We start from the raw sequence: 104,437 nt of genomic DNA on the forward strand, positions 1-104,437 counted from the left end.
GACTTCGCAAATGTTTTTGCACCAAGTAAACTTGATGACCCTACACATTTGTTACATCGAAACGTTATTCAGTTTTCAATGATCTACGTCGTTTGACGACTTGATATATACTACATGAATTAATTCATACTGTCAACAACTTAAGTTAACGGAATATTTCAAATATTCAAGTATTTTTTCATCGCTGAAACAACTTAATCTAAGTTACAGGAAGTTTACTATGTTGTCAATAGGATATCTTGCAAAACAGAGATTAATCATTCAAAACAAAAACTGCATATCCGAAGATATGCAGTTCAATTCAAATTTATTCGTGATCAACATCATAACGCGTCTTGCGGAAAGCCAACTTCTGTTGCTTACTAGGCTTTTCAATAAACGGGTAATAGGCCAATCGCCATTGATCAAAAGAACTTGCCATTGCGGCAATTTCATCTGGAATGTCCGTTCGCGGAATTCGCTCAATATCTGGATGCTGTGCCACATAAGCATCAATCCACGCACCGATTTTAGCGTGCGCCGCATCTTCTGCCTTAGTATCATACCAATTGATCGGCTCTACGATCACATTCTCATCAACATCGAACAAACCAGCCTGACCGACCACTCGAAAGGGACGCACCAAATTGCGCAAGGTAAATTGCCATTCAAAGCGGCCATCTGCCAACTCAACAACGTCTGTAAGCGCAACTACTGCACCGGCCATACGAGTTGGCAAACCGCTCTGTCTAATACCATTCGAAGCAACTAAGATATCACCCCGAAAGTCTGTGGCTTCTGTTTTAATGTCTGTAGTCTTTTGCCCAATCATGATATCTACAAGATACTGTGGGTCAACTGTGATTGTCTTCATGCTGCATCCCTTTTACACTGATTTTTTTTAATAATAGCATTATCCACTATTTAATCGCAAATATGTTTTAGCTGCCTTGTCTCTTAAATAATGGTCGCATAATTAGCGGTGCCAAAATCGTTGCAGCAATAATTACAATCACTAATTCACTAAAGACCACCTGATCAATTACACCAGCGGCCAATCCTAGCGAAGCGATAATTAACGCCATCTCACCACGTGAAATCATCCCTGCTCCCACAGCCAAGGAGAAATCCCATGACCCTCCAGTCAGCTTAGCACCAATCCCAGAACCGACCATCTTAGTAATTACTGCCAAAATAATCAAGGCAATGATCACCGACCACGACTGATTTAATTGATCCATTACAATCCGCAAACCAATCGATCCGAAAAAGAGCGGGTACAGTCCAAATTTACCAATGAAATCGGTCGCTTGGAGAATTTTGTTTCCTGGAAAGAAACGTTGGATCGCTACACCAATAAAGAAAACCAGCATTGGCAAAATAGATGTGATTCCTAGCCCGTTAGATCCAACAGCCAATGTATAGCCACTAACCATGACCAAAGCAATTACGTCATCTAAAATTGCCGCACCCAAAATTACCGCGCCCAGCTTTCCAGCCAATAATTTTTGTTCCGCTAGAACCGCAATGGTAATTGAAATTGAGGTTGCTGAGAAAACAATTCCCCATAGCACTGCTTCGTTGTTATCGTACCCCAAAGCCAACGCCGCCCCATAAAAAGCCATCAACGGGACAACCACACCAGCAATTGCAACGGCACTTGCCATCCGCCAATTTTTCATCAGGGTCTTTAGTTCAGTCTCTAACCCTGCATTAAACATTAGTAAGAGCACCCCAATTTCTGCCCAATATTCAATTAAATGGGTATATGTTAACCAACCTAGACCGGCTGGTCCTAGGATAACGCCTGCTAATAATTGCCCAACAACCGCAGCCAATCCGAGTTTTTTCCCAAGCGCTCCAAATAATAAGCTGCCAATAATTAAAATTATAATCGTCATCTGGCCTCCAAAATAAAACTACAAAAAATGGGCATACCCCCAAGGACTTGGTTCCCCAACCAAACTGTCTTGAAGCATATGCCCAACCGAATAAAATATTAAAATTTACTTACTGTTTTGATGACTAACAAACAAGTTATCAAATGGTGATTGACCTGTGTTTGCAACTTGTGTCAAGAAAATCTTGATTGCTGTTTGCGTAGTCAAACCTTGACTCTTGAAAATTTCATCTGCTTGATTCTTTACTGCATCTTCAACTCGAAGTTGAATTAGTTTCTCTGCCATATTAGACCCCTCTTGTATTCTAATTTATCTGGTCATTGAAATTATCTCAAAAAAAACAGAATTTGCCAAGTTAAATCTATTAATTTATAGCTAAAAAGCATTTGCAAAGCCCTGCAGCAAGCAGTTATTTGTATTATTTTCTTAAAATAGTATTTATTTGTATGTTCGCACTACTTCATACACATCTTTAACATTTTTAATACTATCAATAATATGTTCTAATTGTTCAAGATTTTTTACGCCAACCGTCATCGAGATGTGTACATTGCCATTATGATCAGTTCGACCATTTACCAAATTCAGTGCACGAGTCGAATTATTGACTGTTCTAATAATCTCATTCAGAATTTTATTACGATTTGTGGCATTAACAGCGAAGTCAGCGTCATATTCGGTCTTATTGTCGCCCGCTGGACTCTCCCAACCAACTTCAACGATCCGTTGTCCTTGATTTTCCGCAGCAAGCAGATTTGGGCAGCCCCGACGATGAACCGAAACACCACGCCCCTTCGTAACGTAACCCACAACATCATCACCAGGTACAGGAGTACAACACCGTCCTAAACGCACCAATACATTATCCACACCTTGAATAACAATTTTATCTGAGCCGGAACTTTTCTTCTTCTTTGTTTCAATGTCGAGCGTTTGATGTTCTTCTAGAACCGCACGCTGCTCTTCTTCAGCACGCTGCTCTTCAAGTGCTTGCCGCTGATCCTCAGAAACTTTGTTTCCAATCATTTGAACCGAAAAATCACCAAAACCAACCGATGCATATAAGTCATCTAAGGCAATAAAATGTGTTTTCTCAAGAATTCGAGCCTCGTGTTCTTCGGCGAATATTTCCTCTGGATCGTAGCCTGCGGCTGACAAATATTCGTTAAGTAATTTCTTACCCGCTTCAATATTTTCTTCTTTATCAAGTTTACGGAAATATTGTCGAATCTTATTTCGCGCACGTCGAGTAGAAACAATATTCAACCAATCTCGATTGGGCTTGGCCGATTGAGAAGTAATAATCTCAATAATATCACCCGTACGAATTTGATAATCCAAAGAAACAATCCGACCATTGGCTTTCGCCCCAGTTGTATGGCTCCCAACGTTCGTATGGATACTGTAAGCCATGTCCAGTGGGCCCGCACCCTTAGCAAGTTCGATCACGTCGCCCATTGGCGTAAAGGCGTACACTCGGTCGGTAAATAGATCACCTTTCACCGACTCCATAAAATCATCAGCATCCCGAGCATCATTTTGCAAATCAAGAATCCCTTGAATCACGTTTAATTTTTGTTGGTCTGCGTTTTGCACATCAGCACCAACAAAATTACCCTCTTTATATGCCCAATGCGCGGCCACACCAAATTCAGCCACCTCATGCATTGCATAAGTTCTGATTTGTACCTCCAAGGGCCGTCCACCTGGGCCAATTACCGAGGTATGAAGACTTTGATAGCCATTAGCTTTTGGTAACGCAATATAGTCCTTAAAACGACCGGGCATTGGTGTCCAATGCGCATGGATCGCCCCTAACACGGCATAAGTTTCAGGAATTGAATTAACCATTACTCGAATGGCCAATAGATCATAGATCTCGTCAAAGGCTTTCTTCTTATCAACCATTTTCCGATAAATCGAATAAATATGCTTAGGTCGACCATAGACTTCGGCGTGCTCGATATGCAATTCCGTAATCGCCTTTTGAATCTCTTCAACCGCTTGTTCAACAACATCAAGCCGTTCCTGCCGACGCATTTGCATGGACTTAGCAATTTCATGATAAGCTTCAGGATTTAAGTAGCGTAAAGCCGTGTCCTCAAGTTCCCATTTAATCGTCATAATTCCAAGGCGATCTGCTAGTGGCGCGTAGATTTCCAAAGTCTCTGATGCAATTCGCTTTTGCTTCTCAGGTGGCAAAGCCCCCAAAGTCCGCATATTATGCAGCCGATCCGCCAATTTAACAATAATCACTCGAATATCATGTGACATTGCTAGTAATAGTTTTCGGTGATTCTCTGCTAGCTGTTCCTTAGATGACTTGTACTTTATCTTTGAAAGCTTTGAAACACCATCAACAATCGCGGCGACATCCTTACCAAATAAAGTCTCTATATCACCTAAAGTTGCCTTAGTATCCTCGACAACATCATGCAAATATCCTGAAATAACCGTGTCAGGGTCCATGTGTAGCTCAGCCAAGATCCCGGCAACTTGAATCGGGTGAATTATATATGGTTCTCCTGATTTACGCTGTTGCCCTTGATGTAAGAGTGACGCAAATTCAAAAGCCTGATCAACTATCGCAACGTGTTCTTCATTCATATAATCAGCAACCAAGTCATGTACATCGGTTGCAGTCAAAATTTTAACTTCTGCCATCGTTTTCCTCTTCTTAAATCAAAACCGATTGGGATTCAAACCCGCAGTTTCCATTTATTCTTCATATACAACGTAGCTATTTACCTAGTATAACGTATTTAGACGTGCCAGCGTTCCCTAACAGCTCAACGATTGAAAGCTTTATACCTTCCGCGCCTGATAGGCAACGTTATGCTCACCAAACACTGCTTCCAAGGCTCGTTTTGTCTCTTGATCATCGTTTAGCCGATATTGATCCTCTAACAGAAACTTTTTACCAGCCAATTCATCAACCACTAGCACTGAATTATTACCGGTATGTTCTTTGACAATCTCCATCAACCGTTGCTCCTGTGCAAGATCTGTTAATTTCAAGAACCAACGCCCCGTTTCAGGTTTTGATTGAATTAGATCGCTCACTTTCACAATTCGATTTGCAACAATCTGAATGCCATCACGGCCCAACTGAGGCTCAACCTTTCCTTGCACAACGATTATGTGATCGTTTTTCAACAACCATCCAACTTGCTTATACAAATTTGGAAAGACCGTCACCGATATCTTGCCACTTAAATCCATACCGTCTACGAAAGCCATTTGTTCTGCTTTTTTGGTCCGAATTTCCTTGACACCTTGAATGTAAATCACCAAATTTACTTGGTTCATCCCGACTACCAGATTATTAATATCAGTCCGAACAAAATTGTCTGGTAATTGTTGGTAGGTACTTTCTAGCGGGTGTCCACTCACATACATTCCTAAAACATTATATTCATCCGCCAATTTCTCAGCTAACGGATATTCCTCGATTGTTCGCATCATCGGTGCCAACTGCTCGAATAGATTCATTGATTCACCGGCTAGTCCGACTGCCTCAATGAAACCATTCAATGAAGCATAAACAGAACGACGGTTAGGTCCAAATCGATCTAGAGCCCCTGCAAAAACAAGTGGCTCTAATAATTCAAATTTTCGGAACTTGTTATCAATCCGACCAATGAAATTAGTCATATCCTTAAAAGGTCCATTCAGGCGACGTTCTTCAAGAATATTCGTCCTCAAATCTGAACGTAGCCCCGCAATTGATCCCAAACCAACTTGCAAACTGCCTTGCGTCACACTGAAGCCTTGCCATGATCGATTAATATCGGGGGCAAGGACATCAACACCTGCCGCTCGTGCTTCGGCCAAATAGATTTGAGCCTTATGCTTGTCAGACCAGCTTTTATTCAAAACAGCCTTATAAAAGGCACTGGGATAGTGCGCCTTTAAATACGCTAGCTGAACCGCCAATTTGGCATAAGCAACTGCATGCGATCGATTAAAGCCGTACTGCGCGAAAGTTTCAATGTAGCCATACACTTCTGTCGCAACCGTCGCTGAATGTCCTAGGGCTTCTGCTCCCGCCAAGAATTGTGTTTTAAGCTTAGCAAGCTTAGTACCATCTTTCTTCGACATTGCACGCCGTAATAGATCTGCATCTGCCAAACTAAAATCAGCAAACCGTTCAGCCACTCGCATTACTTGTTCTTGGTAAACAATGATTCCGTACGTTGCATTTAGAATATCACGCAAATTTTCATCAGGGACCGTTTGGGGCTCCTGTCCATGCTTTCTGGCAATAAAATGTCCAATATTCTGACTAGGTCCCGGTCTGAACAACGCATTGGCCGCCACAATATCCTCAAATCGATCTGGTTGCAATTGTTTCAGCATTTGTTTCATCCCAGCCGACTCAAACTGAAAGATTCCATCCGTCTCCGCCTTTTGAAAAACTGCCATTGTGGCCGGATCATCCAAATCAATTCGATTAATATCGAAATTCTCCGCTCGATCACGATTAACTTCATCTAGGGCGATTTCTAATACCGTTAGATTTGATAGCCCCAAAAAGTCAATTTTCAAAAGTCCTAATGCTTCCACCGGCTCTTTGGTTAATTGCGTTACCAAGCGCTTTTCTTCACTCAACTCAACTGGTACAGTTTCTTCCAGCGGATGCGCTGATAATACAACCCCCGCCGCGTGCAATGATTTATTTCGTGGTAGGCCAGTCAGTTTCTTAGCCGTCTGTACAAATAAATCAGCATCAATCGGCAAGTCTAACAGGGTGTTTTGTAGTTTTTGATTCTGCGCAAACGCCTCTTCCAAACTCAAATCATTTGGAACCGCACGGGCAAGACCGTCAATTTGACTAGGTGTAAGCCCAAATACTCGTGCGACATCACGCACTACCGCCTTTGTTCCGAGCGTTGAAAACGTAATAATCTGTGCAAATCGGTCATGACCATACTTATCATGCAGATAATCTAGAATATCCTCTCTGCGATTATCGGGGACATCAATATCAATATCTGGCATCTGCGCTCGATCAGGATTTAAAAAACGTTCAAACAGTAAATCATATTTTAGTGGATCGACATCCGTAATCCACAAAGCATAAGCTACCAACGACCCGGCCGCCGAACCACGTCCGGCACCAGTCCGAATGTTTTCACGATGTGCAAAATTCAGTGCATCCCAAACAATTAGAAAATAATCTGCAAATCCCATAGCTGCAATTGCTGTCAATTCCTCTTCCAAACGAAGCTGATATTGTTCTGAATCAACTCCGTCAAGTAATTGTAGTCGAGCAGCCAGTCCATTTTTAGCCAATTCATGCAAATATTCGACACTGCTCTGCTGACGAGGCGTTACGAAGGCGGGTAACGTTACCGCTGTTTTGGAGATTTCAAAATGACTCTGGCTTGCTAGCCAATCTGCATTTTCAGTCGCTTCACTTAAATTTAGATCGCGATAGGCAGCTTCAACTTGCCCAGCCTCACGTAAAAATTCATCAGCATTACTACGTTGCGTTTCACCGACATTTGTAATCGTTTGACCTTGCTTCAGATATTGCAAAACGGTTGTTGAGAACGCATCTGTTGGCTCAAGATAGCTAACTGGATCTGTTGCAACTAACCGGATTTCAGCCTGATTGGCCAGATTCTGTACTGTCCTAAGATATTGCTCAGCCATTGTCAGTGTCACACCCAACAACACGTGTCCCAAATCCATATACTGTGGCAAAACATCCAACAGAGCTCGCGCCTGCTCTGGCTCGATACTCAACAAATAATGGAATTCACTCATCGCCGGGAAAATGATGAACAGCCCCGGTAGAAATGGTGTTAGATCAGTTAAGTTGAGTGTTTCTGTATGCGTTTGTAGATACGATGACAATTTCAAAAGGTTTTTATAGCCCGTCTGGTTTTCAACAATTACTAGCAAAGGGAAACTCTGACCAGACTGTAGAATTCCTGTGATATTAAGCGTTAAACCTAAAAGCGGTTGAATTTCATTTTGCTGCGCCGCACGATAAAAGCTATCCATTCCATAGAGAATTTTCTCATCAGTCAACGCCACTGCTTTATAGCCTTTATCTTTTGCTCCGCGAACCAGGTCAGTTGGCATCATGGGGCTTTGTAACAAAGAGTATGCTGTTTTTGTATGTAAAGGAACCATCATGCCGCCTCCATTCGCCTTAATAACTTTATTATACAGAAAAAGAGCTAAGTTTCCTCAGCTCTTCTCTCAAAGACTAATCTTGCTTTGGGTTACTTGCAGATTCTGAAATTTTGGCAACCACTACGGCACCAATTGTTCCTACAATGGTGGCCCAAATTGCTACTGGACCTGGTTGAAATGTAACCATTTCTAATGAAGATCCGATGTAGCCAAGAACCTCACCCAAAATAAATGCCCAAAAAATTAGGGTTACATACTTCATATCAGTTACCTCTTAGCCATCTGGCAAAATTTTATTAAGTTTATTCTACGCTCATCAGTAACAAATGTCGAATAATTATTTCGCTAGTAAGCTGGCCATTAACTCTAATACTCCGTCATGATTGTTATCAGTCTCAACTTGGTTAAAACCATATGCTAACAATCGTTTGTCTGAGCGGGGCATGATAAATCCTTGATCAACGAATTTCAACATTTCTAAGTCGTTCATCCCGTCGCCAACAGCCATCGTCTCCCCAGCCGCCACTGGTAACTCAGCAAGTAACTTACTTAAGGTGGCCGCCTTATTAACACCAGCAGGTAGAATATCAACCGCCCCATAGCCAGACGTTGTCGCAAATAGTGGTAAATCGGATTGATTGACCGCCGCAATAATTGCCTCGGCCCCTTCAGTCGACCAGCGACCAGTAATTGTCGTCATTGGTTCATCAATATCCGCAAGGTCTGCAACATAGACTACTTCATAGACCGTTTTAGCAAAGGCAAAATTTGTCGCGTCCATCTGCTTATAATCTTGATGAAAGTACATTTTCTGTGCTGTAAACCCATGCAACTCAAGTGGTTTAGCATCATTCTGATCAATCAGTCCTTGTAAATCAGCATATACAGCCGGATCAATCAAAGTCCGCCGGAGCTCTTGTCCGGGCATCTGCAACACAGCCCCATTGCTTGCGATCACATAAATATTGGGTAGCAATTCACCAAACCAATTTTCAATCCAATTTAGTTCACGCCCGGATGCAACCACAAAATGGTGTCCGGCCGCTTGCCACTGTGCTAAAAGTGAAGCAAAGCGCGCTTTATCAAAAGTCTTATCATCTCTTAAAAATGTTCCATCTAAATCAGTTGCTAATAGCATAATCGCTCCTATCTCCGCTGATAGCGCACGACCCGATAAGCGTAATCATTTTGCTCATCAGCTGGTCCCGCTAAAACACTCTCTGCACTCCAAGCACTTTCATTAATTGTTGCCATACTGACATCACCGTCAATTTCCGCCTCCAAATAAGTTATCAAAAGTTCATCTGCCAGCTTGATACTTGCCTCATAAATTGCCTTGCCACCAATGATTACTAGATCATTCGCTGTTCTTTTGGCAAAATCAATCGCATCATCAATTCTGGCAACCTTTTGGAAGCCTGCTGGTAGATCCGTTTGTGCACGATGCGTCAAAACTAGATTAACACGGTTCGGCAAAGGTCGCCCGTTTAAACTTTCCATCGTTTTACGCCCCATTAAAACAACTTTGCCGGTAGTTTCGCTTCTAAAAAGCTGCATATCAGCTCTTTGATGCCAAGGAATCATTCCACCTCTACCGATGGTCCCGTTTCTGCTCTGCGCCCAAATAAGTTTAATTTGCGTCATTCGCTAACCCTCAACAATCTCTGACAGGTATTCCCAGCGCTCCATCTTTGCTTCCAAGGCTGCATTAGCCTCATCAAGCTGTTTTTGCAAATCACTTAACTTACCAAAATCGGCACCATTTTCAATCATCGCCGCTTCGATCGGTGGGATTGTCCCTTCAAGAGTCGCAATATCATCTTCAATGGTGGCCCATTCTTTTTGCTCAGCCCAAGTCAATTTTTTCTTTTTATCAGCGGTCTGATTATCCGCTGAAGGTTTGTTTGTCTTAACAGCCGCACTCTTGTCCTCAGTCCGTTGTTCGATCTCACGCGCCAAATAATCGGTGAAACGTCCCTGCGCCCGTTCAATTTTACCTTGACCAGCAAAAATAATTAGTTGATCAGCCACTTTATCCAGGAAGTATCGATCATGCGACACCGTAATTACAGTTCCGTTGAAATTTGCCAAATATTCCTCAAGAATTGTCAAAGTTGCAATATCTAAGTCATTTGTCGGCTCATCGAGCAAGAGAACGTTCGGCTGTTGAATCAATAATTTTAGCAAATACAAGCGCCGTTTCTCACCACCGGATAGTTGACGGATTAAAGTTCCGTGCATAAATGGTGGAAAGAGGAACTGCTCCAACAGTTCAGCTGCCGAAATCTTATTTCCATCCCGATCAATCACTTCTTCAGCGACTTCACTTAGATATGCGATGACGCGCTTATCTTCTGGAATTGGCTCAGTCACTTGCGCATAATAGGCCAACTTTACCGTTTCACCAATTTCGATTTCACCCTGATCAAGTTTCTGAATTCCCGCAATCGCATTTAATAGTGTTGATTTACCCGTTCCATTAGCTCCGGTAATCCCAATCCGCTCATGCCCTTGAATTAATTGATTGAAGTCTTTTAAAATCACCCGTCCATCAAATGCCAAACTGGCATCCTGAATATTGATAACCTTCTTACCCAAGCGCGATTGGCCTAGATTAACTGCAATTTCACCATCTTCTTGACGGGTACCCTGTTGATCTGCCAATTCATAAAAATTATTTTCACGTGCCTTTTGCTTCGTCGAACGCGCCTTTGCGCCCGTTTTCATCCAAGCTAACTCTTTTTGATATAACTGCGCTGATTTATGTTCAGCAATTTTTTCAGCAGCTACACGCTCGGCTTTTGCCGAAACATAGACTTCATAATTTCCCTGATAGATAAATAATTTACCAAAGGATAGTTCAAAGATACGATTCGTAACGCGATCCAAGAAGTACCGATCATGCGTAACCGTCATTACTGCACCCTTGTAATCAGCCAAATACTTTTCTAACCAAGCAATTGAATCAAAATCCAAATGGTTGGTTGGCTCATCCAATAGCAACAAGTCCGGCGCCTGAATCAAAACTTGCGCCAAGCCAACTCGCTTTCGTTGACCACCTGATAGGGCCGCCACTGGTAAATCTAAATCAGGAAGATGTAATTGCGTCAAAATTGATTTCACTTCTGACTCGGCTGTCCAAGCCTCTTCTTGATTCATTCGTTGTTCCAATTTTGTATAACGGTTGAGAATTTTTTCATCATTCGGATCCGCCGCATAACGAGTCAACGCATCCTCATAATCCCGAATTAATTGAAAAACAGGTTGCGCACCAGCAAAGATGGCCTCCATAACTTTCATTTCACCATTCAAGGCTGGCTCTTGTTGTAAATATCCAATCGTATAATCGTTCGGTGTTTCAATTTGCCCGCCCTCAGCAGGATTGCTACCAGCAATCGCATTTAAAAGCGTTGTCTTTCCCGTACCATTAACGCCCACAATTCCAACTCGATCGCCAGTTTCAATCAAGAAGGACACTTGATCAAGGAGCACTTTTTCGCCGTAAGTACTTTTTAGGTCTGTTGCCCGTAATTGCTTCATAATCTTTTATCTGCCTCAATCTTTAATTAACTCTATTTTTTTGTCACGATCAATTTCTGAGCTGCTTCAATCAAGACAGCTCGCTCATTCTTTAATTGCCCACCAACAACCTGCATCTCTAATTGTTGCAAAAGCTTACCAAAGACTGGTCCAGGTTTTAGTCCTAGCTCACTTGCTAGGATGCCACCGTTGATTGCCAATTCTTGCTTATTCTTAATTGTCAGGTTTGCATAGCGTGTTCTTAATGCAGTATCATCAACCATTAATTCTGATAGTGCCAAAGTCTCTAACGTTGGCTCAATTGCATCCCCAACCTCATAAAGATCCCAATCACTAACTTCCCCTAGGCGTAATTCATTTAATAAATGAATCCCCTTGCGAACTTGCTTGATCAAATCATTGCTGTGTTTCCACAAACGCAAAAAGCCATTCGTATCCGTCGCCGTCAGCCCCAGCTCAAAGACTAGAAACATCCAAGCAACCGTCTCATTTGAGATTTGCTCACCTTTTAAGAGGTCAGCAAGTCCAACAATATCGATATCCGTATCTTGCAGGCCAGGCAAATAATTATGCATTCCCACTCGAATCATTTCTAGTGCTGCATACCAAACCGCACTCCCCAACATCATTTTTGTGAATTCAACATTGATTCGTTCGATTGCAATGTTTTTCAGAAGAGCGACATTTTCTTGAATTGCTTGCAGCGTTGCTGGCTCAATCTCAAATGATAATTGACTACTAAAGCGCAGTGCCCGCATCATGCGGAGTGCATCCTCATGAAAACGTTCTTCAGGTGAACCAACCGCCCGTAAAGTTTTATTTTTAAGGTCGGTTAATCCATCAAATAAATCAATGATCTCGCCGTCCGCTTTAAGAGCAAAAGCATTTATCGTAAAGTCACGACGTTGTAAATCCTCGGCCAACGAACGTACAAAGGTTACCTCATCTGGTCGCCGAAAATCCGTGTAAGTTGACTCAGTTCTAAATGTGGTTGTCTCATAACCTTGTCCGTGATCCAAAATCATCACCGTTCCATGTTGAATACCGGTGTCAATTGTTCGATCAAAGATTGCCTTGATTTCTTCTGGAAAGGCTGATGTTGCAATATCAACATCATGAATCGGCTTTCCTAGGAGCGTATCGCGCACAGACCCACCAACAAAATATGCCTCATAACCAGCTTGCTCAATCTTTTCCAAAATTGGCAAGGCTGCTGTAAACTCACTTGGTAATTGTTGTAAGTTCATCGTACCGTCCTCCTGTAGTATCGTTTCTTTATATGTATTGTGCCACTAATCGTCAGATTTTCCTAACCCACCAGACCATGTCCTGTATTATTCGATAACCATGCAAAGTCCTATCTAAATTCTAGCATAATCACCACCATTTCTAATGGGTAGCTGTGTTCTAATTCCGCCAATAATTACAATTAAAAAGCTGACCATGTCTAAATATTGCTTCAGACACACTCAGCTAATTATTTTTTAAATTATAATCTACCAGCTGAACGACGATATTGTCGACCAGCCTTTAAGATTTCAACCTCTTCGTAACGTAATGGCCGATATTCACCTGCCTGCAGACCTGTCAAATCAAGCATTCCATAGCGCTCACGGGTCAATTTAATCACATCATGACCAACAGTCCGCAACATCTCCTTGACTTGATGATAACGTCCTTCATGAATCGTTAATCGAACCATGGCTGTCTTCTTGGCCATATCAGTACCAATAATTTCAGCTTTTGCTGGAGCCGCCTTAAATCGCATGAACCGATTTCCTTGCTTGGTCTTAACTTCAACCCCCAAACGTAAGGCCTTCAATTCATCATTGGTCGGAATTCCTTTAACCTTTGCAACATAGACCTTATCAATCTTATATGAAGGGTGCATCAGCTTATTAGCCAGTTCACCATCATTGGTCATTAATAAAACCCCAGTTGTATCATAATCAAGGCGTCCAACTGGGTAAAGTCGCTGAGGCTCATCCATAATATCCATAACAGTCTGGCGGCCCTTGTCATCTGAGGTTGTTGTGACAACTCCGCGTGGCTTATTTAGCAAGAAGTAAACCGCTTTTTCTTTACTATCAATTGGTGTACCGTTAACCTCAACATGATCATTCACTGAGACTTTGGTTCCCAATGTCCGGATTGTCTCACCATTCACCGTAACCTTGCCGTCCAAAATCAATTGTTCAGAAGCCCGTCGTGAAGCAACCCCCGCCTGTGCCATTACCTTTTGTAACCGTTCAGCCATTTTGCATTCTCCTTATGCAACCCCGTCGTTTCAAACAACGATGGTTATTTAATTCATTAACCACTTTTATTTACTAAGAACCAGCATACCATAAATTTATTATTCACCAAGGTAAATTTAAATTGACGTGTCTAGATCAAAACTAGATGTCCCCGCATCTTCCATCAGCGGAACTGCTAAATCTTTCTGCGACTTTAGGCTTTCTAATAATTCAGCATCCACCAGTGGTGGTAATTCCTTCAAATTTGGCAAACCAAAATAATTCAAAAAATATTCCGTCGTCTCATACAAATTTGGCCGACCTGGCTCCGTTGAGCGACGTTTACTTTCGATTAAATTACGTAGAACCAATTTTTGCAACGTTCCTTGCGATTGAACGCCACGAATTTCATCAACTTCGACCCGCGTAATTGGTTGACGATACGCAACAATTGCTAGTACCTCAAGCGAGGCTTGCGATAAGGCGGTCGTCAATGGTGCTGTGAAATATTCATGAATCACAGCCGCCAACTCTGTTTTAGTAACCAGTTGGTAATTATCCTCAGTCTGCATCAAGGCGAGTGCTGAACTGTCATCATCCTGATAACGTTGAGCCAACTCACCTAACAAAGATAAAATTGCTGGCCGTTCAAAGCCCGTCACCGCTGCAATTTCTGTAGTTGAAATACCTTCTTCACCAGCCACAAACAGCAGCCCTTCAATTTGTTGCATACTATTCATCTAATTGTTCTTCCTCACTCTCACCTATAAAAGGTGTGTCGCCGATTCGTAATGTAATTGCGCCATAAGCGGCCGTCTGCTCGATCACTACATGCTGGTGACGTACTAAGTCCAACACCGCTAAAAACGTTGTGACAAGTAAGTCATTGGTCAAATCATCATCAAACAGCTCTGTAAATTCTAACTTAGCTGCAGCTTGAAGCTTTTGCACTACCGCCGTCATCTGTTTCCGAATTGACCAAGTCTCATTTGCCATTGTTCGTGGTTGAACCTGCTTTTGTGCTCTTTTCTGAACCATCTTTGAAAATGCGGTTTGTAAATCAGCAATTTCAAGTCCCTCAGGCAAAGGCAAGCCATCAATATCATCTGGGATTGGCAAGGGGCTTCGTGAAAATTGCAATTGACGGGCATCCTCGCGTTCCCGTAATTCGTCAGCCGCGACTTGATAACGCTGGTATTCTAACAATTGCTGCATCAAGGCTTCTCTAGGATCTTCTTCGTAAGTTAGTTCTGCTAATTCGCCATCAGGATCAAATTCTAGTTCCGGCTTAGGGAGGAGATAGCGCGCCTTGATACTCATCAAAGTGGCCGCCATTACGAGAAATTCTCCCGCAATATCCAAATCATTTTGCTCGGCCGCGTGCAGAAAATTCAAATACTGTTCTGTAATACTTACAATTGGGATATCCAAAATATCCATCTCATTGATTTTAATCAGATGTAAAAGTAGATCAAGTGGCCCTTCAAAATCCGCCAAATGATATGTAATCGTCTCTGCCATACTTATTTATCCCGCCAAGTGTTGAGGATTGGTTGAGTAATGATCGTGCCTGTAATTCCCTCGTCTGGAAATCGTAATGTTAGTTCGTGTAGGATGGTCTGACCAAGATATTGTTTCTCAGCCTCACTTAGCCCAGGACTAAAAACAATCCGTCGGACCAAGACCGTTCCATATAACGGCTCAATTCCAATACAAACAGGGTAGCGATCACTGTCCACCTCACGCCAAAGTAATAATTCACGATGTTCGTCATGATCGTACCATTCGATTTCTTGTTGAATAGCTGTCAAATCAGTCAGATCATTTGCGTACGATAACATGCCCATCAATATTTTCGATTGCTCTTTTTTTGCCACGACAAACATTAGCTTCCCCCCTCACTAATTCTTTTGTGCCCTCGGATGACTACGTTCATAAACCTCAGCCAAACGCTTATTTGAAATATGCGTATAAATCTGGGTTGTCGAGATATCAGCGTGCCCCAATAACTCTTGTACAATCCGCAAATCTGCACCATTCTCTAAAATATGGGTCGCAAAACTATGGCGTAACGTATGTGGTGAAACATCTTTTGTAATTCCAACTGCCGCAACCAATTGCTTAATAATCTTCCAGACCCCTTGTCGAGTTAGTTGATGACCGTGGTCATTCAAAAAAACAACTTTTGGATCTTGTTCTCGACCAAGTAAAGGACGGACATCGTTCAAATACCGTTGCAACCACATTGCCGCGGTATCACCAATTGGAATAATCCGTTCTTTATCGCCTTTACCCACGGTTTGAATTAACCCTAAATCCAGATGTAAATTATCAAACGTTAGATTTACCAGCTCAGAGACCCGCATACCGGTCGCATACATAACTTCCAACATCGTCCGCGTTCTAACCCCAAGATTTGTTGTCAAATCAGGTGCCTCTAGCAACATTTCAACTTCTTCAATTGATAGTACAGCCGGCAGATATTGCCCCTTTTTCGGCGGATCAACTTGTAACATTGGATCAACCGCCACTAACTGATTACGATGTGCAAATTGAAAAAACTTTCGCAACGAAGTCACCATTCGGATGACCGTATTTCGGGCCTTACCCGCTTTTTCTAAATCACCCAAAAAAGCCAAAATTACAAAACGGTCCACCTGATCCAAACTCGTGATTTCTTGAGCTCGTAGATATTTGAAGAAGGCCGTTAAATCAAGCTGATATGAACTTCGTGTATTTTGTGACAAGCCGCGCTCTACCGTCACATACTGCAGGTAATCTTGTAGATAAGTTTCAAAATCTGTCATTTAGCAGCCTACCCTTCGGTCTTCAAATGTAAACCTTCCAAGTCTTGAGTAATTTTACCAGCCTTCATCAAATTACCAACTGCGCGCTTAAACTGTCCCTTAGACATACTGAAATAACGCTTGATCGCAACCGGATCACTTTTATCAGTGAATGGCAATGTACGATCACTTGATCGCTCAAGCAGCGTCAAAATCATCTGAGCATCCTCACCAATTGCTTCATAAGCACGTGGCTTCAACGACAGATTCAAAATGCCATCAGGTCGCATTCCAATCACGCGTGCCTGAACAACTTCACCCATGCGTGGTTCACGAATTCGTTCATCTGGATGAATAAATCCAAAATTAAAATCAGGTGTGATTACATAACTTCCCACCATCTTCAAACGGAATACAGTTGCCTGAACATTTTTATTCTTCAAGTCACCTTTTGCTGGAATTCGAACTGCCTGCAACATCTCCATTGAAATTAGTTCACCCCACAAACGGTCTTTATTGTCGACACGTAAAGTAATCATTAGCTGATCACCCCGTTGCGGCCAAAGTTCTTTGATTGTAGGCAATTCGTCAATTGAAACGACTACATCTTTATTAGGTAGCCCAATATCAACAAAGACACCGAGATCCCGTCGAATATCTGTAACAGTCCCCCAGGCATAATGCCCCAAGCGTACCGCTGGAATATTTTTTGTAATTTGAAGTTGATGTTGATTATTTTCATAGGCAAAACCACTAACCAATCCACCGATGGTCAGTGGATCTGTTAGTTCTTGCTTATCAACTTGATATGTCAACCCATCAACTTGGGCAAAGTAATAGTGGTCATTTTCATCAGTGACCTTCGCTGCGATAATATCGCCAATTTTCATTGTCATAATTTTTCTCCGTTATTCGTCAGCTTCCATCTTACCATGAATTGCCCGAAGCCACACGCTAGCCCTGCTGATCCACCTAGGCCAAAATCGCCTGCAAATCCCTTAGCTGATGCACCTCATGTGTTGGTATGAATTCAGTTTGATTCGCCTCATTGCGCAAATTGACCCAAATGCGATCCAAACCAAAGTTTTGGGCTCCTTGAATATCTGCCGTTAAGCCATCCCCAATCATAACCGTTTTCGAACTTTGCATGCCACGCTCATGATCAAAGATATGTTGGAAGAATTCGGCAGCTGGTTTTGAGTGTCCAATCTCCTCTGAGGTATACACCGCATCAAAATAAATTCCTAACCCTGAATGACTAAGGCGTGCTTCTTGAGTTGCCTTAACTCCATTAGTACCAGCTAGAATCGTATAGTTCTGATCCACAAGCGCCCTTAGAATGGTATCGGCCTCCGGAACCTTTGCATAATTGGTATCTAGATAATGTCGATATTCCATCTCTAGTGTATGGCCGTCGACTGCCTGACCAAACTCCGCAAACAATTTTGCAAAGCGACCATCCAGCAATTTCGTTCGATCTGCACCTTGCTCAACTTGCCGCCATAGTTCATGGTTAATCACATGGTATCGTTCCAAGGCTGAGGCCAAGTCACTAATTCCGTGCCCCGTCAAAACCATATCAAGTCCCAACTTTTCACCCGCCTTAAAATCAAGCAATGTGTCATCTAAATCAAAAATCAAGTGCTTATACATAGCCGCCCCCCCATTTTTACTCATTATCTACTATCATAACAAAAATCTTCAGTACAATAACACGTCCGGCTCACCAAAGGAATTAATTTCAACATAAAAACAGTCCAAGAAGAATCCAATGTGATTTCCTGAGTAGTCAATATTAATTACTCAGACTCGACATTTTATTATCTTAGACTGTTCAAATTTTTGTTTACTAATCCAATGTTGCTTTAATTCGCGCTAACGTAACATCAGCAGTTGTTGCAAAATTAAGATCTGCTTCGTGGAGTACCTTTGAATCACCAATTCCAATCGAAAGCTCACCCGCGGCATTGATTGACTTAATTCCTGCGGCTGAATCTTCTAAACCGATCACCTTTTCCGGTGCCAATTCAATTGCTGCAGCGGCGGCGATAAAGATTGCCGGATCCGGCTTTCCCGCTGACAAGGATGCTGGATCAACAATTGCATCAAAATACTTCTGCATACCCAAGCGCTCCACAATGAAAGGCGCATTCTTTGAAGCCGATGCAATACTCATCTTATATCCGGCCGTTTGTAGGCTTTCCAAAAAATCAAGCATCCCGGGTAATGCATCTGCTGGCGTCAAAGTTGCAATTAAATTGCGATAATTATCATTTTTCTTCGTGGCCAACGCATCTCGAGCAGCCGCATCATATTTTTCGGCAACATTTCCGTGCTCTAAAATCAGCTTTAATGACCCCATCCGGTCAATTCCTTTTAGTGCTTCTGCCAATTCATCGTCCCAAACTGTACCGACCTCATCAGCGATTTGATGCCATGCGATCGCATGAAAACGTGCAGTGTCCGCAAGTACACCGTCCATGTCAAAAGCAAAACCTTCTATATCTTCAAACGCAACCATAAAATGCTACCCCTTTGTGATTAATTCAGTTTGATTAGCTAGTAACATATAATCATGTCCAAAGACATTAACCGTGATTGGATGATCAGCAGTAATCGTGACCGTTTCTGCCGTCAATTCTAACTCCAGCCAGATTCCTCGATACTGCTGATGGAAACTTAACATCCGCCAAGATTCTGGTAATCTAGGCGCAATCATAACTTTCCCGTCGCGTAGACTTACGCCACCAAATTCGTTCTGCACGACCTCTAAGGTCTCACCCATCACACCGATATGCACACCTTCGGCAGTAGTACCACCTTGGATATCATAATAGTCAGAACCAATGGCAGTTGTCAGATACTCCAAGGCCTCTGTTTGATTATCTAAACTCACATCAATTCCAGCAAAAACAGGACGTGACGTTGTTGAACCGTGGACTGTTCGTTCCAAATAATATGTTTTGTTAATTGACAACCAGTCATTAGGTAATTCATATCCAAGCTGCTTTACCAACTGAGCCATCTTATCTGCTCCCAGATTATAAATCGTCATTAATACATCAGCTTGTTTTGCAACTTGATAATCATCTGGTGACAATCCTTCGGCCTTTAGCAAACGGTCAATCCGATGGATATCGCCGTATTTCTCTGTGTACTCAGCAAAATCGACGGCCTTCAAATCAAAATATCCTGCATACTGGGCGATCACGCCTTGCTCATTAATCACTAGGGCCAACTTTTCAGCAACTTGCTCGGCCAATTTTAATAACTCCGAATCAAAATCACTTTTTTCAGCGATTGTGTCAAAGTTAACCGTCGACCGGTGTTGTAGCTCTAATAACCAATTCAGTGACCAAGTAACCATTAGGTTAGTGTAGGCATTGTCTGTAATGCCACCTTCATCAGCCTCTGGATAACCTTCGTGATACTCATCCGGGCCCATCACCCCAGCAATATGGTAACGACCGTCATCTCCTAATTCAGCTTTATTTAACCAAAACTTACTTGTCTCAAATAATATCTCTAGTCCACCTTGATTTAAGAAATCGTCGTCACCAGTTAATTGCGTGTAAACCCACATGTTATAAACAATTGCTAAAGAAATATGGCGTTGCCGTCGTGAATTATCAGGCTCCCATTCATTATTCACTGTATTCAAGTGAATATATTGCGCCTGCTCATCACCCAGCTGGCCCGACTGCCAAGGGAACATCGCTCCCTTTTCACCATCCACGAGTGCGTTCTTTTTAGCTGCTGCTAGACGATTGATTCGATACTGCAACAAATCACGAGCTGTTGCTGGATCATTTGCTGCATAGTATGGAATTACAAATAATTCATCCCAGAAAATATGCCCTCGATATCCTTCACCAGTTAATCCGCGTGATCCAACAGAGACATCCAAATCCTTATTCGCATTATGCTGTGCCGCTTGTCGAATATGGAAAATATTCATCCGAATCATTCGTTGCATATCAGGATTATCGCTATCTAAACTAATATCTCCCTTTTGCCAAACCTGCTCCCAATAAGCCAGATTATTTTTCTGGATATCATCAAAGGAACTAGTGGCCAAGTCATTAGTAACTTGTTCCCGCGGCACCTTGATCTCCAAAGAAGTCGCAATTGAGATGACTTTGGTTATCTTTACTGGCCGTCCAACTGACAATTTGAAATTTTCACGTGCCATTTGGAGCGCAGGATTCTCACTCTTAACTAATTCGAATGCCCCAGTTGGCCCGTATGTTTTAGCCCCAACTACAAAATCAATTGCCGTTGTCCTAGTTTGTCCAAACATCAATTCGTTTTCAATTTTCTTGATTTCAAACTCTGATGACTCAAAGGCACGATAGCGTTCAACATTCTGATTCAACAAACTGCCATCAATCAAACTCTCAATAGTCATTTCACCGTCAAAATCGGCTGTTATCGTCAAAGCAATCCCAAAACGATGATACTCAAGCGGATCAACTACTTTTTTACTATCAATGGTTAATTTACCCTGAGCTACCTTAACTAAGAAATGTTCCGTTAATTCGCCTGTTTTAAAATCAAGCTGAGCTTTACGATCCACAATCGTTTCAGCATTAAAGATAACGGCTTGATCTGCCACATAGATGTTAAACAATTGTGGATTAGGCATATTCACCATATCTTCATTGACAACATCGCGTCCTGCGACAGCCGTATTTGTCTGATTGAATACCCCGGCGACGTACAGCCCTGGATAATGATCCTCATCAAATTTAGTGAAGACAGTCGCACCACGCCAACCAATGTAGCCATTGCCCAAGGTCAATAATGACTCCTGTCCATAAGCTCTTTTACCGCTTGCTAAACCGTTGTAAGTTAAAGTCCATGCTTCATCAACCATAATTCACCTATAACTCGCTTCCTGATTACTTAACCGCGTCTTTAAAGACATTCTTTTTCTCAACACCATCAGTTGCCACGTCGGTATCCTTGTAGCCGAAGAAATACACCCCGACAAAGGCCACAACCATTGTTACAATCGTTGCAATCCAGAAGATCATAAAGTTATTTGGATTGTCCTTTGGTGAAGCAAAGTTAGGGAATCCAATCAATGATCCTGCGAAACCATACATATGCAAATGCATGAATCCAGCCACACCTGCTCCAACGGCTGCCCCAATTGATGACATGATAAATACTCGACCGTACTTCAAGTTAATTCCATACATCGCAGGCTCGGTGACTCCCGCAAAAGCTGAAAGTGCACCAGAACCAGCCAGACCCTTCAAAGCTGTCTTACGCGTCTTGAAGAACACTGCCAAAGCACCAGTTCCTTGTGCCAACATCGTGAAGGAAACAATCATATTGATATTTGATTGTCCAGTTTGAGCAATTTGTTGAGTTAGAATTGGAATAACCATCCAATGCAAACCAAAGATCACCAAAACCTGATACAAACCGCCAATAATAAAGCTGGCAATTCCTAAGTTCAAATTCAACAAAGCTGTAATAACGGCTGCAATTCCTGAAGAAATCACTGAGATTACAGGTCCAACAGCGATCAATACAATTGATCCAACCACAAATAGAGTAATCATTGGTTGGAAGATTGGCCGTAATGCTAATGGCAAGTGCTCTTTCAACCAGTTGCCAATTGGACGTGCCAACCATGCCGCAAAGATAATTGGGAAGATTGTGTAAGCATATGATGGAATGTTGATTGGCAGTCCCAGATAGGTCGCATTTAGCGGAACATTGAACAAATGTCCAACCAAAGCGGGTGTTACAATCTTGCCGTTCACGATATGCGCAGTCGTTAAGTTTTGAATTGCAGGGTGAATCATTAATCCACCAATCGCTGCAACCACGTATGGATCCGACTTCAACTGCTTAGCGGCTGAGAAGCCAACCAACACAGGCAAGAAGTAGAATGGCGCCATTGCCATTGATGACAAGATTGCGTACGTATCTGAAGCTGGATTGATCCAGTGTAACAATGTTGGATCCGACAACAAGGTTAAGAGTCCGTTGATCATACCTCCTGCCGCTAGCAAGCCAATAATCGGAATCATTGAGCCTGTGATCGTACCAACTAACCCTTGAAAGGCTCGTACCAGAATATTTTTCTGTGGCCCGTTTCCATTACTTTGGCCACCAGTTGCCGCCATTGCAGCATCGGTTGCATCATCATCCGTTACCTGACTCCCTAACTGATCAACCACTTCGTCATAAACATCGGCAACTGCTTGACCAATTACAACTTGGTATTGTCCAAGACTCTCGTTATAAACAGAACCCGCAACGCCGTCTAAGCTTTGAATTGCCTGTGTATCAGCCTTATCCTTGTCTTTCAAATAAAAACGTAAACGTGTCACACAGTGGATTACCTTATCAACATTTTCCTCGCCACCAACACCATTAATAATTTCAGATGCTAAGCCCGTGTAATCTTTCTTTGCCATTTCCTTTTCTCCTACCCTACTTTGCAGTTGCTTGACCAACCACAGCGCCACCATAGACTTCACCTACTGTCACATTCAGCTGATCAAGCCGATCGGCAGTATTTGTAATTAATACCATTGTTGTTTTAGGCAGCCCAGCCTTTTCAACTTGGTCCCAATCTGCGGCTCCGAGTGTCTGTCCGCCTTCAACAAGTTCACCTTCAGTCACCTTAATCGTAAATGGTGCTCCATTTAAGGAAACTGTATCAATCCCCATGTGTAGCAAGACTTCTAAGCCGTCAAATCTTGTAATTCCAATCGCATGCCCTTGTAGCATCGTAATTCGGCCTGCAACCGGTGCAACGATTTCTTGAGCACTAGGTTCAACGGCAAAACCATCACCCATCATTTTGCCAGCAAAGACGGGATCTGATACTGCGCTTAGCTCAATAACATTTCCTGTCACTGGTGAATATAGAGCTTCATCTTCTGCTGGTGTTGCTTTCTTTCCAAAACCAAACATTTATTCTCTCCTCTACTTACGACGGCGGGCAAACTCAATACTTGTAAAGCGGTCTGCACGATGCCGCGACTCCGTGAATGATAACAACCGATTATCAGTTAGGTGGGTTTCACTGCGGATAACTACCATTGGAATATCTTCTGAGATCTGCAATAATCGCCGATCTTCAGCTGACGCCGTTTCAATCGTAATATGCTTAACCGCATAGTCGATCTGCAAACCTAACTGATTCTCAAAATAATTAAATAATGAATCCTGCGCTGCTGATTTTGGGACAGTTTCAACAACTTCAGGATTGATGTAGTCATAGTCCAATACCATCGGATCGCCATCGACATTTCGCCGTCGGACCACTTGAATACTCAAACCAGATGCAGCCTTCTCAAATTGCAATTCCTGCGGAATCATAACTTGTTCTTGGATCCGCAAAACATCGTTTGTTGACTCCAAATGCATCTCTTCTACTAACTCTCGGTAGCTCTCGATCATTGATACCGGAAAAGCAAAATGCTTTCGGTCAAGTACGAGGGTCCCTTTACCCTTTAAGCGTTGAACATAACCGTCTTCAGCTAACGCCCCAACTGCCTTACGAACAGTTTCGCGTGAAACCTGATAGCGCATGACAAACTTCGTGTCACTTGGTAAGTAATCACCCGGCTGATATTTCCCAGTCCTTAAATCTGATAACACATCTTGATAAATCCTTTGGTATTTATCCATTTCCGAGTCTCCTTCCTAAATGACAGTATTATTGTATATCAACATTGTAAGCGATTTCAACGCCTTGGCTGTGGGCTTTAACTGATTTGACTAGGCAGGTTCACTGGAAACCTTGATCTATCAATAATCATTAACTAGACAACTTTCCAAGTTAATTTTAAGTTTAGTGACCAAAAACGCTTCTCATCCTCTAGTAATATTTAGTTAATATGCTTAATATTTAAATAGTCTTAATAAACATCAGCAGTCAACCATTCATTGACATTTAATCAGTAATTCCAGACAAAAAAAACGCTATCCATTTAAGCTTGTTAATCCCAATGTGACTAACAGGCTAAATAGATAGCGTTCTAAACAAATTTAATTTTATTGTACTGTAACCGACTTTGCCAAGTTACGTGGACGGTCAACATCAAGACCACGTCCCAAGGAAGTATAATATGCCAACAATTGCGTTGGTACAACCGACAGCAATGGCGATAACAAATCAATCGTATCAGGCAAAACATAATTGTCATTGGCCTTAGCAATTGACTTGGAAACAATTGTGTAAGCCTTAGCTCCACGAGCTTGTGTCTCAGCCAAATTCCCACGCGTTAGCAAGGCCATTTTAGGTTGTGTCATCAAGGCAATCACTGGCGTTCCCTTCTCGATCAAAGCAAGTGTACCATGCTTCAATTCACCGGCCGCAAAGCCTTCCGCCTGAACATACGAGATTTCCTTCAACTTCAAAGCAGCCTCAAGTGAAACAGCTGAATCAACTCCCCGTCCAATATAAAAGGCGCTTTGTGCAGGTACTAGTAACTCCTCAGCAACTTGCTTGAAAGTTTCCTTATCATCAACGATTCCTTGGATATCAACCGCAATCTTTGACAATTCTTGCTCTAGGTCAAAACCAAGTTGGGCTTGATCGGCAACTGCATATGCCAACATTGCTTCCAAGGTTACTTGTGCAATATATGCCTTGGTTGAAGCGACCGCAATTTCTGGTCCAGCCAAAAGTGGCAAAGCATAGGTTGCCTCACGCCATAACGTTGATTTCTCAACATTGGTCAAAGTCAAAGAATGGTGTCCTTGAGCATTGATCTGTTGTAATACTTCTCGAGAATCAGCCGTCTCACCAGATTGTGACAAGAAGATAAAGAATGGCTTCTCTGACAACAAAGGTTGCTCGTAGGCAAACTCAGAAGAGATATGCACTTCGGTTGGCTTGCCTGACCATTGTTCGAACATCCGCCCACCAACTAAGCCGGCATGGTATGAAGTTCCTGCAGCAATAATATATAAGCGATCAGCTTCACGAATTTCGCGCAAGATTTCTGAGCCAAATTGCACATGCTTATCTGCATCAAAGTAGCGTGACAAAAGGTTTCGAATCACAATTGGTTGCTCATCAATTTCTTTTAGCATGTAGAAGGGATACGTTCCCTTGTCTGTCTCTGAAGCGTCAATATCCAAGTGGAAAGGTTCCCGAGTAACCGTTGCACCATGCTCGTCAAATAACTTAACTTCGCTAGGATCAACAATTGCAACTTCACCATCATGTAACTCAAGAAAATCTTTTGTTTGATCCAGTACTGCAATTGCGTCAGATGTCACGACATTAAAGTCTTTTCCCAAACCAATTAGCAATGGTGACTTGCGCTTGGCAACATACATCCGTTCTGGCTCAGTCTGATCCATCAGCAAAAATCCATAGGCTGACTCAGAATCATTGGAGAACAAAGTCAAAGCCTTATTAAAGGCATCAAAAGTCGATAGTCCCTCATCAGCTACTAATTTGGCGATTACTTGAACGCCAACCTCTGTGTCTGTATCAGAATGTAGCTCAACATCTTTCAACATCGTCTCTTTTAGTTCTTCGTAATTTTCAATCACGCCATTATGTACTAAGTAGAAACGACCGTCATTTGACATGTGGGGATGAGCATTCTCAACTGATGGCTCACCATGAGTTGCCCAACGGGTGTGCGCAATACCGGTTGTACCTGAAACATGCTTTGTTGCTACTAAAGCCTCAAGGTCCGCAACTCGTCCTTTCTCACGAACTAATTGATCCATGCCTTCATCAGAATTTGGTACAAAAATACCTGCAGAATCATAACCGCGATATTCTAGCTTTTCTAATCCTTTAAGCAATACTGGTGAAGATTGATAATTTAAACTCGTGAAACCAACAATTCCGCAATACAACATACTTACTCCTTTTTCGAAACGGTCTATATAAATTATTTTTCATTTTTTTAATCAATACGGCTATTATCCACGCTGTAGCACGGAATGTCAATTTTCTTTAAGCCCGTGTTCTAAAATTGGTATAGGTCAATTTCTATGTAATATTTGAAAAATATTTAATCTTGGTCAGTCGATTGTCATTCAGAATAATGGCTCCAATACTAGTAACGCAAATTGATCATCTGCTTTGAGCCAGATCAACCATATCGTTGATTTATACAAAATTAATAAAAAAATGCTAGTCCAAATTTGGACTAGCATAACCCTTAATGCGTTTCTAAATAATTCACTGCTTCTTTAAAGTTTTTAACCGGTACAACTTTCAACTTAGGGGCGTATTTAGCTGCTGTTGCTTTCGCTTCCTGATAATTCGTTTGTCCGTTTTCTTCGTACTTTAAGTTTTCCTTAGTTGGTTTCAAATATGGGGCAAAGAAGATTTTCGCACCAGCATCACGCGCTACAATCACCTTTTTATCGATTCCACCAATCTCACCAACATTGCCTTCATTATCAATCGTACCAGTACCAGCAATTGTCCGACCCTTCGCTAAATTCAAATCTTTATCTAGTGCGTCATACATTTGAAGTGAGAACATGAGCCCACCTGAAGGGCCACCAATATCGCCCATATTAGCGCTAACTTGGGTATCTGCAGTAACATCCACCGCATCTGCCAACATGATTCCTATTCCTGCCAGATTTTTAGTACCTGCTAAAGCAACCGTTTTTTGTCGGGCAACTTTCTTTGTATTACCACGTTGATAATTGATCGTAATTTTAGTCCCGACCTTTTGCCGTCGAATATAGTCTTGGAACCCTTTAGCAGATGAGAAATGCTTACCATTGATGGCCGTAATCATATCTCCAACTTTTAAATCGCCTTTAAAATGTGAGTCATCTTGAATACCCATCACATATAATCCATTATATAAACGTTGATATGCAATCCCACTCGCTCTAAAAGCATTAACTTTAGCTTCATTCACGGCTGAATTCATATAGATCTGGTTAATCTTTGCGGAGTTCTCAGCCGTCGTTCCCGAATTAGCAGTCGCCTCACTCATTAGCGTAGCATGTGGATTCATTAATGAGATTAAGGCTCCCAGTCCGGTCACCTTTTGCAGATAGACCGACGTAATCAGATACTTGCCGTCAACCTTAGCTGGCTTATTATTGACTTTAATGTATGAAGTCAAGGAATCTGCCGCTCCAGGAGTCTCAACATAAATTGGTAAGGGAATAATAATTCCTAAGACAACAAGTACACCAACAACGATTGCACTAATTTTACCGAATCGACGCCAGTTAAACTTGCCTTTTGCTTTTTTTGTCATCATCAACCATCACTTCTCATCTTTTATAACGTTCAGCAAGCGCCTCAGCAACTGGGTCAGGCACTAAATTACTAATATCTGCACCAAAGCTGGCAACCTCTTTTAAAATACTGCTTGAGATATTTTGATTTTCCGGCCGAGCCATTAGAAAGACTGTTTCAACTCCACCAAGTTGATAATTCATCTCGGCAATATCGCGTTCATACTGATAATCAGTTTGATTACGCAAGCCCCGAACCATTGTCTGTGCTCCCAGTGCCTTAACGAATTCAACCGCCAAGCCACTCATTTCAACAACTTTAACGTTCTCAAGATTTGAGACGGTCGCCTCAATCAATGCAATTTTTTCTTCGGCTGAGAACATATATTGCTTACTCTTATTTGTTCCAACAGCAATCACAACCTCATCAAATAAATTAGCTGCTCGCCTGACAACATCCAAATGTCCATTTGTAAATGGATCAAAGCTTCCCGGAAATACGACTTTTTTCATCAGCAACTCCAATATAGCGATACAGTGTGACCACTGTAATTCCATAATCCTTTTCTTTCAAAAACTCAAATCCAGCCAAATCATCTGGTAAACCAGCTGCTTGATCTGTCTCAGCGACTACAAGCGCATCTGGCGCAATTAACCCAGCTGCCTGCAGCTTCTCTAAATCATGCACAATTGTTTGCTTAGCATATGGCGGATCAAAATATAGTAAATCAAATGGCGTCTGTCCCGTTAAACGCTGAATTGCGGCATCCGCATTAGTCTTGAACACCTTAAAACGCTCCGGGGCCTTTGTGACAGCAATATTTTCGTTAATCGTCTTGATTGCCGCATATTGGCGATCCACTAAAACAGCTTCATCAATCCCACGAGAGACCCCTTCGATACTCAATCCGCCTGATCCAGCATAAAGATCTAACGACCGACCACCATCAAAATAAGGTCCAATCATCGAAAAAATGGCCTCTTTAACTTTATCCGTGGTTGGTCGCGTTGCAGTCCCCGGTACCGCTTTAAGCGTTCGACCACCGAATTCTCCACCAACAATTCTCATTAAAGTTCCTCTTCATCTACAGGTTCGTCTGCCAGCTCCAAAGGATCAATAATCAATTCATAATTATCCTTAGCGCTTCCGACAGTTGTATCAACATCGGGCCAATGTGAAAGTTCCACTGCTCGTACAAAACCAAGTCGTTCAATCAACGGCACCTTAGTCGCAACGTCTTGTTCGTTCATTGCAATGACGGCATATTTCATCTTATCCGAAATATACTCCACCACTCCGAAACGGCGTAACTGTCGCGCCTGTCGAACATTCTTCAAATAAACAATGATACTTCTGCGCGGTACAACTTCAAAATCCATAGCTTAACCCTCCTTACCTAGTTCTTCCTCGTGTTTAATTTGTTTAATAATATTCATCGCAATACCAAGTGCAATCGACAAAGACCAAATTGATGAGCCGCCATATGATATGAACGGGAAAGTAACTCCTGTGATTGGCAGGGCGCCCACAACACCACCGAAATTGACCAATACCTGCATAAAGAAATAGGTTGCAAAACCGTATAAGGTCAAGCGATAAAACATGATTTTGGTCCGCATTCCCCAGGTGATCAATCTAAAAATCATCAAATATAGCAAAGCTAGGATAATCAAAATTGTAAACATCCCCAGCTCTTCAGCCACAATCGCCATAATGAAATCGGTGTTGGGCTCGGGTAAATTACCAAACTTTTGGATACTATTACCCAAACCGCGTCCAAAAATCCCTCCATTTGAAATGGCATACAGTGAATTTATCAACTGCAATCCAGATGAAGAAGCTACTTCCCATGGATTAATATAGGCGATAAGACGTGCCACCATGTAACTACCACTATTTTCTAGACCAAACCAGTTGACCAGATTTGGCAGTAATATGTAGATCAAAAATAATAGTCCAGCTGAAGCAATCATAAAGATTGGTCGCCATTTAGCCGCTAGGATAATGGTGATACTGATCATCGTAATAATACCAACTCCACCCATATCGGGCATGATACCATCAAGAAATACACCAAATATTGCAATCAGCATAAAGATTCGTGGCCATCGCCGACCAGCAACGCCAAGTGCCTCCGCTTCATCCTCGTTCATCACCTTACCGCTGGTATACGCCAAAAACAAGATTAAGCTAATTTTGAAGAATTCAACTGGTTGCAGCGAAACTGGTCCCAATAAGATCCATCCCTTTGCACCATTGATTGCTTGCCCAAAAACGAAAGCAACTAACATCAAAAAGATACTTGCGGTCATCGCTAGTCGAATAAACCACTGTGCCCCACGTGTCTGCCAACGGAATTTGAAATGGAATAGAAACAATACGCCAAAAAGTCCCGTAATATCAAAGATTCCTTGTTTAAAAACATACGAGAAAGCTGAGCCAGTTGGCATATCGGCACTAGCTGAATAAACCATAATTGTTCCCAGAATCATCAGGATAATTGCAGGCAATAAAATCAACCAATCAATATAACGATTGGTCTCTCTGATTAATTGTCCCCAATTTTGCGTACGTCGTCGCTTTATAATTCGAGCCTTAGGTGCCATTATTATCTCCCACATTTTCAACCAAGGCCATTAATTCCTTGTACTTATTATTCTTTAACATTATTAATAGTTGTCTAGATTTTATTATACCGATAATCTGCTAAATTATCGCTATCATTTATAATAATCCTTTTCGATTCTTTTTTGAAAAGCATTTAACTAAAATCACTTTATTCAAAGCCACTTAAACAATCCGTTAAGAGATGTCACATAATAAAAAGGCACTGCAACTGCCAGTGCCTTTTTATTACAATCGTGTCGTGCATATATTAATTAAACAATATGTTTGCAATCGGTAAAATTATTCCTGCCAACATCATTAGTACAAACACAATTGACAACGTCTTTTTTAGACTCAGTGAGTTCTTCTTCTTCCGCTTATCAACGTAATTCTTACTGACAGCTGCATTAATCTTACTATTCCGATCAAAGAAATCGTCTAAAGTTTGAACTTGTTCCTCTTGATTGTTTTCCACTATTCCACCTGTTCTTCTATTCATTATCCCTAGGTACAAAGCACACTATATATGTCAAATTATATCATCTATTTATAAAATAGTTTAATCTAACGCTTGGCTACTGCAAATATTTCAAGCAAAGTAAACCATCTAAAGTAATTAAAAAGACGCTCCTTGAGATAGCTCTCAGGGCGTCTTTTCTTACATCTAAGGAGATAGAGGGATTCGAACCCCCGCGCCGGTTTCCCGACCTGACGGTTTTCTAGACCGTTCCCTTCAGCCAGACTTGGGTATATCTCCATTTACTCACTTCAATTATGCTACTAGATTTCATCAAAAATGGCAAGTCAAATTCCGAATCATCACACTATTTGTATAGCTGTCCACATCACCATACTTGCGTTGACTAGGAGTATTGCCAGGCAATCGCCGTATTCGCATGTAATCGGCGCTTGCCCATTATCTGCAAAAAGCCCCACAAACGAACTTACCATGCCGTTAAAACCTTGGTTAAATCCGTCAATGGGACTTTCTATATAATTAAATTCTAAACATGATCCATCTTAACAATAAAAATTGTTGCAACCCCCGCGATAAGAATTGCCGATACGAAGCAAATATTTTGAATATTGCCAAGCGGATTAATTCCATAAGCAATTCCATATAGACTAGGTCCCATCGCGGCAATAAAGTATCCACCCGCCTGGGCCATTCCTGATAGTGATGCTGTTTGATACGGTGACTGAGTCTTAACCGCAAACATCGTCATGGTAAAAATAAAGAAGAATCCGATTACCAAGCCCGCCATCAATGCCTCTAAGATCCAGAAACTGAAGTTATCAGTTTGAAAGAACATCATTCCTGCCGCAGTCAGTCCAATCACCATCATTATGATTACCAAGGCAAGCATCTTACGCTTAGACAAGCGGGTCAACATATTAGGAACAGTCATTGCGACTGGGATATTGGTAAAAGCCATCAAGGTCATCGCAATTGCAACTTGCTGAGTACTCAAATGATGGTAAGCCATCATTACGGGCAACCAAGCTACAAACGCATAATTCAACATTGACTGATTTCCAAATGCCAGTAAGAATGGCCAAGCCTTGATATTACGCCACGTTTTAAACGCCTGCTTATGCGCTGATTTATGCTGTGCATGTGGTTCAGCTGGTAACCGTTTCATTGCCAAAAACCACAAGACCACCACACCCAGTGGAATGATGAACAACAGCCAAAGTACCGAACGCCAGCCAGTCAAAGCGACAATTGAGGCAGTTGATAAGTTAAACAAAACTGATCCAACTGTAATCGCAATTGAGTAAATTGACGTCATCAATCCCACGCGCGTCGGAAAGAACGTTGCAACTAAAGTAGGCATAAAGACATTCAGATGCGCAATTGCAATCCCAATCAAAGCCGATCCAATTATCATCGTTGGTAAGGCAATGATGATCCGAAGACCCGCTCCCAGCGCTAAAGTGATCAACATCAAGAGTAACGCTCGCTTGAGACCTAACAATTCAATCGTCTTGCTAGCAAAATTTGATACTAGCATAAACATCACCAAAGGAATTGTCGTTAAAATTCCCAGACTGCCAATTGGCATATCTAGGGCTTGCGATAGATCCCCCAACATTAATGGTAATGTTGTGAACGTTGATCGCATCACGAAGCCGATCATAATTACTGCAATTACAACCAGACTTATTTTTTTACTTTTCTGCAAAGCCAGATCCCCCTAACATATTTTTTCACGTCGAGATCCAGTATACCGGAAGAAATCTGCCACAAGCAAGCATATTATTACACAAGCGACTTAGCAAGCGCGAGTGCTCCCAAAATGTCAGCTTCTTCCTGATACTCACCGCGCAAAATATATTGATCGATGATCGAGCCTTGCTCTAAGAAATGATTCGACAAAAGTTGATATTGATCTTTGATGCGCGCAACTAAATGCGGTCGTTGCAGAATTCCACCGCCAAGTACAATACAATTTGGTCGTAATAGGACTGTCGCAGAAATCAACGCTTGACTAACATAATCTGCTATCAATTCCCACGCTGGATGATCATCTGCTAAATCAACTGCCTCGATCCCATAACGCGCCTTGACTGCCGGTCCTGCAACCAACCCCTCCAAACAACGATTACCATGGAATGGGCAATAACCTTCATATGAGTCATCTTGGCGTGTCGTTACTAACACGTGCCCCCCTTGTGGCATACCAGCACCAGCATATAGTTTACCGTTATGAACAATACTCATGCCAACATCATTACCAACATTTAGATATAGCATCGTGTTAGCTCTTTGACCACTACCATTTAGATATTCCGCCCACGCGGCGGCATTGATATTACTCGTCCAATAGTAGGCAAGGTCATCACGCCATTTTTGCATTCCCGCCAAGAACTGATAACCTGACCATCCCGCTACTGGTGTTGTTAGCACCTGACCATATGTGTAAGATAACGGTCGCGTGTCAATTGGCCCAAATGCCCCAATTCCGATCGCAACCAGTTCAGGATATTGATCAAAAAAATCAAAAATTGCCTGCATTGTTACACTTGGGACATCCGTAGCAATCTCTTTTCTGGCAATAATGCCAAAGGCTTGATTACTAACGGCAACAATAAACTTCTGATGTCCACCCTCAATTCCCCCAAGTAGCATAATACTCCCCCAATACAATTTGCTAAGATAATCATAGCAAACATTTGGGTAAATAACAGATTCAACTACCTGCCATTTTTTTGATTCTCACAAAAAGTCAGCTAATTCATAACCATTTAAAATGGCTGTGAATTAGCTGACTTTATCTGATTACTTTTTTCAAGGTCTCAGGTACTTTTTAGATTTCCTCGTCTGCGCTTTTACGCTTACGAAGAATATCCAACAAGCCTAATAACGCAATTAAACTCATCGCTTCGCCAAGCTCAAGAATTCCAGCTTGTGATTCCGTACCAGTCGCTGGCAACTTCGCTGGCGAAACTTGCGGTGCCTTAGGCGTCACAACTTTCGGTTGCGCTGGCACAATAGGCGTTTTAGGAATCGCCTCACTCTCGCCGGTGTAGGTTGGATCCATCTGAATCGTCAAGCCATTCGTTGTGTCAATTCCTGTCACTTGCGACTCAATCGTATCACCGGCTGTTGCCAACAACGCGTATTGTTCTGCACTGAGGTGATAGACCAAGGTAGCAGTCGCCGTACCATCGGCTCCGAATACGCCGGTCGACAATGCTGTGACATTTACCAAGTTACCTGCTATAGAGATATCAACTAAACGACCATCGAGAACAAATTGATCTCCTGGCTGGCCACCAGTTAATGTAACCGCGTCATCAACGGTATAACTTCCATCAGCATTCTGAACTGCACGATTAATCTGCGTCACACCACTTTCGCTAATCTTTGGCAACGTCAAACTTTCACCCGTATACGTTGGGTCCATCGCAATCACTAGGTTATTAGTTGAATCATTTCCGATTACCTGTGACTCAACTGTGTCGCCGGCGGTTAACAACGCATCATATTGTGCAGTTGTCAGTGTATACGAAATTGTGGCAGTCGCTTTTCCGTTGCTATCAAAACTCCCAGTTGCTGTACCAGTCAAACCTGACAGATTACCTGGCGTTGTTAGATCAACTAACGTACCGTTCAAAACGAAAGTGTCACCAGCCAGACCACCAACTAGAGTCACTGCATCATTAATCATGTAGCTACCATCAGCATTTCGGCTAGCATTACTAATGCTAGTCACACCACTCTCAGTAATCTTAGGAATTGTTAAACTCTCGCCTGTATAGGTTGGATCCATCGCAATCGTTAGGTTATTGGTCGAATCACGCCCGGTTACCTGAGACTCAATTGTATTGCCAGCATTAAGCAACGCCGTATATTGCGCTCCGGTCAGGGTATAGGTGATGGTAGCTGTTGCCGTCCCATCGGCCCCGAATACGCCGGCGGTCGTCCCAGTTACGTTTACAAGATTATCAGGCGCGGTCAGATCAACCAATGTACCATTTAGAGCAAAGGCATCACCTACAATCCCACCTGTCAATGTAACTGCATCATTAATCGTATAGCTACCATCCGCATTGCGCATAGCATTATTAATTTTAGTTACGCCACTTTCGCTAATCTTAGGGATTGCTAAACTCTCGCCCGCGTAAGTTGGGTCCATGGCAATTGTTAGTCCATTAGTAGTATCCATCCCCGCTACTTGAGACTCAATCGTATCACCAGCTGTTAGCAATGTCGTATACTGTGCTCCAGTCAAAGTATACGCAATCGTAACCGTTGCGCTCCCGTCTGCACTGAACGTTCCGGCGGTTGTCCCAGTTACGTTCACAAGATTATCGGGAGTGGTCAGATCAACCAATGTACCATTCAAGGCAAAGTCGTTACCGGCAATTCCACCCGCCAATGTAACCACATCGTTAATCGTATAACTACCATCAGTATTGCGCGTAGCATTATTAATTTTAGTCACGCCACTTTCGCTAATCTTAGGGATCGCCAAGCTCTCATTCGTATATGTCGGATCCATGGCAATCATTACTCCATCAGTAGTATCCATCCCCGTTACCTGAGACTCGATCGTATCACCAGCTGTTAGTAATGTTGCATACTGTGATCCAGTCAAATTATAGGTAATCGTAGCCGTGGCAGTCCCATCTGCACCGAATATTCCAGCGGTCGTCCCAGTTACGTTTACAAGATTGCTAGCGGTGGTTAAATCAACCAACGTGCCGTTCAGAGTAAAGTTATCACTGGCAACACCACCTGCTAATGTTACTGCATCACTAATCGTATAAGTTCCATCGGAGTTGCGAACTGCATTATCAATCTTCGTAACACCAGTTTCGTGTACCATTGGAGCTTTGGCACTCTCATTAGTGTAAGTTGGATCCATGGCTATCGAAATTCCATTAACTAAATCACTACCACTAACTTGTGATTCAACAGTATCTCCAGCTTGTAACAAACGCCCATATTGAGCTGGCGTCAAATAATAAGTTATTTGCGCTGTTGCACTACCATCGGCATTAAAAACACCAGTCACGTTTGAAATAACATTACTAAGATTTGCAGAGTTTGTTAGATCAACCAAGTTTCCGGTTAAGGTAAATGGATTACCAGCCGGCCCACCTGCTAAGGTGATCGCATCATTAATCTCAAATAGGCCGTCCTTATTTTGAAACGCCTGATCAATGCTGGAAACGCCACTCTCAACTATTTTAGGTAGATTTTGTTCCTCATTCGTGAAAGTCGGATCAACAGCAATTGCACTTTGAACAAAAGCACCCATATAATCACTCTGCATCCAACTAGTATTATTAGTGGTATCAATGCCATTAACAGTTGAAGTTAATTGAGCTTGCCCCGCTGCTAATGCCATATATTGCGTGGCAGTTAATGTATAAACTAATTGGGCTGTTCCATTGCCATTAGCGTCGTAAGTACCAGTCGCTTTCGCTGTTACACTTGAAAGATCAACTCCTTCCGGCGCTGCTGACATCGTACCCGTCAGCGTGAAATTATCGCCGACCGTTCCAGTTAAAGTAACGGGATCGGTCATCGAATAAGTCCCGTCAGCGTTTTTAGTAATATTACCAGCATTGTTAATGGTGGTTGAACTACCGGTAACCTGACTTTGTAACTGGGCACCTTCATTCAATAATTGACCATATTCGTTCAAGGGTAGTTTATACGTCAAATTAACAGTTGCATGACCGGAAGCATCATAAACCCCAGTTGCCGTATCAGATGTCGAAGCAGAAGCCAAGTTATTCGCCAAGTCAACTAAATTACCTACCAACGAGTAGGTTGCATTTGGTAAGCCAGTTGCCGTAACTGTATCGACAATTTGGTAAGTGTTTGCATTAGTTTTAATAGCAGTACCGAGGACAGTTGTTGCGGTAGGTGTATAGTTTACAGTAAGGTGAGCACTTCCCATTAACATATTCGTATTGTTTGTAAACATATTGTACCCGCCTGGCATATTGGTACTACCATACATTGTCCATATATCATAAGTGCCAGGCAAGGCATTATTTGTTGTAACCTTAACTCTCGAAAGCCCAGTACTAGCATCCATGGCAAGCGGCTTATTTAAGTCCATCCCAAATAACCCATTCGTATTAGTCGGATCAGTCGAATTTAAAATTGCTGCTGAAATCGTCTGCACATCAGGTCCTTCAACGATATTCCCCACATTAACAATTGGTTTGATTGTAAGAATACTTGATCTACTTTGATAGGCAGTAGTTGGGACCTCCGCTAGATTTGATACACCATTATATCCACCATCACTTTCGCCAAAATAATTGACGGATACATTGGCTTGGGTAGTTGTTAAATAATTATTTTTACTTACAAGCGCACTCGTAAGTGGGTTAGAAGTATACAAAGCTCCTAAGCTGAGCCCATTCGTTCCATCCCCCAAGGGTGCCAGAAAATTAGTAAAAGTGCCCGAATCTGATGTGGTTAAACTGCTATTGAAGAACGTCACCGGCATATGTTGCCAGACCCAGGTTCCCGCCAATGAGCCCACCGGTAAATTAATCAGCGCATTCTTAGCAATTACCTGTCCTGTAGGTTTTAAAATATCCGTCGATGAGCCCATTTCCTGCCAAAGCCCTGTATAATAACCATTCTCTGCATCAGGCGCGGTAAGGTACACCAGATTACTCATTGCAACCGTTCCATTTGCAGATATAATCGGTGCAATCCCAAACCGCCCCAAATATCCCATATTGCCTTTAAACACATTTTCTAATACTGTCCCAGAGCCATCTGGACCGGAACCACTTGGAGAAAAGGACCATTGATTGCCTAATTTCAAAACTTGTAAAATCGGATCACTCTCAAGCATTCCATACACACCGCCGTTGTCTAGCGATTTTGATGAAAAGCTGCTCATATCAAGACTCTGAAGACTTGCTAAATCACTGAACATCGTTACCATATTCGTTACATTTGAAGTATCAAAGCTTGTCACATTCAAGTTTGTCATCGACTCGTCGCCAGCAAACATCGAGGCCATTTTAGTAACGTTACTGGTATTAAAATTTGCAAGATTTAGTGTTGGCAGTGCCACATTTCCAAAGAACATCTGCGACATATCTGTTACCTTCGCAGTATCAAAGCTACTAACATTCAAATTAGTCAACGAAGTATCAGCACCAAACATATCATTCATGTTGGTGACGTTACCTGTATCAAAGTTTGCAAGGTCAAGTATCTTTAAAGCAAAATCTCCGCCAAACATACTCTGCATATTAGTAACGTTAGCTGTATTAAAGCTCGACACATCAAGCGGATTTAAAATTGAATCGCCATTAAACATGTAGGCCATATTCGTTACATTTGCCGTATTGAACTTTGAAAGGTCAAGCGACTTCAAAAGCGGATCCATATAAAACATGCCAAACATGCTATTAACATTAGCCGTGTTAAAACTGGATACGTCGAGCGTTGCTAGTTTAGAATCACTTGCAAACATGTTGACCATATCGGTTACATTACCAGTATCGAAATTCGAAAGATTCAAGTCTGTCAGCGCCGCTGCCCCCTGAAACATCGAGTCCATACTCGTCACATTACCCGTATCAAAGCTAGTAAGATTTAAGGTGTTTAAATTAGTCGTATTCTTGAACATGTTGCTCATGTCGGTTACATTTGCTGTATTAAAATTTGAAAGATCGAGGTTTGTTAAGGTAGAACTGCCATTGAACATACTACCCATGCTTGTTACATTCGCTGTATTAAAATTTGAAAGATCCAAATTTGCTAATTCGGGCGTATTGTAGAACATTGCGGCCATTGATTTCACATTCGACGTATTGAAGCTTGACAGGTTAATGCTATTTAATGTGGTATCACCAGCAAACATATCATACATTTCAGTTACATTTGCTGTATTAAAGCTTGAAAGATCAAGCTTTGTTAAAGCTGGGTCATCATTAAACATGGCACTCATGTCAGTTACATTTGCTGTCTTGAAATTTGAAAGATCAAGGTTTGTTAAGTTTGTGTCACCTGCGAACATATATGCCATACTTGTTGCATTAGTTGTGTCAAAATTTGAAAGATCAATTGTTTTTAAGGCAGCATCACCCGCAAACATTGCGCCAACATTTTTGACGGCCGAGGTCAATAATCCGCTCGGAATGACAATATTAGTCAATTTGGGGTCATTACTAAACAAATTATAAGTTCCGTTCCAACCACCATTATTGGTAATCCCCGTTAAATCAATACTCGTCACATTAGGTAAGTTTGCAAAAGGCGAACTGGCACTAACAGGTGTTAATGTCGACGCAGAATCACGCATGATCTCTAAATTTGCTCCCTTTGCAACCACGATTGACTTCACTAGATTTACATCAGCGCCCACCCCATTTACAAAAGTTCCACTATTGCTCGTATTATTTTGCTGAACACTAAATTGTGTTGGAACTGCGTCCATATTAATCGGTCCACTATAGACCGTTCCGTTTGCATCTTGACCCAAGGTCAACACACCATTGGAGTCTAAAGTCCAAGGAACACCAAACGTATCAACCTGTTGCATCGGTGCACTGGTAGGAGAGTTAGGGTCAGGATAATTATCAATCTTTTGATATGACCAATTACCAGAGTCAACAATCGTTGGTGCCGCAACTACCGCCATTGTACGCATCGCAATAGCTGGATGTACTTGGCTTGAGCTCACAGCCGTCGAACTATTAACAGAGCTCGCAACTGATGAATTATTACTCGCAGAGTCACTTTGACTTGCAGATGCCGCAACGCTATTAGTAGATCCGGCCACTGAACCTATGCTGTTTGCTGATGTGCTACTAACTGAAGCATTGCTACTTATGTTTGCTGTTGCAGAGCTTGCACTAGTTGCTGAACTACCCGTGCTATTTAGAACTGTTGAAGAATTAGCACTCGATGCCGCTACCGCACTCGTCGGTGAAACGCTCCCCACCACTGTTGTAACGGTATCCGCCTCGACAGCTGGGGTATTCATTAAAAACACTCCCCCAACAACCGTTGCCATGATACTACTGGCAAACACCCAATATTTACCTTTTTTGTATAATTTAAAATTATGTTGCATCTTCTTGACCTCTCTCAATATAACCATACATAAGACAAATATTAGTCCTATTTTCAAGAAAATCAATACTTTTCCAATATACAGGTCAAACAAAATCAGGAACACTGAAGGATTATCAAAATCGAGTTTAAGACCTTTCATTTCGTTCAAGCCCACCCATGTCAAGAATATATTTAAAGCTGTATTTCATATATATATTCCTCGGTTAATATCGGATAAAATTTGTACTTGTTCTATTAATTCCACAAAAAAGGCGAGGCAACTTTGAAATCAAAGTTGTCTCACCTTTCTGGTTATTCAGTTATAAAAGAGCAACCTTATTTAACAGCATCTTTCAAACTCTTACCGGCTCTAAATGCTGGCACGGTAGTCGCTGGAAGCTCTAAGATCGCACCCGTTTGTGGATTACGACCCGTTCTTGCGGCCCGTTCTCGTACCTCAAAGCTACCAAAGCCCATTAATTGAACATTTTCGCCTTTGGATAACGTATCCTGAATTGCATCGAAAGTTGCTTCAACAGCCGCTGTAGCATCCTTCTTTGTAAGACCAGTTTGTAGCGCAACCAACTCAACTAAATCTTGCTTATTTGCCATATTAATCTCCTATTTGATTAAGTTCGGGCACGTTTGATTAAGTGAATTGGCGTTCCAGTAAAGTCAAATGCCTTACGGATTTGGTTTTCTAAGAACCGTTCATAAGAGAAATGCATCAATTCTGGCTCATTCACAAAGACCACAAATGTCGGTGGCTGAACTGCTACTTGTGTTGCATAGTATACACGCAGACGCTTTCCGTTCATATTTGGTGCTGGGTTCAATGCCAATGCATCCATGATCACTTCATTCAAGGTTGATGATTGAATGCGACGTTGATGGTTCTCATTAACGCGCTTAATCAAAGCTGGAATTTTGTCCAAACGTTGCTTAGTCTTAGCGGATACAAAGATGATTGGGGCATAAGATAGATATTGGAACTCTGTCCGAATCAAATCTTCAAATTCGCCCATCGTGTGATTATCTTTTTCAAGCGTATCCCACTTATTAACCAAGATAATCACAGCTCGGCCTGCTTCATGAGCGTAACCAGCTACGTGCTTGTCTTGGTCGCGGATACCCTCTTCAGCGTTCAAAACCATCAAGACAACATTCGAATCATCAATTGCTCGCATTGCCCGCATGACTGAATACTTCTCGGTTGACTCATAAACCTTACCACGTTTACGAATTCCCGCCGTATCGACCATCGTGAACTCATCGCCTTCAGGCGTGGTGAACCTTGTATCGATAGCATCACGAGTTGTCCCCGCAATGTCAGAAACAATCACGCGTTCCTCACCCAAGATTGCATTAACCAATGATGACTTTCCAACATTTGGTCGACCAATGAATGAGAAACGAATCGTTTGGTCTTCAACATTTTCTTCTTTTTCTGGGAAATGTCCCATCACTTCATCAAGCAAGTCTCCCAATCCAGTTCCGTGAGAACCAGAGATTGGGAAAGGCTCACCAAATCCAAGTGCATAGAAATCATAAATATCTGCACGCTTTTCAACATTATCAACTTTATTGACTGCCAAAACAACCGGCTTATTTGAGCGATATAGAATTTTTGCGACGCGTTCATCCGCATCAGTCAATCCTTCAATAGCTGAGACCATGAAAACAATTACATCAGCTTCGTCAATCGCAATTTCTGCTTGTTGGACGATTTGTGACATGAATGGTTCATCACTCATATCAATTCCACCAGTATCGATCAATCGAAACTCGCGGGTCAACCATTCTGCACGCGTATAGATTCGATCACGAGTAACGCCTGGTGTATCTTCGACGATCGAAATTCGATCACCAGCAATTCGATTGAAAATTGTTGACTTCCCCACATTTGGGCGGCCAACGATGGCGACGATTGGATATGCCATTAGACGCCTCCTTTATTTTTTACTAAATGTACATTAACTAACAGTTAATTGTATCGTATTTATAGGTATAAAGATAGCTACATTACACGTCTCTATCCTGCCAGTCGGTATTTGAAAAGCTATTAAATATTTTATTGTTCATGTCTTGAATATAAATTCTAAGTTTCTGGGCATAGGTTAAGTCCTTATGCTCATCACGGACCATCTTGTTTACCAGCGGCATGTTATCACTAATTAACGCATCAACTTGATAAATTTGCATTCGTTGAACCGTATCAGTGTCATCAACGTCCCAGGCAAAGACCTTTTTGTTCTGATCATGTGCGTCCCAGACAAAGTCTTGATCGAGGCTCGACACCTCAACTGAGAAAGCATTCGCCTTAATACTTGGAACACCAAGTACATTGAACGGCATAATATAACTTGAGGTTGTCTTGGGTAATTTCTCTCGCAAACGTTCTGTCACTTTCAAATCGAGCGAGTGCATCATCGCCTTATTTGCAACAACTTCAGCGCCATATTGCTTGACGAAATTATCTGCCACCTGATCTGGATCTTCACCACGCCGGGTCTTTATTTCGATCAAGAGCTTCTGTTGTTGCTGATTAGCAGCCGCAAAATACTCCTCAAAACCAGGTAATTTAGCAGTGTATCCATTTTCCGATAACTTTAAACCGACCAGTTGATTATAATTTTTCTTTTCGACAATCCAGTTCTTATTGGCCAAGGTCTTCAAATTTGCATCATGCATTACAACGAATTTATGATCCTTTGTTTGCCGAATATCCATCTCAACATAATCAGGATGATATTCCCGACTCGTCTTCTCAAGTGCCGGAATCGTATTTTGCACACCCTCTTGATTTGACAGCCCCCGGTGCGAGATTAACATTGGCTGAGCAAGTCGCTTTGGTTGCATATATTCATAGGCTACCACCGTTACAGCTAACAATAATACTAACAACACTAGAATTGCGCTGAATGTACCCAGTATTCGAAAGCCTAATCGGAAACGCTTAAAAGCAATGACCGGAATTTGCTCAGGTAGTTCGTTTTTCACATCCAACAACTGAATAATCACAAAGAAAACCAATACTAGCGACAGAACTAATTCAATCAACCCAAATAATTGAATAATCAAGAGATTTACAATCCCGAACTGTAAAGCATACTGTGCCCAAGTGCTATCAATATAGCCCTGCAAACTCACCAGACCATATGCAACCAACACAAACACTCCAACAACGATTACCATGAGACTCGCAACTTGCAAGAAAAAGGCCCAGAAGTGCTTACGCGTTAACTGCCAACTCTTTTTCATTGAAGCTCGCAGATGCATTTCTTTTAAAATAATTAACGGCAATGTAAAGATCAATCGCCAAGCTAGATAGATACTCAATAACGTTACCATGAGATAGAGCACCTTAAAGACCCATGGACCGGTCATCATAACTTCCATCACGAAGCTTGGAATTCTAATTCTAGAGATAAAATCAACACTACCAGCTAACCCACTTAGCGGTAAGATAAAAAAGAAATAAGCAATGAAAAACAAGATTGTTGAAAACCGGATATGTTTTAATCGTGAGAATGAAATAAAAATTAACTGACGAAAAGTTACATATTCACGCCGCTTCACAAAATACGCTAAGAATATCATAAAGGTAAATTCTAGGTAGATAAAGATTAAGATCAGCAGTATCACCAGAATTAAACCTAAGGTTATCCAAAAATGATTTGTTATAATCGTGCTCAAATTATCAACCGAAATCGTTGAGAAATCTTGCTGCGCTAGAATCTTCTTCGTAATTAAAACTAATGCCGGGATGATAAAAGTAATCACCAACAAATGAAACAACAACACCGGTCGAACATAACGCCGACTAGTCGTCAAAAAAGCCCACAGATTTTTTATATACGCCTTCATCAATAACTCCCCATAAATCTACTTTTATCAATTTTATCATTTTTTCATGATATTTTTTGCCATTTATCAATCTAATTCTTTAACAGGCAACGTAAATACGAAAAAAATCATCATACATCATTGTCACACTAATTTAATCAATTTTCATAACAAGGTCCATAAATGTTTCACTATCCATCAATCAACATGTTTGACTCAAACACCAGACAGGGCTAGAATAATGCACTGTTATATACATTTCGCTAAGGTTGTCGCGCTTCTTAAAGCGGCTTCCTTATCAATCACCAAGAACCATCGCCACTTCGTCATTAATCATCCATTTATGACCAAATCACGAATAATATATTTTATATACTAACAAGGAAGCATCTATGAACAAGTCAAGCATTTATGGCTACATCAGTATCGTTTTAGCAAACCTCTTTGGACTCACCTCAATTTTCATCATCGATAGCACTGAGCAACCCTGGTTAACAGAAATTTTCTTGGTCCTAATGATCGTTTTCATCTTGATTGCTGCAACGCTTTTTATTGTCAGTAGTAACACCACACGTGCAGATTAACCTGCTAGTGCAAAAACGATCAGTTTCACATAAATACGCTAGTTACTTTTATTAGTAACTAGCGTATTTTTCTAGCTAATCAATCATTAGGCAACATACCACCAACTCCATTACCAAACAAATGTTGATTGCTAATGGCTTGATAAAATTCTGCCACCTTTGGCGTTAAATTTGATCGCAATGCAAGCGGCCGTAACGCGAACTCGAGCTCTTCCAGCGTTCGAGTTAATGATTGGCCGTCTTCAATTTGCTCCTTGCTTATCTGTAATAATTGACGTTCCCATGTGCGAACATGCTTATCTAAAATTAAGTTGTACATCCAATTTAAAGCAGTCACTTTATCCATAGTTAAATTATATCACGAGAGCGCTTACATGATATAATGATTGAAATTATCCGATAAAGGGGTGAAAAGAATGACCGAAGAACATGCAATTTTCGCTGGCGGATGCTTCTGGTGTACGGTTGAACCATTCGCCAGTAAACCCGGAATTATTTCTATTGTTAGTGGTTACACCGGTGGTCACATCGCTGATCCAACTTACGATCAAGTCATCGGTCAGTATTCAGGTCACGTTGAAGCAGTCGAGATTACCTTTGATAACCAACAGATTTCATACAGCGAACTTCTCACAATTTACTGGCAGATTATCGATCCGACGGATGCCAACGGTCAATTTGCAGATCGTGGTGAGAGTTACCGTCCAGTGATCTTTGTTAATGGTCAAGAACAACGTCGCCTTGCTGAAGCTAGTAAAGCTGATGTGATTGCCAGCAAGAAATATCATCGACCCATCATTGTTGAAATTCGCGACAATCAGCCATTCTGGCCTGCCGAGGACTATCATCAAGACTTTTACCGCAAGAATCCGCGCCGGTACCGGGCAATGGAACGTTCACGGGCATATTTGCGCTTTATGCAAAACATCAAAAACCATTTTTCAAAATAAAAAGCACTACTCACAAAGTGAATAGTGCTTTTTGTTATATACAGAAGTATATCTTAACGGAAGTCCTTTAGGATGTCACCAAAGGCATCACCCAAAGTTGCAGAACCTTCTTCGTCTTGTGTTGAGTAGTTCATAGGAGCTGACTCTTGACGTGGACGACGGCTGTTGCGACGTGGACGGTCGCTGTTGTTGTTGCCACCATTGTTGTTTGAACGCTCTGAACGCTCTTCGCGTGCAGGAGCCTCTTCCAAAGCCTTGATAGACAATGACAAACGTTGCTTGTCAGGGTTTACTTCCAAAACCTTAACCTTAACCTTATCACCAGCCTTCAAAACGTCTGATGGGTTATCAACGTGCTTGTGTGAGATTTGTGAAACGTGCACTAATCCTTCAACACCTGGGAATACTTCAACGAAGGCACCAAAGTCAACGACACGCTTAACCGTACCCTCGATGATGGCTCCTTCTGGAGCTTCAGCTGCTGCTGCTTCCCATGGTCCAGGTTGCGTTGCCTTGATTGACAATGAGATACGCTCTTTATCAGCATCCAAGCCAAGAACCTTAACCTTAACTTCTTCACCAACAGACAAAACATCTGATGGTTGTGAAACGCGTTCGTGTGAGATTTCAGATACGTGTACTAATCCGTCAACACCACCAAGGTCGATGAAGGCACCAAAGTTGGTCATACGAGCAACCTTACCTTCAACAACATCACCAACTGCCAATTCATTGAACACACGTGACAAAGCGGCTGCGCGCTCTTCATTCAAAACATCACGACGTGACAAAATCAAACGGCTGTCAGCTGCATTGATTTCAATAATCTTTGCACGAATAGTTTGTCCCTTGTATTGGTTCAAATCTTGCACAAAACGGTTCTCAATCATTGAAGCAGGTACGAAACCACGTACACCTTCAACATCAACAACCAAACCACCCTTAACAACTTGTGTTACTGGGGCTTCTACAATGTCATCAACATTGTGCTTGCTTGCGATTTCTTCCCAAGCACGACGAGCCTCAAGGCGACGCTTTGACAATAGGTATGATCCACCCTCTTTGTCAGAACCGATAGTTGAAACAACTACCAAATCCAAAACGTCTCCAACCTTGACCAAATCGTTGATGTTAGCATCACGATCAGCTGTCAATTCACGTGAAGGAATCACACCTTCAACACCGGCACCTTCGATACCGACGATAACTTGACGGGCGTCATCAATGGCCAAAACTTCACCCTTAACAACATCACCAACTTTAACTTCGGCTACGCTGTCAAGAGCTGCCAATAGCTCGTTGTTCTCTTCGTTCATTACAATATATCCTCCTGGTCACACGACTCTAACAGCAATTATACTAAAAATATAATCTAATTACTAGCAAATCTTTCGACTTTGTTTAAGATTTTCTATTATTTTGTCTTATCGGCTATAATTGCCTCGACGATTGCGACAACTTCTTCAATTGAATGACCAGTTGTATCAACCTCAACTGCATCATCAGCCTTCTTTAATGGTGAGATTTCGCGATGTGAATCAAGGTAGTCCCGCTTCTCAATCGCTGCCTCCAATTCAGCCAGGGAAGTATTCATCCCCTTGGCTTGATTCTCCTTAAATCGACGTTCAGCTCGTTCGAGGACTGACGCAATCAAGAAGATCTTCACCTGCGCTTTTGGCAAAACCGTTGTCCCAATATCACGGCCATCCATAACTACATTACTAGTCTGCGCAATTTCCTGTTGTAATTTAGTCATCGACGATCTTACCGCCGCATAAGACGAGACTGCAGAGACATTGGCTGTTACCGCGGTGGAACGGATTGCATCTGTAATTTCCTGCCCATTCAAATAAACCCTTTGTACCGGTTCACCTGGTGCAAATGTGATCTCTAGCTCAGGTAACAAAGCACTCACGGCTTGCTCATTATTTGGATCAATCTGAGCATTAAATGCCGCAAGCGTGATTGCCCGATACATTGCTCCAGTATCGACATAAACATAGTTTAATTTATTCGCCAGAATTTTTGCGATGGTTGACTTACCTGCCGAAGCTGGACCGTCGATGGCAATTTGAATAGTCATGATTTTCCCTCATTTTTTGTTTTTGCAGAATAAAAGCCGAATAAAGCCGATTGCAACGGTTCTATCCGACCTTTGGAGATTTCTTATTTGATCTTTAACTCTTGTCCGTAATACTGAGCATAATTCGACGAAGTTAACCCTGGATTAAGCGAGTACAATGCTTCTGGAGTTGTATTATTCTCCCGAGCAAAACTATACAGGGTTCCACTTGCAAACTTAGCCGTCGAATCAGCCTCTGAGCTTGACGCAGCTGCGGCCGAACTCGAAGCAGCACTCTCTGATGCAGCCTTACTTTCAGACGCAGCACTTTCTGATGCTGCTTTTTCGGAGGCTGCTTTTTGTGAAGCGGCCTTCGATGCAGCCTTCTTTGAACTCGAAGCAGATATATCAACATTTGACGTCTTGGTTGTTGAGCTCTGTGACAATGCTGCAACTCCCGTTGAATCGTTATTAGGTTGATTTAACTCTTGTAAATATTTATAAACTGGAATAAATGAAAGGGCAATGATCACCGCTACCAAAATTCCAACAATCATACTCACACGCTGTGACCGACGACGCGTTTGTGAACGTGAATAACGTTGAGCTGGTTGCTCATCAAAAGATGCCTCCCAAGGCTTTGATTGGTTATCTTTTTCTGTCATCTCTGATTTCCCCGCAATTCGTCTGCTTTCTTAATCTACAATATCATTATGATAATTTAGCACATATCCAAAGCAAATAAAACCACTCCGTCATTTTTTTAATCTAAATTAAATAGTTTCCTTAAGTTTTCCTGCCATGTTTCTGTGTACATCTGACTTGCTTTGTTCAAAACAGTATGACTTTTTCGAAATTGATCAAGTTCTTTGGCGGTTGTTCCCGAACTCTCATTAGTTTGATCAGCCTGGTTGGCAACTGTCTGATCAAACTCAACCAATAACTGACGCCGAAGATCTTTTGTCGACTGCATATAGCTAATCATCTGCGTCACGGCCTGTAACTTTGCTTGACGACGCTCTTGAAATAATCTTTTAGCTGTTCCTAGATCAATTGCCTGCTCTTGGTAGCCTTTTACTAAGCGCAACATTTGTGGCTCGATCGTAGCCCCATTGTCAGTATCACCATAAATAATATCAAGTTGCTGATCGGTTGGGATTGCGTGATCAATCATGCGCTGTTGCAACATTTCATCCCCTGGCACATATAAAGTCACCGCAAGTGCCGCCGCACCATCGCGGCCAGCACGCCCCATTTCTTGCAAATAATTCGCTAAATCTTGGCTTGGATGATAATGAATTACATAGCGAATATCATTCTTATCAATTCCCATTCCAAAAGCTGAGGTTGCTACAATCACATCTAATTTTCCAAGCATAAACTGTTGTTGAATTTTATAGCGCGTCAAATAGTTCATCCCCGCATGATAGGCCATTACCGCTTGATCACCATTAGTCTGCAGATATTCTGCTAAATTAAGCGCTAGGCGACGACTACTCACATAAATAATCCCCGGCCCTTGAAGCTGTTTAACTAATCCCGCCAAGCGAGTTTGTTTATCATGCTCATCCGCTAATTGCTCAGTATGTAAATGAATATTGGGCCGATCAGCACTCTGCCGGTATAAAAACCAATCCTGCTTATTAGCTAAAGTAAATAAAGCCTGCGTCTCTGATTGCATTGTAACTGTTGCAGTTGCAGTCAATAGCAATAATTGCGGTTGTCCCAGCATCCGATGAACTGAAGGCAGCTTTAAATATTCGGGTCGAAAATCTGGTCCCCAACTAATAATCGTATGCGCCTCATCAATCACAAGTAGGTTTAGCTCAATTTTCTTTAGTCGATTAATAACCGTTGTTTGACTCAACATTTCCGGCGAGATGAACAAAAAACGATATTGAGCCAAATTATCCATTACCATTTGGCGATCTCTCCCAACCAAAGTTGAGTTCAACGCCACCGCCTTTTGTTCGCCTAAATAATTAAGCCGGGCAACTTGATCTTGCATGAGCGAAAGCAACGGGGTCACGATAATCGTTAAACCATTTCTTAATCGCCCCAGCATTTGATAAATTAATGTTTTACCAGCTCCCGTTGGTAAAACCGCCAAAGCCGATTGACCTGCTAAGATCGCTGAAATTACTTCTGCCTGTCCGGGGCGAAAATCTTTAAAGCCGAATTCTTGATATAAATAGGCGTCCAAATCAGTCTTGAGCATCTTCAGTCACGGCCTCCTTAGTTTTCAAAATCGTATATAAGCGAAAATAGAAAAATTCCATTGGATCAGCGCTCTGCCGAACCTGCTTGAATTGCCAATTATCAATGTTTCCCTGCAACTTTGCCTGTAAGTATGTAACGATTGGCGCATTTAAAAATCTTTCATAAGGGAACTTCGCCTTATCTAACATAATTGCCGCTACTAACAAATGCTCGCGAATTGTACTAATTTTCAACTTACGATAATTTGCAATCTGCTCGATTGATAAATCATTTTCTATCGCTTGTAGCGTTTGGACGACCGGACCTGGTAATAGTGCTTTGACAGCCACCAACTGCCAAAGTTCGCGAATTGGCTTTGGCGAGTCATCGGGCAGCTCGCGGATTTTCCGCGACCAAGCAACATAGTGATTAAGTTGCCATAGCATGAAATCAAATTGATCCCATGAAGTTGGCAACTCCAATTGCTCTTGCACAGCACCAGCCTCATAATGGCCAATCCAAGTTGCCACCAACTTGTTGGCCTGCATTGCGGGTAAGTCGACTAGGAAGTCACGAACCTCTTGAACCCATTGTGCTGTTAATTGTGGCTGGCGAACTTGATAATACCAACGCCGTACAAGAAACATCAATTGCGGTCCTACTTGCAATGGATAATATTGTTTATTCTGATACGCTCGTTCAGAAACAATCTGATTGGCCAGTAAGAAGCCCGCTTGCCAATTTTCGGCATTAATCTGGCTAAATTCATGTGGATCTTCCAGCTTCACGTGCTCTTGCAAGTAGCGTTCTTGTACTTCAAGCCCCTTACTCGTTAATAGAACCTGGCCTTCTGTGTCAATCACAACCATCTCATCTTTTTCATATTGCGCTAAAATCGCTTCGAATTCGGGCAAAGTTAATTTAGCCAACAAACCAATATAATCTAACAATTGGTATCTCAAGCCCCAGTATAGGGTAGACACCGTTGTTTGATTTTTCAACAAACCAAAAATCACCCGATTTCTACGCGGTTGTTGCGGAGAAAACAGGGTGATTAAAAAATCATTAACCATGGCTACCTCCTAGTCTTTTTAACTAGTGTAGCATAGTCGAATTGTTAAATTTATTTATTTTGCTAACTCTTGTGCTGTTCGATTAATAAACGGCCGTAATGCTGAATATACTAGCCCCGTTGCTAATCCTAGGATCACTCCCTGCGCCAAGTTAAATGGTACAACCATGTAGAGCATATACGTGCCCAAGCCAATAATCTGCTTAATATCAAAATTGGCAAACATCGCATACAAAGGAACCGCATAGAAATAATTTAATATGACCATCGCCATGGTCAGTCCAAGTGTCGCTAAAACAATACTAACTGTAAAGTTTTTAATCGTGAAACTCTTTGACCGTTTCAACCATAGGTAGATAATCGTCAAAAAGATCCCCATTGAAATGATATTCATCGGCAGACCAATATAATCATTAACACCTTGATTATTCAACAGTAGCTTCAAAAGCGTTCGAAGGAATAAAATCATATACCCGCTTCGTAGATCTAACATTAAGGCACCCAAAACAATCGGCACAATTGAAAAATCAATTTTCAAGAAGCTCGCACCTGGAATGAGCGGGAAGGTTGGGAAAATCATTAACCCAAATGCAACAACTGACAACAGTGAAATCACTGTTAAACGACGTGTAGAATTCATAAAAATATACCGCTAAGCTAACCGTTTCCACAAAAAAAGCCTTTTTCGTATCAGGGCGACACAAAAAAGACGGCTAGTTAGACTATCCTTTCCTTCTTCATACCAGACTATACTGTCGGTTCCGGAATCGCACCAGATCAATCACATTGTGAGTCGCGGGACTACTGTTAAATACAGATTACCGCCGGTCGGGAATTGCACCCTGCCCTGAAGTATTAAATTTTACAACTATAATTATAGGTCAAAAGTAAGTGATTTTGCAAGTAATATTTGATTCCAACAAAAAAACCTAGATTGAAAAACTCAATCTAGGCTTTAAATATAAATTAAACGAACATCTTAAATGGTCAAAAGCTCGTTTTCCTTTTCAGCCGCAATGGCATCCAAATCCTTAACAGCTTGATCAGTTGCTTTTTGAATATCGTTTTCTAGCTTATGAGCCTCATCTTCGCTCATTTCACCATTCTTTAAGGCTTTCTTCGTCTCATCCATCGCATCACGACGAACGTTTCGAATTGCCACCTTTGCTTGCTCTGCTTCACCCTTAACTTCTTTAGCCAAAGTCTTACGAGTCTCTTCAGTCAAAGCAGGGATCACCAAGCGAATCACAGTACCATCATTGGCCGGCGTCAAACCTAAATCAGAAGCAAAAATTGCTTGCTCAATGTTTTTTAGCGCTGACTTATCAAATGGCGTGATCAACAAAACACGTGCTTCAGGAACCGTCACTGAAGCTAATTGATTCAAGGGTGTATCGGCACCATAATATTCTGCCGTAATATTACGTAGAATTGATGGATTTGCTACACCAGCTCGAATGTTACCAAGGTTACGACGTAAAACATCGCCCGCCTTGGCCATCTTATCTTTTGTATTATCAATGATAGAGTTAGCCATCTTACTTCCCTTCTACAGTCGTACCGATACTTTCACCAAGAATAACACGTTGGATATTTCCTCGAGTATTCATATTGAAAATTACTAGGTTAATATCGTTATCCATTGATAGAGATGATGCTGTTGAGTCCATAACTTTCAAACCTTGCGCAATGATATCCTTATGCGTCAATGAGTCGAACATTATCGCATTTGGGTTCTTACGTGGATCATCATTATAAACACCATCAACACCATTCTTCGCCATCAAGATTGCCTCAGCATTAATCTCGGCAGCTCGTAAGGCAGCAGTCGTATCTGTTGAGAAGTATGGTGAGCCTGTACCGCCACCAAAAATTACAACGCGACCCTTTTCTAAATGACGAACAGCTTTACGCCTTACATAAGGCTCAGCCACTTGACGCATCTCGATCGAAGTTTGTACTCGTGTCGGTACATCAAGCGCCTCAAGCGCATCCTGCATTGCAAGTGAGTTCATCACCGTTCCTAGCATGCCAACATAATCAGCCTGTGCGCGCTCCATACCAAGCTTTGCACCTGCTTCACCACGCCAAAGATTACCACCGCCAATCACGATTGCAATCTCCACACCAAGTTCATACACTTCTTTGATTTCTTGAGCGATATTGTTGACAGTTTCTGGATCAATTCCATAACCTTTTTTACCGGCTAGAGCCTCACCTGATAACTTCAACAAAACGCGCTTATACTTTACGTCTGTCATTTTTTATCAGCCTCAATTACTTGATTTGACTCATAACTTCAGCAGCGAAATCTACTTCAGCCTTCTCGATTCCTTCACCAACTTCGTAACGAACGAAGGAAACAACTGAACCATTCTTTGACTCAACATAGTGTGCAACAGTTTCCTTACCGTCACCCTTAACAAATGGTTGGTCAACCAATGAAATATCAGCCAAGAACTTGTTCAAACGTCCTTCAACCATCTTTTCCTTGATGTTTTCAGGCTTACCAGCCAAGTCCTCTGAGTTCATTTGAACTTCCTTCTCATGTGACAAGACATCAGCAGGAACTTCTTCGCGTGAAATGTATTGTGGTGCAATCGCAGCGATGTGCATTGCGATATCCTTGGCAGTTGCTTCATCAGCACCGTCCATCAATACGATTGATGAAATCCGGCCACCCATGTGTGAGTAAGCACCGAAGTTTTGTCCAGCATGCTTCTCAATAATTTGGAAACGACGCAAAGTGATCTTCTCACCAGTGATTTGAGTAGTGTGAATAATCAATTCATTCAAAGTTTGGTCAGCAGAAACCTTCAAAGCCAAAGCAGCTTCAACATCAGCTGGCTTAAACTCAACGATTGCATTTGCAACGGCGTGCAACAATTCGTTAAATTCTGCGTTACCAGCAACGAAATCAGTTTGTGAGTTCAACTCGATGATTGCCGCAAAGTCATCCTTTACAGCAACATAAGTCATTCCTTCAGCGGCAACAGTGTCAGCCTTCTTAGCAGCCTTTGCCATACCCTTTTCGCGCAAAACGTCAATGGCCTTATCCATGTCACCGTCAGTTTCAACCAAAGCCTTCTTGGCGTCCATCATTCCAACGCCAGTCTTTTCACGTAATTCCTTAACTTGCAATGCAGTAATAGCCATGTTGTTAAGTCTCCTTAAAAATCTTATTAGTTATCTAAAATATTATACACAAATATCGAGCCTTTTCCTAGCGGTCCCCGTTATTATTTTGAATTGTTTTACTTTAATAGCTGATTACCCAATCAAAATATGTTACTTATGACTGAATAGGACATTTTCAATGTTGTATAAAACTTTATCCGCAAAAAAACTGGCTGCATTTCTGCACCCAGTTTTTTTCTAAATCTACCGAAGCAAATTTAAATTAGTTGTTACCTTCAACAATTTCAGTCAATTCTTCAATTGATGCAGCCTTGTCTGAACCTTCGTTGTCAAAGTCTTCTGCAGCAACAGCATCTTCACCTTGGTTACCCTCGATGATAGCGTCAGCCATCTTTGCAGTGATCAAACGAACGGCACGGATAGCGTCATCATTTGATGGGATCTTAACATCGATTTGGTCAGGGTCAGCATTAGTATCAACCATGGCAACGATTGGAATGTTCAACTTGTGTGCTTCTTGCACAGCAATTTGTTCCTTGTGTGGATCAACGATGAACATCAAGTCTGGAACCTTAGGCATATCAGCGATACCACCCAAGAACTTCTCCAACTTCTCACGCTTCTTGTTCAAAAGCGCAACTTCCTTCTTTGGCAAACGGTCGAAAGTACCATCTTCAGCCATCGCACGCAACTCCTTCAAGTGCGCGATACGTTGTTGGATCGTTGACCAGTTAGTCAAAGTTCCACCCAACCAACGGTGGTTTACGAAGTACATGTTTGCACGAGTTGCCTCTTCAGCAATTGCGTCTTGAGCTTGCTTCTTAGTACCAACGAACAAAACCGTTGCACCATCAGCCGCTGCATCGCGAACATAGTTATAAGCTTGGTCAACCAACTTTACCGTCTTTTGCAAGTCGATAATGTAGATTCCGTTACGCTCTGTAAAGATGAATTCGTCCATCTTTGGGTTCCAACGACGAGTTTGGTGTCCAAAATGTACACCAGCTTCAAGCAATTGCTTCATTGAGATTACTGCCATGAGTATCTGCCTCCAAATGTTTTTCCACCTAACATCGCATGTAGATCCACAACCAAAATGGCACACGTGTATCTATTGGTGTTAGTGAGTATTTTTAGTCCAAGGACCAAGAGTTAATTCTACTTGATTATTTGTCCGGTGTAAAGTCCGTAACGCCATTTGCTCGCAAGTACGCAATTTTCTCCGTCCGGCGCTTACGCTTAAATAATGCTTCAGCACTCATTGCGTCGTGTTTACTTTCATAAGCTTGCGCAAATAATAACTTCAATGGACGCCGGCTTGCGGGTCGCGTATATTTTGCGCCCTGTCCCGCCTGGTGCGTGGCGAAACGCCGTCCAACATCATCTGTATAGCCCGTATACAGAGTACCAGTAGCCGTTAAGAGCACATACATATAATAAGGCTTAGTCATGATCCGAGCGACCTTCATAAATTGCCAAAACTTCGTCAGTATATGAGTTATCAGCATGATGGGTGATAATTGGTGGTAAAATTCTTGCTCCCGTCAACTGTCCGTCTTTGATGGCGTCAATTAATACCACATTCGCCTCCATCCCCAACTTGGGGTAGATAAACTGAATTTTCTTGGGTGCCAAATTAACAGCTTGCAAAGCCGCCAAAATCTCAAAAAGGCGATCAGGTCGATGTACCATATAAAAATGACCACCGCTTTTCAATAAACGATTAGCTGTTTGTGTTACCAATTCCAAATCTGCTTTAATCTCATGCCGCGCAATAGCATAATGTTCATTCAAGTTTTTCTTGGTCGTTTCTTCAACCGTGAAATAAGGAGGATTCGACACAACAGTATCAACGGTTCCTGCTTTAATCTCATCAAAAACTTCCCGCATATCAGTATTGATAATCTGAATCTTCTCATTCAATTCGTTCATATCGACTGATCGTTGCGCCATATCGGCTAAGCGTGGCTGAATCTCAACCCCAATAATTTTACCGATAATTTTGTGCGCCATAAATAGCGATACCGCACCATTTCCAGCACCCAAATCAACTGTCAATCCTTTACCGCGCTTCTTTGGATTAGCAAAGTGCGCCAATAGCACTGCATCCAACGAAAAAGAGAACACCTCTGAACTTTGAATAATTCGAACACTGTCGGCATAAAGCATATCAATTCGTTCACCCGGTAGCATTTTCACATCTTTCATTTTTATCTCCAATTTGCCACATCATTTGAAAATGTGGGATAATATTCAGGTTATTAAAAGTTTACAATTTATTTGTACGTATAGGAGCACTTATGTTTTACACATTTATTCGTGCCGTGGCTGCCGGAGTCGTTTGGCTAGTCAACGGGCGTTTTGAAATCCATAACGCAGATAAGCTGCCAGAAGGTAACTACATCTTAGTCGGCCCTCACCGAACTTGGTGGGATCCAATCTTCTTTGCCTTGGCAGCTTGGCCAACTCGGTTTATGTTTATGGCCAAAATTGAACTCTTTAAGAATCCTATTTTACGCTATATCTTGGTACACGCCAACGCCTTTCCAGTTGACCGTGCCAATCCTGGTCCGAGTGCCATCAAAACACCCGTGCAAAACCTGAAGAAGGGTAATTTGTCATTGATCATGTTTCCTTCTGGATCACGTCACTCACAAGAAATGAAAGGTGGCGCAATGGTGATTGCTAAGTTATCCGGTGCACCGATTGTACCAATGGTTTATCAAGGTCCCGTCAAATTTGGCACGTTATTCAAGCGGAACAACGTCAAGATGAGCTATGGTGACCCAATCTACATTGATAAAAAGATTAAACTATCCGATGAAAACATTCAACAATTTGGTCATGATTTACAGGCAGCTTTTGATCAGGTTGATCGGGCCCTTGACCCATCATTCGTTTATGTTGATCCAAGTCCAAAAGAGGACAAATAAAAAGAAGCCGAGCATCGTTGATGTCCGGCTTCTTTTATTTGTTTACTTCTTCGTTTGTTGTTGCGATGCTTGCTTCATTTGAGCCATTGTCTGTTTCAATTGCTTTTGTGAAGGCTTACGCCCCATGTTTGTCATCATTTGACGCATCATCTCTTCTGAAATTGGTGGGTTCTTTTGTAGGTAGTTCTCCATGGTACGACGTGCCAAGAAGAAACCAAGCAATGCTCCAACCAAAAGTGCAACAACAACAAGTGTAATCCAAAGTCCAGTATTCATGTTATATTCTCCAAGTAAATTAAAATCCAATCATAATTTTATCATTTTTACCGGGGTTTGCCTAGATTGATTATTGTATTAATCGTCACGCAAACCCTTTTCACGCTGGATTTCACGAACCTTCTCTGGTGTGACTTCTTTACCGTCATCATCAAAAACTTGCATCATTTCAACTTGTGAACGAAAAGAAGCGCGGAAGTTTTCCAAAAACTCTTGGCGTAACTCTTGGCGTTCAGCCTCTTCCTCCGTGGATAGTCCTTCTGCGGTCTTTGCCTTAGCTGCCAAGTCATTAATCCGAGCGCGAACGGCCATCATACGATCAGTCTCTGCCATATTCTAATCCTCCAAAAGTAACTTTTCTCAATTTTAACATGTTCGTTACAAATACGAAATAATGGACGCTGACTTTCCATCATTAATTATTAGTCTGGTAAACGTGCTAAACTAGATAATAAAGGTCTTATAGTTATGATCTCGCCCAAGGTTTCATCTTGGGTAAGTCAAGGAGGTTCCTATGTCAGAACGTCACGAAACCCAATATAATGTGCTAAAATTTATTGCCGGTTACCTTAGTACACATGGTTATGCTCCAACTGTTCGCGAGATTGGTGCCGGAGTTGGATTAACTGCACCCTCAACAGTTCATGGTCATTTAGCGCGCCTTGAACGCAAAGGTTTTCTTAACCGAAAGGCTAATCAATCTCGTAGTTGGGAAATCACCGCTTCGGGGTATCACTTTTTGGCACCAATCGCTGATACTGAATTAGAACTAAACATCACTGATGACACAAATTCAACTTTCCCGCCAGATTTCGGCACTAATTCAGCACAATTTATTTTTGTCCAACCAAATGATAGTTTAATCAATGAACATATTCTTGCAGGAGACCAACTCTTAATCTCCGCTACAACGGACGCGTCTGCGAATGTTTTAAAAGCATATCAAGACAGTAATGGTACTTTGTTGATCGATCGAGCCTTGGTGGGTGAAACGTTTACCCTAGTCGGGATAGTAACGGCGATCTATCGTCAAATTTAAAAAGGTTACCTAGAAAAATCTAGGTAACCTTTATTTTTTAATCGTTGTAGTTCATTAATGCAAGAATGTCGTAACCAGCTAAACGATCTCGTCCATGCAAATCATTCAATTCAATCAAAAATGCTAAGGCGACAACTTCACCACCTAGGCGTTCGACCAAATTGATTGTTGCTGCAATCGTGCCACCAGTTGCCAAAAGGTCATCCGTAATCAGAACCTTATCACCTGGCTTAATTGCATCAGTATGCAATTCCAATTTTGCCTCACCGTACTCTAAGGCATATGACTCTTGAATTACCTCACGTGGTAGCTTTCCTGGTTTACGTGCTGGAACCAATCCAATCCCCATCTCATGGGCGACTGGTCCACCAACCAAGAAGCCACGTGACTCTGGTCCAACAATTACATTGACACCACGTCCACGGGCATATTCAGCGATGCGTCGAGTTGCCTCGGCGTATGCCGCCCCATCTGAAAGTAACGGGGTAATGTCACGAAAATTAATCCCTGGTTCAGGGAAATCTGGAATTGATCTGACAAAATCATGCAAATCTAAGGTCATTGCTTTTAGCTCTCCTGCTTACTTAAGTCAGTCAACAACTGTTCTAACTCAGCCGTTGTACTGTAAATTAACTGTTGCTCCAACTCTCGGCGATTAAGAAAATCCCGATATGCGGGCATGTCTTCCAAGGTTACCGACGCTGGGTCTGCAACACCATTCAAAAAACCATCTTCTATTGTAACAAATTTTGCCTGCAAAAACACCTGAATTAGTAAGGTTAATGTATTACGCTCAACCTGTAGGTACTTAGCCAAATCATCATACTGCGCCTTAAAAGCAAAATTTGGATGACCCATGACAAATTTATACAACTTTCCAAAATCCGAGCGTTGTGGTGCTTGTTGTAAATAGGCTGGACTTTTTGCATAAAAAATCGGTGCCAAACGCTTAGTCGGCACAAAGCGGAGCACTTCCGCCAGCTGTTCAATGCTATCTGGGAGATCAACCAACGCCATCGTCTCGATCGACGTTTTGTTAAAAGCATCCTCCCACCATAGGGCTTCTGCTCCAGACTGCACATACTGACGCGCTTGTTCAAACATTGACTTTTGAAAGAAAATATACGAAGCATTTTGACTAAAAGTCTGTCGCGTCAACCGCGTTGTTCGCCAGTCCAAAAGTGCCGACCCTTGAGCCTGAATATCTGTCATCATCATTTGGTAGGTGGTTGCTCCACGAAATGTATTCTCACTCATAGTTCCAACTAGTTTTAACTCTTGAAAACGCCCTAACAAATCATCAGCTAAGTTACCAAACCCAAAGGCAACTACCGGTACACCTGCATCTTTAGTTTGACCTGTAAACCGTAAATGCTTGCCCTCACTCATCGTCTTAACATTTTCAACGCCACTTAACTCGACTGAAAACAAGGGCTCCGGGTTTCCTTGTCCAAAGGGCGCCAAAACACGTAGCGCCTCAAAATTCTCTCGATTAAAGTCCTTACCACTGATTGTTGCTGCAATCCTGAGTTCTGGTAATTCTGCTGAAGCAATTCCTTGAGTTTGAGCGGCTTCTTTCAGTGCACCACGAACAGCAACGACTTTATCAAGTGGAATTGTCATTCCTGCGGCAGCCGCATGACCACCAAAAGCTGTCATTATGTCACGATGTGGATCAAGAGCCGAAAAAAGATCAAAGGCTGACGTTGATCGTCCAGAACCCTTTAATTGAGAACCTTCAGTTGTCAGAACCAAGGTTGGCTTACCAGTTTGTTCCACAACCTTAGCTGCAACAATTCCTAGAATCCCTTCATGCCAATCCGCACCAACTAGCACCAAAACAGGATCATCCACATATTGTTCTGCCTGAGCCAACGCGGCAGTTGTCACTTCGCTCACCAATGTTTGACGTTCAGCATTCAACTTCTCAACCGTCTGGGCAATTTGTTTGGCTTGGTCCATTTCATCAGCTAGTAGTAACTCCACACCAGCACTAGCCGATGCTAACCGCCCTAACGAGTTCAACCTTGGCCCAATTGTAAAGCCAATCGTAGCCGCCTCAATCTTGCTAACATCACTACCAGCCTCACGCAACAAAGCGTCCAGTCCAGGTCGTGGATCGGTCTTTAGGCTTGCCAGACCCAGTGTTACAATTGCTCGATTCTCATCGGTCAATTCCATCACGTCGGCCACGGTACCAATTGCTGCCAAGTCGATTACTTCATCCGCTGGGGCTTCTAATAACGCCGAAGCAACTTTGAAAGCAACTCCAGCACCAGACAGACCGCCAAAGGGATAATTGCCAGCTGGATGTCGTGGATGAACCACTGCGAAAGCTGCTGGCAGTTGCGCTGGCAACTCATGATGATCTGTAACGACCGTATCGATTCCTTGCTCATTTAACCATGCAATTTCATCGAATCCAGAAACACCATTATCAACCGTAATTAACAACTGCATCCCCTCAGCCACCAGGCGCTGATACTGGGCAAGATTCGGTCCGTATCCATCATCAAAACGGCTTGGTACAAAGTAGATCACATTGGCGCCCATAATTTCTAACGCCCAAGTCATAATTGCAGTGGAAGTCATTCCATCAACATCGTAATCACCGTACACAACGATTTGTTCCTCGTTGTCAACCGCCTGCATAATCCGCTCGACGGCCCGATCCATATCATGTAATGCAAACGGATCATGTAATTGTGTCTCATCGGGCGCTAGAAAAGCCTGGGCCGCATCCAATGTATCATAACCACGCGCCAATAATATTTTTGCAACCAACTCAGAAACGCCAAAGGATTCCACATATTCCTTAACCTTTTCCGGTTGATCTACTTTAGGGAAGACCCATTTATTTCGAGCAGAAATCATATTACGCTCCTTTACAAATCGCTATCTTCGGGCATCGACAATTTAATCGGTTTGCTGTTATTTTGCTGGCCAAAAGGAATTTCAAAAACATCAAAATCGTTTACAACACGCGTATTCTTGAAAACTTCCTGAGCCTGATAAGCCAATTCATTTGCCGTTTTACCAGCATAACGTGCCGATATATGAGTCAACAACAACCGGCCAACACCTTGCTCTTGCGCTACAGTTGCCGCCTGCATATTTGTTGAATGATAATAATTCCGCGCTAGCTTCGCCTCACCCTTACCATAAGTGCTCTCATGCACCAAAACGTCTGCATCTTGTGCAAGGATTGCCACGTTAGGCGTTTTCCGCGTATCACCTAAAATAACAACCTTACGCCCTGGCTTAGCCGGACCGATTACATCCTGAGCTCGAACTATCCGCCCATCTGGCAATGTAACATCTTGTCCGCCTTTAAGTTGACCATAAACCGGACCTGCTGGAACTTTCAATTCCTGTAACTTATTAACTAACAATTCACCAGGTAAATCATGTTCAACGATTCGATAGCCAAAAACCGTAATCTTATGATCCAGCGGCAGTGCACTGACCGTAAACTTAGCATCTTCAAACACAATCCCACCCTCGTTTGGAAGTTCGGTGAAGTGTAATGGATATGTCAGATGAGTTTGTGAAAGATGTAAGCTGTTTTCGACAAACTGCCGAATCCCCTTAGGCCCATAAATATGTAACGCGTCCTCGCCACCTTGAAACGAACGTGATGACAATAAGCCCGGCAAACCATAAATATGGTCACCATGTAAATGTGTAATAAATATCTTGTCTATTTTTCTTGGTCGAATCGTTGACGAAAGCATCTGGTGCTGCGTTCCTTCACCGGCATCGAAAAGCCAGACGGAGTTACGTTCTTCCAACAAACGCAACGCAACGCTGGTGACGTTACGAAAGCGCGCTGGCACACCTGCTCCAGTCCCTAAAAATTCAAGTTGCATAATCAACCTCTTTTCATCAAAAAAACCGCACTACGACGGTTTATTATAAAATAATTGTAGCATTTTTACCCAGTATTATCAGTACTTAATCCGAATTGGTTTTGCCGGCTGAACTAAGTCCTCAATTGTATTGGCATGTTTGACCGACGCAAACTGCAAAGTCAGATAACCGCTATTAGGTGTACTATTTGGCACAATCGCACTTGCACCCGTTGTAATCGTCAAACCTTCAAAAACACCGGTGCTACTGAGACTCGTATCGTTCTGTAAGCCATTCAACGATGAAATAACCCCGCCACTATTGATCTTAATTGTCGAAATTCCCTCGGTTGTTACATTTACATCGCTAGAATTTGCAATCATATAGTCAATCGCCATTGTCTTGTAATGCTTACCCAAGTCGGGTTCATTATAACTAACACGGGCCGTCTGCAAACTCTCATTCGTTCTAGCAGTATTCTCAAAGATTGAAATATTCAAAATTCGATAAATAATTTTACCATTCGTAATCAACTTGCTCGATGAAGTTTTAGCAACCAACTTCGTTTCTAGTCCATTTGAATCAATCGTGAATTGCCCAACATTATTCAAAACACCCGAAGAAGCATAGTTAGGATCCGATAAATCAGTCTTAGACGGCGAGTAACTCGCACCCGTGGCCTCTTTTTTCACCAGTGCCTTATTAGTAGTCTTGTTTTTCTGCGCTTGCGTCAAGGTTGGTACACGTAACTCACCGTTACCACTACCAAATGACTTAATTGTCCCAGCAACTAAAATAACCACTAAGATCGCTAGAAATAAATATGTAACTTTATGCCGCACAATTGATTGCTCCCTATCCTAATCGTAAATTGCCATCGACCACGCGATAGCCATATATTGTTATCAGCTCGCCCCGTCGCTCAAACATCAACTGGCTGGTATCCGCAAATTCGTTCTGCTGTAATTCTGCTAGCGTCACTGGAATTTCATCCGCTAGTGCTCGTAAAATAAGTTGTTGATCCTGCAAGGCCAATTGTGTAACTGGCACGTCATTCTCCAGTCCAGGGATCAATATGACTCGTTCAACTTCCATTCCTTGAGTGGATATTTTGAAATCACCTAAATCCATCTTGATCCCTTTCGTTAACTTTACAAAACTAAATATATCATCATTATCACATGCTATCTGATAACCGTAAATGATCGCAAAATAAAAAGGTCGTTAAATAGTATTAACAACCTTTATTGTACTAATTTTTGCTCAGATGTACCTTAACCGAAAAAGCCTTTTTTGTGGCCTTCGCCAGTCATCAACTCATCGAAACTCTCTAAGGCCTTCTTTTGCTCCTTACCTAGCTTCTTAGGAACATCAATATAAACAATCACAAATTGATCACCCATACCACCACCACGCATGTAAGGAGCACCCTTACCGCGCAAGCGGAAACGAGTACCGCCTTGGGTTCCTGCAGGAATCTTCAACTTAACCTCGCCATGAACCGTCTTTACGTCAATTTCGCCACCCAACGTCGCCATTGCGAACGTAATTGGTTGCTCCAAGAAGACGTTAGCGCCCTCACGCTCGAAACCATCCTTAGATGGTTGTACTCTGAAGGCCACAAACAAATCACCATGTGGTCCACCATTAGTGCCAGGCTCACCTTGCTCGGTCAAACGCATTTGTTGGCCATCTTCGACTCCGGCAGGAACTGTAATCTTAAGTTCCTTATTTTCGGTCTTACCATCAGCCGTTGAACGTGTATAATCGATGGTCGTTTCCTTACCAAAGATCGCCTCTTCAAAGGTCAACGTCATCCGATATTGCAAATCTTGTCCTTTACGAGGACGGTTTGGATCACTAAAGCCACCACCAAAGAATTGCCCAAAAATATCGCCCAAATCAGAGAAGTCAGTATACTGACCACCACCGCCGAAACCATTAAAGCCGCCGAAACCACCTTGTCCACCGAAATTACCATTAGCACCAGCTTCACCATATTGGTCATAAGCGGCCCGCTTTTGTTCATCCCCTAGTGTCTCATAGGCTTCTTGAACTTCTTTATATTTCGTCTCTGCACCGTCCTCATGATTAATATCTGGATGGTACTTCTTTGACAGCTTTCGAGCTGCCTTTTTGATTTCGTCTTGGGAGGCGTTTTTATCAACTCCAAGCCGCTCGTAATATTCTGTGTTATTCATGAGGGTGACCCTCCCTTTCCTTATAATATGTATGAGAATGAACTAGCAAGTCCAATCCTCTACAGCGAAGATCTTCATCGTACTTCATTCTCGGTCAAACTATTTAATCCTTACTTTGAAACATCTTCAAAGTCGCCATCGACAGTCTTGTCATCACCTGACTTAGCTTCACCTTCAGCAGCTGCTTGCTCACCTTCAGGTTGTGCTTGTTGATACAACTTAACTGCCAACTCTTGAGCAACCTTAGAAAGTTCATCCTTCTTAGCAGTCATTTCCTCAAGGTTATCAGCTTCCTTAGCTACCTTCAAGGCATCCAATGCTTCTTGAACAGGCTTCTTGTCATCATCACCAAGCTTGTCGCCAACTTCTTCAAGGGTCTTTTCAGAACTGAAGATCAATTGGTCAACTTCATTACGCAAATCAGCTTCGTCCTTACGAGCCTTATCAGCCTCTTCGTTAGCCTTCGCGTCATTCATCATACGCTCAATCTCGTCCTCTGACAATGAACCAGAACTTTGAATGGTGATCTTTTGTTCCTTGTTTGTGCCTAAGTCCTTGGCAGATACAGAAACAATTCCATTACGATCGATATCAAACTTAACCTCGATTTGTGGTACACCACGTGGTGCAGCAGGAATATCAGTCAATTGGAAACGACCCAAAGTCTTGTTGTCAGCTGCCATTGAACGCTCACCTTGCATTACGTGAATATCAACGGCTGGTTGACTATCTGCAGCAGTTGAGAACACTTGTGACTTTGATGTTGGGATCGTTGTGTTACGATCAATCAACTTTGTAAATACGCCACCCATTGTCTCAATACCAAGTGACAATGGTGTAACATCAAGCAAAACAACATCCTTAACATCACCAGTAATCACACCACCTTGTACAGCAGCACCAAGAGCAACTGCTTCATCAGGGTTGATTGAGTGATCAGGCTCTTTACCAGTCAAAGCCTTAACTGACTCTTGCACGGCTGGAATTCGAGTTGAACCACCATTTAAGATGACCTTGTCAATCTCATTAAGGCTCAAGCCGGCATCCTTCAAAGCAGCCTTGACTGGCTCCTCAGCACGCTTAACCAAATCCAAAGTCATTTGGTTGAATTGAGCACGACTCAAAGTCATTTGAATGTGCAAAGGACCTTGATCAGTTGCCGTGATAAATGGCAAGTCAATTGATGCCTCAGTTGCGGAAGATAATGTCTTCTTAGCTGTTTCAGCGGCATCCTTCAAACGTTGAAGTGCCATCTTATCTTGACCAAGATCTACGCCACTTTCCTTCTTGAATTCAGAAACAATCCAATCGATAATCTTTTGATCAAAGTCATCACCACCAAGGTGTGTGTCACCGTTTGTTGAAAGAACTTCGAAGACTCCGTCACCCAACTCAAGGATTGAAACATCGAATGTTCCACCACCCAAATCGTAAACAAGAACTTTTTCATCCTTATCAAGCTTGTCCAAACCGTAAGCCAAAGCTGCAGCCGTTGGCTCATTGATGATTCGTTCAACTTCCAAACCAGCAATCTTACCAGCATCCTTAGTTGCCTGACGTTGTGCATCGTTAAAGTAAGCTGGAACAGTGATTACAGCTTTATCAACAGTCTCGCCAAGGTAATCTTCAGAATATTGCTTGATGTATTGCAAAATCATTGCTGAAATTTCTTGTGGTGTGTAATCCTTACCATTGGCCTTAACAGTATAACCAGCTTCACCCATATGTGACTTAATTGAAATAATCGTCTCGGGATTCGTGATTGCTTGACGCTTGGCTGTATCACCAACTTGAACTTCACCATTCTTAAATGAAACAGCTGAAGGAGTTGTACGTCCTCCATTTGGATTTGTGATGATCTTTGGTTGACCACCCTCTAGCACTGCGACTGCTGAATTAGTTGTTCCTAAATCAATACCGATAATCTTTGACATAATTAGTACCCCTTAAATTTAATTTGTTAATTATAATTTCGTTTTTACCTGATTAATTGTAAACCGCAACCATTGCTGGACGAATTACGCGATCTGCCAAAACATAACCCTTTTGAAGAACCGTCGCAATTGTGTCAGCCGGATGATCATCATCCGCTGGTACTGATTGAATTGCTTGGTGGAAGTTAGGATCAAACGGCTCACCAACAGTTCCAACTGCGGCAATTCCGTTATCTTCAAGGGCTTGATTAAGAGTCTTAAAGACCATCTCAACGCCCGTCTTAATTTGTTGCGCTGCTTCATCATTCGTCTCAACTTGCAACGCCCGTTCAAGGTTATCAACGGCAGGTAAGATTGACTTTGCCAAACCAGCAGCGGCAAATTTAACTGCCTGTGCTTGTTCACGTTCAGAACGCACTTTAATATTTTGCATCTCAGCTCGTGCACGGAGGAATTTATCTTCCGCCTCAGCTAGTTTTGTCTCAAGTTCAGCGATTTCGTCGATTTCAGCAACTACTGCTTCTGTTGCATCATCTTCAACTATTTCTGCCAAAACTTCTTCATCTTGTTGTTCTGGACTGTTCTTATTTTCTGCCATGTAACACCTCTAATTTCTAATGATAGTAAGCAAATATTTGTTGTGCCAACGCTTGGCGGAAAGTATCGACAATCGTAATGATATCTCCGTAAGGCATGTTAGTTGGTCCAAGTACGGCTAATGCACCCATTCCAAGTTGTGGAACCCGATAAGTTGCAGAAATCATACTGTACGGCGCTAATAAGTCGAAACTATTTTCGTCGCCAATCTGAATCATTACACCCTCATTGGCATTCGTGATAATTTTTCGCATCGCTTGTGGATTTTCAAGCAACTGATACAGCTGCTTAATATTCGATAAGCTTTTATCCGGCGAAAAATCTAACAAGTTCAAACGCCCACCAGTAAACACAAGGTCTCGGATCGAACGAGCTAAGACATCGCCAAACAACTGTAGAAATGCCATTGGCGTCCGAATCATCCGTTCCATTTTTAATGGAAGATCACCCGACAGCGTCTTCAGAATATCACGAACCGGCTGATTGACCAGCGTCTGGTTAATGTATTGCACCATACTATCTAATTCATCAAGCTCGGTTCCCGCTGGCAACTGAAAACTTTGACTGGTTACTTGACCATCGCTGTTCACCACGATTGCCATCACCTGATTGCCATTCAGCGGAACTAACCGAAATCCTGACAAACGCACGTCCAACACCTCTGGTTTAAGAGCGAAGACTGTTAAACCTGTCAACTTAGCAATCTCATGTACCATCCGATCAATCAAATCATCAACTTGCTGAAAGTTACGTTCAAAAACGTGATTCAAGGCAAGCTCTAATTCTTGATTCAAACGAGGTTCATGCAATAACTCATCAACATAATAACGATATCCGCGTTGCGATGGTACTCGACCCGAAGAAGTGTGTTCTTTTTGTAAAAGTCCACCGTCCTCTAAGGCCGCCATCTCATTACGAATTGTCGCAGTCGAAACCGTTAAATCTAATTCGCTAAGCAAATGCTTAGATCCAACCGCCTTACCCGACTGCACGTAGTCCCGAATAATCGCCGCTAATATTAATTTTTGTCGATCCGTTAACATACGCTTTCCTCCTTAGCACTCTCATTCACTTCGTGCTAACGATTATTATAATACACACCTAAATTATAAAAGTCAACACTTTTAGCACTTTATTTTATAGAGTGCTAAAAGTGTTTTGTAAATCCCTGACTGATATCATGTTTTACATCCAGGTACCAAGACGAACCTTTGTTGCTTAACATTGTCGACCAGCTCTTTTACACAAAATATCGTAATCATTGATATCTTTATCAAAATAAAAAAGTACTAAGTCAAATGACTTAGTACTTTAATTTAATTTCAAAATCAATTTTGGACGAAACTATTTGCAGTATTTCCTGGTGCGCCTGTTCCCTTAGGAACAATAACTACCTGAACTGCCTCCAGTCGCAATCCCTTTCCTTGTGACCCTGATGATTGTAGGTTATTTGTCCAACCCAGCCAACCCTCATTTTGGATTTGACTTCGATAGTAAATATCATAATATTGCGCTAATTGCCCAGTTAGCCCAAATTTCAGAGCCTCTATCTGTAAGCCTTGTCCGGTAGTTCCAATAACACTCCCGTCACTTACGTCAGACTGCCAGCCAATATTTTGAACATGCGCACCATAAGTGATTCCCCCGGTTAAGTTAGCAGGAATACCCGACAAGTTAGCCTTCAGAGCCTCCATCCGCAAGCTTTGATCGATTGTTCCAGCTGTTGCACCATTCATAACTGCTGATTGCCAACCAATGTTCTGTACGTGTGCCGTATATGCAACTGTAGGAGCTCCGTCAAGATAAGTAACAGATGTTCCGCCAGGTGCGGCCCCACCCTTAGGGACTAGTACGATTTGAACCGCTTCCATACGATATCCCATGCCAACTGTTCCAGCAATCTCACCATTTTTCGCCCAGTCAAGCCATCCGTAATTGCGTACCTGTACACGATAATAAATGTCATAATTATCCGCCATCGTGCCAGTTAAATTGAACTTAACTGCCTCCATCTCAAGTGATTGACCAACAGTTCCAGCTGTCTCACCGTTCGAAACAGAAGACTGCCAGCCGATGTTTTGAACTTGTGCAGAATACTGAACTCCACCATCCATGCCTGCTGGAGGTGTAACGTTAACCTTTAAGGCCTCCATACGTAATGATCGCCCTGTTGTTCCAGCCGTTTCACCATCATAAACATAAGGTTGCCAACCATCATTTTGAACTTGCGCCTGATAATTGACTGAGGGACCTGTTTTTTGATCGGGCTCATACGGGTTACTATTTTCACTAGTAAAAAAATTACTATAGTCAACCGACACGTCAACTGGCTTACTTTGACTGATATTTGTGAAATACATTTGTGAGCTATACTGCCAAGCACCATAACTCGTGTTTTGCAGATTACTTGCACTGGGCTTACCATACAAATACTGCGCAACCCATATATTCTTAGCACCTAATTTACTAGGTTCCATTTGATAACCATCCGTGGCCCATGACTTACTTGTATAATACTTGGGACTTGTAAATCCATTCGAGCGCAGTTGAGCAGAAAACTTCAACGAAGCTTCCGTCCAATCCCAGTATGGCAATCCGCCTTCTTCGGCATCTTCAATCATAACAGTTGATGATGGTAGCCCAAGCTCCTTTGCCGTATTTGCAAAATAATTAGCTTCTGCAACAGCAGCATTGTCTGCATCCGTTTGCGAAGTGTAGGTTGTGCCAAACGTTGCATAATGATAAGCTGCAATATTCAGTCCAGCATTTTTAGCGTAACTAATAAACTGTGCAGCATACGGATTTTTATATGAGGTTCCCTCAGTTAACTTAATAACAATTGTTTTAACCCCTGACGACTTCAAGCTATTAAAATCACCTTGGGTCATCCAACTTTGATAACTTGAAATATCAACTGCATCTCGATTAGGTAGCGAACTGTCATCAGATGATAAATCTGATGGAGCATTAACGGTCGCAGCAGCAAAAACAGATCGAGTAAATCTGCTAGTAGTAGCACTACTTGAACTACTACTTGATGATGTTGTTCCACTTGCTTCGATCGTATTCCCCATCACATGGTTACCTGTATCCGCCAAAGCAACGTTATTTCCTATGATCAAGGCCCCAGCTATTACAGCAACGTTCAGTGCTAATTTGGTAATTCTTTTAAACATTATTTTCTCCCGTAAGAAAGAGTATCGAAATCACTTCGAGACTTTTTGTTTTATTAATCCTGACCATTGGTCGATTTGATGGACTTTTTAAATTCCTGTAGAGCATCTTGCCAAGATGGAATAATAAAGCCTGTTGCCTGGGACTTTTCTAAAGATAACACCGAGTGTGCCGGACGACTTGCAATTGTTGGGAATTCATCAGAGGTAACTGGTATTATCTCCACTTGAGTATCTTTCAAAATTTCCCGAGCAAATTCAAACCAAGTTGTCTGCCCCGCATTACTCAAATTATATATACCATATTCCGCATTTTGAACTTGCAAATAGTTCATGAACTCAGCAAGCGTTTTTGCCCATGTTGGGCGACCTTCCTGATCAGCAACAACTTTTAATTTAGCATGTTCCTTAGCTAAACGTTCCATTGTATAAACGAAATTATTGCCATATTGCCCAAAAACCCAAGAGGTCCTTACAATATAATATTTGATACCTGCATTGATAATAAGCTCTTCTGCAGCGGCCTTAGCCTTTCCATATTCATTTTGCGGATTTACATCGTCTGTTTCGAGATATGGTTTGACCTTTTTACCATCGAATACATAATCTGTTGAAACAAACACCAATATCGTATTTGTATTTTTAGCTGCATCAACAAGATTCTTGGTTCCTTGTTCATTAACCTGCCAATTCAGATCCTTTCCGTCGCCTTCTTCAGCAGCGTCAACCTTAGTATATGCTGCTGCATCGAAAATGACAGACGGCTTAATCATTGCAACCCTTTCAAGTACTGATGCTCGATTCGTTATGTCTAAGTCACTTGAGGAATAAGCCACAAAATCGACTTGACGCTCTTGCATCAATTGAACCAATTCTTGACCAAGTTGCCCCGTACTTCCTACGATCATTACCGTCATTCAATCACTCCTTCTTGGCAAACAATAAAACCCTTACTGATTGTTTTGTGCATATTTTGCCTCAACAGCTTCTTTCTCTTCAAGCCACCAATCGCGATTAGCAACATACCAGTCAATCGTATCTTTTAAGCCATGCTCAAAATCGGTAAAGACCGGCGCCCAGCCAAGCTCGCTTCGTGTCTTACTTGCATCAATTGCATAACGCAAGTCATGACCAGCTCGATCCTGAACAAATTCAAAGGCGTCCTTAGATTGACCCATCGTAGATAAAATCAACTCCAAAACAGTCCGATTATCTTGTTCACCATCTGCACCTAACAAATAAGTTTCGCCCATACGTCCCTTTTCAAGAATCGCCCAGACTCCAGTTGCGTGATCATATGTATGAATCCAATCACGTACATTTCGTCCATTCCCATATAATTTGGGTTTGATCCCCTCAACAACATTTGTGATTTGTCTTGGAATAAATTTTTCAATGTGTTGATAAGGCCCATAATTATTTGATGTATTCGAGATCGTTGCCTTTAACCCGAATGAACGAGTCCACGCCCGTACTAATAGGTCAGACCCCGCCTTGGTTGAAGAATAAGGACTTGATGGATTATAGCGAGTCGTCGGAGTAAACTTTTCGCCCACACCTTCGCCATGACCAGGTAAATCCTCACGTAATGGCAGATCTCCATAAACCTCATCAGTCGATACATGATGAAAACGCACATTATATTTGCGAGCTGCCTCAATTAATACATATGTCCCAATCAAGTTAGTCTGAACAAAGGGACTTGGATCTTTCAATGAGTTGTCATTATGACTCTCAGCTGCATAGTGTACGACTGCATCAGCCTCGGCCATTAGACTATCAACCAACGCTGCATCTGCAATATCTCCAACAACCAATTTGACTCGGTTCTCGGGCAGCCCTGCTAAATTAGCTTCATTTCCAGCATACGTTAACTTATCTAAAACTGTTACAAAGACATCCGGATGCTCAGCAACCACATAACGTACAAAGTTGGCGCCAATGAACCCAGCACCACCAGTAACTAAAATATGTTTATACATACTCATTTAAATCTCACCATATACAAAATTATTTTCTGCATCCTTTAATTGGGGGTGTTTTGTATCCTTTTCAGAAAGCGTTAGATGGTCAATCGACATTGGCCAATCAATACCAAGATCTGGGTCGTCAAATGCAATACCACGATCCGCTTTTGGCTCATAATACCCATCAACTTTATAAGCAAAGTTTACATTGTCGGTTAGCGTAATAAATCCATGTGCAAATCCACGTGGAACTAATAGTTGACGATGATTATGCTCAGAAAGAATGTAACCTTCCCATTCGCCATATGTTGGCGAACCTTTTCGCATATCAACCAATACATCATAAACAGCACCAGTCATCGCACGAACCAATTTAGTTTGAGTGTATGGGGCAAGTTGATAATGTAGACCACGCAAAACACCCGCATGGCTTGAAAGCGATTGATTATCTTGATTAAAATCAAAATCTATCCCTGCGTCAACGAATTTATTGCGTGTGAACGTCTCTGTAAAGAAACCACGATGATCACCAAAGACCTCCGTCTCAACTAACTTAACATCTGCTAACTTTGTTTCAATTATTTTAAGTCCCATTTACTTCGCCTGTTCCTCTGCTACTAATCTTAGCAAGTATTGCCCATAATCATTCTTTTTTAGTGGCTGTGCCAATTCTTCTAGTTGCTCCACTGAAATATAATTCATCCGATATGCAATCTCTTCTAGTGAAGCAACTTTCAAGTTTTGTTGCTTTTGAATCGTTGCAATAAAACTTGATGCCTCAAGCAAAGAATCATGTGTCCCTGTATCCAGCCAAGCAAACCCTCGACCCATTAATTTAACATCTAATTTCTTTGCTTTAAGATACGCTTCATTAACATCCGATATTTCCAGCTCATTACGATCCGAAGGCTGAATTGACTTTGCGATTTCTACGACTGAATTGTCGTAAAAGTACAAGCCTGTAACCGCATAATTACTTTTTGGTGTCTCAGGTTTTTCAACAATTGAAATTGCTCGCATATTCTCATCAAACTCAACAACCCCAAAACGTTTGGGATCCTTCACCTGATAACTGAATACGGTTGCACCATTATCTTTGCTTGCGGCTTCTTGCAACATTTGTGAGAGACCAGCACCATAGAAAATATTATCGCCCAATACCAATGCAACTGAATCTTCGCCAATAAAGTCTTCACCAATAATAAATGCTTCAGCCAGGCCATTTGGTTCTTGCTGAACCTTATATTCAATATTCAAGCCCAACTTCTTACCATCTCCAAATAGAGCTTCAAATTGTCCAATATATTCTGGTGTTGATATAAGTAATATATCTCTAATTCCAGCGAGCATTAACACTGACATTGGATAATAAATCATTGGTTTATCATAAATTGGAACCAACTGCTTACTTGTCGACTTGGTAATCGGATACAAGCGTGTGCCTGATCCACCAGCCAAAATAATTCCTTTCATCCGTTAACTCCTAACTGAACTAATTAATTACGCCGCTCTGCAACAATATATCTTGGACGATGCTTTACTTCCATAAATATCTTGCCGATATACTCACCAATCACACCAATCGCAGTTAATTGAATTCCACCGAGAAACCAAATTGAAACCATCAATGAAGGCCAACCCAATTGCGTTTGCTGCATGATTGATCCAATAAAGATATAAATCAACATCAAAATACTGATACCAGAGATCAACAATCCAACATTTCTAACCAATGTGATTGGAACAACAGAGAAAGAGGTAATTCCACTAGTTGCAAATTGTAACATCTTCTTTAGTGGATACTTCGTCTCACCTGCTTCGCGCTCGGCACGAGCATAAAAGACCTCTGCAGAGTTAAATCCAATCACAGGGAAAATACCTCGTAGAAACATATCTCGCTCAGTATATTCTTGAAAGGCACCTAACACCTTTTGATTTACCAAACGGAAATCGGCATGGTTCGGAATAGTTTTAACTCCCAACCAATTCATAAACTTATAAAACAATCCTGCCGTCTGCCGCTTAAACCAAGTATCACTGGTCCGATCATTACGAACGCCATAAACAATATCTTTATTCTCATTAGTTGCCAATTCAACCATTTCAATAATGGCATTGGGATCATCTTGCAAATCAGCGTCAATTGTAACCGCAAAGTCAACATCACTTCCGGTTACCTCTGTTAAACCAGCAATCAATGCATTTTGATGACCGAAGTTATGGCTAAACTTCAAGCCCTTAATGTGACCGTATTCGTCAGATAATTCATTTATCAACTCCCAGGTACGATCGGCACTCCCGTCATCAACATACATGATAAAACTATCAGAAGCTATCTGACTATTCAGAATCATTTTTTGAAGTAATTCGCTCAATACTTGAGTTGTTTTGTTAATAACTTCTTCTTCGTTATAGGCTGGCAAAATAATTGCTAATTTTCTTTTCAGCATGTCCACTCATTTTCCTTACTTGTTTCTTTTAATAAAAACATATACAAATTTACGGATTTCTTGCATCGCTTTCGTTACAAGTTTACCACGAACCAATGTCGACTTAGTAATCGTATCAGGCATGAGTTCTGCCATTGACTCATTCATGCCAATGAAATGCGCCGACTGCACATTCTGCAAAGCTGCTGTCCACTGAGTAGAACTAACCCTAAATTTTACAGCCACATGTTCATCCTTGACGAAATCCCCAAATCTTAATACCCGCAAATAACTCTCCAAGTCAACAACGTATGGATGATCAAAATTCCATCCACCAGCCTTTTCAAATGCACTCCGACGCATCAGCACACCACCGGGCTCACCCAGAATATTAATACCCGTTCCAACAACCCGCTTAATTACTGCCTCGCCGGCCATATTCTTTCTAAGTCCGGTTAGTCCCCATGATTTTTTTAAAACTTTATTATCTTCATTGATAATCTCCCTTTTTGAAGCAGTAAGAACTGCTTCCGGATGATTCTCAAGCAACCTAACTTGCCGTGCTAACATTCCCGGCACTAGGACATCGTCGGCTGGAAGAAGTTTAATAAACTCTCCGCTTGCCTTCTCTGAAACAAAGTTCCAATTCTCTTTTGCCGCGCCAACTGGTGACTCAAACATTTTAACCCGTGCATCATCTTTGAAATCTTCCAGAATCGACCAAGTTCCATCATCAGGACCTTGCACCCCAATAATCAATTCAAAATCAACATCCGTTTGATTAAGAACCGATTCAACGGTTTCTTTAATAAAACGCGCTGATTTATAAGCCGGGATTACTACTGAAACTGATATCATATCTATCTCCTGAATGAAAAGTACTTATGTCCAATAAAACTGACAACTGTTGTAAAAATTAAAATGCTTAATTGTGCAACTAATGCATTAAATTTGAATCCATGTACCAAAATTGGCAATAGCAATAAATTGAAAGCATAATTAACAGCATTCACCATGGTGAACCTTATGAAGTCCTTCACTACATGCCCTTGCGTCTTAAAAGTGAATTTCTTGTGCAAATCAAATGCCACAAATAATGAAGCAACCTGTGAAATTATCAGCGCCAGCATGTAGCCAAATTCAAGTCCTCTTAGCAACCATGTAAACAATGCATAAATTGCAAAACCGAAAGCAGTATTAAAACCACCAACAAGTAGAAATCTGAATTTCTCACTATCCAACAAAACGCTGATTCCATTAAATATCTTATTAATCAATTTACTTACTCCATCTTGGGAATTTTTAATATGTAGGACTGGAAAATCCTATTCATCATTTGCTTATATCTTAATTGATTGATTTAATCCTTAGAAGCTAACAACCATTTAGCTTGGTAAGAAACAAGATTCGTCAATATTAATTAGCTAGTTCTTAAATAGGATTTCCAATCATTTTAAAATGCGAGCTAAACGCAGGCGCCCTTTAGTCTTGCAGACTATAATCTATCATGTACATATTCAATATGTGGATTAAATCTACGCCCGTCTTGTATTGCATGGAGAATAACTTTAATCTTACCCCAGCGATTCTCAACCCGTCTTGGCCAAAAAACCAATCGTAATAACTCTAGTCCGATACGAATTTGGCCTTTAAAATAACCCATAAATCCGCGTTGTCGTGCATAATACATCTTATTCCGATAAGCAAAGTAATACCGTTTTGTCCGCTCAGCACTATCCGTAATGATGTTTGAACCAACATTGCTTGCCATTTTATGCATAACAACTGCCTTAGGTACCAGATAACCTGGGGCCACCCGACGTGCTCGTTCAGTATACTCAATATCGTCGCCCCAAATAAAAAACTCTGTAATCGGTAATCCGATTCTTTGAACAACATCCCGAGGCATTAACAACGATACGAATGTCGCCGAGCGTAATTTAATTTCCTTGGTCGGATGATCAGGTACCAAGTCAAAACGATTTAGCGGTGCAGGCATGTTCATCAAGGCTCGTTGACCATCAATCCATCGAACATCAGAAGCTAAGAATCCAAATTGTCTTTTCTTTGCCACCAGTAATAACTCGGTTAGAGCCTCCGGTGTAGGTACAGTGTCATCGTCCATAAGCCACACGTACTCATCATCTGTATGTTCCATAAAGTAACGAATACCCTTATTGAAGCCACCTGCTCCGCCGATGTTCTCTGACAGGCGTATATACTCAATTTGATCCTTCAGTTCCGTTAAATATCTCTGTGTGTCATTCGACGAGGCATTATCAATCACGATAATATGATCAATTTTACTCTTGGAATTTTGCAATGCACTTAAGACTTCTCTCAGCATATCCAATCGATTATAAGTAACAATAACTGCACTAACTGTCATATTGTTTAGTGCTCTTCGTCGTGTGCAAAATTAAAATCTTGATCAATATCAAACTCTTGGCGTACTTCATTTAAGGCTGCGTTGAATACCTGATCCATATCATAATAACGATACTGACCAAGACGTCCACCGAAGATGATTTGATCCTTATGCGTACGAGCCTCTTTGGCATACTCTTTATAAAGATTTGTGTTTTTCTCGTCATTAACTGGGTAATAAGCTTCTTTTGACCGATCCCAATCTTGAGGATACTCGCGCGTAATAATCGTCTTCCCCTCATCAGCCAAACCATCAAAGTGGCGCCACTCCATTACACGTGTGAACGGGGTTTCAGCATCCGTATAATTAATCACTGAATTACCTTGATAATTATCTGAATCAATTGTCTCATGTTCAAAACGTAGTGAACGATATTCTAATTCACCATGCTTATAATCGAAGAATTGATCAATCATTCCGGTATAAAGAACGCGAGGAAATTCTGCTAAGTACTCGTCTTTATGGGTAAAGAAATCTTCATTCAACTTGACATCAATTAGAGGATTATCATTTAACATTTTCTCAAAGATCTGAGTATAACCGCCCACTGGAATCCCCTGGTAACGGTGATTAAAATAATTATTATCGTAAATAAATCGAACAGGCAAGCGCTTAATGATAAAGGCTGGTAGTTCTGTTGCTTTACGTCCCCACTGTTTCTCTGTATAGCCCTTAATCAACTTTTGATAAATATCTGTCCCAATTAAGGAAATCGCTTGCTCTTCCAGATTGCGTGGCTCGCGATCACCTAAATCTGCCAAAGCGGCTGACTTCTGCTCGTCAATCTTTGCTTTTGCTTCAGCGGGTGTTTTTGTACCCCACATCTCGTAAAAGGTGTTCATATTAAATGGCAAATTGTATAGCTCACCTTTGTAATTTGCGACAACCTGATTCTGGTAACCATTGAAGTCAGCAAATTGTCGGATATAGTCCCAAACCTCTTTGTTGTCAGTATGGAAAATATGTGCACCAAAATCATGCACAGTAATACCACTTTCAGTATGTGTATACATATTCCCTGCCAAGTGTGAACGTTTCTCAATGATTAGAGAACGCTTTCCTCGTTTAGCCGCCTCGTAGGCAAAGATTGCCCCAAAGGGACCAGCCCCAACAACAAGATAGTCATAGTTTTTATCATTCAAAGCCATGTTAAAAATTTTTCCTTTCAAAGTAGAAAACACCTGCTAATACCTTACCATTAATTTGAAATCTTCCGCTTAAAAATGCGTTCGCTTTTTCATATTTGGTAAAAATTTTCTCAATAAAAATTGAGTTCCTTTGTCCAACCAATTTGTTTTCTCAGTTGTAACCAATGGAAATTCTCGTATCGTTTTATTGTTTGTAAGTATCCAAACATCCATCAACCTTTCGGCTAGAAATCCTAGCGAACGTTGATCTTGCCCAGAATACTGTGTCATATCAACACGCTGTGCAACTTCCTCTAAAACGCCAAAAAGAAAATCAGTGTACAACTGAAAATCAGCTTGCCGCATAATGCTCATATTGAACAAATGCGCTTTTGTTGATCTTGCAATCATGTCAAACGTCGCCGAGTATTCAGAGTAACTCTCAGCCAGCACTTCCTTCATCGTAAGATAAGGCAGTTCTGCATGTGCATTAAGGTAATGTTGCTCCTGTGTCTCAATAAAATAATCTCGCTTCTTAGGGACAATAACATCCACTTCCTTCAAAGTTGATCGAATCGTCTCCTCAGTTAATACGTCGTTCAAATCATGACTTGCCCTATTTCCAAAATAACGCCGATAATGTACTAAACCAATAATGTCTTCATCTTGCAAATTATATTTGGCCCAATACAACGCCGTCAATTCATTATAGTAAGTATTTAACCTTGAGATGTTTTTTCCTGTATTATCAGGTACACAGTCTTGAATTAATGCTTGATCACTTAGCTCAGCACCAACTTGAATCGGTAGATATCCCGCCAACTTGGACACTGGATATGCCTTGTGCATTGCAATCAGAATTTTCATAGTACGCTCCACTATCAGTAATAAAACAAAGGTGTCTTAGCGCCATGTAAAAAATTCTACATAGCTCCTTCACGCCTTACGATTGCCAACATATTTTGCGCCAATATTTTGAAGTCAAACCACATATCAGCCGAATAAACGTAACTCAACTCCAAGTCAGCTCGCTCAGGATATTGAATATCAGATCGACCAGAGGCCTGCCAAACACCCATTGCCCCAGGCTTCACTGACAGAAAAGTCTCAACGCGATCACCATACTCAGTTAGTTCTGTTTCAACAACTGGGCGTGGTCCAACCACACTCATATCGCCCAATAGGATATTAATAAATTGTGGAATTTCGTCCAAGGAGGTTTTCCGTAAAAAGGCCCCAAACCTAGTTATTCGTGGATCAGCTTCTGTTGGCAATTTATAACCATTATTTACAAATTCCATGTACAGCTTTTGATTCGCATACAACTTCGCTTCAGCATCAACAACCATCGAACGAAATTTATATATGCCAAATTCTCGATGGTTCTGCCCAATTCTACGCTGAACATAAAAAACTGGTCCTCGATTGTCCCCAAATAAATAAAATAAGGAAATGCCAAGAAACACTGGTGATAGTACAATCAACGCAAACAAAGATACTGAGATATCCAAAAATCGTTTTGCAAAAATGTATCCTTTACCTTGTCGCATGTCTGTACACTTGTCCTTACCGTTTATAAATATTTTGCATCAAATATGGGATCCTGGCTGGTTAAAATCTTTGGCCCGTCATTTGTAATTGCAATTGTATGTTCATACTGCGCCGACCAAGAACCATCAGCCGTTGTTACTGTCCAGCCATCCACGTCAGAAGTTTCAGTCTGCCACCCACCGACATTGACCATCGGCTCAATAGTGATTGTCATTCCAGGCTTCAAACGAAGTCCATGGCCGGCAACGCCATAATGTGGTACTGATGGATCTTCATGCATCGTTGGACCAATTCCATGACCAACATATTCGCGCACATTTCCAAAACCATTTTCATCCTCAATATATGCATTCATGACTGAGCCTATATCACCCAGCCGGTTGCCAACTTGTGCCTGCTCAATTCCAAGATATAGCGCCTTAAATGCTACGTCCATCAAATGTTTGTTCTCATCAGTAACGTCGCCAACGGCATACGTCCATGCCGAATCAGAATATGCACCGTCAAGTTCAACAACTGTATCGACTTTAACTAAATCACCATTCTGCAAGAAAAGTTTCTTACGTGGGAAAGCATGTGCTACTTCATTGTTGACAGACACCGTCGTTGCATACTCGAATCCTTCAAAACCAATTTGAGCGGCTCGACCACCATGATCCTCAATATATTTCCGTCCAAATTCCTCAATTTCCCAGGTTGAGATACCAGGCTTGATTATATCGCGTAAACCAATGTGCATCCCAGCGATTATCGCTCCAGACTCTTTCATGGCTTCAATCTCTCGTGCCGACTTCAAAGTAATCATTCTATAACCTTCTTATCCTTAAACTTATTCATTTTCCCATTATACCGGATTTTAATCTTTCGAACCATTCTGTCCATAAAATCATAAGAGAATATGAAGGAAAATATACTCTAAACAGTTATTTTACCTTGATATACCCGGGCGATTTGAATACAGAATATGGCAAATATGTATAGATATCTTTTAAACACATAAATCACTATAAATTTTACTTTATCATCAATGTGCCATCACCAAATTTCCAAATAATGTACTCCATAAAACTTTTCTTCTATAACAGCGCGATTAACATATTATGAATATGAGCTACAATCATTTAACCAATCCGCTTTCTTGGTGTAAACTTTTACAAAAGACAAATAATGAGGTAACCAATATGCTTAATAATTTAGACGCTCTTTTAAAAAGATACGCCAAGGTCATCACTTCAATTGGCATCAACGTTCAATATGGTCAAGATGTCATTATCTACGCCCAAATTGATCAAAGTCCTTTAGTTCATCATATTCAAGACGCCGCCTACGATTTAGGTGCCAATAATGTGATGGTCGAATGGCAAGATACTCACACCGCCCGCGGCTTTCTGAATCATGCCCGCGAACAAGATTTAATTGATCAGCCAGCTTGGCTAACAATCCGAGCTGAAGAATTAATGGGCCGTTCAACTAGTCGCATCAGTATTATCTCTGAAGATCCAGATGGCTTTGCCGATGTCGATCCAGATCGCGTCTCAACTTACCAACAATCCTACCAACGAGCCGTCAAAGCTGTTCGTGAGGCCACAATGAATAATGATGTTGCTTGGCTGGTTGTCGGCGCCGCTGGCAAGGAATGGTCTCAAAAGGTCTTCCCAGAATTGGAGCCTGAACAAGCCCAAGCGCGTCTCTGGGCAGAAATCTTTAAGACTACCCGGATCGATTTAGACCACGATCCAATCCAAGCATGGGAACAACACATTGCAGAATTGAAGGAAAAGGCTGACTGGTTGAATCGCCAAAACTTCAAAGCACTGCAATATAAATCGGCCGTTACAGACTTGACTGTCGGATTAGCTGAGAATCATCTATGGGAGGCCGCCGATTCAGTTAGCAAGGCTGGTAACTTGTTTGTCGCTAACATGCCTACTGAAGAGGTCTTTACGTCGCCTGATGCCCGTCATATCAGTGGACATGTTCGTGCAACTAAGCCCCTCTCATATTCAGGTGTACTAATTAATGATATCGACTTAACCTTTGACGAAGGTAAAGTGACCGCCGCACACGCTTCAACTGGTGATGCCGTCCTACAGCAACTTCTTGCCACTGACGCTGGTGCCCGTTCACTGGGTGAAGTCTCATTGGTTCCTGATCCTTCGCCGATTTCTCAATCTGGAATTATTTTCTATAACACGCTCTTTGATGAAAATGCTTCGGATCACCTTGCATTGGGTGCTGCCTATCCCTTTAACGTTAAAAATGGTACCCAGCTCAGTGCGCAAAAGCGCGCCGAACTTGGTCAAAATGATTCCTTAATTCACGTTGATTTCATGATGGGATCAGCAGATATGAATATTGATGGACTAACTCATGATGGGCAAACTATCCCGGTCTTCCGCAATGGCGACTGGGCTTAATGAAAAAGGTCGTAGCAAATTAATCTGCTACGACCTTTTTTATATTATTCATCCTTTTTCAACAAATCCGTTAGACCAGCCGAAATCAATTGATAGGTTAAAGCAAAATTGCCACTGTACCAAGGATCAGGTACGTCCTCACTCAATAATTTATGAATCTTCCCCAGGCTACCTGCCGGCGCCATAGCCCTTAAATCCGTCAAATTACTTTCATCCATCGCAATAATCTCATCGAAATAAATAAAATCAGCAGGTTTAATTTGTTGACTCGTTTTCCGTTGATCAAATGGAATTCCTTTTTGCGTTAAGATTGCTTGCGTTCCACGATGGACCGGATTACCGTGTTCCCAACCGCTGGTTGCCCGCGAAACAATCTCAAAATCACCATCGCGACCACTTCGGTTTACCAAATCCTTCATTACAAATTCCGCCATTGGACTACGACAGATATTACCTAAACACACAAAAGCAATTTTTCTCATTCCATTCCTCCTAAAGTTAAAACTAAAACTCTTTTAAATTACGTGGAAAATCATCCGGTAACGCTGCTGCCAAAGAGACAGTCTGATCAGAAAAGGGCAAAACAAACTTGAGAGCAGCCGCATGTAATAGTAACCCCGCCGGATATGACTCAGTCAGATTATATAATTGATCGCCAACAAGCGGATGACCAACGGCCGCAAAATGCACCCGGATTTGATGAGTCCGACCACTCGCCAATTCAATTCGCACCAAGGTATGATCAAGGACTTGATGAATTTTGATCCATCGAGTGCGCGCCGCTAATGGCAAGGTTCCACCAACCATTCGCTTTCGATTATCATCTGGATCAATCCCAATTGGCAACTCAATCACGCCCTGTGCTTCATCAAATAAACCATCCACCCAAGCCAAATAAGTTCGTTGTAACGTTTTATCGCGCAGCTGTTGATTTAGAATCGGTACAACGACCGGATTTTTCGCGACCAACAAAGCCCCCGTCGTTGCACTATCCAATCGATGAACCATATAAGCACTTGCAGTACCACTTTGTTCTTGAAGGTATCCTTGAACAAAATTCAACATCGTGCCTGTCTCACCCGGTGAGTTTGGATGTGTCTTAACATTCCGCGGTTTATTAACGATCAACAAATCCGCATTCTCATAAATAATCTGTGGCTGTTGGCTTTGATCAGGTACATAACTCGATTGAGCCGTAATAAAATCTGCACTCTCAAAGCGCATCTCAATCCGATCACCTAATGCCAAAACCGTCGAAATTGGTTGATAACGTCCATTCACCTTAATTCGGCGCGCTTGACGCAATCGTCCTCGAACGCGCTTTGGAATCAAAAAAGCTTTTAAGAGTTCTTTAGTCGAAAAACCAACAAAGTGTTCATCAACTTCAACCGTCTTCATCCACTCCATTTTTCAACTCACCCCATCCTTAAATTTAATAATATAAAAAGCACATTGTCCATTCAAAGAGCTTATTGTAAGCTCCTTAAAAAGGACAATGTGCTTTTATTGTAACTTATTGTGCCAAACTCTGCTTAATTGCTTGGGCAGCAACTTCAGCAGTTGCTGTCTTAGTAGCAGCTTGAATCTGACTTTGACTTGCTTGTGGGTTAGCTTGCATATACGCTGCAACCTTTGCCTCAACAGCCGTCTTCATCTGCGCTTGTTGCGCTGCAGCAACCGTTGGATTACTTTGTGCAGCAGCCTGACTGGCTTGCATTTGCTTAGCTTGTTCAGCTGTCAATACAACCCAAGTTGTCTTGGGAACATAAACAGTCTTAACCCGCTTGGCAATTTCGCCCCCTTGGCCACCAACGCCAAACATGATTCGATAGAAATCATTCTTCCATTCCCAACGAGTCGTAACCGTCTTGGCGGTAGCAGTCGTCTTATCAGTTAGACGATAAGTTGTCCGCTCATTGACTGCAGTCGAAATATGTTTCTTATCAGGAACCCCAAAGGTCGTTGGCTTCTTTGCATCCGCCGTCTTGCTGTAAACCAAAACATAGTTATCAGCTTTTGTTCCCAACCGTTGCGTAATTAACATTCCTGCTGGTGACGCAGAGCTGGCAGAATAAACTTTGCTCTCCTTGGTCGTGCTGACCTTCTCCATCCCAAAATGGTTTGAGAAATTCAGCGTTAATCCGACCACCGACAAGGCTAACAGAACCATTAAAACAGATCCCAACACAATTCGCGTTGTCGTCTGCTTAACAAAGGCCCAAGTTGCAAAGGTTGCCAATGCAAAAACGATCATTATTAAAATAATCATTATTTAGCCTCCATTTCTACTTCTTCATGGTCAACACGCTTACTGTTTGTTGAACCAGCAATTAGCTTTCCTTTACGCAAGAACATCGCAAAGATAATTCCAAGCACTGCGAAGCCGAAGCCAAGTCCAAATGAAACGTGGAAGCCCTTCATTGAAGCTTGCAAGTAATCATTCGCATATGCCAATGGATTTGTTACTTGCAAGTGCTTTGCAGGCTCATTGTTATTGATAATATCTTGGGTAACAGATGCTAACAATGCAACCACAACGGCTGAAGCAACTTGACGAGCTGTATTATTTGAAGCAGTTGCATGGGCAGCTTCTTCTTGTGGTACAGCAGACATTGCACTAGCTGTTAATGGCATCATTGCCATAGCAATACCAAACATCCGCAAGGCGTAAAGTAGTGTAATAAATACGTCCGGTGTTGATGAGCTCAAGAACATAAATGGTAACGTTCCGATTGCCAAGATTGTGAAACCAACCATAGCCAAACGACGAGCACCCACCCGATCATAAACTGCACCAGCAATTGGTGATACCAAACCAAGCATCAAAGCACCTGGCAATAGCATCAACCCAGAGTCCAAAGGACTCAAGCCATGAACATTTTGTAGATAAGTTGGCAACATCATTTCAACACCCATCATCGCCATCATGGCCATCATTACAGACAGAGTTGTCATAGTGAATTGCTTATTTTTAAATACTCGAACATCCATAAATGGATCGTCCATCTTCAATTGACGCAAAACGAAACCGATAATCACGATCACACCAAACAGAATTGGTAGGATAACCGTCTTCATATCACCCCAACCATCAGATGACACATTTGTGAATCCCCATAGGAAGATTCCAAACCCAACTGCTGAAAGGATTAGTGAAGAAATATCCAACTTCATCTTACGATTTGGCAAAACATCCTTAACCAAGAATGGTGTCAAAATCCAAACGACAATCAAAACTGCCATTGGTAGATAGAAGATTGTCCGCCATGAATCAGAAATCAACAAACCGAAGATATGATGGTTTTTATCCAAGATCCAACCTGACAAAGTAGGTCCGATCGCTGGTGCCAAACCGATTACTAGCCCGTTTAGCCCCATCGCTGCTCCACGCTCTTCAGCTGGGAAAATGTTGACCATGATCACCTGCATCAAAGGCATTGTGATTCCCACAGCAATGGCGGCCAACATCCGACCGACCAAGAACATGATCCACATATCATTGCGGGCTGGTGTAAATGCAGAAATTGCCATTCCTGCAAACAAGATTGTATAGGCAATCCAGTACAACCATTTACTTGAAATTCTTGTAACCAAGAACGCCGAAACCGGCACCATAATTCCATTTGCCAATAAGAACCACGTTGTTGCTTGTTGAGCAGTTCCCAAGTTAATGTCAAAACTTGTCATCAATGTTGGAATCGCTGTTCCCAACGATGTCTGCATTAACATACCAGCAAAAGTTCCGACCAACAATACTAAGATCATTGCTGTTCGGTTATATGGCTTTCCATGTACATCCAGAATTGGACGCTTATTATTTGCTGCCATTTCTTCCTCCATCATCTTTACCAAACTTTTTCTCTAAACTATTAATCATAGTTTTTATAATTCACAAGTTGTTATTCTAAACCTCTTAATTTATAAAATCAACGTCTTTGTCAAATAAGTTGACAAAGTTTTTTAGCTACAATTAAATTAAAGCGTATTCATTGCCCGTAATTTAACCTTCCAATCGAAATAAAAATATTAAAAAATTTCAGGCGGAAATAACTATTTAATAGTCATATTCATATCTCTAGTTAAATTAAAAGACAGCCAAATCTTCCAATTGGCTGTCTTTTATCATACTACTTTTCGACGAATAGTCGATTTAATACTTCTGCATAGATTTCCATCATCTTAGTCATGTCCTTGATCGCCCAGCGCTCATTCGGCTGATGCATATAATCAGGCGTATCTGGGAACATCGCACCAAAAGCAACACTATTCTTAATTGTGCGAGCAAAGGTCGCCCCACCAGATACCATCGGTTCTGCTTCCGTATCGCCGCTTATCTCCCGATAAACATCAATCATCGTCTGCACCATTGCAGAATTTCGATCAATATATAATGGCGCCAAATAATCAATCTCACTATATTGCAAGGCAAAAGGTGCAATAAATTCTTGTAGTTGACTAACGACAGCATCCTTAGCAACCGTCACCGGAATTCGGATATTCATAGCAATTCGAGTCTGCTCTGGTGTAATCTCGACTTTTGCTAAATTCAAAGTCAGCTTACCGGACTCAGGATCTGAGATTTCACCCAGAATTGTCGTCTTGGCCTCGATTGCCTGATCAACCGCCGTTAAGAACTTAAAGATGTTCAACTCCGGATATAATGCTAACAACCCGTGTCCTAAACGTGTGACAGCATTAATGCCATCGAGAGCGTCCTTAGCATGGGCACTTTTTCCCTGAACAGTAATCGTCGTACCATCAAGCGTATAAGGATAGTCCAAATCATCCAATACTTGCGCCAGCTTTGTCGTCTGTTCTGTTGACAAAGTTACTTGCGCACCATCCGGTACAGCATTATATGCTCCTCCAACAGACAACATGATCTCGCTCAAACCAGGCCCAAGCAAATCAAAGTCTAATAGGCCCTTCTCAGCATACGTTAGTGGGAATTCAGCATCCGGAACGAATCCCATGTCGATGCCTTCTTCTTTAGCTGTATATCGTTCCATACAACGCCAAAGGTTTTCTTCGTCGGTCCCATAAATAAACCGGACACGGCCTTTGAACTTCACCCCAGCATCTAACATAGCCTTAACGACATACATAGTAGCAATTGTTGGCCCTTTATCGTCTTGAGTACCACGACCAATCATCACCCCATCGATAACCTGCATATCAAACGGCGCATGGTCCCACTGCTTTTCATCACCACTTGGCACAACGTCTAAGTGACCGATAATACCAAAGACTTCAGATCCGGTACCAATCTCCGCATATCCATAATAGCCTTCTGGATCACGATATGTTGTAAAACCAAGTTCTTTAGCAATTGCCAAAGTCTCATCCAAAGCAGCTACGACTGATTTGCCGAAAGGAAAGCCGATCCCAGTAGCGCCTTCATCTAATACTGAAGGAACATCAACTACGCGCTTAATCGAAGCAACCGCTGCGTCGATATCTGTTTCATTGAACCAATTTTTCATTTATCTACACCCCTTCTAAATGAGCGTACCAATTACCAGCAGTACACAAGTTGCAATAAACAACATTAGAATTAACTTCCATGTATATTTGATCCAAACCAGAATATTTGTTCGTCCAATCGTCAAAGCACCCATCACGATTGCAGAAGTTGGCGTGATCAAATTAATCAAACCTGAAGCAGATTGATAGGCCGTTACAACCAAGGACTTATCAACGTGAGCGAATGTTCCCATTGGTCCCATAATCCCCATCGTCGCTGCTGCAAGTCCTGATGTTGAAGGAATCAAGAATGACATTGGAATGTAGAAAATATATGTCAACACAATAAAGATTCCTGAAGGCAATCCTTGAAGCGCCTGTTCACCGAAGTGTAATACCGTTCCTGTAATCATTCCGTCGTTCATTACGACTTGAATTCCACGTGCCACGGCAACAACCAAAGCAACTCCGATCATTTCAGAAGCGCCATTCATAAAGGCGCTCACAAACTTGTTTTCTGCCATGCGAGCAACCACTGCAATCACAATTGCCATTAACATAAATAGCATTGAGATTTCAGCAAAATACCATTGACCCAACGGAACCATATCTGTTCCGAGGACCTTCCCAAGGACTGGTATGCCCACAAGCCACTTGGTTAGATTATCAAAGAACGTCCAGTGTTCATTTAATTGATCCCATGGAACCAGCGAGACAATCATAATAATGAAAGAAGCAAAGAAAAGTACGTTAACGCGCTTTTGTGTCCGTGAAATCCCTTCAAAGTTTGCCAACTCGCTGGTGTCAAAGTGAACTTCGTCTTCTTTACGTTGACTGTACAACAATGACTTTGTTGGATCCTTTTTAATCTTGTTCGCATAATGCATGGTGTACCAGATTGAGATCCCCAGTAATACAACCAACATAATTACACGAAGCCCCATTCCGTCACCGACAGAAATCCCCAGCGTCTGACTGGCAACTCCTGTCGCAAACGGATTAACGGTCGACGCTAAACATCCAACTTGCGAGCCAACTAATACAACTGAAATTGCCACAATTGCGTCATAGCCGACTGCCATCATGACTGGAATTACCAAAGCATACAGAGGAATCGTTTCCTCAGCCATTCCATAAGTTGAGCCACCCAAGGCGAACAAAACCATTAGAATCGGAATTAGCATCTTCTCCTTACCAGAGAAACGCTTTAATAATGACGCGATTCCAGCGTTCAGAGAATTCGTTGAATTTACAACGCCCAAGAAACCACCAATAATCAAAATGAATAGCGAGATTGTAATCGCACCGTCAGTGGTAGCATTTCCCAGCATCCCATTGATTGGGGCCATCAAGACATCCCAAATCCCTTGAGCATGTGATGCAACCGCCGTATACGTGCCTGGTATAATCTGCCCGTCCGCATTCGTCTGATATTTTCCGGCTGGAATAATCCAAGTTAAAATTGCAATAATCGCCGTAATCATAAACAAAATCGAATACGCCGACGGCATTCTTAGTTTATGTTTCTTTTCTTCACCCATATTGTAGCCTCCCAGAATATTGTTCAAGTAATAACACTATTTTAAGCTTTTCCTGCCTTTTTTCAACCTATTTTGTATAATAATTCATTTTCGTCAAAAAAAAGACATAAAGAATTCGCTTTCGACAAATATTTATACATTATGTCAAATCACATTCTTCACATTCCGTTTTAGTGGAACTATAAGTTATACTCGACAAAAAAAAGCAGACGGCATAAGCCATCTGCTCTGATAAATCTTAAATTTTACCACCAACCATTTGCCAAACGGAATTGAACCGCGGCATCAATTGATCCGTAACGTGATACGGCGTAGTTAACCATACCTTGAGTTTGAGTAGCAACACTACCGTAACCCCATGCTTGCATTGTTTGTCCCAAACCGTGATAACCATTTGGTGATACGGCGTTAGGGTTTCCACCTGATTCTGGCATTACAACATATTGCCACAAAGCAGCAGTTCCACCAGCAGCGATAAACTGATCATAAGTTGAACCAGTACCAGCTACAGCAGCAGTACTTGAAGCACTAACAGTTGTAGTGGTAGCAGCAGCTGATGATGCAGCGGCTTGTGATGCAGCAGCTGATGATGCGGCGGCTGATGATGCAGCAGCATCTGAAGCAGCGGCAGCTGATGATGCAGCGGCCAATGAATCAGCGGCTGATGATGCAGCTGACTCAGCAGCTTGTGATGCAGCAGCTGAATCGTTAGTTGTTGAATCTGCAACAGCAGAAGTTGGAATTGAAATCTTTTGATCAACGAATACCAAGTTGGCATCACTAATCTTGTTTGACTTTACCAAATCCTCAACAGTCAAGTTGAACTTTTGTGCCAACTCACTCAATGTATCACCGTCTTGAACCGTGTATGTTGATGCAGCGTGTGCAACTGTTTGACCAGCGGCCAAAACTGATGCTAAACCTGCGACTGTTAATGCTGTTTCTTTAATCTTGTTCATAAGTTGTATTTAACTCCCTTTTGACTGCTTAACAGCAGCTCATCGTTTGTTGTCCTTCCCAGAACAATTTCTGGTGAATCTCACTTGCGAAGTTCTTTCGCAACCACAAACAATAGTTTACCAAGCCAGAAGCTTGTTAAATAACAGTTATATTACAATTCATAACGAAAGGCCCGAATATTCCAAATCACGTGTAATATTTCTGTCACATTAACCGGTGTAACAGGTAGAAACCCTATTCTAATAACATTCACAATTAGATCGTTAACTGGTTAACTCAAGCGTTTTTTGTAATTTTATTCTTCATAATTTAGTCATATTTGGCTTTTTTATCACGAAATGACGTACTTTGTCATATTTGTGATAATTTGATAAGTTAACTTTTATTATTTTCGTAACCAAATCTGATCAATTACATGCCCCACTGTCTTATGGAGCACAAGGTCTGCACGCTCACGTGTTGGCAAAATATACTGTTCAAGGTTGGGCAAGTTTACCGTTTTCCAGACGTTTTTAGCAATCTTAATCGCATCCGCTAAAGGTATCTGTGTCCATGACCAAAAGAAATTACTTGGATCATTATTGACAAGTGCTTGCTCTCGCAAAGCATCAAATCTCGAAATATACCAATGCTCGATCAAACTAGTTGCAGCATCCACATAAATCGACAAATCAAAGAAGTCTGAAACGTATACTGGCGAGTTGGGACTTGTTTGCAAAGTGTTAATCCCTTCAATAATGAAGATTTTAGGCCGCTTAAAGACATCATATTCATTTGGTAGGACGTCCGAAATATCATGCGAATATCGTGGTGAGCGCACTTCTGCAGCCCCGTCTTTAATGTCATTTACGAAACTCAACAAAGCCTCCATATTATAAGACTCTGGGAAACCCTTTCGATCAAATAAATTGCGGGCCTTCAATTGCTCGTTTGACATCAAAAAACCGTCGGTAGTTGTCAAAGCAACAGACGCCTCACCCATGTCAGCTTGCAACATTAATTGTAATAGTCGTGCCGTGGTCGATTTTCCAACTGCAACCGAACCAGCAATTCCGACCACAAAGGGGCTTTGATGATCGGTACGTCCAAGAAACGCTTGTCGCTCAGCAAAATTACGCTCATATTGCGCATAACGTAGTTTGATATAACTAACTAGCGGTTGATAGATCGTTAAGACGTCATCCATTGAAATCTGGTCGTTAAATGCTTTGATATTCGCTAATGCTTTTGGAGTAATTAGAGCCGACTGGGACGCGCTCATCTTTGACGCAAGCGCTCCCCAATCATCGCGCTCAATTACTTCATAATTAAAGGCCATATCTGTCATTATTAGATCCTGCCATTCTTCTTAAAAGTTACTTTTCTACTATATAAAGATCCTGAGGAACTGCAGCAAGTAACGGTGATAATTCACCAACTGCAAAAATCGTCAATTGATGCATCGCCCGAGATGCAATTGTGTAAACCAATTGTCGCTCATCATCACCATGGTATGTTTCCGCCGAGGCGTCCCACATGATCACTGCATCAAATTCCAAGCCTTTAGCAAGGTATGCAGGGACAATAATGGTCCCCGGAACTAAACGTTGGTTCTCAGTCCGAATAACCGTAACATCAGTCTGATCACGCAATAGCTCATAAACAGTCTCGGCCTCAGCCAAAGTCTTTGTGATAATCGCAGTGGTTTCATTAGCAGCCAAATTAGCTGTTAATTGCTGCTTGGTAGCTTCCGCCATCTGCTGGTTATCAACGACGACTTGGACACTTGGCAACTCTCCTGCACGCTCAAAAGCATCAATTTCGGCTCCATCAGTTAAAATTGCCTTCGAATAATCTGTGATCTGTTGCGTTGAACGATATGTTTGTGTCAATTGAACATACTCAGACTTCGTTGGGTCAAACAATTCAGCTAATTCACTCTGTAAACTAACAGCATTTTCTTTTGTAAAAATCGCCTGATTTAAGTCGCCAAGCATTGTAAAGCGTGCTCTTGGGAACGAGAACTTCAAAAATGCTAATTGGAATGGCGTATAATCTTGAATTTCATCAATAAAGACAAAGCGAATATCACGTTCACCACGACTCCCTTTAATTTGATCAAATAAAAACATAAATGGTGTCATATCTGCCAATGACAGATCACCTTGCTTCATTTTCTCAATCGTAACCTTTACGCCTTTTTCCCAAGCCGCCTCTGATAATCCGTTAGCTGCTAAATCAATCAAATTAGGAACTGTTTTCAAAAAATGTACAAACTGATTATTGATATTGATAAAACGATTGCGATTAACTCCGCGAACAATTGGCGCCAATTCCTGCGTCACAATTAACTTGGCTAAAGTCTTAAATTCCTGGTCGTCGGACTTAAATTCACGTGGATTATCACCCAGCAGTGAATCATACTCTTCCTTTGACAAAGCTTGAACGGCGTCTTCCACCCATGGCTTTTGCATCTCATTACCAATCCGCCCTTGTAGCATCTTCAACAGACGCTCCTTCGTTGCCTGGAGGCGATTACCCAGATTATAGTTTGCATTGAAAGAATAGTAAATATCGGCAATTTGCTCCTTACTGATGATTTCTTCACCACGGAACTTAATAGGGCGCACCCGAATTTCGGCTTGGTTCAAGCTTTTTGCATAGCGCTCCATCGCCTTGAAATAAAGACTAGTTCCCTTCAAATCTATGATCTTCTTTCGGTCGCCGGTTGCTTGGGCTTCAAAGCGCTCTTGCAAAGTTTCTAGGTGCAACTTAGGTAAACGACGTGAAGCATATTGATAATAAGTCATCTGAACCATATTTTGCTCACCGAGTTCAGGTAGGACTTGATCAATATAATCATTGAATAACTGATTAGGTGAGAACATCACCACCTGCCCGGCATCAATGCGGCCACGGTAGCGATAAAGCAAAAAGGCCACTCGTTGCAAGACCGCCGATGTTTTACCGGACCCAGCTGCCCCTTGTACAAATAACAAGTCTGCCGCTGTGTTTCGAATGATTTTATTCTGTTCTTTTTGAATGGTTGTAACGATTGACTTCATCTTGGTTGAAGACTCACCAGCCAATGCATTTAGTAATAATTGGTCTCCAACCGTCTCATCAGTATCAAAAAGCGTCACAATCTTTCCATCTTCGATTTGGAATTGACGTTTCAACTTTAAATCAGCCGACTGAGTCCCGTCCGGCGTTTCATATGTAACCGGTCCAAGATTGGCATCATAATAAACTGACGAGATTGGTGCACGCCAATCGTAAATCAAGAAGTTATCAACTCCATCAGAGAACGAGGCCAAACCAATATAAATTGGCTCTACATTGTCCGAACCTGGCTCTTGAATGTCAATCCGTGCAAAATATGGCCGCTGCTTTAGGCGCCCAAGCACTTCAGCTTGATGCGATGCAGAGTTCATTGCTAATTCACGCTCTTGAAGCATTTGTTGTTGCTGGCGTACGCCCATTGCCGTCTCAAATAGTGAGCCGTATGTTCCCGCCTTAATCCGCACATCCTTCCAACCGCTCTCAACGTCTTCTTTGTTTGATTGTGCTTGTTGTAAGTCCTTTTGATTAGCCACTATGGCGTCTTGAATTTTTACTAACACGCCGTCTAGTCGTGTTTGCTCTGTTTGATATGGTGTTTTCATTAGGGCCTCCCTGAAGAAAATTCGTTATTCCATTCTACACTTTTTTTGGCGTTATGTGAACTAACGCACCAGTATTAATGGATTACATCGACCATGTTCCGAATTATCAGACCATTTATATACTTAATTTTCTCAGCCAGAACCTTAAAAGGCTGTCATAAAGGCATTTCGAGCCGTACACCTTTAAAGATTTATATAATTAAGATTTAATTTATCCTATAATGTTAATTGTTAATATGACAATTTATCAGCAAACATCTTCATTTCATATTTTTTGAACTCAGGAGAAATAATATGGGATTATTCAAATCAAAAGAGGAACGAACAGAAGTTAAGTACGCCCAAGCGATTAAACCCCTTTTAGCTGAGCAAGACGGGAAAACGCACACAGTTCTGATTCAACAACAAGATCTAAGTGCCACACTGTACTTTGCAATCAGTGGTATCGAAATTAATAAAGACTACACTAGAAGATTCGACTATCTGTTAACAAGGATGCAAGACGATGGATACGAAATAATTAGTATCGACAATGAAATCGCATCGAACCCGTCTGATCATAAATACACCATGTACAGCGCGTTCATTACATATAAATAGCGTTTCCCTCTCACCCATACGTGCAATCATGATCCACGCTAAAAGCTGTGAGTGGTAGGCTTCGGCTTCGGCTCACTAATTTTAGGAGTTTTTTATGAAAGACAAGGTGAAAAAGCCTTTTTATAAGCGGATTTGGGTCTGGGTTATTGTACTTCTTCTAATCATTGGAGTTGGCTCCAGTCAAGGCAAATCGACAGGAAGTAGCTCATCCTCAAGTTCTTCTTCCTCTACAGCTAAAGCAGCCTCTGCAAATTCAACAACGTCTAAGGTTAAGGTTATATCAAACACAGCTGTCACAACTGATCTAACAACTGGATCTGACTATGTTGTTGGTAAGGACATTAAGGCTGGAACATATGACATTACTACAGACTCAGGTTCAGGCAATGTTATGTCTAAAGATGGTCGGTTGAATATTATATTGAGCGCACCTGCTGACGCTAATTCTGATCTATCTTTGACATCTTATCATGCCATTTTAAAGGATGGCGAAACCATCGAAATTGACAGTATTCCTAGCGTCCATTTCCAAGCTTCCACATCACCTACTGCAATTTCAAACGGTAATTTAAACGCTGGGGATTATGTCGTGGGGCAAGATATCGCGCCGGGTCGTTATACACTCGCTTTAGTCGCTGGTTCAGGTAATGTCCAAACCAATGATTACAATGTTAACGAAATTTTCAACTCAGATTCCAGTGCTGGCGGCGTTTCCTCAACCACTGTTACACTTCACACTGGCGAAGTTTTATCCTTTGATGTGCAAACAATCTCATTAACTAAGAAATAACAGGAAGATAATCATGAAAAAAGAGAAATTAGCTCTCAATAGAGCAGCCGGAATTTTTGATATAATAAACGCCGTCGTTTTTACCATTTCCTTTTTCGTTATTGTACTGACAGCCGTAAGCGATGCCATCAGTCACGGCAATAATACTGGTACTGCGACTCTATTCTTCTATGGTATGGCGCTTTTAGGTCTTCTACTACATATTTTAGGATTGCTAAAATCTCGTAAAGCTGGCTTCAAAATTACAGGGCATATCTTAGGAATTATTGGTAATGGAATTTTCTTTCTTTCAGCAATCATGGCTATACCCGCTACCATCTTATTGATTGTTGCCTCTGTATTCACTTTACAACAACGGCAAGTCAATAAGTAGAAGTGCTCATCGCTATTTGTTTGGTAAGGAACAACTGGTATAAGCAAACGACATTATCGATTTTAATTGATCGTAAACATACTATTTGCCAGATATTACTATGAAAGATTCAATGCAGATATTCTATGGTTCACGATTCTTATGGCAAATTAACCGTTATTTATCCAATCATCTATATACGTGCAATCATGATCCACGATAAAAGCTGTGGGTGGTAGGCTTCGGCTTCGGCTTCGGCTCACTAATTTTAGGAGTTTTATCATGAAAGACAAGGTAAAAAAGCCTTTTTATAAGCGGATTTGGGTCTGGGTTATTGCGCTTCTTGTAATTGGCGGAATTGCGTCTAGTCAGGGAAGTTCAACGAGCGATAGTTCATCTTCAAGCTCTGCCAAGTCCTCTTCCGTTTCTTCTGCTTCAAGCTCATCAGTTACATCACAGAAATGGACCCTTGCAGACTATGATGCGCTTGCTGTCGGGGATACCTTATCTGGTGTAGGTGGTGCCAATTATGACGATATTGTTGCCAAATTCGGTAAACCTGATACAAGCTCAGATACTCAATCTGGCGACTATTCTATGCGCTCAGCCGATTGGACATCACTTACAGATGGATCAGTTTTTCTAACCTTCACAAAACAAGCTGATGGGACTTGGTTGCTATCTTCAAAGACTTCTAGTGATTTAAAGTAATCAAATCTTTATCGTCACTAATGTTTTTTAGATCATCTTTTATATTGCACAGTCAAGGATCATTTCCGTACAAATAAAAACCCCGCCTGAGTTAATACTCAAGCGGGGTTTTAGTTAATTATTACTCTTCAATATCCAAAGCAATCTCGTCCGTGTCGTCTGTTTCGACTGATGTTTCATCAATCTCCATATTAGTACCGTCAACTGAGGCATCAATATAAGCAGCACGTACTTGATCATAGATCTCATTGTACATATCTGTACGTTCTGGGTCTTCAAGGTACTTCACAACATTGACCTTACCTTGACCAATCTTTTCACCTTGGTAGGCAAACCATGAACCAGACTTATTGATGATATCCTTATCAACTGCTAGATCGATCATTTCTCCGGTCTTTGAAATTCCCTTTCCGAAGAGAATCTCGACTTCGATTTCCTTAAATGGTGCGGCAACCTTGTTCTTAACGACCTTAATCTTGGTTAGATTACCAATCGTCTTGATGTTTTCATCGTCGTCCTTATCAGCCTTACCAGGCTCAATGGCACCCTTACGGCGAACATCTAAGCGAACTGATGAATAGAACTTCAAGGCACGACCGCCAGGAGTTGTTTCTGGGTTTCCAAACATGATTCCAATCTTTTCACGCAATTGGTTAATGAAAATGGCCGTAGTACCTGTCTTAAGGATTGAACCTGACATCTTACGCAAGGCCTGTGACATCATTCGGGCTTGTAGTCCCACTGTTGAGTCACCAATTTCACCATCAATTTCGGCCTTAGGCGTCAAGGCGGCAACAGAGTCAATTACGACCATGTCGATTGCCCCTGACACGATCAAAGCGTCGGCAATCGCCAAACCTTGTTCACCGGTATCTGGCTGTGAAAGTAGCAATTCATCAACATTAACCCCTAGGGCACGGGCATACTCAACATCCATGGCGTTTTCCGCATCAATATAAGCAACCGTTCCGCCATTGCGTTGTGCTTCAGCAGCCGCATGCAACGCCAAAGTCGTTTTACCAGAAGATTCAGGTCCGTAGATTTCGATAATCCGGCCCTTAGGCAACCCACCAATACCGAGCGCCACATCCAATTTTAGTGAGCCAGTTGAAGTTGACTCAACCTTTGTAAACTTTGAATCGCCCATTTTTAGCACCGATCCCTTACCAAATGACTTTTCAATCTTCTTCAACGCATCATCAAGGGCCTTTGCTCGTTCTTTTGGATCGTCGATCCGGCCTTCAATTTTCTTATTAGGGTTAATATTCTTTCCACTAGCCATAAACGGCCTCCAATTTTTTCTTTTCTTTATTTAAAATTAGGTTTTAACTTAACAATATATAGTTTACCCTAATTTCGAGAAATTTCAAGCATCTTTTCCGGTTAAAAATTTATCAAGCAAGACGAAGGCCGCCTGAACGGATTGCTCACGGACAGCCTGTCGATCACCGGCAAAATGATACTCAACGGTTTCATTTAAATTCGGTCCTACAATGCCAATGAAAACGGTCCCAGCCGGATGACCCTCCAAGCGATCAGGTCCAGCGACACCAGTAAAAGAAACCGCCCAATCCGTCCTTAGAGTGGCACGTGCACCACTAGCCATCGCCTCTGCAACACTTGCTGAAACTACCCCATCACGTGAAATTAGTTCCGGCGCTACATTAATTAACTGAGTCTTCGACTCTGCCGAGTATGTCACAAACGCACCTGGCAGGACACTCGAAATACCACTCACCTCTGCTAATGTTGCCACGAATAAACCAGCCGTTAAACTTTCTGCACTAGTAATTGTCTGACCTAGCTCCATCAGACGTTTCCCCACAACTTCTACCAACATTGTAACTTCCTCCTTATAGCAAAAGAACCCAGTAACTCCATTTTAAGCCTAAAGTTAAAATACCGCTTTAATTGATAACTCATAACAAAAACCGAACGATGCCTATATGATAAACATAGGCACCGTTCGGCCTTAAAAATTGGTTATTTTCCAATTTATTAAGTTTACTTATTTAAATCCATCACTGAAAACTTGTCGGTTTTGATAAAAGTAATCAATTCCCGAGTAAACAGTAAAGATTAACGCAATCCAAATCATGATGGTTGCGAATGGTAAGCTAAACCAAGCAAAAATCACATCATGCAACAAGAAGAAAATTATTGCAATCATTTGTGTGGTTGTCTTAATTTTCCCGGGCATTGCAGCCGCCAACACTTTACCATTATTCTCAACAATTAAGGTCCGTAATCCAGTAATTGCTAATTCACGAATCACGATGATCGCCACGATCCATGCTGGAACCCAACCAAACTGAACAAAGATAATTAGTGCTGTCATAACCAACAACTTATCTGCCAATGGATCCGCAAATTTACCAAAATTGGTCACAAGATGACGCTTACGCGCAATCTTGCCATCAGCCAAATCGGTCAAAGAAGCAACAATAAAGATAATTGCCGCAATCAAATGCGTAACCGGAATGGTTGCACCACCCATTGCCAAACTCCCCCAGTGTAAAGGTAATACCAATACCAACATAAAGATGGGAATCAAGATCATTCTAAAAACAGTTAATTTATTTGGTAAATTCATATAACCAGCCTATTTATCTTATTGACGGACAATGTTTAACGTACTTGTCCAAACTGAAGCACTTCCTGAGCCAGTTTGAACCGTTTGACCATCAATTGTAACTGCTGTTTGGGCAGCATTTCCAAATTTGATCTGTACATTCGTTGCTGAAGCTGGAATTGTTAATTCTTGTGGTTGATTTGGTTGCAAAGTTCCGTTGTACAATGATGTTCCGTTACCATAAGTAATCGAAGTCCACGCCGCAGCAGAGTTTGCCTTAACAGTCATCGTTACTGTTCCTTGCTTATCGGCAGGGGTAACCTCAATTGTTGAAGTCGTCCCAGAAACAGTTGCCGTTCCAATCTCAGTCTTCTTTTCAGAACTACTTGAACTAGCACTAGAAGACTTAGCGCTACTGCTTGAAGATGACTCAACCTTAGATGAAGTTACTGAGACACTTGAAGAGCTAGATGACTCTTGCTTTGAATTACCGGCAAAGGCAGCCACAGCCCACCAAATTCCAGCAATCAAAACTACTACGACTGCCCCAATCACAATCTTTGGTAATAACTGACGGGTCTTCTCAGCAGCTGTATCTTCTTCCAAATGCATCCCTGTCCGTGTTACGTTGTCAGCATCAACACGTGCAGCACTTAGATCAGGTTCAATTTCTGCTGTTTCAAGATCATACTTTTCTAGCAACGCTGTAGGATCGATCCCGACAACGGCCGCATATTGCCGCACAAAAGCTCGCTCATAGAAAGTACCTGGCAACTGATCAAAGTTACCATCTTCGATTGCTGATAAATAACGTTTTTGAATTTTAGTCTGTTGTTGAATATCATCAAGCGATAAATTCTTTTCAACACGTGCATTCTTTAACTCTTCACCAATAGCGCGATTTTGATTCTCCATCACTAAGCTCACCCTTATCTTTTCTAATATATTACAATTATGTGTTATTTTACCATATTATAAGCAGACTTGCTTAGTTAAATCTCAAGTTATGCTATCAATTGCTATATGACCAATTAAAGCTTAGGACGTACAACAACCGTTGCAATCTCACTCACTGGAATCTCACTAATTAATGCCAACACCTGCTCTGCGTCAAGCTGCAAAAGAATATCCAACTCATCTTTGAGTGTTGCATTGTCAAACAAACCACCATCAAAACGCGTGACCAAATCCTCCAACTGATCAAACTTACTAATCAACCGGCCAATCGCATCCCGATGCACATAAGTAAACCGATCCATTAACAATTCAAATTGTTCTGGTAGTTTTTTCAGCACAGCCGTTATTTCATTTGTTAGCACTTCTGGTTCTGCCGTTTCGGCTGCAATCGTCAGGTATGCCGCCCCACGCTCCCAGTCAAATTCCGCAAAGAAACTGTCATCAATCAAGCCATCGTCATACCAGAGCATATACTGATCTGAATGCTCCGAAAAGACAAGATCAAAGGCTAGACTAATCGCCACGGCAACCCTTAACGCCGCTCGACCTTCTGGTAGCTCAACGCCTTCATACCAGCGCTGCCCAAAGGCAACCTTGTTTCTAACAATTGCCATCTCTACTTCAACTGGCTGTGGATCGACTGGCAGTAGTTGATGCTCTCCATAACTCACTGCCCCAGTTTGTGATCGTTGCCCAGCAGGACTATTTCTAATCAACTCGCGGATCGCCGTTAGGTCAAAATTACCTGCAATTACGATATCCGTATTTTCAGGTTGATAGACCGCTTGATAAGCCAACTGCAATTCTTCAACCGTAATCGCATGGACCGATTCGTCGGTTCCAGCAATGTCCTCGGCTAGGGCATCCCCACGAAAAAGGTTAGCCAAAATCAGCCGATAAAGTCGTGAATTCGGGTCATCATCATACATGTCAATCTCTTGACCGATAATATCTGCTTCACGTAATACAGCATCATGCTCAAAATATGGTTCTTGCGTGAAGGTTAATAGCTCTTGAATTGCTGGTAACGCATCACCAGCCGCCGATAGGAAATAACTTGTTCGCGTTTGCGTAGTGAAGGCATTTGCATTCGCCCCCAATTCGCTCAAGCGTACAAAGGCATCATAATCTTTTTGTGCAAAAATCTTATGTTCAATGAAATGAGCCAAACCGCCATGCAGATGCATTGTCGTCCCATCAATCGTCACATCGCGATCGCGCGCTCCAAAGTCAACGGACAGCATTGCGACCGTCTGATGAAAATTCATTCGTGGCAACAAATGTACACGTGTCCCATTTGGCAAAACTTCATGGTATTCAGGCATTACTGGTTGCATCTTGATTGCCTCCAATCAGTTCATAGTTCAGTTGTAACTGGGTTGCTTGTGCGATGCGCTGAATATCTTGAGCCGTGACGGCCTCAACCGCCGCCAGCCATTGATCACTCGTCGTAAATTGTCCCGTCAAAGCTTGAACAAATTCTCGTTCTATAATTCGACTTGGTTGATCTAGAGCTAAGGAATAGTCAGCCATCATAATTCGTTTAATTGTTGCTAATTCATCCGACTCGACTAGCTCTGTCTGTAGTCGCGCCAATTCAGCGGCAATCCGACGTTTTACCTCAGTTAATTGCTCAACTTCAACCCCAGCTTCGACCAACAGCAAACCTGTGTAAAGATTGTAATCCGAAGAAATGGCATAAGCTAAGCCAGCCTCTTCACGTACATTCATAAACAACCGCGAAATTGCATGTCCGCCAAACAAGGTGTTAAAGACGTAAGCAATAAAACGATCTGGTTTTGCCACAACAAGTTGATAACCCAAAACCAATCGTGCTTGACTAACATCAGGTAGCTGTACTGACTGATCTTTAGCCGTTGCCAATAAAGGTTGTGAATATTCCAATGTCAGCTCCGGTGTCCGAGCAGACCAACGCCACTTTTTAAAAGCCGTCATAATCAGCGCCTCGTCAACATTTCCAAAGACGATAATATCAACACGGTCATTCGCCAACATCAGTTGCCAAGCTTCATATGCTTGCTTTTGGTCAACCGCCTCTAACAATTCTGCACTACCAAACGCTGGTAATGCCTGTTCTGATTTCGCAAAATAACTTTGCATCGCTTGACGCAAGGCAAAATATTGCCGATCTTCTTGCAATCCAGCTAATTCGTCAAGTGCGATCTCCTTTTGGCGATTAAAAATCGTCGGATCGAAACCATTTTCAGGATCACCCATTGGTTCTAAGAGTGTTGCCCGCAAAAAATCTAGACCATCTGGTAATACGGTCGCATGTTCAGGCAAATATTCATCATTTGGCAAAATCAAGCTAGCCCGAACGGTATGGAGCTGTCCAGTCTTTAATACATCTACTGAAAAATCTGCACCATATAACTTGCTTTGTGCCTGCGCCATTAAGCGCTGTGAAGGCAAGTTAGCCGAGACAGTTTCAACCATATTACTTGCCAGCACACGTGATCCTACTTGTGCTTGATCAAGGGTTTGTGTGAAATTCAGTTGAATATGGGTTGTTGCAAAATCACGATTTGGAAGCACATGTAGATGTACTCCCGGTACTAATTCCATCATTACCAAAGGTTTCTACCCTTCTTTTCTGTTTTACTTCAAATTTTCGTTTGGCGAACATCTTTAATGCCCACTTAGATAATTATCTGTTTCGTTGAATAATATCATTGATTATTGCCACATTCTACAAAATTGGCGCTAATAAACGAGAAAACATCTGTTTAAAACTCAACCAGTGCGACTGATTAAGAAAGGCTTCCTCAGTCAACTTAGTTGCTTGCGCCAAATCTTGTTCAAATTGTTTTTCCAGTTCTTGTGCAATCTTGGGATCGTAAATGAAGGCATTCACTTCAAAGTTTAAGTCAAACGATCGAATATCCATGTTAGCCGTCCCCACCGACGATAATTTACCATCGACAACTACGACCTTAGAATGTAAAAAGCCACCATTGTAGGTGTATACTTCACCACCAGCCGCCATTAGTTCACGTGCAAAGTACTGGGTTGCACGATAAACAAAGACGTGATCTGGTCGATCTGGAATCATCAGACGTACCCGCACCCCTGCCATGGACGCCAACTGCAAAAGTTCCAACATCGCTTGTTTCGGAATGAAATAGGGGGTCTGGATCGTAATCGTTTGCTTAGCACGGGCAAACATTTGTAAATAACCTTGATAGACTTGCTTGACGTCACTATCTGGTCCAGATGAAACAATCTGCATTGCGACATCCCCATGTTCTTGTGGCGAAGGAAAATAATCCTCCGCAAAATCAAGCTTTTCTTTTCGAGTGGTTGCATTCCAATCTAAAAAGAAACGACTCTGCATGGCTAATACCGCGTCACCAACAATTCGCAGATGGGTATCCCGCCAATAGCCAAACTTGAGAAATTTACCAACATATTGATCACCAATATTGAAGCCACCAACATAGCCAATGTTACCGTCGATGATCACCAACTTACGGTGCATTCGATTATTAAGTCGGAAAGTGAAGAGTGACCACCATGGCATTAGGAAGGCTTCTACCTGTCCGCCAGCTTCTTTAAGGCGCTTGAATAATCTTTTATGGCGCCCATGTGAGCCCCACATATCATAAATCACTCGCACACGCAGTCCTTCGGCCGCCTTCTCGGTCAAGGCATCAATGATCCGATTCCCGATCTCATCATCGTAAATCGTAAAATACTCAACATTAATATGATGCTCAGCATGCTTAATATCATCCAAGAGCGCTTCAAACTTTTCGTAGCCGTCATCAAAAATCTTAACGGCATTCTGTTGTGTAAAGATTGCTTCATCATTTTTTAAAAATAGCCGAATAAAAGCCTGTTCTTCGGAAAAATCATCGAACCGTCCTGCTTGTCGCAACAAGGCTGATTGATTAGCTGCGATTCGATCGATTCCCATCGCTTCCTGAGTTCGTAAATCAAAAATCCGTTTATTGGATAACTTTCGCCCGAGTAAGAAATATAAAATAAAACCAAAAACGGGAAATAAAATCAACACCAATAACCATGCCCAAATCGACGAAATATCACGCTTCTCTCTGAAGACCGTAATAACCGCAGCAATAATATTCAAAACTATAATTAACTCGACAGTCCGTAAAATTATATTTTCTGCCATTAATACACCTCCTTCTTCAGCGTTAGTCTAGTTAAGAATATCAAACTTACTTAAACAAAAAAAGACTTCCTTGTGTTCCATTTATGACTATGACTTCTCTCGGTTAATAAATCTTCATGGGTGTTGAAAGTATCTTCTCTTTCCTACAAATTTAACCTTCCAAATTGTTCGTTTGTACTCAATTAAGAATGCCCCTGCTCGAAATATTTTAAAAAAATATCTCCAACTCGAGTTGCGTATGACAAATAAAAAGCCTATCTCCAACATTTTTCGTTGACAGATAGACTAATTTAACAAATTATAGCGATCTCTCGATATTAACAGATCGGACATCCTTATTTTAAATTTTATTGATTACTTTTATCAAAATATTGGTCAATTACCAGTAATCCGAAAAGAGTTGTTATAACTCCCAATGCTAATAGACCGTCGTTGGTCCCCATACCAGTCATGGGCAATGAGGTTTGACTTTGAAGTCCCTCTCTTTGTGATGTTGCGGTAGCTCTAACTTCTGCTAATGCATTAGCACTCTTAACCTCGATAATCTGGATTCCCATTGCCGTTCCGATGCTCCCATCTGGATTAGTATAAGCAAGTCTTGTCATTACCGTATAACTTCCCTGAGATTTTGGAACAAAGCTATTTCCGGCGATAATCATCTCAGAACCATCAGGCAAGATCACAATCGTTTCTAGCTTTCCAAGTGTTATATTATCGGTACCTGGCGTAACCACTGACGTAATATCCACACTACTGCCAACAGTGACTATTTGATTTGCTGGCACTGAAACGGTTGGCTCGATTATAACCGTAATAATTTGCTTTGCCGTCACTGTACCAGTACTTCCATCGAGATTTGTGTAAGGCATGGTTGTTGTCACCGTATAAGTACCGGGGGTCGTCGGTGTATAACTTGTACCTGTTAACGTCGTCGTTGTGCCTGTCGGGGTCGTAACCGTC

At 41.8% G+C, this 104,437-nt stretch carries 98 protein-coding genes, 1 tRNA gene and 1 riboswitch; of the genes, 9 read left to right on the forward strand and 90 right to left on the reverse strand.

Features of this window, described 5'->3' with window-relative positions; genetic code table 11:
- Nucleotides 1-307: 307 nt before the first annotated feature.
- From ESZ50_RS09650 to ESZ50_RS09825, 36 genes are all read right to left on the reverse strand, one after another.
- Nucleotides 308-853 (reverse strand): hypothetical protein, encoded by a 546-nt coding sequence (locus ESZ50_RS09650; RefSeq protein WP_148623432.1) that lies wholly within the window; start codon nucleotides 851-853, stop codon nucleotides 308-310.
- 67 nt (nucleotides 854-920) lie between these two features.
- Entirely contained in the window at nucleotides 921-1,880 is a 960-nt protein-coding gene (locus ESZ50_RS09655) for a cation:proton antiporter (protein ID WP_148623434.1), read from the reverse strand.
- A gap of 105 nt (nucleotides 1,881-1,985) precedes the next feature.
- The gene (locus ESZ50_RS09660; RefSeq protein WP_148623436.1) at nucleotides 1,986-2,165 is read right to left on the reverse strand and encodes a type II toxin-antitoxin system RelB/DinJ family antitoxin; all 180 of its coding nucleotides are present in this window, start codon (nucleotides 2,163-2,165) and stop codon (nucleotides 1,986-1,988) included.
- A gap of 153 nt (nucleotides 2,166-2,318) precedes the next feature.
- Nucleotides 2,319-4,544 (reverse strand): RelA/SpoT family protein, encoded by a 2,226-nt coding sequence (locus ESZ50_RS09665; protein WP_148623438.1) that lies wholly within the window; start codon nucleotides 4,542-4,544, stop codon nucleotides 2,319-2,321.
- Nucleotides 4,545-4,685: 141 nt separating this feature from the next.
- Nucleotides 4,686-8,027 carry a DNA polymerase III subunit alpha gene (locus ESZ50_RS09670; RefSeq protein WP_246111542.1) on the reverse strand — a complete coding sequence of 1,114 codons (3,342 nt, stop codon included), beginning with the start codon at nucleotides 8,025-8,027 and terminating at the stop codon, nucleotides 4,686-4,688.
- A 73-nt stretch (nucleotides 8,028-8,100) separates the two neighbouring features.
- Entirely contained in the window at nucleotides 8,101-8,289 is a 189-nt protein-coding gene (locus tag ESZ50_RS09675) for a YjzD family protein (protein ID WP_148623440.1), read from the reverse strand.
- 75 nt (nucleotides 8,290-8,364) lie between these two features.
- The gene (locus tag ESZ50_RS09680) at nucleotides 8,365-9,165 is read right to left on the reverse strand and encodes an HAD-IIB family hydrolase (RefSeq protein ID WP_148623442.1); all 801 of its coding nucleotides are present in this window, start codon (nucleotides 9,163-9,165) and stop codon (nucleotides 8,365-8,367) included.
- A gap of 8 nt (nucleotides 9,166-9,173) precedes the next feature.
- Nucleotides 9,174-9,671 (reverse strand): dihydrofolate reductase, encoded by a 498-nt coding sequence (locus ESZ50_RS09685; protein ID WP_148623444.1) that lies wholly within the window; start codon nucleotides 9,669-9,671, stop codon nucleotides 9,174-9,176.
- A gap of 3 nt (nucleotides 9,672-9,674) precedes the next feature.
- A complete protein-coding gene (locus tag ESZ50_RS09690; RefSeq protein ID WP_148623446.1) occupies nucleotides 9,675-11,567 on the reverse strand; it encodes an ABC-F family ATP-binding cassette domain-containing protein in 1,893 nt (630 codons plus the stop codon).
- A gap of 32 nt (nucleotides 11,568-11,599) precedes the next feature.
- Nucleotides 11,600-12,814, reverse strand: coding sequence for a CCA tRNA nucleotidyltransferase (locus ESZ50_RS09695; protein ID WP_148623448.1), 1,215 nt, complete (start codon nucleotides 12,812-12,814; stop codon nucleotides 11,600-11,602).
- Between the two features lie 242 nt (nucleotides 12,815-13,056).
- A complete protein-coding gene (locus tag ESZ50_RS09700) occupies nucleotides 13,057-13,824 on the reverse strand; it encodes a pseudouridine synthase (protein WP_148623450.1) in 768 nt (255 codons plus the stop codon).
- A gap of 117 nt (nucleotides 13,825-13,941) precedes the next feature.
- Nucleotides 13,942-14,544 (reverse strand): SMC-Scp complex subunit ScpB, encoded by a 603-nt coding sequence (gene scpB / locus ESZ50_RS09705; protein ID WP_148623452.1) that lies wholly within the window; start codon nucleotides 14,542-14,544, stop codon nucleotides 13,942-13,944.
- Entirely contained in the window at nucleotides 14,537-15,325 is a 789-nt protein-coding gene (locus tag ESZ50_RS09710) for a segregation and condensation protein A (protein WP_148623454.1), read from the reverse strand. Before ESZ50_RS09710 ends, scpB begins: the two co-directional genes overlap by 8 nt.
- 2 nt (nucleotides 15,326-15,327) lie before the next feature.
- Complete coding sequence (locus ESZ50_RS09715; RefSeq protein WP_148623456.1) at nucleotides 15,328-15,690, reverse strand: reductase; 363 nt, start codon at nucleotides 15,688-15,690, stop codon at nucleotides 15,328-15,330.
- A 15-nt stretch (nucleotides 15,691-15,705) separates the two neighbouring features.
- A complete protein-coding gene (xerD, locus tag ESZ50_RS09720; RefSeq protein WP_148623458.1) occupies nucleotides 15,706-16,611 on the reverse strand; it encodes a site-specific tyrosine recombinase XerD in 906 nt (301 codons plus the stop codon).
- A gap of 8 nt (nucleotides 16,612-16,619) precedes the next feature.
- Nucleotides 16,620-17,486 carry a CvfB family protein gene (locus tag ESZ50_RS09725; RefSeq protein WP_148623460.1) on the reverse strand — a complete coding sequence of 289 codons (867 nt, stop codon included), beginning with the start codon at nucleotides 17,484-17,486 and terminating at the stop codon, nucleotides 16,620-16,622.
- Between the two features lie 76 nt (nucleotides 17,487-17,562).
- Nucleotides 17,563-18,243: a YjjG family noncanonical pyrimidine nucleotidase gene (locus tag ESZ50_RS09730; RefSeq protein WP_148623622.1), complete on the reverse strand. Its 681-nt coding sequence runs from the start codon at nucleotides 18,241-18,243 to the stop codon at nucleotides 17,563-17,565.
- 196 nt (nucleotides 18,244-18,439) lie between these two features.
- Nucleotides 18,440-19,111, reverse strand: coding sequence for a beta-phosphoglucomutase (gene pgmB, locus ESZ50_RS09735; RefSeq protein WP_148623462.1), 672 nt, complete (start codon nucleotides 19,109-19,111; stop codon nucleotides 18,440-18,442).
- A gap of 6 nt (nucleotides 19,112-19,117) precedes the next feature.
- Complete coding sequence (locus ESZ50_RS09740) at nucleotides 19,118-21,466, reverse strand: glycoside hydrolase family 65 protein (RefSeq protein ID WP_148623464.1); 2,349 nt, start codon at nucleotides 21,464-21,466, stop codon at nucleotides 19,118-19,120.
- 25 nt (nucleotides 21,467-21,491) lie between these two features.
- Entirely contained in the window at nucleotides 21,492-23,027 is a 1,536-nt protein-coding gene (locus ESZ50_RS09745; RefSeq protein ID WP_148623465.1) for a PTS transporter subunit EIIC, read from the reverse strand.
- Between the two features lie 16 nt (nucleotides 23,028-23,043).
- Nucleotides 23,044-23,529 carry a PTS sugar transporter subunit IIA gene (locus ESZ50_RS09750; RefSeq protein WP_148623467.1) on the reverse strand — a complete coding sequence of 162 codons (486 nt, stop codon included), beginning with the start codon at nucleotides 23,527-23,529 and terminating at the stop codon, nucleotides 23,044-23,046.
- A gap of 12 nt (nucleotides 23,530-23,541) precedes the next feature.
- Complete coding sequence (gene treR / locus ESZ50_RS09755) at nucleotides 23,542-24,249, reverse strand: trehalose operon repressor (protein ID WP_148623469.1); 708 nt, start codon at nucleotides 24,247-24,249, stop codon at nucleotides 23,542-23,544.
- 366 nt (nucleotides 24,250-24,615) lie between these two features.
- Entirely contained in the window at nucleotides 24,616-26,445 is a 1,830-nt protein-coding gene (gene glmS, locus ESZ50_RS09760; RefSeq protein ID WP_148623471.1) for a glutamine--fructose-6-phosphate transaminase (isomerizing), read from the reverse strand.
- A 305-nt stretch (nucleotides 26,446-26,750) separates the two neighbouring features.
- The gene (locus ESZ50_RS09765; RefSeq protein ID WP_246111543.1) at nucleotides 26,751-27,821 is read right to left on the reverse strand and encodes a SepM family pheromone-processing serine protease; all 1,071 of its coding nucleotides are present in this window, start codon (nucleotides 27,819-27,821) and stop codon (nucleotides 26,751-26,753) included.
- Nucleotides 27,822-27,834: 13 nt separating this feature from the next.
- Entirely contained in the window at nucleotides 27,835-28,311 is a 477-nt protein-coding gene (coaD, locus tag ESZ50_RS09770; RefSeq protein WP_148623473.1) for a pantetheine-phosphate adenylyltransferase, read from the reverse strand.
- A complete protein-coding gene (rsmD, locus tag ESZ50_RS09775; protein WP_148623475.1) occupies nucleotides 28,280-28,867 on the reverse strand; it encodes a 16S rRNA (guanine(966)-N(2))-methyltransferase RsmD in 588 nt (195 codons plus the stop codon). Before rsmD ends, coaD begins: the two co-directional genes overlap by 32 nt.
- The gene (locus ESZ50_RS09780) at nucleotides 28,867-29,178 is read right to left on the reverse strand and encodes a YlbG family protein (RefSeq protein ID WP_148623477.1); all 312 of its coding nucleotides are present in this window, start codon (nucleotides 29,176-29,178) and stop codon (nucleotides 28,867-28,869) included. Before ESZ50_RS09780 ends, rsmD begins: the two co-directional genes overlap by 1 nt.
- Before the next feature lie 3 nt (nucleotides 29,179-29,181).
- Nucleotides 29,182-30,405, reverse strand: a complete 1,224-nt coding sequence (locus tag ESZ50_RS09785) for an FtsW/RodA/SpoVE family cell cycle protein (RefSeq protein WP_187387619.1) — start codon at nucleotides 30,403-30,405, stop codon at nucleotides 29,182-29,184.
- Nucleotides 30,406-30,674: 269 nt separating this feature from the next.
- Nucleotides 30,675-30,881, reverse strand: coding sequence for a hypothetical protein (locus ESZ50_RS09790; protein ID WP_148623481.1), 207 nt, complete (start codon nucleotides 30,879-30,881; stop codon nucleotides 30,675-30,677).
- Nucleotides 30,882-31,073: 192 nt separating this feature from the next.
- Nucleotides 31,074-31,163, reverse strand: a tRNA-Ser gene (locus ESZ50_RS09795).
- A gap of 247 nt (nucleotides 31,164-31,410) precedes the next feature.
- Complete coding sequence (locus ESZ50_RS09800) at nucleotides 31,411-32,592, reverse strand: MFS transporter (RefSeq protein WP_148623483.1); 1,182 nt, start codon at nucleotides 32,590-32,592, stop codon at nucleotides 31,411-31,413.
- A 77-nt stretch (nucleotides 32,593-32,669) separates the two neighbouring features.
- The gene (locus ESZ50_RS09805; protein WP_148623485.1) at nucleotides 32,670-33,539 is read right to left on the reverse strand and encodes an ROK family protein; all 870 of its coding nucleotides are present in this window, start codon (nucleotides 33,537-33,539) and stop codon (nucleotides 32,670-32,672) included.
- 178 nt (nucleotides 33,540-33,717) lie between these two features.
- A complete protein-coding gene (locus tag ESZ50_RS09810; RefSeq protein ID WP_187387620.1) occupies nucleotides 33,718-39,978 on the reverse strand; it encodes a BspA family leucine-rich repeat surface protein in 6,261 nt (2,086 codons plus the stop codon).
- A 317-nt stretch (nucleotides 39,979-40,295) separates the two neighbouring features.
- The gene (locus ESZ50_RS09815; RefSeq protein WP_148623489.1) at nucleotides 40,296-40,571 is read right to left on the reverse strand and encodes an HU family DNA-binding protein; all 276 of its coding nucleotides are present in this window, start codon (nucleotides 40,569-40,571) and stop codon (nucleotides 40,296-40,298) included.
- A 17-nt stretch (nucleotides 40,572-40,588) separates the two neighbouring features.
- Nucleotides 40,589-41,899 carry a ribosome biogenesis GTPase Der gene (gene der / locus ESZ50_RS09820; RefSeq protein ID WP_148623491.1) on the reverse strand — a complete coding sequence of 437 codons (1,311 nt, stop codon included), beginning with the start codon at nucleotides 41,897-41,899 and terminating at the stop codon, nucleotides 40,589-40,591.
- An 82-nt stretch (nucleotides 41,900-41,981) separates the two neighbouring features.
- Nucleotides 41,982-43,826 (reverse strand): glycerophosphoryl diester phosphodiesterase membrane domain-containing protein, encoded by a 1,845-nt coding sequence (locus ESZ50_RS09825; protein ID WP_148623493.1) that lies wholly within the window; start codon nucleotides 43,824-43,826, stop codon nucleotides 41,982-41,984.
- A gap of 371 nt (nucleotides 43,827-44,197) precedes the next feature.
- Between ESZ50_RS09825 and ESZ50_RS09830 the strand changes: the two genes are divergently transcribed.
- Nucleotides 44,198-44,389: a hypothetical protein gene (locus ESZ50_RS09830; RefSeq protein ID WP_148623495.1), complete on the forward strand. Its 192-nt coding sequence runs from the start codon at nucleotides 44,198-44,200 to the stop codon at nucleotides 44,387-44,389.
- A 79-nt stretch (nucleotides 44,390-44,468) separates the two neighbouring features.
- Here ESZ50_RS09830 and ESZ50_RS09835 read toward each other — a convergent pair whose 3' ends face one another.
- Nucleotides 44,469-44,735 (reverse strand): bacteriocin immunity family protein, encoded by a 267-nt coding sequence (locus ESZ50_RS09835; protein WP_148623497.1) that lies wholly within the window; start codon nucleotides 44,733-44,735, stop codon nucleotides 44,469-44,471.
- Nucleotides 44,736-44,805: 70 nt separating this feature from the next.
- Between ESZ50_RS09835 and msrA the strand changes: the two genes are divergently transcribed.
- Complete coding sequence (msrA, locus tag ESZ50_RS09840) at nucleotides 44,806-45,339, forward strand: peptide-methionine (S)-S-oxide reductase MsrA (RefSeq protein WP_148623499.1); 534 nt, start codon at nucleotides 44,806-44,808, stop codon at nucleotides 45,337-45,339.
- A gap of 53 nt (nucleotides 45,340-45,392) precedes the next feature.
- Here msrA and rpsA read toward each other — a convergent pair whose 3' ends face one another.
- The 12 genes from rpsA to ESZ50_RS09900 all read right to left on the reverse strand — a co-directional run bounded on the left by rpsA (nucleotide 45,393) and on the right by ESZ50_RS09900 (nucleotide 56,018).
- Nucleotides 45,393-46,655: a 30S ribosomal protein S1 gene (gene rpsA / locus ESZ50_RS09845; protein WP_148623501.1), complete on the reverse strand. Its 1,263-nt coding sequence runs from the start codon at nucleotides 46,653-46,655 to the stop codon at nucleotides 45,393-45,395.
- Nucleotides 46,656-46,753: 98 nt separating this feature from the next.
- Complete coding sequence (gene cmk / locus ESZ50_RS09850) at nucleotides 46,754-47,422, reverse strand: (d)CMP kinase (protein WP_187387621.1); 669 nt, start codon at nucleotides 47,420-47,422, stop codon at nucleotides 46,754-46,756.
- Nucleotides 47,423-47,505: 83 nt separating this feature from the next.
- Entirely contained in the window at nucleotides 47,506-48,066 is a 561-nt protein-coding gene (locus ESZ50_RS09855) for a LysM peptidoglycan-binding domain-containing protein (RefSeq protein WP_148623516.1), read from the reverse strand.
- A 98-nt stretch (nucleotides 48,067-48,164) separates the two neighbouring features.
- Nucleotides 48,165-49,619, reverse strand: coding sequence for a RecQ family ATP-dependent DNA helicase (locus tag ESZ50_RS09860; protein WP_148623518.1), 1,455 nt, complete (start codon nucleotides 49,617-49,619; stop codon nucleotides 48,165-48,167).
- On the reverse strand, nucleotides 49,606-50,673 hold the full coding sequence (locus ESZ50_RS09865; protein WP_148623520.1) for a helix-turn-helix domain-containing protein: 1,068 nt from the start codon (nucleotides 50,671-50,673) through the stop codon (nucleotides 49,606-49,608). Before ESZ50_RS09865 ends, ESZ50_RS09860 begins: the two co-directional genes overlap by 14 nt.
- Before the next feature lie 54 nt (nucleotides 50,674-50,727).
- The gene (locus tag ESZ50_RS09870; RefSeq protein WP_148623522.1) at nucleotides 50,728-51,312 is read right to left on the reverse strand and encodes an ECF transporter S component; all 585 of its coding nucleotides are present in this window, start codon (nucleotides 51,310-51,312) and stop codon (nucleotides 50,728-50,730) included.
- Between the two features lie 86 nt (nucleotides 51,313-51,398).
- Nucleotides 51,399-51,531, reverse strand: a riboswitch (FMN riboswitch).
- A 120-nt stretch (nucleotides 51,532-51,651) separates the two neighbouring features.
- Nucleotides 51,652-52,209, reverse strand: coding sequence for a ribosome recycling factor (gene frr / locus ESZ50_RS09875; RefSeq protein ID WP_148623524.1), 558 nt, complete (start codon nucleotides 52,207-52,209; stop codon nucleotides 51,652-51,654).
- A 1-nt stretch (nucleotide 52,210) separates the two neighbouring features.
- Entirely contained in the window at nucleotides 52,211-52,933 is a 723-nt protein-coding gene (gene pyrH / locus ESZ50_RS09880; protein WP_148623526.1) for a UMP kinase, read from the reverse strand.
- Between the two features lie 16 nt (nucleotides 52,934-52,949).
- A complete protein-coding gene (gene tsf, locus ESZ50_RS09885; RefSeq protein ID WP_148623528.1) occupies nucleotides 52,950-53,828 on the reverse strand; it encodes a translation elongation factor Ts in 879 nt (292 codons plus the stop codon).
- A 244-nt stretch (nucleotides 53,829-54,072) separates the two neighbouring features.
- Entirely contained in the window at nucleotides 54,073-54,849 is a 777-nt protein-coding gene (gene rpsB / locus ESZ50_RS09890) for a 30S ribosomal protein S2 (protein ID WP_148623530.1), read from the reverse strand.
- Nucleotides 54,850-54,976: 127 nt separating this feature from the next.
- Nucleotides 54,977-55,261, reverse strand: coding sequence for a GIY-YIG nuclease family protein (locus ESZ50_RS09895; protein WP_148623532.1), 285 nt, complete (start codon nucleotides 55,259-55,261; stop codon nucleotides 54,977-54,979).
- Entirely contained in the window at nucleotides 55,254-56,018 is a 765-nt protein-coding gene (locus ESZ50_RS09900) for a tRNA1(Val) (adenine(37)-N6)-methyltransferase (RefSeq protein ID WP_148623534.1), read from the reverse strand. Before ESZ50_RS09900 ends, ESZ50_RS09895 begins: the two co-directional genes overlap by 8 nt.
- Before the next feature lie 92 nt (nucleotides 56,019-56,110).
- Between ESZ50_RS09900 and ESZ50_RS09905 the strand changes: the two genes are divergently transcribed.
- On the forward strand, nucleotides 56,111-56,743 hold the full coding sequence (locus ESZ50_RS09905; RefSeq protein WP_148623536.1) for a lysophospholipid acyltransferase family protein: 633 nt from the start codon (nucleotides 56,111-56,113) through the stop codon (nucleotides 56,741-56,743).
- Nucleotides 56,744-56,785: 42 nt separating this feature from the next.
- On the opposite strand, the gene ESZ50_RS09910 is transcribed toward ESZ50_RS09905, so the two are convergent.
- Complete coding sequence (locus ESZ50_RS09910) at nucleotides 56,786-57,019, reverse strand: YneF family protein (protein WP_148623538.1); 234 nt, start codon at nucleotides 57,017-57,019, stop codon at nucleotides 56,786-56,788.
- Nucleotides 57,020-57,097: 78 nt separating this feature from the next.
- A complete protein-coding gene (locus tag ESZ50_RS09915) occupies nucleotides 57,098-57,352 on the reverse strand; it encodes a DUF896 domain-containing protein (protein WP_148623540.1) in 255 nt (84 codons plus the stop codon).
- A 181-nt stretch (nucleotides 57,353-57,533) separates the two neighbouring features.
- Here ESZ50_RS09915 and ESZ50_RS09920 point away from each other — a divergent pair, with 181 nt between their 5' ends.
- Entirely contained in the window at nucleotides 57,534-58,058 is a 525-nt protein-coding gene (locus ESZ50_RS09920; protein WP_148623541.1) for a LexA family protein, read from the forward strand.
- Nucleotides 58,059-58,095: 37 nt separating this feature from the next.
- Here ESZ50_RS09920 and ESZ50_RS09925 read toward each other — a convergent pair whose 3' ends face one another.
- The 22 genes from ESZ50_RS09925 to map all read right to left on the reverse strand — a co-directional run bounded on the left by ESZ50_RS09925 (nucleotide 58,096) and on the right by map (nucleotide 80,119).
- Nucleotides 58,096-58,620 carry an adenine phosphoribosyltransferase gene (locus tag ESZ50_RS09925; RefSeq protein ID WP_148623543.1) on the reverse strand — a complete coding sequence of 175 codons (525 nt, stop codon included), beginning with the start codon at nucleotides 58,618-58,620 and terminating at the stop codon, nucleotides 58,096-58,098.
- 5 nt (nucleotides 58,621-58,625) lie between these two features.
- Nucleotides 58,626-60,932, reverse strand: a complete 2,307-nt coding sequence (recJ, locus tag ESZ50_RS09930; RefSeq protein ID WP_148623545.1) for a single-stranded-DNA-specific exonuclease RecJ — start codon at nucleotides 60,930-60,932, stop codon at nucleotides 58,626-58,628.
- An 11-nt stretch (nucleotides 60,933-60,943) separates the two neighbouring features.
- A complete protein-coding gene (rnz, locus tag ESZ50_RS09935) occupies nucleotides 60,944-61,927 on the reverse strand; it encodes a ribonuclease Z (protein ID WP_148623547.1) in 984 nt (327 codons plus the stop codon).
- Nucleotides 61,928-62,005: 78 nt separating this feature from the next.
- Nucleotides 62,006-62,749, reverse strand: a complete 744-nt coding sequence (locus ESZ50_RS09940; RefSeq protein ID WP_148623549.1) for a hypothetical protein — start codon at nucleotides 62,747-62,749, stop codon at nucleotides 62,006-62,008.
- 13 nt (nucleotides 62,750-62,762) lie between these two features.
- Nucleotides 62,763-63,038, reverse strand: coding sequence for a hypothetical protein (locus ESZ50_RS09945; protein WP_187387622.1), 276 nt, complete (start codon nucleotides 63,036-63,038; stop codon nucleotides 62,763-62,765).
- Nucleotides 63,039-63,181: 143 nt separating this feature from the next.
- A complete protein-coding gene (locus tag ESZ50_RS09950) occupies nucleotides 63,182-64,108 on the reverse strand; it encodes a DnaJ C-terminal domain-containing protein (protein WP_148623553.1) in 927 nt (308 codons plus the stop codon).
- Between the two features lie 110 nt (nucleotides 64,109-64,218).
- Nucleotides 64,219-66,042 (reverse strand): molecular chaperone DnaK, encoded by a 1,824-nt coding sequence (gene dnaK, locus ESZ50_RS09955; protein ID WP_148623555.1) that lies wholly within the window; start codon nucleotides 66,040-66,042, stop codon nucleotides 64,219-64,221.
- 52 nt (nucleotides 66,043-66,094) lie between these two features.
- Complete coding sequence (gene grpE, locus ESZ50_RS09960) at nucleotides 66,095-66,640, reverse strand: nucleotide exchange factor GrpE (RefSeq protein ID WP_148623557.1); 546 nt, start codon at nucleotides 66,638-66,640, stop codon at nucleotides 66,095-66,097.
- A 16-nt stretch (nucleotides 66,641-66,656) separates the two neighbouring features.
- On the reverse strand, nucleotides 66,657-67,682 hold the full coding sequence (gene hrcA, locus ESZ50_RS09965; protein WP_148623559.1) for a heat-inducible transcriptional repressor HrcA: 1,026 nt from the start codon (nucleotides 67,680-67,682) through the stop codon (nucleotides 66,657-66,659).
- Nucleotides 67,683-67,967: 285 nt separating this feature from the next.
- Entirely contained in the window at nucleotides 67,968-69,815 is a 1,848-nt protein-coding gene (locus ESZ50_RS09970) for a GH25 family lysozyme (protein ID WP_246111545.1), read from the reverse strand.
- Between the two features lie 53 nt (nucleotides 69,816-69,868).
- Nucleotides 69,869-70,729 carry a dTDP-4-dehydrorhamnose reductase gene (gene rfbD / locus ESZ50_RS09975; RefSeq protein ID WP_148623561.1) on the reverse strand — a complete coding sequence of 287 codons (861 nt, stop codon included), beginning with the start codon at nucleotides 70,727-70,729 and terminating at the stop codon, nucleotides 69,869-69,871.
- A 33-nt stretch (nucleotides 70,730-70,762) separates the two neighbouring features.
- A complete protein-coding gene (gene rfbB, locus ESZ50_RS09980; protein WP_148623563.1) occupies nucleotides 70,763-71,800 on the reverse strand; it encodes a dTDP-glucose 4,6-dehydratase in 1,038 nt (345 codons plus the stop codon).
- The gene (rfbC, locus tag ESZ50_RS09985) at nucleotides 71,801-72,373 is read right to left on the reverse strand and encodes a dTDP-4-dehydrorhamnose 3,5-epimerase (RefSeq protein WP_148623565.1); all 573 of its coding nucleotides are present in this window, start codon (nucleotides 72,371-72,373) and stop codon (nucleotides 71,801-71,803) included. It lies immediately after the preceding gene.
- Nucleotides 72,374-73,252, reverse strand: a complete 879-nt coding sequence (gene rfbA, locus ESZ50_RS09990) for a glucose-1-phosphate thymidylyltransferase RfbA (protein WP_148623567.1) — start codon at nucleotides 73,250-73,252, stop codon at nucleotides 72,374-72,376. It lies immediately after the preceding gene.
- Between the two features lie 23 nt (nucleotides 73,253-73,275).
- Complete coding sequence (locus tag ESZ50_RS09995; protein WP_148623569.1) at nucleotides 73,276-74,229, reverse strand: glycosyltransferase family 2 protein; 954 nt, start codon at nucleotides 74,227-74,229, stop codon at nucleotides 73,276-73,278.
- Nucleotides 74,230-74,244: 15 nt separating this feature from the next.
- Nucleotides 74,245-75,066: a glycosyltransferase family 2 protein gene (locus tag ESZ50_RS10000; protein WP_148623571.1), complete on the reverse strand. Its 822-nt coding sequence runs from the start codon at nucleotides 75,064-75,066 to the stop codon at nucleotides 74,245-74,247.
- Between the two features lie 2 nt (nucleotides 75,067-75,068).
- Nucleotides 75,069-75,485: a GtrA family protein gene (locus ESZ50_RS10005; protein WP_246111546.1), complete on the reverse strand. Its 417-nt coding sequence runs from the start codon at nucleotides 75,483-75,485 to the stop codon at nucleotides 75,069-75,071.
- A 218-nt stretch (nucleotides 75,486-75,703) separates the two neighbouring features.
- Nucleotides 75,704-76,597 (reverse strand): glycosyltransferase family 2 protein, encoded by an 894-nt coding sequence (locus ESZ50_RS10010; RefSeq protein WP_148623573.1) that lies wholly within the window; start codon nucleotides 76,595-76,597, stop codon nucleotides 75,704-75,706.
- A gap of 5 nt (nucleotides 76,598-76,602) precedes the next feature.
- On the reverse strand, nucleotides 76,603-77,784 hold the full coding sequence (gene glf, locus ESZ50_RS10015) for a UDP-galactopyranose mutase (protein ID WP_148623575.1): 1,182 nt from the start codon (nucleotides 77,782-77,784) through the stop codon (nucleotides 76,603-76,605).
- Between the two features lie 69 nt (nucleotides 77,785-77,853).
- The gene (locus tag ESZ50_RS10020; RefSeq protein WP_148623577.1) at nucleotides 77,854-78,630 is read right to left on the reverse strand and encodes a DUF4422 domain-containing protein; all 777 of its coding nucleotides are present in this window, start codon (nucleotides 78,628-78,630) and stop codon (nucleotides 77,854-77,856) included.
- A 56-nt stretch (nucleotides 78,631-78,686) separates the two neighbouring features.
- A complete protein-coding gene (locus tag ESZ50_RS10025; protein ID WP_148623579.1) occupies nucleotides 78,687-79,313 on the reverse strand; it encodes a sugar transferase in 627 nt (208 codons plus the stop codon).
- Between the two features lie 23 nt (nucleotides 79,314-79,336).
- Nucleotides 79,337-80,119: a type I methionyl aminopeptidase gene (map, locus tag ESZ50_RS10030; protein WP_148623581.1), complete on the reverse strand. Its 783-nt coding sequence runs from the start codon at nucleotides 80,117-80,119 to the stop codon at nucleotides 79,337-79,339.
- A gap of 376 nt (nucleotides 80,120-80,495) precedes the next feature.
- On the opposite strand from map, the gene ESZ50_RS10035 reads away from it, so the two are divergent.
- The gene (locus ESZ50_RS10035; protein ID WP_148623583.1) at nucleotides 80,496-81,731 is read left to right on the forward strand and encodes an aminopeptidase; all 1,236 of its coding nucleotides are present in this window, start codon (nucleotides 80,496-80,498) and stop codon (nucleotides 81,729-81,731) included.
- Nucleotides 81,732-81,775: 44 nt separating this feature from the next.
- Here ESZ50_RS10035 and ESZ50_RS10040 read toward each other — a convergent pair whose 3' ends face one another.
- From ESZ50_RS10040 to helD, 9 genes are all read right to left on the reverse strand, one after another.
- Nucleotides 81,776-82,213, reverse strand: a complete 438-nt coding sequence (locus ESZ50_RS10040; protein ID WP_148623585.1) for a low molecular weight protein-tyrosine-phosphatase — start codon at nucleotides 82,211-82,213, stop codon at nucleotides 81,776-81,778.
- Nucleotides 82,214-82,235: 22 nt separating this feature from the next.
- Nucleotides 82,236-83,138, reverse strand: coding sequence for an RluA family pseudouridine synthase (locus ESZ50_RS10045; protein ID WP_148623587.1), 903 nt, complete (start codon nucleotides 83,136-83,138; stop codon nucleotides 82,236-82,238).
- Nucleotides 83,139-83,244: 106 nt separating this feature from the next.
- Nucleotides 83,245-84,000 carry a DUF4811 domain-containing protein gene (locus ESZ50_RS10050; protein ID WP_148623589.1) on the reverse strand — a complete coding sequence of 252 codons (756 nt, stop codon included), beginning with the start codon at nucleotides 83,998-84,000 and terminating at the stop codon, nucleotides 83,245-83,247.
- Nucleotides 84,000-85,559 (reverse strand): MDR family MFS transporter, encoded by a 1,560-nt coding sequence (locus ESZ50_RS10055; RefSeq protein WP_148623591.1) that lies wholly within the window; start codon nucleotides 85,557-85,559, stop codon nucleotides 84,000-84,002. Before ESZ50_RS10055 ends, ESZ50_RS10050 begins: the two co-directional genes overlap by 1 nt.
- 299 nt (nucleotides 85,560-85,858) lie before the next feature.
- Nucleotides 85,859-87,214 carry a Sapep family Mn(2+)-dependent dipeptidase gene (locus ESZ50_RS10060; protein WP_148623593.1) on the reverse strand — a complete coding sequence of 452 codons (1,356 nt, stop codon included), beginning with the start codon at nucleotides 87,212-87,214 and terminating at the stop codon, nucleotides 85,859-85,861.
- 15 nt (nucleotides 87,215-87,229) lie between these two features.
- Nucleotides 87,230-88,735, reverse strand: a complete 1,506-nt coding sequence (locus ESZ50_RS10065) for a YfcC family protein (RefSeq protein ID WP_148623594.1) — start codon at nucleotides 88,733-88,735, stop codon at nucleotides 87,230-87,232.
- Nucleotides 88,736-88,980: 245 nt separating this feature from the next.
- A complete protein-coding gene (locus ESZ50_RS10070; protein WP_148623596.1) occupies nucleotides 88,981-89,694 on the reverse strand; it encodes a LysM peptidoglycan-binding domain-containing protein in 714 nt (237 codons plus the stop codon).
- 386 nt (nucleotides 89,695-90,080) lie between these two features.
- Nucleotides 90,081-91,022, reverse strand: a complete 942-nt coding sequence (gene coaA / locus ESZ50_RS10075; protein ID WP_148623597.1) for a type I pantothenate kinase — start codon at nucleotides 91,020-91,022, stop codon at nucleotides 90,081-90,083.
- A gap of 28 nt (nucleotides 91,023-91,050) precedes the next feature.
- Nucleotides 91,051-93,339, reverse strand: coding sequence for an RNA polymerase recycling motor HelD (gene helD / locus ESZ50_RS10080; RefSeq protein WP_148623599.1), 2,289 nt, complete (start codon nucleotides 93,337-93,339; stop codon nucleotides 91,051-91,053).
- A gap of 294 nt (nucleotides 93,340-93,633) precedes the next feature.
- Between helD and ESZ50_RS10085 the strand changes: the two genes are divergently transcribed.
- From ESZ50_RS10085 to ESZ50_RS10100, 4 genes are all read left to right on the forward strand, one after another.
- On the forward strand, nucleotides 93,634-93,939 hold the full coding sequence (locus ESZ50_RS10085; RefSeq protein WP_148623601.1) for a hypothetical protein: 306 nt from the start codon (nucleotides 93,634-93,636) through the stop codon (nucleotides 93,937-93,939).
- 94 nt (nucleotides 93,940-94,033) lie between these two features.
- Nucleotides 94,034-94,729: a hypothetical protein gene (locus tag ESZ50_RS10090; protein WP_148623603.1), complete on the forward strand. Its 696-nt coding sequence runs from the start codon at nucleotides 94,034-94,036 to the stop codon at nucleotides 94,727-94,729.
- A gap of 13 nt (nucleotides 94,730-94,742) precedes the next feature.
- Nucleotides 94,743-95,102: a hypothetical protein gene (locus ESZ50_RS10095; protein ID WP_148623604.1), complete on the forward strand. Its 360-nt coding sequence runs from the start codon at nucleotides 94,743-94,745 to the stop codon at nucleotides 95,100-95,102.
- A 261-nt stretch (nucleotides 95,103-95,363) separates the two neighbouring features.
- Nucleotides 95,364-95,792, forward strand: a complete 429-nt coding sequence (locus ESZ50_RS10100; RefSeq protein ID WP_148623605.1) for a hypothetical protein — start codon at nucleotides 95,364-95,366, stop codon at nucleotides 95,790-95,792.
- A 121-nt stretch (nucleotides 95,793-95,913) separates the two neighbouring features.
- On the opposite strand, the gene recA is transcribed toward ESZ50_RS10100, so the two are convergent.
- The 8 genes from recA to ESZ50_RS11770 form a co-directional block, all read right to left on the reverse strand.
- Nucleotides 95,914-97,074 carry a recombinase RecA gene (recA, locus tag ESZ50_RS10105; protein ID WP_148623607.1) on the reverse strand — a complete coding sequence of 387 codons (1,161 nt, stop codon included), beginning with the start codon at nucleotides 97,072-97,074 and terminating at the stop codon, nucleotides 95,914-95,916.
- Nucleotides 97,075-97,158: 84 nt separating this feature from the next.
- Nucleotides 97,159-97,632 (reverse strand): nicotinamide-nucleotide amidohydrolase family protein, encoded by a 474-nt coding sequence (locus tag ESZ50_RS10110; RefSeq protein ID WP_148623609.1) that lies wholly within the window; start codon nucleotides 97,630-97,632, stop codon nucleotides 97,159-97,161.
- 168 nt (nucleotides 97,633-97,800) lie between these two features.
- The gene (gene pgsA / locus ESZ50_RS10115) at nucleotides 97,801-98,385 is read right to left on the reverse strand and encodes a CDP-diacylglycerol--glycerol-3-phosphate 3-phosphatidyltransferase (protein WP_148623611.1); all 585 of its coding nucleotides are present in this window, start codon (nucleotides 98,383-98,385) and stop codon (nucleotides 97,801-97,803) included.
- Between the two features lie 18 nt (nucleotides 98,386-98,403).
- Entirely contained in the window at nucleotides 98,404-99,279 is an 876-nt protein-coding gene (locus tag ESZ50_RS10120) for a helix-turn-helix domain-containing protein (protein WP_246111547.1), read from the reverse strand.
- Between the two features lie 116 nt (nucleotides 99,280-99,395).
- Nucleotides 99,396-100,658, reverse strand: a complete 1,263-nt coding sequence (gene yfmH / locus ESZ50_RS10125; protein WP_148623615.1) for an EF-P 5-aminopentanol modification-associated protein YfmH — start codon at nucleotides 100,656-100,658, stop codon at nucleotides 99,396-99,398.
- On the reverse strand, nucleotides 100,639-101,910 hold the full coding sequence (gene yfmF / locus ESZ50_RS10130; protein ID WP_246111548.1) for an EF-P 5-aminopentanol modification-associated protein YfmF: 1,272 nt from the start codon (nucleotides 101,908-101,910) through the stop codon (nucleotides 100,639-100,641). Before yfmF ends, yfmH begins: the two co-directional genes overlap by 20 nt.
- A gap of 121 nt (nucleotides 101,911-102,031) precedes the next feature.
- The gene (cls, locus tag ESZ50_RS10135) at nucleotides 102,032-103,477 is read right to left on the reverse strand and encodes a cardiolipin synthase (protein WP_148623619.1); all 1,446 of its coding nucleotides are present in this window, start codon (nucleotides 103,475-103,477) and stop codon (nucleotides 102,032-102,034) included.
- A 347-nt stretch (nucleotides 103,478-103,824) separates the two neighbouring features.
- The coding region (locus ESZ50_RS11770; protein ID WP_187387623.1) for a hypothetical protein at nucleotides 103,825-104,437 on the reverse strand (613 nt) is incomplete at its 5' end.

The sequence above is a fragment of the Weissella muntiaci genome, from assembly GCF_008107635.1.
Taxonomy (GTDB): Bacteria; Bacillota; Bacilli; order Lactobacillales; family Lactobacillaceae; genus Weissella; species Weissella muntiaci.

Coding starts and splice junctions, on each gene's coding strand:
- ESZ50_RS10055 (WP_148623591.1), bottom strand. CDS start 85,559: ATGGCAGCAAATAATAAGCGTCCAATTCTGGATGTACATGGAAAGCCA.
- cls (WP_148623619.1), bottom strand. CDS start 103,477: ATGGCAGAAAATATAATTTTACGGACTGTCGAGTTAATTATAGTTTTG.
- rfbC (WP_148623565.1), bottom strand. CDS start 72,373: ATGGGACTTAAAATAATTGAAACAAAGTTAGCAGATGTTAAGTTAGTT.
- ESZ50_RS10010 (WP_148623573.1), bottom strand. CDS start 76,597: ATGACAGTTAGTGCAGTTATTGTTACTTATAATCGATTGGATATGCTG.
- grpE (WP_148623557.1), bottom strand. CDS start 66,640: ATGGCAGAAAATAAGAACAGTCCAGAACAACAAGATGAAGAAGTTTTG.
- ESZ50_RS09910 (WP_148623538.1), bottom strand. CDS start 57,019: ATGAATACTGGACTTTGGATTACACTTGTTGTTGTTGCACTTTTGGTT.
- ESZ50_RS09925 (WP_148623543.1), bottom strand. CDS start 58,620: ATGACCTTAGATTTGCATGATTTTGTCAGATCAATTCCAGATTTCCCT.
- ESZ50_RS09710 (WP_148623454.1), bottom strand. CDS start 15,325: ATGGCAGAGACGATTACATATCATTTGGCGGATTTTGAAGGGCCACTT.
- ESZ50_RS09745 (WP_148623465.1), bottom strand. CDS start 23,027: ATGGCAAAGAAAGATTACACGGGCTTAGCATCTGAAATTATTAATGGT.
- tsf (WP_148623528.1), bottom strand. CDS start 53,828: ATGGCTATTACTGCATTGCAAGTTAAGGAATTACGTGAAAAGACTGGC.
- recA (WP_148623607.1), bottom strand. CDS start 97,074: ATGGCTAGTGGAAAGAATATTAACCCTAATAAGAAAATTGAAGGCCGG.
- ESZ50_RS09835 (WP_148623497.1), bottom strand. CDS start 44,735: ATGGATAAAGTGACTGCTTTAAATTGGATGTACAACTTAATTTTAGAT.
- dnaK (WP_148623555.1), bottom strand. CDS start 66,042: ATGTCAAAGATTATCGGTATTGATTTAGGAACAACTAATTCAGCAGTC.
- rnz (WP_148623547.1), bottom strand. CDS start 61,927: ATGCAACTTGAATTTTTAGGGACTGGAGCAGGTGTGCCAGCGCGCTTT.
- ESZ50_RS09805 (WP_148623485.1), bottom strand. CDS start 33,539: ATGCTACTTGGGGGAATTGAGGGTGGACATCAGAAGTTTATTGTTGCC.
- helD (WP_148623599.1), bottom strand. CDS start 93,339: ATGAAAACACCATATCAAACAGAGCAAACACGACTAGACGGCGTGTTA.
- ESZ50_RS09815 (WP_148623489.1), bottom strand. CDS start 40,571: ATGGCAAATAAGCAAGATTTAGTTGAGTTGGTTGCGCTACAAACTGGT.
- ESZ50_RS09825 (WP_148623493.1), bottom strand. CDS start 43,826: ATGAAGGCGTATATAAAAAATCTGTGGGCTTTTTTGACGACTAGTCGG.
- ESZ50_RS10110 (WP_148623609.1), bottom strand. CDS start 97,632: ATGTTGGTAGAAGTTGTGGGGAAACGTCTGATGGAGCTAGGTCAGACA.
- ESZ50_RS10040 (WP_148623585.1), bottom strand. CDS start 82,213: ATGAGAAAAATTGCTTTTGTGTGTTTAGGTAATATCTGTCGTAGTCCA.
- yfmH (WP_148623615.1), bottom strand. CDS start 100,658: ATGCAACCAGTAATGCCTGAATACCATGAAGTTTTGCCAAATGGGACA.
- ESZ50_RS10090 (WP_148623603.1), top strand. CDS start 94,034: ATGAAAGACAAGGTGAAAAAGCCTTTTTATAAGCGGATTTGGGTCTGG.
- ESZ50_RS10070 (WP_148623596.1), bottom strand. CDS start 89,694: ATGAACAAGATTAAAGAAACAGCATTAACAGTCGCAGGTTTAGCATCA.
- ESZ50_RS09750 (WP_148623467.1), bottom strand. CDS start 23,529: ATGTTTGGTTTTGGAAAGAAAGCAACACCAGCAGAAGATGAAGCTCTA.
- ESZ50_RS09905 (WP_148623536.1), top strand. CDS start 56,111: ATGTTTTACACATTTATTCGTGCCGTGGCTGCCGGAGTCGTTTGGCTA.
- coaD (WP_148623473.1), bottom strand. CDS start 28,311: ATGAAAAAAGTCGTATTTCCGGGAAGCTTTGATCCATTTACAAATGGA.
- ESZ50_RS10095 (WP_148623604.1), top strand. CDS start 94,743: ATGAAAAAAGAGAAATTAGCTCTCAATAGAGCAGCCGGAATTTTTGAT.
- ESZ50_RS09685 (WP_148623444.1), bottom strand. CDS start 9,671: ATGACGCAAATTAAACTTATTTGGGCGCAGAGCAGAAACGGGACCATC.
- der (WP_148623491.1), bottom strand. CDS start 41,899: ATGGCATATCCAATCGTCGCCATCGTTGGCCGCCCAAATGTGGGGAAG.
- ESZ50_RS10020 (WP_148623577.1), bottom strand. CDS start 78,630: ATGAAAATTCTGATTGCAATGCACAAGGCATATCCAGTGTCCAAGTTG.
- rfbB (WP_148623563.1), bottom strand. CDS start 71,800: ATGAGTATGTATAAACATATTTTAGTTACTGGTGGTGCTGGGTTCATT.
- ESZ50_RS10060 (WP_148623593.1), bottom strand. CDS start 87,214: ATGAAAAATTGGTTCAATGAAACAGATATCGACGCAGCGGTTGCTTCG.
- ESZ50_RS09950 (WP_148623553.1), bottom strand. CDS start 64,108: ATGAATAACACAGAATATTACGAGCGGCTTGGAGTTGATAAAAACGCC.
- ESZ50_RS09995 (WP_148623569.1), bottom strand. CDS start 74,229: ATGCTGAAAAGAAAATTAGCAATTATTTTGCCAGCCTATAACGAAGAA.
- ESZ50_RS09860 (WP_148623518.1), bottom strand. CDS start 49,619: ATGCTCAAGACTGATTTGGACGCCTATTTATATCAAGAATTCGGCTTT.
- cmk (WP_187387621.1), bottom strand. CDS start 47,422: ATGACTATTCAAATTGCCATCGACGGTCCAGCTTCGGCAGGTAAGTCA.
- ESZ50_RS09945 (WP_187387622.1), bottom strand. CDS start 63,038: ATGGATTTAGGTGATTTCAAAATATCCACTCAAGGAATGGAAGTTGAA.
- ESZ50_RS09660 (WP_148623436.1), bottom strand. CDS start 2,165: ATGGCAGAGAAACTAATTCAACTTCGAGTTGAAGATGCAGTAAAGAAT.
- glmS (WP_148623471.1), bottom strand. CDS start 26,445: ATGTTGTATTGCGGAATTGTTGGTTTCACGAGTTTAAATTATCAATCT.
- msrA (WP_148623499.1), top strand. CDS start 44,806: ATGACCGAAGAACATGCAATTTTCGCTGGCGGATGCTTCTGGTGTACG.
- ESZ50_RS09695 (WP_148623448.1), bottom strand. CDS start 12,814: ATGAACTTACAACAATTACCAAGTGAGTTTACAGCAGCCTTGCCAATT.
- ESZ50_RS09895 (WP_148623532.1), bottom strand. CDS start 55,261: ATGACTAAGCCTTATTATATGTATGTGCTCTTAACGGCTACTGGTACT.
- xerD (WP_148623458.1), bottom strand. CDS start 16,611: ATGACAGATTTTGAAACTTATCTACAAGATTACCTGCAGTATGTGACG.
- ESZ50_RS09680 (WP_148623442.1), bottom strand. CDS start 9,165: ATGCTATTAGCAACTGATTTAGATGGAACATTTTTAAGAGATGATAAG.
- ESZ50_RS09865 (WP_148623520.1), bottom strand. CDS start 50,673: ATGGTTAATGATTTTTTAATCACCCTGTTTTCTCCGCAACAACCGCGT.
- ESZ50_RS09715 (WP_148623456.1), bottom strand. CDS start 15,690: ATGTTTGTCGTGGCAAAAAAAGAGCAATCGAAAATATTGATGGGCATG.
- rsmD (WP_148623475.1), bottom strand. CDS start 28,867: ATGAGAATTGTTGGTGGAGAATTCGGTGGTCGAACGCTTAAAGCGGTA.
- recJ (WP_148623545.1), bottom strand. CDS start 60,932: ATGATTTCTGCTCGAAATAAATGGGTCTTCCCTAAAGTAGATCAACCG.
- ESZ50_RS09725 (WP_148623460.1), bottom strand. CDS start 17,486: ATGACAATGAAAATTGGCGATATTATCGCAGCGAAGGTCACTGATGAA.
- glf (WP_148623575.1), bottom strand. CDS start 77,784: ATGGCTTTGAATGATAAAAACTATGACTATCTTGTTGTTGGGGCTGGT.
- ESZ50_RS10120 (WP_246111547.1), bottom strand. CDS start 99,279: ATGGAGAATCAAAATCGCGCTATTGGTGAAGAGTTAAAGAATGCACGT.
- frr (WP_148623524.1), bottom strand. CDS start 52,209: ATGGCTAACTCTATCATTGATAATACAAAAGATAAGATGGCCAAGGCG.
- ESZ50_RS10045 (WP_148623587.1), bottom strand. CDS start 83,138: ATGGAGTGGATGAAGACGGTTGAAGTTGATGAACACTTTGTTGGTTTT.
- ESZ50_RS09765 (WP_246111543.1), bottom strand. CDS start 27,821: ATGATGACAAAAAAAGCAAAAGGCAAGTTTAACTGGCGTCGATTCGGT.
- ESZ50_RS09670 (WP_246111542.1), bottom strand. CDS start 8,027: ATGATGGTTCCTTTACATACAAAAACAGCATACTCTTTGTTACAAAGC.
- ESZ50_RS09915 (WP_148623540.1), bottom strand. CDS start 57,352: ATGGCAGAGACTGATCGTATGATGGCCGTTCGCGCTCGGATTAATGAC.
- ESZ50_RS09665 (WP_148623438.1), bottom strand. CDS start 4,544: ATGGCAGAAGTTAAAATTTTGACTGCAACCGATGTACATGACTTGGTT.
- ESZ50_RS09900 (WP_148623534.1), bottom strand. CDS start 56,018: ATGAAAGATGTGAAAATGCTACCGGGTGAACGAATTGATATGCTTTAT.
- ESZ50_RS09810 (WP_187387620.1), bottom strand. CDS start 39,978: ATGCAACATAATTTTAAATTATACAAAAAAGGTAAATATTGGGTGTTT.
- pgmB (WP_148623462.1), bottom strand. CDS start 19,111: ATGGTTGCGTTTGAAGATATAGAAGGTTTTGCTTTTGACATGGACGGT.
- ESZ50_RS09855 (WP_148623516.1), bottom strand. CDS start 48,066: ATGACAGAAAAAGATAACCAATCAAAGCCTTGGGAGGCATCTTTTGAT.
- rpsA (WP_148623501.1), bottom strand. CDS start 46,655: ATGAACGAAGAGAACAACGAGCTATTGGCAGCTCTTGACAGCGTAGCC.
- ESZ50_RS10035 (WP_148623583.1), top strand. CDS start 80,496: ATGCTTAATAATTTAGACGCTCTTTTAAAAAGATACGCCAAGGTCATC.
- ESZ50_RS10050 (WP_148623589.1), bottom strand. CDS start 84,000: ATGATTATTTTAATAATGATCGTTTTTGCATTGGCAACCTTTGCAACT.
- ESZ50_RS09780 (WP_148623477.1), bottom strand. CDS start 29,178: ATGGATTTTGAAGTTGTACCGCGCAGAAGTATCATTGTTTATTTGAAG.
- ESZ50_RS10065 (WP_148623594.1), bottom strand. CDS start 88,735: ATGGGTGAAGAAAAGAAACATAAACTAAGAATGCCGTCGGCGTATTCG.
- ESZ50_RS09920 (WP_148623541.1), top strand. CDS start 57,534: ATGTCAGAACGTCACGAAACCCAATATAATGTGCTAAAATTTATTGCC.
- ESZ50_RS10085 (WP_148623601.1), top strand. CDS start 93,634: ATGGGATTATTCAAATCAAAAGAGGAACGAACAGAAGTTAAGTACGCC.
- ESZ50_RS09970 (WP_246111545.1), bottom strand. CDS start 69,815: ATGTTTAAAAGAATTACCAAATTAGCACTGAACGTTGCTGTAATAGCT.
- ESZ50_RS09690 (WP_148623446.1), bottom strand. CDS start 11,567: ATGAAGCAATTACGGGCAACAGACCTAAAAAGTACTTACGGCGAAAAA.
- treR (WP_148623469.1), bottom strand. CDS start 24,249: ATGGATAAATACCAAAGGATTTATCAAGATGTGTTATCAGATTTAAGG.
- ESZ50_RS10025 (WP_148623579.1), bottom strand. CDS start 79,313: ATGCGACAAGGTAAAGGATACATTTTTGCAAAACGATTTTTGGATATC.
- ESZ50_RS09700 (WP_148623450.1), bottom strand. CDS start 13,824: ATGGCTGAACGGTTACAAAAGGTAATGGCACAGGCGGGGGTTGCTTCA.
- rfbD (WP_148623561.1), bottom strand. CDS start 70,729: ATGACGGTAATGATCGTAGGAAGTACGGGGCAACTTGGTCAAGAATTG.
- ESZ50_RS09675 (WP_148623440.1), bottom strand. CDS start 8,289: ATGAAGTATGTAACCCTAATTTTTTGGGCATTTATTTTGGGTGAGGTT.
- ESZ50_RS09830 (WP_148623495.1), top strand. CDS start 44,198: ATGAACAAGTCAAGCATTTATGGCTACATCAGTATCGTTTTAGCAAAC.
- ESZ50_RS09870 (WP_148623522.1), bottom strand. CDS start 51,312: ATGAATTCTACACGTCGTTTAACAGTGATTTCACTGTTGTCAGTTGTT.
- rfbA (WP_148623567.1), bottom strand. CDS start 73,252: ATGAAAGGAATTATTTTGGCTGGTGGATCAGGCACACGCTTGTATCCG.
- ESZ50_RS09740 (WP_148623464.1), bottom strand. CDS start 21,466: ATGGTTGATGAAGCATGGACTTTAACTTACAACGGTTTAGCAAGCGGT.
- scpB (WP_148623452.1), bottom strand. CDS start 14,544: ATGAATAGTATGCAACAAATTGAAGGGCTGCTGTTTGTGGCTGGTGAA.
- map (WP_148623581.1), bottom strand. CDS start 80,119: ATGATTACTTTGAAGTCGGCACGAGAGATTGAAGCCATGAAAGAGTCT.
- yfmF (WP_246111548.1), bottom strand. CDS start 101,910: ATGATGGAATTAGTACCGGGAGTACATCTACATGTGCTTCCAAATCGT.
- ESZ50_RS09650 (WP_148623432.1), bottom strand. CDS start 853: ATGAAGACAATCACAGTTGACCCACAGTATCTTGTAGATATCATGATT.
- rpsB (WP_148623530.1), bottom strand. CDS start 54,849: ATGGCAGTAATCTCAATGAAGCAATTGCTTGAAGCTGGTGTACATTTT.
- ESZ50_RS10100 (WP_148623605.1), top strand. CDS start 95,364: ATGAAAGACAAGGTAAAAAAGCCTTTTTATAAGCGGATTTGGGTCTGG.
- ESZ50_RS09785 (WP_187387619.1), bottom strand. CDS start 30,405: ATGGCACCTAAGGCTCGAATTATAAAGCGACGACGTACGCAAAATTGG.
- hrcA (WP_148623559.1), bottom strand. CDS start 67,682: ATGTTAACGGATCGACAAAAATTAATATTAGCGGCGATTATTCGGGAC.
- ESZ50_RS10000 (WP_148623571.1), bottom strand. CDS start 75,066: ATGATATCAGTTTCAGTAGTAATCCCGGCTTATAAATCAGCGCGTTTT.
- pgsA (WP_148623611.1), bottom strand. CDS start 98,385: ATGAATTTACCAAATAAATTAACTGTTTTTAGAATGATCTTGATTCCC.
- pyrH (WP_148623526.1), bottom strand. CDS start 52,933: ATGACAGACGTAAAGTATAAGCGCGTTTTGTTGAAGTTATCAGGTGAG.
- coaA (WP_148623597.1), bottom strand. CDS start 91,022: ATGACAGATATGGCCTTTAATTATGAAGTAATTGAGCGCGATGATTGG.
- ESZ50_RS09655 (WP_148623434.1), bottom strand. CDS start 1,880: ATGACGATTATAATTTTAATTATTGGCAGCTTATTATTTGGAGCGCTT.
- ESZ50_RS09730 (WP_148623622.1), bottom strand. CDS start 18,243: ATGTATAAGCACTTGATTTTTGATTTAGATGACACATTGCTTGATTTT.